This window comes from Tardiphaga sp. 839_C3_N1_4 (genome assembly GCF_051811045.1).
GTDB lineage: Bacteria > Pseudomonadota > Alphaproteobacteria > Rhizobiales > Xanthobacteraceae > Tardiphaga.
Window position 1 is genome coordinate 2,606,131 of sequence record NZ_JBPWQD010000001.1, and the last position, 113,328, is coordinate 2,719,458.

A 113,328-nucleotide genomic window follows, 5' to 3' on the forward strand; every position below is an offset into this window, starting at 1 on the left:
GTGAACGGTCCGACCCACAGCATGATGTTCGGCGAGATACCCGCCATCAATAGCAGCACGTCGACGGCGACGGTACCGAGAAACAGGTTGACCGGATGAAACCGTGCAGCGGAGATCCAGTCCACCTCTTCCGACGAGTGATGGATCGCGTGGTATTTCCAGAATCCGCCGCCGTGATACATCCGGTGCAGCCAGTACAGCATGAAGTCGGACGCCACGAGGAAGAAGATCGCCTGTACCCAGAGCGGCATCTGCGCCAGCGGCCCGTGGCCATTGTCGTAGAAGGCGATCAGTTCATCGGCATCGTGAATATTGAAGACGACGGCAGCGCCGACCACGAGGAGTCCGATCCGCACGACGCGGGTGATCAGCGGCACGAAGAACCAGTAGACCACGTCGGTTACGATCTCCGTCTTGCGCCACCAGTGCTTGCCGGGATTGCAGGCCCAGAAATGCGTCAGCACCGTAAAGACCACGGCCAGAGCCAGTGTGATCGGGACCACCTTCATGATGGTCTCACCAAACATATTCAGGATATCGAAGGGGAGTGTCGTCATCGCGGCCTCGCGGTATTCGAAGGCCAAGAGTTACCGCGGTATGCTTAAGGAGCAATGAAGCGAAAAGGACACGCGTGGTGTCATCAAACCCAAGTCATTCTAAAATCGTCTTAAGTAGGTATTTACCGTGCAAAAGAAGAGACAAATGCGACCGACTTTCATCAATCGAATTAACCGCACTGCAATTCCCCACTCCTAGTGTTCCCTCATGGTCACGGTGCTGAGAACGCCGGGGAGACCAGGCATCACGATCGACAGCCACGTGCACATATGGAGTTTTGTATTATGAAGAACCTCGTTTCGCGTTTCATGAAGGATGAGTCCGGCGCCACTGCTATCGAATACGGCCTGATTGCTGCCGGCATCTCGCTGGCCATCATCGCAATCGTTAACGGCCTCGGCTCGAACCTGAATGGCAAGTTCGGTCAGATCAACACCTCGCTCAAGTAAGCGACTGTTACGAGTGCATCAAAAGGCTCCGGTGTCCGGAGCCTTTTTTGTTTCCGAATGCTGCTGACCGTCGCCTCCAGGATCGTTCTGCGTATGAGACACCCCGACATTCCCCGCTCCGTCCTCCAGGGACTTCAGATCTCGCTCCGCGACCCTGCCGGCTTGGTCTGCGCCGCATTGATCCTCGCGCTGGTCGCCGTTGCGATCCGGATCGCCAGCGTTTGGTAAATTCTTTCTTGTTGTCCGATTGTTCATTTCTGCTGGCTAGGTTTTCCGTCGTCGCCGCAACGGGCCTTTGAAGCCATGATCCTCGATTTGACGCGCCTTCTGCTGTTCCCGGGCCTGATGGCCTATGCGGCGATCAGCGACCTTTTCACGATGACCATTTCGAACCGCATCTCGCTGCTGCTGGTGGCGGGCTTCGCCGTATTGGCGATCTTTGGCGGAATGGGTCTGCAGGGTGCGCTGTCGCATCTCGGAGCAGGGGCATTGGTGCTGGTGGTCGCTTTTACCTGTTTCGCGTTCGGCTGGATCGGTGGCGGCGATGCCAAGCTCGCCGCAGCGGCGGGACTGTGGTTCGGCTTCGACCATCTCGTGAACTACCTCGTTTACGCCTCGCTGTTCGGCGGCGCGCTCACGTTGCTGCTGCTGCAATTCCGTCAGTGGCCACTGCCCTACGCGCTCGGCGGCCAGGCCTGGCTGATGCGTTTGCATCACAAGGAAACCGGCATCCCCTACGGTATTGCCCTCGCCCTCGGCGCACTGCTCGTTTACCCCGACACCGGGTGGGTGAAGACGATCGACCTGGCACGTTTCGCGCTTCACTAAAATCGGAACTTTCTATTAACGCGATTTAGATACCGCTCATTAACCATGCTTTGACGAATAACTGGTCAACTCCCGTTACAGCGGCGGCAGCGTCGCGGCGTAATGTGGAAAGTGAAGCGTATGAATACCGCACGCATTGTGGTCCTCGCCATTGCACTCGGCGCTGGCAGTGTGGCGCTATATCTTGCGAGCACATCGGACGCACCGCCGCCCCCTCAGGTCGCCGAGGCCCCGACAACTGATGTCCTCGTTGCCAAGGCCGATATCGCGCTCGGTCAGGCGCTAGGTCCCGATGATGTCCAGTGGCAGTCTTGGCCCGCATCGGCGGCGAGCACCAACGTCATCAGCCGTAACAGCCGCCCGGACGCCGCGGCGCAAATCGCCGGCTCCATCGCGCGTTCGGCCTTCATTGCCGGCGAACCGATCCGTGAACCGAAACTTGTGCGCGCAAATGGCGCTGGCTTCATGGCCGCCGTTCTGCCGACCGGCATGCGTGCCGTCTCCACCGAAATTTCGCCGGAAACCGGCGCGGGCGGTTTCATTCTGCCGAACGACCGCGTCGACGTGATCCTGTCGAAGCGCGAACGCGGCGGTGATCGCGGCGGCATGGAGGTCATAAGCTCCGAGATCATCTTGAACAATATCCGCATTCTCGCCATCGATCAGGCGCCCAAGGAAAAGGACGGGCAGAATTCAGTCGTCGGCAAGACCGCAACGCTCGAATTAAAGCCCGAACAGGCCGAGTTGCTCGCCCGCGCGCGGCAGAGCGGCACGATCTCGCTGGCGTTGCGGGCCCTGGTCGACGCCAACGCGCCTCCGCCGGTTGAAGATCCCAATAGCGGCAAGCGCGACAGCATTAGCATCGTGCGTTACGGCATCCCGTCGACCGCGACCATAACGAAGTGATCGAGAGGACGCAGGCGATGAAGCGCATCACAACAGGCGGATCGATGCGGGATCTTGCAGCCCACGCGCTGTCGCTCACCGCCATCACGGCGCTCGCGATCAATCCCGTATTGACGCCAGTTTTCGCGGCCGACGCCACGTCTATGCAAGCCGGCAGCGCCGGCCCCTTGAACGCAAAATTCCTGCCGCTCGGCATCGGCAAGTCGATCGTCATCGACCTGCCGCGCGACATCAAGGATGTGCTGGTCGCCGATCCCAAGATCGCCAACGCCGTCGTGCGTTCGGCGCAGCGCGCCTACATCATCGGCGCGACCATAGGCCAGACCAACATCGTATTCTTCGACGTCACCGGCCAGCAGATCGCCGCCTACGATATCGCCGTCACGCGCGACCTGAACGGTATTCGGGCCGCGCTCAAGCAGACCATGCCCAATTCGGATATCCGCATCGAAGGTCTCGGCGATGGCGTAATGCTGTCGGGTACGGCATCGAGCCAGGTCGAAGCGCAGCAGGCCGCGGACCTCGCGGCGCGCCTCGCCGGCGGCATGGACAAGGTCGTGAACAGCATCTCGGTGCGCGGGCGTGATCAGGTCATGCTCAAGGTCACCGTCGCCGAAGTCCAGCGCAACATCGTCAAGCAACTCGGCGTTGATCTGTCGGCATCGATGAGCTACGGGACGTCCGTCGTCAACTTCAACAATAGCAACCCGTTCACGGCGCGCGGCAGCAGCCTGGTCTCCGATAATGCCCTCAAGGCATCCTTCGGATCGACGCCATCCGTCACGGCGACGCTGAAGGCGATGGAAAACGCCGGCGTCATCCGGACGCTCGCCGAGCCCACGCTGACCGCGATCTCCGGCGAGACCGCCAATTTCCTTGCGGGTGGCGAATTTCCGGTCCCCGGCGGCAATACCTGCGATCCCACAACGCGGATCTGTACGACGCAGATTACCTTCAAGAAATTCGGCATTTCGCTGGGCTTTACGCCGGTGGTTCTGAGCGAAGGTCGTATCAGCCTGCGTGTCGGCACCGAAGTCTCCGAGCTATCGCAGGAAAATTCCGTCACGATCAGCGGAACGTCGATCCCGGCGATCAAGGTCAACCGTGCGGACACCACGCTCGAGATTCCGTCCGGCGGTTCGATGGTAATGGCCGGCCTTATCAAGCAGCAGACCAAAGCGGCCATCAGCGGCCTACCGGGCATGTCGCAATTGCCTGTGCTGGGCACGCTGTTCCGCAGCCGGGATTACGTCAACAACAACACCGAACTGATGGTCCTGGTCACGCCCTATGTGGTCCGCGCTGTCGCGCAGAAGGATCTCTCGCGTCCGGATGACGGCTTCGTGGATGCGTCCGATCCGCAGGCCGATCTGCTCGGCAACGTCAACCGCATCTATGGCGCACCGCACCGCACCGAGCCGACCCAACCGATGCGCAGCTATCGCGGCGTTTTCGGCTTCATCACGGATTGAGACGGGGCAAGTATCAGATGACCATGATCAATCACACAGCGATACATTCTTCGCGCACGCGGACTGCCACGGGCGCGCTGCTGTTCCTGACGCTTGCGCTCGGTGGCTGCAAGACCGTTGCGCAGGACGCCACGTCGAGCATACCGGACGATTACCGGCTGCGGCATCCCATCGTTGTCGAAGAACGGGCCAAGACCACCGAGGTCTTCGTCGGCAGCCAGCGCGGCGGCCTGTCTGCCACACAGCGCGCGGATGTCATATCGCTCGGTCAGGACTGGTTGCGCGAAGGCACCGGTGTCATCACCGCGGAGGTGCCGGTCAATACACCGAATGCACGCGCCGCCAAAGAGTCTTATCGTGAGGTTCATTCACTCCTGATGGCGATCGGCGTGCCGCAGAACGGCGTCCTGATGCGCAGCTATCAGCCGAGCGATCCGCGTATGTTGCCGACCATCCGCGTCAGCTATCCGCTGATCGGGGCTTCGGCCGGTCCGTGTGGCACCTGGCCCGACGACCTTGCGTCATCGATCAAGAACAAGGGCTATCTCGCGAACAAGCCGTATTACAATCTCGGCTGCTCGCAGCAACGCAATCTCGCCGCCATGGTCGCCAATCCTTCGGACCTGGTTCAGCCGCGCGCCGAGACCCCTGTCTATGCCGGCCGACGTACCGTCGTGCTGGACAAGTATCGCAAGGGTGAGAGCACCGCGACGACCTATCCCGAAGACAAGACCAAAATCAGCAATGTGGGCCAATGATTAGCTACGCGCAGAAAACCGCAGACGAGCAGCCCTCCGCCGCAACACCCGCGGCAGAGGAGCATATTGCGCCGGCACCGCGCGTGTCGGTGCAGGCGTTCTGCGAGACAGTGGAAACCGCTGCCGCTGTGCAGGCCGCTGCCGAAGACAGGCGTTTGGGCAAGGCTCACATCAAGATCCAGATGGGCGGCATGCCTGCGGCCATCGAGGCCTATCGATCGGCACCGACGCCGAACGTCATTGTTCTCGAGACCGAGCCGCGCGGCGACATTCTCGCTGGCCTTGATCAACTGGCGACGGTTTGCGATGCCGGTACCCGCGTTGTGGTGATCGGCAAGGTCAACGATGTCACGCTCTACCGCGAGCTCGTTCGTCGCGGCGTCAGCGACTACGTGATCGCGCCTGTTGCGACGATCGACGTCGTTCGTTCGATCTGCGGACTGTTCTCGGCGCCGGAAGCCAAGGCGGTCGGCCGCATCATTGCCGTGGTCGGTGCCAAGGGCGGCGTCGGCGCGTCCACCATCGCTCACAACGTCGCCTGGGCGATCGCGCGCGATCTGGCGCTGGACTCCGTTGTCGCCGACCTCGATCTCGCTTTTGGAACTGCCGGGCTGGACTACAACCAGGACCCACCGCAGGGCATCGCCGACGCAGTGTTCTCGCCGGATCGTGTCGACACCGCCTTCATCGACCGACTGCTGTCGAAATGCACAGATCATCTCAGCCTGCTGGCTGCCCCCGCCACGCTGGACCGCGTCTACGACTTTGGCAGCGAAGCCTTCGACTCGATCTTTGACACACTGCGGTCGACGATGCCCTGCATCGTGCTCGACGTTCCGCATCAATGGTCGGGCTGGACCAAGCGGGCACTGATCGGCGCGGATGACATCCTGATCGTCGCGGCGCCGGATCTCGCCAACCTGCGCAATACCAAGAACATGTACGATCTGATCAAGGCCTCGCGCCCCAATGATCGCGCACCCCTGTACTGCCTCAATCAGGTCGGCGTTCCAAAGCGGCCCGAAATCAGCGCCAGCGAATTCGCCAAGGCCATCGAGACACCGCCGATCGTTACGATCCCGTTCGATCCGCAGATGTTCGGCTCGGCGGCCAACAATGGTCAGATGATTGCCGAAATTGCCGCCGGCCATCGCACCACCGAACTCTTTCTGCAAATTGCGCAGCGGCTGACCGGCCGCGGCGAGGCCAAGAAGCCACGAGGATCCTTCCTGGGTCCGTTCCTGGAGAAATTGCGGTCGAAGTAATTCACCGCATGGAGTGTTGTCGTGTTTGGTAAGCGTAGCGGAACAGATACCGATGTCCGGGCCGTCAAGCCCGCCGGCGCGCCGGAGCCCTCTCCCGGCGCGCCGGCTGCGTCTGCGCCACCGGCTGTGTCATCGCCGCCGCTGTCACCCGCGCGCGCCGCACCTGCGGCCCCCGTCATCGCAGAGCGCCGCTCCGAAAATTACTATCAGGTCAAAGCGACGATTTTCGGCGCCCTGATCGAGGCGATCGACCTCGCGCAGCTGGCCAAGCTCGACGGCGAATCCGCGCGCGAGGAAATCCGCGACATCGTCAACGAGATCATCGCGATCAAGAACATCGTGATGTCCATTGCCGAGCAGGAAGAACTGCTCGACGACATCTGCAACGACGTGCTCGGTTACGGGCCGCTCGAGCCGCTTCTGGCGCGCGACGACATCGCCGACATCATGGTCAACGGCGCCGGCACGGTGTTCATCGAAGTCGCCGGCAAGATCCAGAAGACCGGCATCCGTTTCCGTGACAATCAGCAGCTGCTGAATATCTGCCAGCGCATCGTCAGCCAGGTCGGCCGCCGTGTCGACGAATCTTCACCGATCTGCGACGCTCGTCTTGCCGACGGTTCACGCGTCAACGCCATCGTGCCGCCGCTGGCCATCGATGGTCCCGCGCTGACGATTCGTAAGTTCAAGAAGGACAAGCTGACACTCGAGCAGCTGGTCAAATTCGGCGCGATCTCCCCGGACGGCGCCCAGATCCTCCAGATCATCGGCCGCTGCCGCGCCAACGTGCTGATCTCCGGCGGTACCGGTTCGGGCAAGACCACCCTGCTGAACTGCCTCACCAACTATATCGACGACGACGAGCGCATCATCACCTGCGAAGACGCCGCTGAACTTCAGCTGCAGCAGCCCCACGTGGTGCGGCTCGAAACCCGGCCGCCGAACATCGAGGGCGAAGGCCAGGTCACGATGCGCGAACTGGTGCGCAACTGTCTGCGCATGCGTCCGGAGCGGATCATCGTCGGCGAAGTCCGCGGACCCGAGGCATTCGACCTGTTACAGGCGATGAATACCGGCCATGACGGCTCGATGGGCACCCTCCACGCCAACAATCCGCGTGAAGCGCTGTCGCGCTGCGAATCCATGATCACCATGGGCGGCTTCTCGCTACCCTCGCGCACCATTCGCGAAATGATCTGCGCGTCGATCGACGTCATCGTTCAGGCCGCCCGTCTGCGCGACGGTTCGCGCCGCATCACGCACATCACCGAGGTGATGGGCATGGAAGGCGACACCATCATTACACAGGACCTGTTCGTCTACGACATGGTCGGCGAAGACGCCAACGGCAACATCATCGGACGGCACCGCTCGACCGGCATTGGCCGCCCGCGGTTCTGGGATCGTGCCCGCTATTACGGCGAGGAGAAGCGGCTCGCGGCGGCGCTCGATGCTGCTGAAGTCATAGCGCCGAACTGAGGAGCGAATGATGAACATGCAGGCGCTCGCATTGGCATTCATGGCCAGCATCGCTGTCGGCGGTCTGGCCTGGGTTTTTCTCTATCCGCTTTTGTCCGGCGAGAAGAAGGCCGAAACCCGCCGTGCATCGGTCGCGCGGACGGAGCCCGTGGCGCGCCAGGTCGACAGAAACCAGCGCTCCCGGCGCGAGCAGGTCGAAGGATCGCTCAAGGAAGTCGAAGCACGCCTTCAGAAGGAAAAGAAGATCCCGCTCGGAATCCGGATCGCGCAGGCCGGCCTCGACTGGAGCGACCAGAAATTCATGGTGATCTCCGGCATTCTGGGGGGTGGAAGCTTCCTGATGACAATGCTGTTTGGCGGCGGTCTGCTCGCGGCCGCCGGTCTCGGTTTCGCCGCCGGCTTCGGTCTTCCGCGCTGGATTCTCGGCTTTCTCAAGAAGCGGCGCGAGGCGGCCTTCCTCAAAGCACTTCCAGATGCCGTCGACGTCATCGTTCGCGGTATCAAGGCCGGCCTGCCACTGTTCGATTCGATCAAGGTTGTCGCCGCCGACGCGTCGGAACCCCTGCGCAGCGAATTTCTTGCCATCATCGAAACTCAGACGATCGGTATGCCGCTCGGCGAGGCCTGTGCGCGGCTCTATGAGCGCATGCCGCTTCCGGAGGCTAACTTCTTCGGCATCGTCGTCGCGATTCAGCAGAAGTCGGGTGGCAACCTCTCGGAAGCTCTCGGCAATCTCTCCAAGGTGCTGCGCGACCGCAAGAAGATGGCCGAAAAAATCCAGGCGATGTCGATGGAAGCCAAGGCGTCCGCCGGCATCATCGGCTCGCTGCCGCCGATCGTGATGTTGCTCGTCTATCTCAGCACGCCTGAATATATTTCGTTGCTGTGGACCCATCCGACGGGCCGGCTGATGCTGGCGGCCTGCGTGGTCTGGATGTCCTGCGGTATCTTCGTCATGAAGCGCATGATCAACTTCGACTTCTGATGGTGCTGACATGATCGATATCCTGATAGCAAAGCTCCACGACGTTCGCTTCATGACGATGATGCTGGCCGCGATAGCTGTTGCGGCGACGGCTTACAGCCTGCTTACGCCGTTGTTCGCCGGCGATGGCCTCGCCAAGCGCATGAAGGCGGTCGCCAGCGAGCGGGAGCGGTTGCGGCAACGCGAGCGGGACCGCATGGCGAAAGGCGAGAGAGTGTCGCTGCGCCAGACGCCGAAGCAACTCGTCTCCAAGGTCGTGACCGACTTCAACCTCGGCAAGTGGCTGGCGCAGGAAGCCGCGCTCGACAAGCTGGTCATGGCCGGCTATCGCGGCCAGGCGCCCTATATCACCTTCCTGTTCTTCCGCGCCGTGACACCGATCGTGTTCCTCGTCTTCGCGATCCTCTACGTGTTCGTGATCTCGCGGATGGAGCAATCGATGCCCATCAAGATCGGCATGTGCCTCGGTGCCGCCTATCTTGGCCTGCAGGCGCCGATGATCTTTCTCAAGAATGCGATCTCCAAGCGCCAGCTATCGATCCGCCGCGCATTTCCGGACGCTCTCGATCTGCTGCTGATCTGTATCGAATCCGGCATGTCCATCGAAGTCGCATTTCGCCGCGTGTCCATCGAGATCGGCTCACAGTCGGTGGCGCTGGCCGAGGAATTCACGCTGACCACCGCCGAACTGTCTTACCTGCAGGATCGCAAGGTTGCATATGAGAACCTCGCAAAGCGCACCGGACTTGAAGGTGTCAAATCGGTCTGCCTGGCATTGATGCAATCTGAACGCTACGGCACCCCGCTCGGTCAGAGCCTTCGCGTGATGGCGCAGGAAAACCGCGACATGCGCATGAACGAGGCTGAGAAGAAGGCCGCCGCGTTGCCGCCCAAACTGACCGTGCCGATGATCCTGTTCTTCCTGCCGGTTCTGTTCGTCGTCATTCTCGGCCCGACGGGCATCAAGGTCGCAGCGATGCAGTGAGGAGGCTTGACGCCGCCCTCTCAGCCGTCATTGCGAGGAGCGAAGCGACGCGGCAACCCAGACGGCCGCAAGCGAACACTGGATTGCTTCGCTTCGCTCGCAATGACGGCTATTAATTTCGGAGAATAACCTTACGACCGACGCGGTGCGTCATCGTCCCGGGCGCCCAAACGCGGCGTGCCCTTACTGCTCAGCATCTGCTTGAGATAGGCGACATTCGCCGCTGCTTCGTCTGGCGGCAGATCAGCCCTCACGATGGATTCCGCTTCACCGAACCGGCCCTGCAGGCCAACCACGAGACCGAGATTCTGGCGGACGCGCGGATCGACATGGCCGCGGCCCTGCGCGCGGCGCAGCGTCGCCTCGGCCTGCGGCAGATCCTTCGAGAGCATGTAGGACAGACCGAGATTGGAAAGCACGGACGGCTCCTCCGGCCTGATCTTCAGAGCGCTGTCGTAGTAACGGCGGGCTTCGTCATGCCTCCCCATCTGGTCAAGGACGGCGCCTTGTGCCGACAGGATACGCCAGTCCGGATTGGCCGGGCTATGCGCGGTGGTCAGCACATCGAAGGCGCGCTGGAAGCTGCCGGCGTCGGCCAGCGCGCGGCCGTAGCCTGCCAGCAGCGGCCTGTTGCCGGGATTCGTCAGGGTCGCTTGTTCGAACACGGATACGGCCTGGGCGCGCTGGCCATTGGCGCGCAGCGCCTGGCCGTAGCGCAAGGCTATGTCGGCGTCCTTCGGATTCGCCCGGTAGCGTTCGCCATAGACTTCGGCGGCACGGGCGGGATCGGCATCGGCTGGTGCTTCTGCGCGAGCGCCAAGGGAACCTGTGATATCGGACATGCCCGCGGTCTTACAGCCGGCAAGGCCTGCGGCCAGGATCGCGGTCACTGCCACGGTCGTCAAAAGCCGGGCAAGACAAGGGGGCTGACGCATGACAGGTTGACTCAACAATGGAGCGAACGGGCGGGCCGGATGCCTCCAGCAATAGAGTGTTAACCCTAATGGCTGGTTAATCGGCGCAGACTGCGCCATATCCTCCCATACCGTCGCTTGACGCCCTTTGCGCTTCGGGTGTCATTGCCGCTCCCTTTCGCGAGATTCTGCATATGCATTCCGCCTTCGAGACCGCTGCCGCCGCATCCGCCATACCGATCACCTTCGCGACCAAGACAACCTGGCCTGAAATCAGCGCGGCACTCCCCGCGCGGGCGAGAGCTTTCGCCGCGGCCAACGGTTTTGCGGCGAAGCCCGGCGCGTGGCTGGCGCTGCCAGCAGAGGACGGCGCCATTGCCCAGGTGATCTTCGGACTGGAAGACGACGGCGCAACCTTCCGCGACCTGTTCCGCCCGGGGCAATTGCCCGGCCTGCTACCGCCGGGCACCTACCGTTTCGCCAACGTCCCCCACGACACTCGCCTCGCCGTACTCGCTTTCGCCCTCGGCAGCTATCGTTTCGGCCGCTATCGCAAGAATGATGAGCCCAAGGTGAAGCTGGTGCCGCCGGATGGCATCGATGTCGCCGATATCAGCCGCATGGCCGAGGCTGCAGCACTGGCGCGCGATCTCATCAATACGCCGTCGAACGATATGGGGCCGGAAGAGCTCGCCGCGGCCGCCAAGGAACTCGCCACGCGTTTTGGTGCGGACTTCAAATGCATCGTGGGCGGTGACCTCATGCAGCAGAATTTCCCGTTGATCCACGCCGTGGGCATGGCCTCGACGCGCGCGCCACGACTGATCGATTTCTCCTGGGGTGACCCGTCGCATCCGAAGGTGACGCTGGTCGGCAAAGGCGTCTGCTTCGACACCGGCGGCCTCGACCTCAAGCCATCGAGCGGCATGCTGATCATGAAGAAGGATATGGGCGGCGCCGCCAATGTCCTGGCGCTGGCGCTGATGGTGATGGACGCTAAGCTGAAAGTACGGCTGCGCGTGCTGATCCCCGCCGTGGAAAACGCCGTCGCCGGCAATGCCTTTCGTCCGCTCGATATATTCAAGTCGCGCAAGGGTCCGACGGTCGAAATCGGCAACACCGACGCCGAAGGCCGCCTGGTGCTGGCCGATGCACTGGCCTATGCCGATGAGGAGAAGCCGGACCTACTGGTCGATCTGGGCACGCTGACCGGCGCCGCACGCGTGGCGCTCGGCCCCGATCTACCGCCCTACTACACCAATGACGAGACGCTGGCGCTCGACGTCGCGCGCTGCGCCAAAGAACAGAATGACCCGCTGTGGCGGCTGCCGCTCTGGGCTCCCTACGATGCCTGGCTCGACTCCAAGGTGGCCAATATCAACAATGCGCCCTCCGGCGGCTTTGCCGGCTCGATCACATGCGCGCTGTTTCTGCAGCGCTTTGTCGAAACCGCCAGGAGCTGGCTTCACGTGGACATCTATGGCTGGACGCCGTCGGCAAAACCGGCGCGCCCCGAAGGCGGCGAATGCCAGGCGGCACGTGCGATCTATCAGCTATTGAGCCAGCGCTATGGATAAACGAGATCCCCGGCTCACTCCTGCGCGCCCGGACGTGGCTGCGCGATATCTTGAAGGCCAGGTCGAGGCCGCGCGTTTCGTCGACGGCGAAGAATTCGAGGTTGCCGATGGCGTCACCTCCATGCGGCTCCAACCATTCTCCGGCGCCGAAATGAATACGCAGGCCTTGAAGGGCGAGCGCTTCACCATCTACGACCGTAACGAAGAAGGCTGGGCTTGGGGCCAACTCAATGGCGACGGCTATGTCGGCTGGCTTTCGGATCTCGCACTCTATCCACCCGGGCCGACACCGACGCACAAGGTGACCGCACTTCGGACCTTTCTGTTTCCAGGTCCCTCCATCAAGCTGCCGCCGACGGACACGCTGCCGCTCGGCGCGCGCCTGGCCATCGTCAAGATGACCGATGCATTTGCCATGACGAATGCCGGACAGTGCGTGCCAAAGCAGCACGTCGCGGAGATCGATGCGTTCGAGACCGACTTTGTTGCCGTGGCCGAGCGCTTCGTCGGCACGCCCTATCTGTGGGGCGGCAAGAGCAGCCTCGGTATCGATTGCTCCGGACTGGTGCAAATCGCACTGACCGCCGCAGGAACTGGGTGCCCGCGTGACAGCGACATGCAGGAGAGCGGCCTCGGCCGCGCTCTGTCAGACGCCGAGATGCAGCATCTGAAGCGCGGCGACCTAATCTTCTGGAAGGGCCACGTTGCCATCGCCCGCGATGCCGACACCATCGTGCATGCCAATGCGCATCACATGGCAACGGCCATCGAGGACACGAAGAGTGCCATTGCGCGGATCAAGGCAGCCGGAAGCGAGGTAACGAGCGTCAAGCGTCTGGACTAGGCAGCGCGCGCTCGTAATAGTTCTGCAATCGTCCCCGATGCAGCGCCAGCCATTGCAGGGCGCTGACCATCAAGCCGTTGTAAACTGCGCCGCTATCCAGCGCCGCGATCGCCTCGTCGATGGAGACCACGAAAGGCCGGGTATCCTCCGTCTCTCCGACGAGGCCGCCCCGAACAGGCACCTTGCTGCTGTCGACGAAACCGAGAAAAAATGTGACGTACTCATCGGTGAAACCCGGCGTCGGCAGCACGCTATAGAGTTCAAACAAACGCTGCGGCGTCACACCAATTTCTTCGGCGCATTCCCGCGCGGCGGCGGACATCGGCGTCTCATCCCCATCGATCCGCCCGGCGACGATCTCGACCATCTCACCGCGCCCCGTCGCCAGATGCGCCGGTAAACGGAACTGGTGAATCAGCACGACCTTGCTGCGTTCCAGATCGATCGGAATTACTGCTGCCACCTTGCTCGCGCGCAGCACGTCGCGCTGCTGCCGCAACGTCTCATCGTCCGCGCGAATGATGGCGATGTCGTAGCGCTCGTAGGTCATGAAGCCGCGTCCGACCACAGTCGGAGCCGAGACAGCGACATCGGCAGCACGGTCCGTAATGGTTGGACGGTGATCGTTGTCTTTCGTCATCGTATCCTACTGCGCAGCATCCCCGCCCGGCGCCGTTTCGATCCTGAACGCTGCGGCAAACAGCGCGCGAGTGTAATCGGTCTTCGGATTCTTGAACAGCTCAGCCGCCGGACCTTCCTCGACCACCTTGCCATGGCGCATCACGATGAGATGGCTGGCCAGTGACGCGACCACGCGCAGGTCATGCGAGATGAACAAGTAAGTGAGATCGCGCTTGCGCTGCAGCTCGCGCAGGAGGTCCACCATCTGCGCCTGGAACAGCATGTCGAGCGCACTGGTCGGCTCGTCCAGAACGACGAAGCTCGGCTCCAGCACGGCAGCGCGCGCGATGCTGATACGCTGGCGCTGGCCGCCGGAAAACTCATGCGGGTAACGAAAACGCGTCTTCGGATCGAGACCGACATCCTGCAGCGCCTTGACGACACGTGCTTCACGGTCTTCCGCGGACAGAGAGGGTTGATGCACGCTCAACCCTTCGGCGACGATATCGCCAACCGACATACGCGGCGACAGCGCCCCGAACGGATCCTGAAACACGATCTGCATGTCACGCCGGATCGGCCGCATGTCCTTGAACTGCAGACCCTGAATGTCCTTGCTGAGGAACACGATCGGTCCTTGCGAGGAAATCAGCCGCAGCAACGCGAGCCCCAGCGTCGTCTTGCCCGAGCCCGACTCGCCGACGACGCCGAGCGTCTCGCCTTGCCGCACCTTCAGGCTGACACCGTCCACTGCCTTTACGTGGCCCACCGTCTTGCGGAGTAATCCCCGCTTGATCGGAAACCAGACCTTGAGATCGTCCGCCGACATCACCACCGGCGCTTCGGGCCGCGGCGGCGCCGGATCCGGCTTCGGCTCGGCCGCAAGCAGGTCGCGCGTATAGGGGTGCTGCGGCGACGTGAACACCTGCTCCACCGGACCCTGCTCGACGATCTTGCCATTGTTCATGACGCAGACGGTATCGGCGATACGGCGAACAATCCCGAGATCGTGCGTGATGAACAACAGACTCATCCCGAGCCGCTGCCGGATATCGGCGAGCAGAGCGAGGATCTGCGCCTGCACCGTGACGTCCAACGCGGTGGTCGGCTCATCGGCAATCAGGAGATCAGGTTCATTAGCGAGCGCCATCGCGATCATGACGCGCTGGCGCTGACCGCCCGAGAGCTGATGCGGATAGCTGGCGAGACGCGTCTCCGGATCTGGAATGCCGACTTGCGTGAGCAGCTCCAGCGTGCGTTCGCGCGCCTTAGTGCCGCGCATGCCGTTATGCAGTTGGAGGATCTCGCCGATCTGCGCACCGATCGTGTGCAGCGGGTTCAGCGAGGTCATCGGCTCCTGGAAGATGATGGAGATATCGTTGCCGCGGATGCCGCGGATCTCGCGCTCCGACATGCTCAGGAGTTCATGGCCCTTGAAGCGGATATGGCCGGACGGATGTGATGCCGTCGGATAGGGCAGCAGCCGCAGGATCGACATTGCGCTGACGGATTTGCCCGAGCCGGACTCGCCGACAAGCGCAACGCATTCGCCGCGCTTGATCTCGAACGATACGCGATCGACCGCGACCGACGTATTGCCGCCATGGTGGAAGGCGACCGAGAGATCGCGGACATCGAGCAGCGGCTGGTTGATGGCATCCATGCTGCGGCCCTACCTGAATGTCTTGCGCGGATCGAAGGCATCGCGGACGCCCTCGCCGATGAAGATCAACAGCGACAGCATGATCGCCACCGCGAAGAAGCCGGTGAAGCCGAGCCAGGGCGCCTGCACATTGGCCTTGCCCTGCGACAGCAGCTCGCCGAGCGACGGCGAGCCCGGCGGCAGGCCGAAGCCGAGGAAATCCAGCGCAGTCAGCGTCATCACCGAGGACGAGACGATGAATGGCAGGAAGGTCATGGTGGCCACCATGGCATTAGGCAGCAGATGCCGGATCATGATCTTGGCGTTGGACACGCCGAGCGCCCGTGCCGCCATGATGTATTCGAAGTTACGGCCGCGCAGGAATTCTGCGCGCACGAGACCGACCAGCGACACCCATGAGAACAGCAGCAGGATCCCAAGCAGCACGAAGAAGCCGGGCACTAGCACCGAGGACAGAATCAGCAGCAGATAGAGTGACGGGATCGCACTCCAGATCTCGATGAAGCGCTGAAAGGCAAGATCGACCCAGCCACCGAAATAGCCCTGCACACCGCCTGCGGCGATGCCTATGATTGACGAAATGATCGTTAGCGCGAGACCGAACAGCACCGAGATGCGGAAGCCGTAGATCAGCCGCGCAACAACATCGCGGCCCTGATCGTCGGTGCCGAGCCAGTTATATTCAAGGTCGCGGCAGCTCTTGAGGCCCTTCTTCTCGACCACCGGCTTGCACTGTTCTTCGGTCAGCATCCATGTCGGCTTCGACGGCGCCGGCGTCGGCAAATCGAGATTGTGCGTATCGTAGGAATAGCGAATCAGCGGCCAAAGGATCGTGCCGTTCTTCTCGGCGATCAGTTTCTGCAGGAACGGGTCGCGATAATCGGCGGCCGTCTCGAAATCACCGCCGAACGTCGTCTCCGAATAGGTGACGAAAGCCGGGAAATACATCTTGCCGTCGAACTTGATGAAGAACGGCCGGTCATTGGCGATCACCTCGGCGAACAGCGAGATGAAGAACAGGAACATGAAAAGCCAGAACGACCAGTAGCCACGGCGATTGGATTTGAAGTTCTGCCAGCGACGCTGGTTGAGCGGCGAGATGCCAAGCGGGTGACGCGATGGCGGCACTGCTTCGCCAAGCGGCGACAGCGTGGTGGTTTCGACGGGCACGGGCGCTGTGATCGTCATCAGACTTCTCGCGCCTCAAAGTCGATCCGCGGATCGATCCACATATAGGCCAGATCGGACAGGAGATTCACGACAAGACCAACCAGCGAGAAGATGAACAGCGTGCCGAATACCACGGGATAATCGCGATTCAATACGCTCTCGAAACCGAGGAGACCCAGCCCATCGAGCGAAAAGATCGTCTCGATCAGGAGCGAACCCGAGAAGAAAGCGTGAATGAACGCGCCGGGGAAGCCGGCGATGACGATCAGCATGGCGTTGCGGAAGATGTGATTGTAGAGCACCTGCCGCTCGTTGCAGCCTTTGGCCCGCGCCGTCATCACATATTGCTTGCGGATTTCATCGAGGAACGAGTTCTTGGTCAGCAGCGTCATGGTGGCGAAGGCGCCGAGCACCATCGAGATCAGCGGCAGCGTCATGTGCCAGAAATAGTCGATGATCTTCCAATACCACGGGAAGTGGCTCCAGCCATCGGATGTCAGTCCGCGCAACGGGAAGATGCTCCAGAACGATCCGCCCGAGAACAGGATGATCAGCAGGATCGCGAACAGGAAGCCCGGGATGGCGAATCCGACGATGATCACGGCCGAAGTCCAGGTGTCGAAGCGCGAGCCATCCTGCACAGCTTTGCGGATGCCGAGCGGGATCGAGATCAGGTAGGTGATCAGCATCATCCAGATACCGAGTGACATGGACACCGGCAGCTTCTCCTTGATCAACTGCAGCACGGTGGTGTCGCGGAAATAGCTCTTACCGAAATCGAAGCGCGCGAAGTTCCACAACATCAGCGCGAAACGTTCCGGCGCAGGCTTGTCGAAGCCGAACTGCTTTTCCAGGCTCTTGACGAAATCCGGATCGAGCCCCTGCGCGCCGCGATATTTCGAATTCACCGCATCGCCTGCCGCGCCGGGCTGCGCACGGTTGCCGAAGTCGCCGCCGGACGAGCCGGAGACGCGCGATGCGCCTGTGTCGGCGCCGCTGAGCTGCGCGATCACGCGCTCGACAGGACCGCCGGGCGCGAATTGCACCACAACGAAGGAGACGAACAGGATTCCCAGCAGTGTGGGAAACATCAGCAGCACGCGCCGTGCGATATATGCGCCCATGCTATTTGGCCTGCTCGCTTGAAGGTTTTGCGGACGCCCACCACAGATCGGGGGCACCGACGCCGATATATTTCGGCAGATTGGCGGGATGGCCGAACACATCCCAATAAGCCACGCGATGCGACGCCGAGTACCATTGCGGCACCCAGTAACGCCCGGCCCGGATAACACGATCTAGCGCCCGCGCTGCGAAGACGAGCTTCGGCCGCGTATCGGCGGCGATCACCAATTCGACCAACGCATCGACCACGGGATCCGAAATCCCGGCAAGATTCTTCGAACCTTTGGTTGCGGCCGCCTGAGCCGTGAAGAACGGACGCAGGGAGTCGCCGGGTACCGTCGAGAAGCCGAACCGCTCCATGGTTGCATCAAAATCGAAATCGTTGCGTCGCGCCTGGGACTGGACGGGATCGACGAGGCGCGGAGTCGCCTCGATACCCAGCGTGCCGAGATTCTTGATGAAAGGTGCGTGATGCGCCTGCAGCGCGGGCTCGTCATACAAAAATTCGATCTTGAACGGATCGCCTTGTGCCGTCATGCGCTTGCCGTCCTTCATCACGCAGCCAGCGTCGTTGAGAAGTTGGATGGCCCTGCGCAGCAGCGTGCGATCCTGACCCGATCCGTCCGATGTTGGCGGCACATAGGGAGTACCGAAGACCTCAGGCGGCACTTTGTCGCGAAACGGCTCCAGCAATGCGAGCTCTTCCGGCGATGGCGCACCGGTCGCCATCAGATCGGAATTCTGGAACGGCGACACCGTGCGCACATAGGCGCCGTACATGATGGTCTTGTTGGTCCATTCGAAATCGAACGCGTTACCGATCGCCTCGCGCACGCGTGGATCCTGGAATTTGGCGCGCCGCATGTTGAGGAACCAGCCCTGCGCACCGGATGGCGTATCGTCCGGCAAAATCTCCTGCTTGACGCGTCCGTCCTTGATGGCAGGAAAATCGTAGCGCGTATTCCAGATGCGCGACGTGAATTCCTCGCGATACAGGTAACTACGGCCAGTGAAGCCTTCGAAAGCGACGTCGCGATCACGATAGAAGTCGAACCGCACCGTATCGAAATTATAGCTGCCGCGGTTGACCGGCAGATCTGCGCCCCACCAATCCTTGACGCGGTCGAATTCGATGTAACGCCCGACCTCGAAGCGGCCGACCTTATAGGGTCCGCTGCCCAGTGGCGTATCGAGCGTGGCCTCATCGAAATTGCGCTTGTCATAATAGGCCCGCGAGAAGATCGGCATGCCAGCAATAAATAGCGGCACGTCACGGCCGCGCTTCTCCGCAAACATCACGACGAGCGTGGCGTCGTCGATGGCCTCGGCTTTCACCATATCGCGCATCTGCTGCGTGATGATGGGATGCCCTTTAGTCTTCAGTGTCGCCAACGACCACGCGGCATCGCGCGCGGTGAGCTTGCTGCCGTCATGGAAGCGCGCCTCGGGCCGCAGCGTGAAACGATATGTCAGTCCATCGGCAGAAATCTGCACGGACTTCGCCGCCAGACCATACATCGCATCAGGCTCATCACCAGCGCGCGCCATCAAGGTCGCGAAGGTCAGCCCCATACCCTGCGCCCCGTCGTTTTTCAGGATGAAGGCGTTCAGCGAGTTAAAGGTCTGGAACGACTGATTGAACGCGCGGCTCGACGGCACCGTCGAGAAGGCGCCGCCCTTCGGCGCCTTGACGTTGACGTAGTCGAAATTCGGAAAGTCGGCCGGATATTTCAGATCGCCAAAGGCCGAAATCCCGTGTGACTCGTTCGGCGCCTGCGCCAGCGCCGGGCTGAAGCGTGACGCCGCGATAGCGCCGATCCCGAGACCCAGCACGTGCCGACGATTGAGCTGCGCCATGCGCGATGTGCTCCTCAAGAGCGCTTGCCGATCTTGGCGGCCTTGTCGGCGTCGTACCACCAGATGGCGGGGAAACCCGACTGCCCGTATTTCGGTGGCTCAGGCGGACGACCGAAGCGATCCCAGCGCGCGGTGCGGACCTTGTTGTAGGTCCATTGCGGCACCACGAAGTTGTTCCACAGCAGCACACGATCCAGCGCCTTGGTCGCAGCGACGAGATCGTTGCGGTCCTTGGTGAAGATCACGCGATCGATCAGCTTGTCAATCGCAGGATTCTTGATGCCGACGATGTTGCGCGAGCCGGCCATATCGGCAGCCTGCGAACCCCAGAATTCACGCTGCTCGTTACCGGGCGACAGCGACTCCGGCCAGGACGACACGACGATGTCAAAATCCCAGGTCCGCAGCCGGTTCTCATATTGCGTGGCATCGATGGTGCGGACCGACACGCCGATGCCGAGACGTTCCAGCGACGGCTTGAAGAACAGCATCACGCGCTCGAAAGAGGGATCCTCGCCGAGCAATTCCAGCTCAAACGGCGCACCGGTCTTGGCATTGACCAGTTTGCGATCACGGACTTCGTAGCCCGCTTCCTTGAACAATTGTAGCGCTTCGCGAAGATTGCCGCGCACATTTTCAGCACTGCCACCGACCGGATTCGTATAGGGCTTGGTGAAAACCTCCGGCGGCACGTCGGCACGCACCGTCTCCAAAATCTCCAGCTCCTTGCCTTCCGGCAGACCGGATGATGCCAGTTCGGTGCCGTCGAAATAGCTGGAGATGCGCTTGTACTGGCCGAAGAAGATCTGCTTATTCATCTCCTCGAAGTCGAACGCATAGTTCAGCGCGCGGCGAACACGCGCATCCTTGAACTTGTCGCGGCGGATGTTGAGGGCGAAGCCCTGCATGATGCCCGACGAGCGGTTGAGGAATTCTTCGAGGATAACGCGCTTCTCGGCAACTGCAGGAAAGTCATAGGCCGTCGCCCAGTTCTTGGCGCTGTTCTCGGTGCGCCAATCGACCTGATCGCCCTTGAAGGCTTCGAGCGCGACGGTGCCGTCACGGAAATACTCGTAGCGCAGCTCATCGAAATTATTGCGACCGACATTCACGTTGAGGTCGCGGCCCCAATAGTCTTTCACGCGCTCCACCGACACCGAACGGCCCGGCACGAACTCCTTGATGCGATAAGCGGCACTACCGAGCGGCGTCTCAAGCGTGGTGCTGCCGATGTCGCGCTTGGCGCCGGAAGCATTGGTGCCTTCCCACCAATGCTTGGGCAGCACGGTCAGCTGGCCGACGATCTGCGGCAGTTCACGGTTGCCGGGCGCATCGAAGGTGAATTTGATCTCGCGCTCGCCGACCTTCTCGGCCTTCACCACATGGCGGTAATATGCGGAATATTGCGGGTGATACTTCTTGAAGGACTCCAGCGAGAAGATCACATCCTCCGGAATCACCGGCTTGCCATCATGCCACCTGGCATTCGCACGCAACCGATAGGACACCCAGGAGTAATCCTCGGGATGGCTGACGGCTTCCGCGAGCAGGCCATATTCGGTCGAGACCTCGTCCAGTGATCCTGTCGTAAGGGACTCGTAGATCAGCCCGACGGCGCCGGCGATGTTGCCCTTCACGCCGGCCACCGCGATGTTGAAATTGTCGAAGGTGCCGATCGCGATCTGGCGGACGGTGCCGCCCTTAGGCGCTTCCGGATTGACGTAGTCGAAGCGCTTAAAGTCCGCCGGATACTTGATCTCCCCGAACAGGGACAGCGCATGGCGCCATTCTGCACCTTTTGCCGCAGACTGGGCACTTGCTGCATCGATGACGGAGAGGCTGCCCACACCACCGATGACAGGGGCAAGTGCGGCGAAGGCGCTGGTCTGGAGAAGGCGGCGTCGGGAAATCGTCAATGTGCTGAATCCTGTGAACCGAAGCAGTCTATTAGAACGGTCATATAAGGCGAGGGTTCGACCGATTATGCCGGCTTTTCCGCAGGATACCACCCGTCACGCTGGTTGCATCCTAACGCGTTGCGGCCAAACGTCCCGCTTAAGCTTTGGTAATGCAGATACGAAAACGGCCAGGCTGAGCCTGGCCGTTTAATCGATGATAAATTACCAAGGAACAGCGTTACGACACCGTCCTCATTTCGCTGCAGTGGGCAGCGGCACGGGCTTATCGGCGAGAGTTGCCAGATAGGCGATCACGTCGGCGCGCTCGCTATCCTTTTGAATGCCGGCGAAGCCCATGGCCGTGCCCGGCACGGTGCCCTTCGGATTGGCGATGAACTTGTTCAGCTCCTCGAAGGTCCAGGTGCCGCCCTTGGCCTTCATGCCCGCCGAGAAGTTGAACCCGGCCTTGCCTTCACCCACCTTCTCATTGACGACGCCGAACAGGTTCGGGCCAACGCGGTTCGGGCCACCCTTTTCGAATGTATGGCAGGCGGCGCACTTCTTGGCTGCGGTTGAGCCCTTCTCGACCGAAGCCGTCTGCAGCAGCTTCTCGATCGGTTCGGACGGCGCGGCAGCGGCCTTGGCACCGCCGGCAGCCTCTTCCTTCACGGCGATATCAAAACCGGGCTTTTCCATATGCTTCGGTGAAAACACGGCCTGGGCGGTGAAATTCGTCACCATCAGGACCAGGCAGGTGCCGAGAATGGCGCCCATAATCTTGTTGAGTTCGAAGGAGTCCATAGTCGAAAAGCCCCACGCCGTTTTAGGTCATTGGAAGGCCGCTCCAACGGCCTCGACACACTCAGGAATCACGTTCCTGCGGCCCTCGGGCCTGCCGTTTTGAGATAACGGTTTGCCCATCCTCTGGCAACCCGTATAAACGCCGCGCCCTTTGATGTGCATCATACTTTTTCGGGGGGAAGATCACTGGAATCCAAGCCGATTTTGCCATGACAGACAGACGCACCCTGGTGCTCATTCCCGCCCGGATGGCGGCCACCCGCCTGCCCGGCAAGCCGCTGCTCGATATTGGCGGGCTGCCGATGATCGTGCATGTGGCGCGACGCGCCAAAGAGGCCGGTCTGGGCCGTGTGGCCATCGCCACCGATACGGCCAACATCGCGGACGCCGTTAAAGCCCACGGTTTCGAGGCGGTCATGACCTCCCCGGACCACCCGTCGGGGTCCGACCGGATTTTCGAGGCCCTGTGCAAGCTCGACCCGGCCGGACACGTCCAGACCATCGTCAATGTTCAAGGCGACCTGCCCACCATTCCGCCGGGCGACATTAGCGCCGCGGTGCGCCTGCTCGACGACCCCGCGGTCGACATCGCGACCCTGGCGACCGAGATCCACAAGGATGACGAACATACCAATCCGAGCGTGGTGAAGCTGATCGGATCGCGGGCCGGTCCCGACCGGCTGCGCGCACTGTATTTCACCCGCGCCACGGCGCCCTATGGCGACGGGCCCCGCTACCATCATATCGGGCTCTACGCCTATCGGCGTGGCGCGCTCGAGGCCTTCGTCAAGCTCGCCCCCTCCACGCTGGAGGTCCGCGAAAAGCTCGAACAGCTGCGCGCACTCGAAGCCGGCATGCGGATCGACGCCGCCATTGTCGATAGCGTCCCGCTCGGCGTCGATACCCCCGCGGATCTCGAAACTGCCCGCCGCCTGCTGGCAAAAACCTGAGCGACTGATACAAGGCCCGCCATGACCATTCCCAAAAATCAGATCATGAAGATCGCATTCCAGGGCGAGCCCGGCGCCAATTCCCATATCGCCATCGTCGAGGCATTTCCGAATGCCGAGCCGCTGCCCTGCGCCACCTTCGAGGATGCGCTGGCCGCGATCACCTCGGGCGAGGCCGATCTAGGCATGATCCCGATCGAGAACTCGATCGCCGGCCGCGTCGCCGACATCCATCATTTGCTGCCGCAGTCAGGCCTGCATATCGTCGGTGAGTGGTTTCTGCCCATTCACCACCAGATGATGGCGCTGCCCGGCGCGAAGCTCACCGACATCAAGACGGTGGAAAGCCATGTCCACGCGCTCGGCCAGTGCCGCCGCATCATTCGCAAGCTCGGCATCAAGGCCATTGTCGCGGCTGACACTGCGGGCTCGGCCCGCGCGATTGCCGAACGCGGCGACAAGAGCTGCGCCTCGCTGGCCTCGCGGCTCGCGGCAGATATCTACGGGCTCGAAATTCTCGCGGAGGACGTCGAGGACGAGGATCACAACACCACGCGTTTCGTCATCCTCTCCAAAGACGCCAAATGGGCGCCGCAGGGCTCCGAACCGCTCGTCACGTCTTTTGTATTCCGCGTCCGCAACCTGCCCGCTGCGCTCTACAAGGCGCTTGGCGGTTTTGCCACCAACGGCGTCAACATGACCAAGCTGGAAAGCTACATGGTCGACGGTGAATTCTTCGCCACGCAGTTCTATGCCGATGTCGACGGTCATCCGGATGACCGCAGCCTCGCTTTCGCGCTTGAAGAATTGAAGTTCTTCTCACGCGAATTCAGGATCGTCGGCGTCTATCCGGCGCATCCGTTCCGCGCGACTTTCGGCGAGCCGACGTCGTAAGCAATTTCAGGGCGACGCCGGCCTGACATGATCGGTCAGCGCATGCGTCGCCGCCATCGGCGATCCCGGCAGGAATAACTGAACCGGCCGGATCTCATAGACCGCAGTCGGATTGACGCGGCGCAGATCGCGCGCGGTCGCGATGGCGTCCTCGCGGGTGGCGCGATCGACCACATAGAAGCCGAGCAACTGCTCCTTGGTCTCCGCAAAGGGCCCGTCGATGACGACGCCTGCACCGGGTCCGCGCAGGGTGAATGCACCCTTGGTGCCGCCGAGCCGCGCAGCCGGACCCATCTGGCCATCGGCTGTCAGTTTCTCGTGAATCTCGTGAAGACCAGCCATCACGGCAGTGTCCTGATCGGCCGTCCAGGACACGATAACGTCTTCGACGTGATAGGCCAGGATTGCATAGAGCATGGGTTATCCTCTGTTTCTTGGTGGCGCCGCCTCAAGGACGTTTCCGCAGTCCCGATTCCGACATTCCTCTCGAAACCTTACGACGCCTTGCAGATCGACGCATCCACCGCAACCAGCTCGACGATATTGCCGTCCGGATCCGTGACATAAATGGAGCGCCAGCCGATCCATCGGTGTTCGTAGGTGTTCGGCTTGAGACCCGCTTTCGTCAGGGCATCGAGAGCCGGCTGATAGTCCGATAACGCAATCTCCAGCGCAAAGTGATGCAGAGTGGGCGCCCGCAAATCGGGAGCGAGCCACTCCGTGTCATCACGATTGGACGGCTGATCAGCCCGGAAAAGACCAATGATGCGGTGATGGCCTTCAAAGCCATCCTCCACTTTGAGAAATACAATCCGATCGTCGAAGGCGCGCAGCAGACTAAGGCCTAGAACATCTCGATAGAAACTGATCGCGCGCGGCATATCGCTGACACGCAAAACGACTTCGCCAAGGCCACGCGGCGTCACCAGAGGTGCCATCATCCCCTCCTATTGTCGCGGCGCTCGCTGACCTCGCTGCGCCTAGGCTGCTGCTCTCTGCAATTGAAATACATCCGCCAACAGATCATAGGATCGCTTCCGCGCCTCATGATCATACATCGCGGTGATGACCATCAACTCATCGGCCTGGCATTCGCTGATCAGCGGCTGCAGCTTTTCCATGATTGTCGATGGACTGCCGACGAACAACCGTGAGCGATTGCGCGCGATCTTCATTTTTTCGCTGTCGCTATAAGGATAGGCCAGCGCCTCTTCGATACTCGGCAGCGGCGCATATTCGCCGCGGTCGCGGCGCAGGCGATTGAGATCGGCTGACGAGGCGAGACGCTCGGCCTCGGCATCCGTCTCCGCACAAATCACTGCGACGGCGAGAATCGCATGCGGCGCCTGCCGCCAGCCGGAGGACTTGAAGCGCGCACGATAATGCACCATCGCGTCGGCCGCATCATGGGATGCGAAATGATGCGCAAAAGCGAAGCCCATGCCGACCTGCGCCGCGAGATCCGAACTGTAGTCGCTGGAGCCGAGCAGCCAGAGCGGCGGCAGTGGCACGTCATTCGGCATCGCCACAACGTTGTTATAGGGATGACCTTCCGGGAATTGCCGCGTCTCCCACAGTACCAGTTCGCTCAGTCGCTCAAGGAAATCATCGCCCTCGCGGCCGGCAAGACGGTTGCGCAACGCATAGGCTGTTGCGCCATCAGTGCCCGGCGCACGGCCAAGGCCGAGATCGATCCGGCCGGGAAACAGCGCCTCCAGCATCTTGAAGCGCTCGGCCACCATCAGCGGCGCATGGTTCGGCAGCATCACGCCGCCGGAGCCGACGCGAATCTGCTGCGTTACCGCGGCAATCTGCCCGATCATGATCTCCGGTGCCGGGCTCGCGACCGACGCCAGATTGTGATGCTCGGCCAGCCAGTAGCGGACATAGCCGAGGCGATCGGCATGTTTGGCCAGATCGATGCTGTTACGGAGCGCACCCGCGGGCGGCGTGCCTGACGTGACGACCGAGAGGTCGAGAATGGACAATGGGATCATGGCGGCAAGCTAGTGCCTGCGCTGGAGAGGGCAAAGAGCGTTCTGGGCGACACACCCCTCCCCTCAAGCTAGCGGCAAAAGAGGGCGCAAACCGTGGGACATACTGAGCCATAATTTCATACCGATACTACCTGCCCACATTTAGAAAACATCCTCTAAGCAACCATCTGGAGCTAAAATAAGCAAAATATGCGCGTATTTGGACGAACACGACGGCGAGTCCCCTCTGCCCACACATCGAGAAAACCTTGAGATTATCTGGGTTTTAAAACCGATGTTGGGCCAATTCCCACCCCAAAACGGCTCAGGATGGGCTATCTGAATGCCGAACCTAAGCTATCTTGTGCAGTGCGGCCAAAGTCCCCGGGCTTGGCGCTAGAGACAACCGGTACCGCTAATCATGCGGTGGAGTTCGACGCGATGACCGAGATCAACCCGGCCACCCCCACCAAGCTTCCCAATATCTCCTTCGAGTTCTTCCCGCCGAAGACCGAGGAGATGGACCGCACCCTGTGGGACACCATTGAGCGCCTGGCGCCGCTGAACCCGTCCTTCGTGTCGGTGACCTATGGCGCTGGTGGGTCGACGCGCGAGCGCACCCACGCCACCATCGTCCGTCTGCTCAAGGAGACCGCCCTCACCCCGGCGGCGCATCTGACCTGCGTCGGCGCGCCGAAAAGCGAAATCGACGATGTCGTGACCCGCTATCATGAGGCCGGCGTTCGCCACATCGTGGCCCTGCGCGGCGATCCGACCACGGGCATCGGCACGGAATATATACCGCACCCCGACGGTTACAAGACCTCCGCCGACCTGGTCGCCAGTATTCGTAACCGTTATCCCGATATCGACGTCACCGTCTCCGCCTATCCGGAGAAGCATCCGGAGAGCGCCGACTTCGATGCGGACATCGATACGCTGCAGGCCAAAGTCGATGCCGGCGCGACCCGCGCCATCACCCAGGTGTTCTTCGATAACGACCTGTATTTCCGCTACCTCGACAAGGTCCGCTCCCGCGGCATCGATATCCCGGTGCTGCCCGGCATCATGCCGATGCATAATTTCAAGCAGGCGAGAGCCTTCGTCACCCGTGCTGGCACCACAGTGCCCGACTGGCTCGCCGCCAAATTCGACGGCCTAGATCACGATGCCGAGACTCGCAAGCTGGTGGCTACCACCGTCGCCGCTGGCCAGGTGCAGAAACTCGCCAAGCAGGGCGTCTCCGATTTCCATTTCTACACGATGAACCGCGCCGATCTCGTTTTCGCCATTAGTCACCTGTTGGGCTTCCGGCCGAACGGCGCGCAGAAAGCTGCCTGATCTCATGACCGTACCCGTTTCGCCGAAGCGTACCGAACTGCTTGCCGCCGCTGCCGAGCGCATTCTCGTGCTCGACGGTGCTATGGGCACCATGATCCAGGGCCTTCAATTCGACGAGGCCGCATTCCGCGGTGAGCGCTACAAGGATTTCCACCGCGACCTCCGCGGCAACAACGACCTGTTGATCCTCACCCAGGCCGACGCCATCGAGAACATCCACGCGCAATATCTGCGCGCCGGGGCCGATATCGTCGCCACCAACACCTTCTCCTCGACCTCGATCGCACAGGCCGATTACGACCTGCAGGACATCGCCTATGAGATGAGCCGCGAAGGCGCGCGTCTCGCCAAGAACGCTGCCATCACGGTCGCCGCCGAGGACGGCAAGCCACGCTTCGTCGCCGGCGCCATCGGGCCCACCAACCGCACCGCCTCGATCTCGCCGGACGTCGCCAATCCCGGCTATCGCGCGGTGACCTTCGACGATCTGCGCATCGCCTATAGCGAGCAGATCAACGGTTTGCTCGACGGCGGTGCTGATCTCTTGCTGGTCGAGACCATCTTCGACACGCTGAACGCCAAGGCCGCGCTCTATGCCATCGCCGAAATCTGCGAAGCGCGCGGCATCGACGTGCCGGTGATGATCTCCGGCACCATCACTGACAAATCCGGACGCCTGCTGTCGGGTCAGATGCCCGAAGCGTTTTGGAACTCGGTGAAGCACGCCAGGCCCGCGACCATCGGCTTCAACTGCGCCCTCGGCGCCGAAGACCTGCGCGCGCATATCGCCGACATCGGCCGCGTCGCCGACACGCTGGTCTGCGCCTATCCGAATGCCGGTCTGCCCAACGAATTCGGCCAGTATGACGAAAGCCCTGAATTCATGGCCGGGCTGATCGGCGAGTTCGCCGCCAGCGGCCTCGTCAATGTGGTCGGCGGCTGCTGCGGCACCACGCCGGACCATATCGCGGCCATCGCCAAGGCCGTCGCGCCGCACAAGCCGCGCGTTGTACCGGAGATCGCACCGCTCCTGCGCCTGTCAGGTCTCGAGCCGTTCGAACTGACCTCGGCGATTCCCTTCGTGAATGTCGGCGAGCGCACCAACGTCACCGGCTCGGCTAAATTCCGCAAGCTGATCACCGCCGGCGACTACACCGCCGCGCTGCAAGTGGCGCGCGATCAGGTCGAGAACGGCGCGCAGGTCATCGACGTCAATATGGACGAAGGCCTGCTCGATTCCGAAGCGGCGATGGTCGAGTTCCTCCATCTCGTCGCCTCCGAGCCGGACATCGCCCGCGTGCCGGTGATGGTCGACTCGTCGAAATTCAATGTCATCGAAGCCGGCCTGAAATGCGTTCAGGGCAAGCCGATCGTCAATTCGATCTCGATGAAGGAAGGCGTGGAGAAATTCATCCACGAGGCCAAGATTGCGCAGCGCCACGGCGCCGCCGTGGTCGTGATGGCATTCGACGAGGTCGGCCAGGCCGACACGTTCGCGCGCAAGACCGAGATCTGCAAACGCGCTTACGACATTCTGGTCAAAGAGCTGAACTTCCCGCCGGAAGACATCATTTTCGATCCGAACATCTTCGCCATCGCGACCGGCCTCGAAGAGCACAACAATTACGGCGTCGACTTCATCGAGGCGACACGCTGGATCCGCCAGAACCTGCCGCATGCGCATATTTCCGGCGGCGTCTCCAACCTGTCGTTCTCGTTCCGCGGCAACGAGCCTGTGCGCGAAGCCATGCACTCGGTGTTCCTGTATCACGCCATCAAGGCGGGCATGGACATGGGCATCGTCAATGCCGGCCAGATGATCGTCTATGACGACATCGATCCCGAGCTGCGCCAGGTCTGCGAGGACGTCATCCTCAACCGCGATCCCGGCGCCTCGGAACGGCTGCTCGAACTCGCCGAGAAATTCCGCGGCCAGACCAAGCAGGCGAAGGAACAGGATCTCACCTGGCGCGAATGGCCGGTGGAGAAGCGGTTGAGCCACGCGCTGGTGCACGGCATCACCCAATATATCGACGAGGACACCGAAGCCGCGCGCCTGACCGTGGCGCGCCCGCTGCATGTCATCGAAGGCCCGCTGATGGCCGGCATGAATATCGTCGGCGATCTCTTTGGCGACGGCAAGATGTTCCTGCCGCAGGTGGTGAAGTCGGCCCGCGTGATGAAGCAGGCGGTGGCCTACCTGATGCCGTTCATGGAGCAGGAGAAGGCCGACAATCTCGCCGCAGGTATCACCGGCGATGGCCGCAAGAATGCCGGCAAGATTGTGCTCGCGACCGTGAAGGGTGACGTCCACGACATCGGCAAGAACATTGTCGGCATCGTGCTCCAGTGCAACAATTTCGAGGTCATCGATCTCGGCGTCATGGTGCCGGCATCGAAGATCATCGATACCGCCAAGGCCGAAGGCGCCGACATCATCGGACTTTCGGGCCTGATCACGCCGTCGCTCGACGAGATGACATTTTTGGCCGGCGAGATGGAACGGCAGGGTCTGAAGATGCCGCTGCTGATCGGCGGCGCGACGACCAGCCGTGTCCATACGGCGGTAAAGATCGATCCGAACTACCGCGCCGGCGCTGTGGTGCATGTCAACGATGCCAGCCGCGCCGTCGGTGTTGCCTCGTCACTGCTGTCGCCTGAGAAGAGCGTCGCCTATGCGGCCGAGGTGCGGGCCGATTACGCGAAGATCTCGGCGGCGCATTTCCGCGCCCAGCAGGACAAGAAGCGCCTCTCGCTCATCGCAGCGCGCGCCAATGCGCATGTCGCGGACTTCAGCAAGACGGTGCGCAAGCCGACCTTCCTGGGCATCCGGACTTTCAGCGATTATTCGCTCGAAGAACTTGCTGCCTATATCGACTGGACGCCGTTCTTCCAGACCTGGGAACTGTCCGGCCGGTTCCCCGGTATCCTCACCGACAGCGTGGTCGGCGAAGTCGCGACGTCGCTCTATGCCGATGCGCAGAAGATGCTCAAGCAGATCGTCGAGGAGAAGTGGTTCACGGCGAAGGCAACCATCGGCTTCTGGCCGGCCAATGCCGTGGGCGACGATATCCGCCTCTATGCGGATGACACCCGCTCAACCGAGATCGCAAAGCTGCATACGCTGCGTCAGCAGCTCGAGAAGCGCGAGGGTCGCTTCAACGCTGCGCTCTCCGACTTCATCGCGCCAGAGTCGTCGAACGTGCCGGACTATATCGGCGCCTTCGTGGTCACCGCCGGTATCGGCGAGGACATCATCGCCGACCGCTTCAAGAATGCGAATGACGACTACTCCTCGATCCTGTGCAAGGCGCTGGCCGACCGTCTCGCCGAAGCCTTCGCCGAGCGCATGCATGAACGCGTCCGCAAGGAGTTCTGGGCCTATGCGCCGGACGAGGCCATCACGACCGACGACCTGATCCTGGAGAAATATCAGGGCATCCGCCCTGCTCCCGGCTATCCCGCGCAGCCCGATCACACCGAGAAGGCGACGATCTTCAAACTGCTCGATGCGGAGAATACCGCGGGCGTGACACTCACCGAAAGCTACGCCATGTGGCCGGGATCGTCGGTGTCCGGGCTCTATTTCAGCCATCCGGAGAGCTACTATTTCGGCGTCGGCAAGATCGAGCGCGATCAGGTCGAGGAATATGCTGATCGTAAGGACATGAGCGTCACCGAGGTGGAGCGCTGGCTGGCGCCGGTGCTGAACTACATTCCGGGTGCCGGTGCCGAGCCTGCGCCGGTCGCCGTACCAGCGCCGGCCAATGACGAACTCGCGACCCATCCGCCGGGATGTAACTGCGCGGTGCATCTGATGTATCGCGGCAAGAAGGTCGGAGCGAAGTAGATAAGTCCTGATTGAGACGCGCCACTTGGTGATGATCTGCGCTCTCTCCACACGTCATGGCCGGATGGCGCGAAGCGAGCTTCGCGATGCTCTCAGGTCTACCACCACGTCATGGCCGGGCTTGTCCCGGCCATCCACGTCTTATGTCCCTTGCGGCCAAGGCGTGGATACCCGGCATTCGCCGGGCATGACGGCGGGGTGTGGGGTGACGACGGAGCGTCACGTTGCGTCCGATTCAACTGTCAAACAGCCACGGTGCTCCAGACATGCGTCATCGCCCCCATTGTTTGCGGCGCGGGGGCGCCGTCGTGTTTCGCATTCCCACCCTCCCTTGAGAGGGCGTGCGGAATGCCGGGTGCCCGTTGCACCCTTGGGCCTGATGCGATGCGGTCTTCCGCAATTGTGAGTGCATCAGGACTTTCGGAGGCGCCGAGCAAAGTGCCCGACGTTCCGCATACGGTGTTTTTTCAGCCTGCTTGCACTTTGCCTTGGCGAACGGTCCGATCACCAAAATGATGGTCCCACGGCGGAGGGACAGGGAGCCTCAAGCGAGTAAGCCGGACGCGTTTTGACTTGGTCGTCCGTCACACTGTCCAGAGGTCTTTCCATCGCAAGGTCGGCCGTCTCCTTGCCAGTGGCAGTGCTGGCGCAGATCCGTCCTGCCCGAAGACAGACGTCACCCCCAAACCGCGTAACGCCGCATCTCCGGCGTCCACCGCATCCCACCCCGCGAACGTGACGATCGCGATCGCCCCTCTCGGTGGGGCAGGACGAAGGGGAATATAAACCTTGTGGGGATGTTGTCAACGGAGAATAGGAAAAAATGTTTGACCTCGGCTATGCCCGCCCCACCCTCGTCATTCCGGGGCGCGGCGGGCCCTTGCCCGGACGCGAACCCGGAATCTCAGCATGGGAGTCTCTGGTCTGCGCCAAACACTCTGAGATTCCGGGTTCGCACTACGCGGCTGCGCCGCTTCGTGCGCCCCGGAATGACAGTGGAAACTCAGAGCTCGTGCTCTCGGCTTCGCTGAGACCCCGCCCTCAGGCAAACCAATAGGTTTGCCGGGGAATGACAAGCGACAGCTTCACCTGTCGCCATCCGCGCCCACCACACGTCTCGCGGTTACTCCTTATGACTGCCGCGAAATGATCGTTTCAACCGCCTGGCAATGGAACAAAGCGGATGACCATAGCTTGTTGCCTGCGCAATGTTTGCGTTTGGAGGGTTGAAATGAAACGTACCATGATCGCGGCAGCGGCGGCGGGGCTCCTGGGTCTCGGCTTGATGCTTCCAGCGAACGCCATGCCGGTCGGTGGGCTTGCGCCTGCGAGCACCGCCAGCGACATCATCCAGGTTCGCGGTGGCCATGGCGGCGGACATCACGGCATGCATCGCGGCGGGCGTGGACATCACTACGGCTGGGGCCGCGGACGCGGCCATCACTATGGATGGTCGCGCGGACGACACCGCGGCTGGCGCTAACGAACAACAACAGGCGCGATCAACCTGACATAAACATCATGAAGAGCCGCCTGCACGGGCGGCTCTTTCTGTTTCGCGAGCAAATTTTCAATCTTTGCCCGGATCGCTCGCCAATACGCCCTTCACCGCCTGCGCCCAGCCCTTTAGTTTCCGCGTGCGTGTGGCTTCGCTCATGGCCGGCTTGAAGCGGTGTTCGAGCCGCCAATTGTCGGCGAATTTGGCAGGCTCGGGAAACACGCCGGCCGTGAGACCGGCGAGATAGGCGGCGCCCAGTGCGGTGGTTTCCTGAATCATCGGACGGTCGACCGGCGCGTTCAAGAGATCGGCGAGACGCTGCATGGTCCAGTCCGATGCTGTCATGCCGCCATCGACGCGCAGCACCACGGTGGCGGCGGAGACATCGGGCCAGTCGGCGCGCATCGCTGCATAGAGATCCCGTGTCTGGTAGCAGACGCTCTCCAGCGCGGCATGGGCGAGTTCTGCCGGGCCGGTGTTGCGCGTGAGACCGAACAGCGCGCCCCGCACATCGGGATTCCAGTAGGGCGCACCGAGGCCGACAAAGGCCGGTACCAGATAGACCGACTGCGAGGAATCGTTCTGGTCGGCGAGCGGACCGCTTTCGGCAGCGCTCTTGATGATGCCGAGCCCGTCGCGCAGCCACTGCACGGCGGAGCCGGCAACGAAGATCGAACCTTCCAGCGCATAGGTCCGCACGCCATTGAGCTGATAGGCAACCGTGGTGAGCAGCTTGTTCTTCGATTGCACCGGCGTCGTGCCGGTATTGAGCAGTGCAAAGCAGCCGGTGCCGTAGGTGGACTTGATCATGCCGGGCGCGAAACAGGCCTGCCCGATGGTCGCCGCCTGCTGATCGCCGGCAATGCCACCGATAATGATCGTGCCGCCGAACAGATCGGTGCTGCCAAAATCCGACGAGGAGTCCTGTACCCTGGGCAGCATCGCCTTGGGCACGCGCAGCAGCTTCAGCAGTTCGTCATCCCATTCGCCGGTGTGAATGTTGAACAACTGCGTGCGCGAGGCATTGGTGGCGTCGGTGGCATGCACTTTTCCCGCCGTCAGCCGCCACAGCAGATAGCAATCGACGGTGCCAAACAGCAATTCGCCGCGCTCGGCGCGGTCGCGCGCACCGGGGACATGATCGAGAATCCACGCCACTTTCGTTCCGGAAAAATACGGGTCGATGATCAGGCCGGTCTTTTGCGTGATCAACGGCTCTTGGCCGTCGGCCTTCATCTGCGCGCAGATCTCGGCCGTGCGGCGGTCCTGCCAGACGATGGCGCGGTGCACGGCCTGGCCGGTCACGCGATCCCACACCACCACCGTCTCGCGCTGATTGGTGATACCGATGGCGGCAATATCCTTCGCGGTCACGCCAGCCTTCGTCATCGCCTCGCGGCAAACGGCCAGCGTCGAGGTCCAGATATCCTCGGGCTCATGCTCGACCCAGCCGGAGGCCGGGAAATGCTGCGGGAATTCCTGCTGCGCGGAGGCCGCGATCGAGATGTCGGCGCGGAAGATCATCGCGCGCGAGGATGTGGTGCCCTGATCGATGGCCATCACGAAAGACATAGGCGTTTCTTCCCGAAAGATTGTGGTCGCGTTGTGTTGGGAGGGGCAGGCAACCGGATTAGCGCAAGCGCGTCAAGCGGCGGCGGTCAGGTCGCCGAGTCGATCATCATGACCAGAGCGGACGCGACCATCGCCAGTTCGCGCGGCAGCGTCTCGCGGGCCCGCCGCACCATGCCCTCGCCGAGCCGGCCGAAGAAACGTGCCCAGCGCTGCGCGCGCCAATACAGCGAATTCTCGACAGTGACTGAGCGCAGCTTGAACGCCTTGCCGGTGGCCCAGGCGTCGCATTCCAGCTTCAGAGGATCGGCGTAATATTGCGCGATCTTGTCGGCGCCCATGCCATCGGTCGCGAGCCAGTTCGGGATGTGCACGCTGCAAAGCTGCGCGACATCCGTGAACACCTTGTCGGTGCCGCAGCCGCTGCCGGGGCATGGCGACGCAAACGCATCGCCCACCAGCACGACACCCGGCTGGACCACATTGTCGCTCTCATAGAGATCGATGGGGCGGATCCTGATATCGCCGGATATCTTGTAGTCACCGATCAGCGCACGCAGCTTCGGCAGACAGGCGTCAAGCGCCGCCTCCGGCGTCCGGCGCATCTGGCGAATCCAGGGATCGTCAGTCTCGCGATAGACGAACAGGTTGCCGCGCATCGTGTCGCCGATCGGGAACAGCGTGACATAGGCGGTGCGATGAACCGTGGTTTCCGCGAAATAAGTCAGCGCGGGAAATGCAAAGCGGTCGCGACCGACCGGCGCAATATCGAAGCCGACCGAGATCGAATGATTGGCCGAGATGACCGGGCGGCCGATATTGAGCTGATTGCGCAGGCTGACGCTGCCGCCATTGGCGAGAATGACGAGGCGCGCAGAAATCTCCTCGCCATTGGACAGGCCGATGGTCTGGCGATCATCGGATGTGGCGATCGACGTCGCCTTGGCGTGAATGGTCTCGACAGATGACGGGATCTGGCCACGCACGGTGTTGACCAGCGTGTCGTAGAGAAAGCCGTGCTGCTGGCTCGGGCGCTTGTCAATCACGCGCCCGAAACGCGCGATCCAGATCTCGTCGTCATGGGTGGCGGCGCCGAGCACCGCATCGACAAGACCTGTCTTGCGCAGCCGTTCAAGCTGGACGCCGCCGCTGATCTTCTCACAGCGGAGTTCGGGCGGATGGACCTGATGCGGCTCGATCAGTATCGCAGACACACCGGCGCGACCGAGTATCGCCGCAGCCGTCGACCCGGCGAGGCCGCCACCAATGATCGCGATATCCGTCTGCCGCACGGGAACTCTCCAGCTGCGGCTATCCGTGCGCCCGAAATGTTAAAAAACGGGAAAGGATTGAGGCAGGCGGCAAGTGGCTACCGGTTTGTTTCCGACGGTTTCAGACTACCGGAAGCGGAAAAGCGGGACATTACACCGACGCCGTGGTCACGCCGCCGTCGATGACGATGGTCTGGCCGGTCATGAAGGTGGAGGAATCCGAGCCGAGATAGGCGACGGCGCCGGCGATCTCATGGGGCTCGCCGATCCGGCGCAGCGGCGTAGTCGCCGTGCGGCGCTTGAGATTGGCCTCGTCTTCCCACAGGGCTTTCGCGAAGTCGGTCTTCACCAGACCCGGCGCGATGCAATTGACGCGCACGCCCTTGGGTCCCCATTCGCCGGCGAGGCTGCGGCACAGGGCGAAGTCGGCGGCTTTCGAAATACCATAGGCGCCGATCACCGTCGAGCCGCGCAGGCCGCCGATGGACGAGATGATCACCACGGAGCCGCGGCCGCGCTCGGCCATCGCCGGGATCGCCTTGGCGCAGAGCCAGATGTTGCTCTTGACGTTGGAGCCCATGATCTTGTCGAAGGCTTCATCCGCAATATCGAGCAGCGGGCCGTAATAGGGATTCACCGCAGCGTTGCAGACCAGAATATCGATCGGGCCGTAATGCTTCACGGTGCCGTCGATCAGCGCTTCGACTTCATCGCGGCGCGAGATGTTGCAGGGAATGACATGGGCATCGCCGCCATTGGCCTTGATGCCATCGACCACGGCCTGACAGGCATCGGCCTTGCGGCTGGACACGACAACCTTGGCACCGAGCTGCGCCAGCAGTTCCGCGGAGGCCTTGCCGATGCCGCGGCTGGAGCCGGTGATAACCGCGACCTTGCCGGTGAGGTCGAAGGGATTTTTCACGGGCGGTCTCCTGTCTGTTGATTGAAGTGGCGGCGGCGCGCGGTGCCCTCGCCCCGCTTGCGGGGAGAGGGTGGCGTGGACGAAGTCCGCAACGGGTGAGGGGGACTCTCAGCGAGCTCGGAGCGTATGGAGAGCCCCCCTCACCCGTCACTCACATGCTTCGCATGTAAGTGACGACCTCTCCCCGCAAGCGGGGAGAGGTTAGCAGGCAAGCCCTACTCCGTGATCCCGCCCGCCTGCGCGACGCGGCGCAGGTGATAATCGGCATCGCCGAACTGCTGCTCGATCATGGTCAGCCGCTTGAAGTAGTGGCCGATCTTGTACTCCATGGTCACGCCGACGCCGCCATGCAGCTGCACGCCGCCCTGGCCAACGAAGCGCGCGGAGCGGCCGATCTGCACCTTGGCAGCGGCGACCGTCTTGGTGCGTTCGTCGAGATCGGTGAAGCTCGATGCCATCGAGGCCAGGAACGACATGCTGCGCGCGGTTTCCAGCGCGGTGAACATGTCGGCCGCACGATGCTGCAGCGCCTGGAACGAGCCGATGGCGACGCCGAACTGCTTCCGCTCCTTGATGTATTCGACGGAGATCTTCAGTGCCTCTTCCATCGCGCCGACCGCTTCGGCACACAGTGCGATGCGGGCGTCATCGACGACCTGATTGACAATCGACAAGCCATCCTCGGCATTGCCGATCGCGGCGTCAGCGCCGACCTCGACATTGTTCAGCTTGATATCGGCGGCGCGGCTGCCATCCTGCGTCTCATAGCCCTTGATGTCGACGCCCTTGGCATTGGCCGGCACCAGGAACACACCGACGCCCTTGGCATCGCGCTGGCCACCAGCGGTGCGCGCGGTGACGATCAGCGTATCGGCAGTGTCGCCGTGACCGACGACGAACTTTTCGCCGGACAGCACATAGCCCGAACCGCTCTTCTTCGCCGATGTCACGACGTCACCGAGATCGTAGCGCGAGTCGCGCTCGACCTGCGCGAAGGCCAGCGTCTTCGAACCGTCGATCACGCCTGGCAGATGCGCGGCGCGCTGTTCGGCCGAGCCACGGCGCAGGAAGCCGCCGCCGAGCACCACCGTGTCGAGATAGGGCTCGACGACGAGATTGCGACCCAGTGCTTCCATCACGATCATGGTCTCGATCGGACCGGCGCCGAAGCCGCCGTCGTCTTCCGAGAACGGCAGACCGAGCAGACCCTGTTCGGCGAACTTGCCCCAGACATCGCGGCTCCAGCCGCCCTTCTCAGCGCGGTACTTCTTGCGGACCTCGAAGTCGTAAGACGATTTCAGCAGGCCGTCGACGCTGTCCTTGAGGAGGCGTTGCTCCTCCGACAAATCAAAATCCATGGTCTTTCTCTCTCGGATCGCGCGTAACGCGCGTGTGAATGTGTTTGAGCTCCCTAACCTCTCCCCGCTTGCGGGGAGAGGTCGAAGGCGAGCGAAGCGGAGCCTTCGGGTGAGGGGGACTATCCGCGGGCACCGAGCCGGCGGAGGCTCCCCCTCATCCGGTCCGAATGCGCTACGCGCAATCGGACCACCTTCTCCCCGCAAGCGGGGAGAAGGAAGAAATCACAGCCCCAGCACCGCTTTCGCGATGATGTTGCGCTGGATCTCGTTGGAGCCGCCATAGATCGACACCTTGCGGTAGTTGAAATAGGTCGGCGCGATCGGCGAGGCCCAGTCGCCCTCCTCGTTCTGCCCCTCGCCTTCCGGCATGAACGGCAGTGCGAACGGGCCAGTGACTTCGAGCAGCAGCTCGGTGAGCGTCTGCTGGATTTCCGAACCCTTGATCTTGAGGATCGAGGAGGCCGGATCCGGCTTGCCCTTGCCGTGCTTGCCTTCGGCCGCGACGACGCGCATCTGCGTCAGTTCGAGCGCCTTGAGCTCGATCTCGGTAGCCGCGAGCTTCTGGCGGAACTGCGGATCCTCGATCAGCGGCTTGTCACCGGACATCACGCTGGACGCCAGCTCCTTGATGCGGCGGATGCGTTCCTTCGACATGCCGACGCGCGCGATGTTGACGCGCTCGTTGCCGAGCAGGAATTTGGCGTAGTCCCAGCCCTTGTTCTCTTCACCGACGAGATTCTCGGCCGGCACCACGACCTCATCGAAGAACACTTCGTTGACTTCGACGCCGCCATCGATGGTCTGGATCGGGCGAACGGTGATGCCCTTCGACTTCATGTCGATGAGGATGAAGGAGATGCCCGACTGCTTCTTCGCATCGGGGTCGGTGCGGCAAAGGCAGAAGATCCAGTCGGCATGCTGCGCGAGCGTGGTCCAGGTCTTCTGGCCGTTGACGATATAGGTATCGCCCTTCTTCTTCGCCGTGGTCTTCAGCGACGCCAAATCCGAACCCGAACCCGGCTCCGAGAAACCCTGGCACCACCAGTCGTCCATATTGGCGATGCGCGGCAGGAAGTGCTTCTTCTGCTGCTCATTGCCAAAAGTGTAGATCACCGGGCCGACCATGTTGACGCCGAACGGCAGTGGCGGCGGCGCGGGGGTCTTCTGCAATTCTTCCAGGAAGATGTACTGCTTCGCCGCGCTCCAGCCAGTGCCGCCATATTCCTGCGGCCAATGCGGGACGGCCCAGCCCTTCTTGTTGAGCGTGCGCTGCCAGTTCACCAGGTCGTCCTTGCTGGTGTGATGACCTTCCTGCAGCTTCTTGCGCACCGCCGGGTCGAGGCTTTCGCGGAAAAAGGTGCGCACCTCGTCGCGGAATGCTGTTTCTTCTTTGCTGAAGCTCAGATCCATCGGATCCTCCTTGTGAGCAGATTTGTAATTAGTGAACGATTTCGAGCAGGCCGGCGGAGCCCATGCCGCCGCCGACGCACATAGTGACGACGGCATATTTCGCCTTGCGGCGGCGGCCTTCGATCAGCGCGTGACCGGCGAGACGTGCGCCCGACATGCCATAGGGATGGCCGACCGAGATCGCGCCGCCATTGACGTTGAGCTTCTCCGGATCGATGCCGAGCTTGTCGCGGCAGTACAGAACCTGCACGGCGAAGGCTTCATTGAGCTCCCAGAGATCGATGTCCTCGATCTTGAGGCCATGACGCTTCAAGAGGCGCGGCACGGCGAACACCGGACCGATGCCCATTTCGTCCGGCTCGCAGCCGGCGGAAACGAAGCCGCGGAAGATGCCGAGCGGCTTGAGGCCCTTCTGCGCAGCAAGCTTGTCGCTCATGATCACGGTGGCGCTGGCGCCGTCCGAGAGCTGCGAGGCATTGCCGGCGGTGATGGTGAAGCCGTCGCCGCGCACAGCCTTCAGGCCGGCGAGACCTTCCGCGGTGGTTTCCGGACGCGGACCTTCATCCTTCGACAGCGTGATGTCCTTGAACGAGACTTCGCCGGTCGCCTTGTCGACGACGCCCATCTTGGTCGCGATTGGCGCCAGTTCGTCGTTGAACTTGCCGCCCTGCTGCGCGGCTGCGGTGCGGCGCTGGCTCTCCAGCGAATACTCGTCCTGGCGTTCGCGCGAGATGTTGTAGCGCTTGGCCACCGTCTCGGCGGTGTCAAGCATCGGCATATAGACGTCGCCCTTGATCTTCATCAGTTCGGGATCGACGGTGTGGAACTTGTTGGCGTGCTCGTTCTGCACCAGCGAGATCGACTCGCCGCCGCCGCCAACCGCGATCTCGACGCCGTCGAAGATCACCGAACGCGCGGCCAGCGCAATCGCCTGCAGACCCGACGCGCACTGGCGATCGATGGTGGTGCCGCCAACCGTGACCGGCAGGCCAGCGCGCAGCAGCGCCTTGCGTGCGATATTGCCGCCGGTCGCGCCCTGCTGCAGGGCTGCGCCCATCACCACATCTTCGACTTCCTTGGGATCGATGCCGGCGCGCTTGACGGCATGCTCGATCGCATGGCCGAGCAGCGTTGCGCCTTCGGTGGCGTTCAATGCGCCGCGAAAGGCCTTGCCGATCGGCGTACGGGCGGTGGAAACGATAACGGCTTCGGTCATGGGCGAGATCCTCCGGAGGCGGTTTGTTGATTCATGATGGGCGTGGGTTGCAGGCCACGCAAGGCGTGACGCGACAGTTTTCCGACCGCAGTGCGCGGCAAATCGTCGACGAATTCGACCATCGCCGGCAGTTCATGCTTGCCGAGCTTGCCGGCGAGAAATGCGCGCAACTCTTCGATGGTAAACGGCGCTGCGCCATTACGCAGCTTGATGAAGGCCTTGGCCGCTTCGCCGCGATATTGATCGACGACACCGATCACGATCACTTCCTGTACAGAGGGGTGTTCGTAAATCGCCTGCTCGATCATCTGCGGATAGACGTTGAATCCGCCGGAGATGATCATGTCCTTCTTGCGATCGACCAGATAGAAGAAGCCGTCTTCGTCCATATAGCCGATATCGCCGGTGAGGAAGCGATCGCCGACAAATGACTCGGCACTCTCCTGCGCGCGGTTCCAGTAGCCTTTGGTGACGTTCGGCCCCTTGATGCGGATTTCGCCGGTTTCGTTGACGCCGAGCACCCTGGTCGGGTCATCGAGTGACACCACGTCAATCTCGATCCCCGGTAGCATCAGGCCGATCGATCCCGGCTTGTCGAGGCCACCTGGCGGATGGCTGGTGCCGGGCGAGCAGGTTTCGGTCATGCCCCAGCCGCTCTTCAGCGACAGGCCGGTCTTGCGTTCGAACAGACGTGCCACCTCGTCCGGCAGTGGGGCGCCGCCGGAGGCCGCCGAGGCCAGCGACGACAGATCGCGCGTTTCCAGCGACGGATCGCCGGCGATGGCGATCCACATGGTGGGCACGCCAGGAAATACAGTGGCTTTCTTCTTCTCGATATCGTCGAGCACGCGGCTGACATCGAAACGCTGATGCAGCGAGATGATGTCGCCGAGGCTGATACGGCTCAGCAGGATCACCGTCAGCGCATAGATATGAAACAGCGGCAGCACGCAGATGACGCGCTCGATCCGATTGCGCTTGGCCCGCGCCGGCGCGCCCCACATATTATAGATCGAGACCGCCGAGGTGAGATTGCCGTGGCTGAGCATCGCGCCTTTCGGCAAGCCGGTGGTGCCGCCGGTATATTGCAGCAGCGCGACGTCATCCGGCGAAATCTCCGGCCACTGCGCCGGCGGTGTCGCGCCCGCGGTGAAATTGCGGAAGGTGACGATCGCGGGATTTTCCGGTAGCGGCAGCTGCGGATTGTTCACCGCGCCCCAGTCGTCGTCTTCACAGACGATCAACCTATCGAGCAGGCCCTTGTCGAGAAACTTCAGCGCCATCGGCAGCAACGCCGCAAGGTTGCTCGTCACGAGCACGCGTGCGCCGGAGTCTTTCAGCTTGTGCGACAGCGCGATCTCGCCATCGAGCGGCGACAGATGCACGAGACGCGCGCCGGCCTTGAGGCCACCGAAGAAGTGGACCGGATGATCCGGCGTATTGCCAAGGAAGATGCCGATGGAGGAGCCTTTGCCGTAGCCGGCGCGCATCAGCGCGGCGGCAATAACATCGACGCGCGCCTGCAGGTCGTTGAACGAGATTGGCTGATCACGAAATTCGATGGCGGTGCGGTCGCCATAGCGAGCGGCCGCGTTCGCCAGCAAGCCCGGCAGCGTGCCGCGTGCAATGGGTGCGTCCCAAGTGACACCGGGTGGGTAATGCTGCTCGCCGGGATGGGTCATTGAGTAGCCTGCTTACGTAGGGAAGGCACAATGCCAATGTCTCCTCCCCACAAGGGGGAGAAGAACAGGCAGCGTCCGTATCATCTCGATCAACCAGCCTTCGCCAGCGACGCGAAGGTCTTGCCTTCATCGGCGAGCTTCTTCAGCAGCGCGGCCGGCTCCAGCGACGGATCGTTGGTCTGCTTGGCGTAGAACTGCAGGCGCTCGACGATCTGCTTGAGGCCGACCTGATCGGCATAGAACATCGGGCCGCCACGATAGATCGGCCAGCCATAGCCATAGAGCCAGATCACGTCGATATCGCTCGGACGCGATGCGACCTTCTCTTCGAGGATGCGGGCACCCTCGTTGATCATCGGATACATCATACGTTCCAGGATTTCCTGATCGCTGACCGCGCGACGGGTCAGGCCCAGGCTCCGGCAGGTATCGTCGATGAGCTTCTCGACGTCCGGATCCGGCACCGGCGCGCGGGAGCCGGCTTCATACTTGTAGTAGCCCTTGCCGGTCTTCTGGCCGAAGCGACCGGCTTCGCACAGCGCGTCGGCGATCGGCGAGGTGATGCCGCGATCCTTGCGCGAGCGCCAACCGATATCGAGGCCGGCGAGATCGCCCATGGCGAACGGACCCATCGGCATGCCGAACTTGGTGACGACGGCATCGACCTGCTGCGGCAGCGCGCCTTCAAACAACAGCTTCTCGGACTGCTTGGAGCGGGCCGCCAGCATGCGGTTGCCGACGAAGCCGTCGGAGACGCCGACCACGGCCGGGACCTTGGCGATCTTGCGCGCGACGGCGACAGCAGTGACCAGCGCATCCGGAGCCGTCTTGTCGGCGCGAACGATTTCGCACAGCTTCATGACATTGGCCGGCGAGAAAAAGTGCATGCCGAGCACGTCCTGCGGTCGCTTGGTGACAGCCGCGATCTCGTCGATGTTCAGATACGAGGTGTTGCTGGCGAGGATGGCGCCCGGCTTGGCATAGGCATCCAGCGCGGTGAACACTTCCTTCTTGATCGCCATGGTTTCGAACACGGCTTCGATCACCAGATCGACGTCCTTGACGTTTTCGAGACCGACGACACCGTTGATCAGTGCCATGCGCTTGGCCGGCGCGTCGGCAGGAATGCCGCCACGCGCTGCAGTCGCCTCATAGTTCTTCTGCATGATACCGAGACCACGCTTGAGCTGCTCCTCGCCGGTCTCGATCAGCGTGACGGGAATACCGGCATTGGCGAAGGACATCGCAATGCCGCCGCCCATGGTGCCGGCGCCGATGATGGCGACGCGCTCGACCGGACGCGGCTTGACGCCTTCCGGCACGTTCTGAACCTTGGCAGCTTCTCGTTCTGAGAAGAACGCGTAACGCTGCGCCTTCGACTGATCGTCGGCGACCAGCTTGAGGAACATCTCGCGCTCCTTCTTGAGCGCCTCATCGAATGGCACATCGAGCGTCCAGCTCACAGCTTCGGCGCAGGCCAACGGCGCGTTCATGCCGCGGTTCTTCTTGTTGGCGGCTGCAGCCGCATTGGTGAAGATGGTGCGATCGGCGCGCGCGGCGGCGAGCTTGGAATCGTCATTGCGCAGCAGACGCAGCGGACGCTTCTCGGCAATCACCTTGCGCGCAAAAGCTTCTGCGCCCGAGGCCGGGCCTTCGACGATCTCTTCGATCAGACCGTTCTTCAGGGCTTCGGATGCGCTGATCGGATCGCCCGTGACGACCATCTTGACGCCGAGCTCCGGACCGACCGCGCGCGGCAAGCGCTGCGTGCCACCGGCGCCGGGCAGCAGGCCGAGCTTCACCTCGGGCAGGCCGAGCTTGGCGTCTTTTGTCGCCACACGGAAATGACAGCCGAGCGTGAGCTCAAGGCCGCCGCCGAGCGCGGTGCCATGGATCGCGGCGATCACCGGTTTGGAACAATTCTCGATTTCCGAAATGACTTCGCTCAATCCAGGCGACTGCGGCGGCTTGCCGAATTCAGTGATGTCGGCGCCAGCAACGAAGGTACGGCCTGCGCATGCGATGACGATCGCCTTCACGGCAGGATCGGCAGCGGCCGTTTTGACGTTCTCAAAAATGCCGCGGCGAACCGCCGCACTCAGCGCATTTACAGGGGGAGAGTTGATCGTGACGATGGCGACTTCATCATGACGTTCAAGCTTTACGACATCGCTCACGGCATTCTCCTTGGCTACGTTTACTGGTCTGATTTTCTTAGTTTCGCACTGCGAAATTTAATTCCACATCTTGACACGGAGGGTTATTTTGAAGAGCGTCCCTTGTCAACGAGGGCCGTGGTGCAATCGTATGAAACTGACAAAACCAAATTTTGGGAAGCATGAAACGTCCAGCGAAGAATGTGGCGACAGATCGCAATTTCGTCGTCGCATTGGCTCGCGGCCTGGATGTCTTGCGTGCATTTCGCCCCAATGACGGGCTTCTCGGCAATCAGGAGATTGCCGCCCGCACCAAATTGCCGAAGCCAACCATCTCGCGATTGACTTACACACTCACGAAGTTGGGCTACCTTACACCTGTGCCACGCTTCGAGAAGTATCAGCTCGCGCCAGCAGCTATGGCCCTGGGGTATGCTGCACTTGCGAACTTGGGCGTTAAGCATCTCTCGGAATCGTTTCGCGACGAATTGATGCGGCAGACCGGCGGTGCCTGCGCAGTAGGCGCGCGCGATCGGTTGAGCATGATCTATTTTGGACAGAGCAGATCGAGTCTCACCGTCGGCGTTCAACTCGACGTCGGCTCGCGCATTCCCATTGCAACCACGGCGATGGGCCGCGCGTATTTCTGGGCGTTGCCGCCGGAAGAACGCGCCCAATTATTGCGCGAATTCCGCGAACACTACGGACATCGCTGGTCGAAGATGCGCGACGGCCTCGAACGCGCAGGCGAAATGGTCGCGCGCCACGGCTTCGTCATCTCGGCTGGCGAGTGGCAGGACGATGTGCACGCTGCCGGTGTCGCGATGACATTGAATGACGGCACCGGTCCATATGCCTTTAATTGCGGCGCGCCCGCGTTTCGTTTCACGGAAGAGCGCTTGCTCAACGATATTGGACCTCGGCTGTTGACGATGGTAAGGAACATCGAAGCGGCGCTCGGGGGAGCAGCTGCGCCACAATCAAAAAAACTCGACAGCAAAAAAATCAAATCAGGAGGGAAAGTTGCACGTATTGTTGAAGGGCTCTGACAGCCTTCATCGTCGTGACCTGCGGAAAACTTCGCCGCAGCAGACGATCGAGGGTCGCCGCACATGACGCAGGCACAACTCGCAGAGCGCGCGCCCGTCGCATCGACGGCGCCGCTGCTTTCGGTTCGCGACGTCAGCGTCGTGTTCGGCGGCATCATTGCGTTGAACGGCGTCTCGTTCGACATGCAGAAGGGTCATATCCTCGGCCTCATCGGACCGAACGGCGCAGGTAAAACCACGCTGTTCAATTGCCTTAGCCGGCTCTACCAGCCGAGCAAGGGCGATATCCTGATGGACGGCCAGACGATCCTGAATCGTCCGGCCCACAAGATTTCCGAGATCGGCATCGGCCGTACCTTCCAGAACGTCGCGCTATTTCCGAACCTGACCGTGCGTGACAATGTCCGCGTCGGCAAACATGCGCGCACCAACAGCGATATCATCAGCGACTCGCTGAAGCTGCCATGGGTGCGATCAGGCGAAGCTGCGATCAACAAAGACGTCAACGACATCCTTGATTATCTCGATCTGCATGGCGTTGCCGATACGATCGTCAGCGGACTGCCGTTCGGCACCCAGAAACGCGTCGAACTCGCGCGCGCGCTCGCCGCTGAGCCGAAGATCCTGCTGCTCGACGAACCCGCAGGCGGTCTCAACCACGAGGAAGTCTACATCCTTGGCGACCTGATCCGCCGCATCCGCGACGATCGCGGCGTGACGGTTCTGCTGGTCGAGCATCACATGGGTCTCGTGATGTCGATCGCCGACCATGTGGTCGCGCTGAATTTCGGCAAGAAGCTCGCTGAAGGCACACCCGCTGCCGTCCAGAAAGACCCTGCTGTGATCAAGGCCTATCTGGGAGACAAAGACTCATGACCGCGATGCTTCACGTAAAAGACCTGCGTGCGTATTACGGCCAGGTCCAGGCGCTGCACGGCCTCGAATTCGAACTGCAGGAAGGCAGCCTGACCACCCTGCTCGGCGCCAACGGTGCCGGCAAGACCACCACGCTGCGGTCGATCTGCAACATGATCCGCTCCACGGGCTCGATCGAGTTCGAGGGCAAGAAGCTCGACAACAAGTCGACCGAAAGCATCGTGCGGCTGGGCATCGCCCATGTTCCGCAGGGCCGCGGCACCTTCACCACCATGACGGTGGAGGAGAACCTGCAGCTCGGCGCGATCAGCCGCAAGGACACCAAGGCGATCGGTGACGACATCGAGCGCATGTATGCCCACTTCCCGGTGCTCAAGCAGCGCCATACCCAGCAGGCCGGCACGCTCTCCGGCGGTGAACAGCAGATGCTCGCGGTCGCCCGCGCACTGATGCTGCGTCCCCGCCTGATGCTGCTGGACGAGCCGTCCTTCGGCCTTGCGCCCTTGATCGTGCGGGATCTGTTCAAGATCCTCGGCAAGATCAATCGTGAGGACAAGGTCTCGATCCTGGTCGTCGAACAGAACGCACAGCTTGCGCTCGAACTCGCCGACAAGGCCTATGTCATCGAAACAGGACGCATCGTGATGTCCGGCACCGCCGACGAGATCGCGAACAATGAAGACGTCCGTAAATCGTATCTGGGATATTGAGGGGGCGGCCGCCTCTTAGGGGAAACGATATGGAACTCTTTACCAACCAAGTCCTGGCTGGCATCGCCACCGGCGCGATTTACGCCTGTATGGCGCTCGCGGTCGTGATGATCTACCAGGCGATCGACCACCTGAACTTCGCCCAGGGCGAAATGGCGATGTTCTCGACCTTCATCGCCTGGCAGCTGATGCAGTGGGGCATTCCCTATTGGGGCGCCTTCGCGCTGACGCTGATCTTCTCCTTTGTCGGCGGCATCGTCATCGAGCGGGCTTTGTTCAAGCCACTCGCCAAGGCACCGGTGCTGACCCACGTCGCCGGCTTCATCGCGCTGTTCGCCATCATCAACAGCGTCGCGGGCCTGACCTGGGACTTCACCATCAAGCAGTTCCCGTCGCCGTTCGGCTCGTCGCCGTTCCTCGGCAGCCAGCTGATCTCAACGCATCAGGCCGGCATGATCGGCGTGACGCTGATCCTGCTGGTCCTGCTGTTCATCTTCTTCCGCTACACCCGCGTCGGTCTCGCCATGCGTGCCGCCGCCACCTTGCCTGAATCGGCACGGCTGGTCGGTATCAACACGTCATGGATGATCGCACTCGGCTGGGGCATGGCAGCCGCGATCGGTTCGATCGCCGGCATGCTGATCGCTCCGGTGGTGTTCCTTGAGCCCAACATGATGGGCGGCGTCCTGATCTACGGATTTGCCGCAGCCGTCGTCGGCGGTCTGACGAGCCCGCTCGGCGCCGTCATTGGCGGGTTCCTTGTCGGCGTCTTCGAGAACCTCGTCGGCACCTATATCCCGGGTGTCGGTAACGAGCTGAAGCTGCCCATCGCGCTGGCGCTGATCATCACCGTGCTGGTCGTCAAGCCCAATGGCCTGTTCGGCCGCACCATCGTGAAGCGAGTTTGATCATGAGCACCGTTCAAGACGTCTCCACTGCTCCCGTGGTCGCCGCCGTTCCCAAAAAGGCAATGGCGCTCGGTCCACTGGCATCGCTGATCATCCTGGCGCTGCTCATCGTCACGCCGCTGTTCGTGAAGAACTTCATCATCTTCCAGATGACGATGTGGCTGATTTACGCCATCGCGGTTCTCGCACTGAACATCCTGACCGGCGCCAGCGGCCAGTTCTCGCTCGGCCAGAGCGCGTTCTACGCCCTCGGCGCCTATACATCGGCAATCCTCATGGAACATGTCGGCGTCAATTACGCGCTGACGCTTCCTGTGGCTGGTCTGGTCTGCTTCATCGCCGGCTTCCTGTTCGGCCTGCCAGCACTTCGGCTGTCCGGCATCTACCTCGCGCTGGCGACCTTCGCCCTCGCGGTGGCGATGCCGCAGCTCCTGAAGCTCGGCGTATTCGAACACTGGACCGGCGGCGTGCAGGGCCTTGTCGTCACCAAGCCTGATGCACCGGAAATCCTGGCCTCGCTGGGTCTGAAAGTGTCGCAGGACATGTGGCTGTACTTCTTCACCCTCGCGGTCACGATCCTGATCTACATCCTCTCGGTCAACCTGCTGAAGTCGCGCTCCGGCCGGGCCATGATGGCGATCCGTGACAACGAAATCGCCGCCTCTGCGATGGGCGTGGACGTCTCGCTCTACAAGACGCTGGCCTTCGGCGTCAGCGCAGGGATCACCGGCGTTGCCGGCGGTCTCGGCGCCATCGCCGTGCAGTTCGTGGCGCCGGATGGCTACACCATCCAGCTCGCCATCGCGCTGTTTCTCGGCATGGTGGTCGGCGGCGTCGGCTGGCTTCCCGGCTCGCTCGCCGGCGCGGCCTTCATCGTCTTCGTTCCGAATATTGCGGAACACATTTCGAAGGGTCTGTCTGGCGCCGTGTTCGGCGTCATCCTGATCATCATCATCTTCCTGCTCCCGAACGGGGCCAGGCAACTCGCCTATTTGGCACAAGGCTTGATAGGCAAACTACGTAAGCACTGAGGACCTATGAACTGCAGAAACTTTCTGCGCACCGCCGCGCTTTCGAGCGCGGCGTTTGCGTTTCTCGCCTTCTCAACTTCCGCGAATGCCCAGAAGAAATATGACACCGGGGCGAGCGATACCGAGATCAAGATCGGCAACATCATCCCCTACAGCGGACCCGCATCTGCTTACGGCATCATCGGGAAGATGGAAGAAGCCTACTTCAAGATGATCAACGATCAGGGCGGCATCAATGGCCGCAAGATCTCGTTCGTCAGCTATGACGATGCCTACAGCCCGCCAAGGCCGTGGAACAGACCCGCAAGCTCGTCGAATCCGACGAGGTGCTGTTCGTGTTCGGCCCGCTCGGCACGCCCTCCAACACCGCGATCATGAAATACCTGAACGCCAAGAAGATCCCGCAGCTGTTCGTCGCCACCGGCGCGACCAAGTTCGGCGAGTACAAGACCGCGCCATGGACGATGGGCTGGCAGCCGGCCTATCAGAGCGAAGGCCGCATCTTCGCGCAGTATGCGATAAGCGAGAAGCCGAACGGCAAGATCGCCGTGTTCTATCAGAACGACGACCTCGGCAAGGACATGCTGAAGGGCTTCAAGGATGGCCTCGGCGACAAGGCCTCGATGATCGTGGCCGAAGACAGCTATGAAGTGTCGGAGCCGACCATCGACTCGCACATCGTCAAGCTGAAGGCCTCGGGCGCAGACATCTTCATCTCGATTTCAACGCCGAAGTTTGCCGCACAGGCGATCAAGAAGGTGGCCGAGATTGGCTGGAAGCCGATGTTCTTCCAGAGCAATGTCGGCTCCTCCGTCGGCGCTGTGATGCGTCCCGCCGGGATCGAGAACTCCCAGGGCGTGTTGTCGCTGGCTTACGCCAAGGACGCGCTCGACCCGCAGTGGGACAATGACGAAGGCATGAAGAAGTATCTGGACTTCCTGGCTAAATACGCTCCCTTCGCCAACAAGGCCGAAAGCTCGGCACTCTATGGCTATGGTCAGGCCCAGACCGTGGTGCAGGTTCTCAAGCAGGCCGGCGACGACCTGACCCGCGCCAACATCATGAAACAGGCCGCCAGCCTGAAGGACTTCACGACCGACACACTGCTGCCGGGCGTCAAGATCAACACCTCGGCGACCGATTTCTATCCGATCGAGCAGCTGCGCATGATGCGCTTCACCGGCGAAAAGTGGGACGTGTTCGGCCCGCCGATCGACAGCAAGCTCGGCGGGTAAACGTCCGCAAAAAAGCGAACGTCTTACACTCCGTCATGGCCGGACTTGTTCCGGCCATCCACGCCCTTCTAGAGCGCAACCAAGACGTGGATGCCCGGGACAAGCCCGGGCATGACGGCTGATAGAACAGCGACAAAACTGCACTGCAACAAATCGCGCGCTCGAACATTAAAACTGCTTAATAAAACAGCCCCTTACGACGAAAGTCGTGAGGGGCTTTTTCTTGCTAGTTGCAGCGGAAAAGTATTCAATCCGACGCGCCGCAGCATTCAACAAAAACAAGAATACGCGCGGTTTTATCCAGAGATCAGGGAGATCAGAAATGCCTTCGTTCAGCTCGCGTGCAATGACGTTCACGGTTGCCGCAGCCCTCAGTGCGGCTCTTGGCAGCACTGCCTTCGCCCAGAAAAAATACGACACCGGCGCCAGCGACACCGAGATCAAGATCGGCAACATCATGCCCTATAGCGGGCCCGCCTCCGCCTATGGCGTGATCGGCAAGATGGAAGAAGCCTATTTCAAGATGATCAATGATCAGGGCGGCATCAACGGCCGCAAGATCAATTACATCACCTATGATGACGGCTACTCGCCACCGAAGGCCGTGGAGCAGGCACGCAAGCTCGTCGAATCCGACGAAGTGCTGTTCATCGCCAGCTCGCTCGGCACGCCATCGAATTCCGCGATTCAAAAATACATGAATGCGAAGAAGGTGCCGCAGCTGTTCGTGGCCACCGGCGCGACCAAGTTCGGCGACTACAAGGACTTCCCCTGGACCATGGGTTGGCAGCCCGCCTACCAGAGCGAATCCAGGATCTATGCAGCCTATCTGCTGCGGGAAAAGCCCGACGCCAAGATCGCGGTCATGTATCAGAACGATGATTTCGGCAAAGACATGCTGAAGGGTCTGAAGGATGGTCTCGGCGCCAAGGCGGCATCGATGATTGTCGCCGAGGAAAGCTATGAAGTGTCGGAGCCGACCATCGAGTCCCACATCGTCAAGCTGAAGTCGACCAATGCCGACACCTTTGTCAGCTTCACCACGCCAAAATTCGCTGCGCAGGCGATCAAGAAAGTGGCGGAGCTCAGCTGGAAACCAACCTTCATCCAGAGCAATGTCGGCTCTTCGGTCGGCGGCGTGATGAAGCCGGCGGGTTACGAGATCGCCCAGGGCATCCTGTCGGCGAACTACGCCAAGGACGGCGCCGATTCCAGCTGGGACAATGACGAGGGCATGAAGAAATTCTACGCTTTCCTCGCCAAATACGCGCCCACCATGGACAGGAGCGACGGCTCGGTCGTCTATGGCTATGGCCAGGCGCAGACTATCGTTCAGGTGCTCAAGCAGGCCGGTGACAACCTGACCCGCGCGAACATCATGAAGGAAGCAGCCAACCTCAAGGAATTCGCGCCCGACACATTGCTGCCCGGCGTGACGATCTCGACTTCGGCCACCGACTTCTACCCGATCGAGCAGTTGCAGATGCAGCGCTTCAAGGGCGAGAAGTGGGAGCTGTTCGGCCCGATCATCGCGGGCAAGATCGACGGCTGATTTTCTGATCTCTCCCCGCCGATCGAAGCCCAGCTTCGTCAGGCGGGGAGAGATCGCGATCAGTAATAATCCCGGAACGCATCCGCGAGACTGTCGGGCTGCCAGTCGATCTGGTCCGACGCGATCGGATCGTCCGAGAGCAGCGCACTCGCCTGCGTCTTGTAGTCCGGCGCCACGTAATCCGCCTGCGGCAGGCCACGGCGCACGATATCCTGATAGTTCAGATAATTGTCGCGATTGCCGACGAAGGTGCACATGCATTTGGCGGGATCGGCATAGAGATAGCGCGGACCCTTCGGCGTATTGTGCACGACGAAGCGATAGGCCGGCAATTTGCTTAAGGCCGCCTTCCCTGCGGCATCGTTGGCAAAGCGCGCCTTGAAGCCGGCGGACTCCGTGTCGAATCCGACCTTCTGCAGCACCGGCACGCTCGGCAATTCGCGCGCCACCAGCAGCGTGACATCGAGCAGCGCCAGCACCGCGATGACAGCAAGCGCCGTGCTGCGCGGGCGCAAAGGAGAAAGCGTCGTGATCGTCAGTGCGCGCATGTCGCAAAACCCCGGCTATGAGCGCGCATCGCCGCGCTCTGTTGCCGGCGACAATACCGGCCCGCACGCGCGGTGTCACGGTAACGCTGCCGCAGGAAGCAAGGCCGGTTAAAAAATCCATCACGCCGCCTCGCTGGCGACGAGCGCCTCCAAGACGCGCCAATACATTTCGTCCAGCATCGCTTGCTGCTGCTCTGCATTCAGAACGCGCCGTCGTTGAAACAGAAGACAGATCGGCCGGCTGCCTGTGCAATGGTGTGCACGACGACAGGCCTTGATGACGCAAGTGCGATGGGTACGAAGGATGTTCGCATTGCCGCGCTCGATCTCCTCGATGCAGGCGGCGACGATCATATCCGACAGCCGCTTGGCCGCCAGGTCGCTCTTGTCCCTGGCGCGCTGCGCGAGATGCCAGGCGTCGTGTTGCGAGATGATCATGTGAACTCCCGTTGTGACGATGATGACTGGATATGAGTGACTTGGGTGACGGTCACGCGCCGTCCTTGCCCGCGCCTGTGCGCGTGAGTGGCGGTCCCAGGGTTCTCGCTCAAAATGAGGGAGATGAAGCGCCGAAAGGCGCGACTTGGTAACAGTGCCGCAGCGTAGTGTCCGGATCGCCGGACAGCAGAGGCCGCGGAAACGCCTTTCGACGCTCCATCGTGGCGATTTCTGTCCCCGGGACCGTTCTTCCGGGCAAAGGCGCAGACCTCCGCAGTCCGCTTATCCCGACGGTTTCCCGCCGTTCACCAATGCCACGTCCAGCCAGCATGAGTGGCAGACCCCCGTAGTGGGGCCGGACGGTGACCCAAGGCCTCCCGAGTGCGTGAGGAAACGTCTTCCTCCCGCCCGCAGGCGCCACATCCCGCCCCGCGCCAGTCGGCGTCCCGGTAACGCTCCCTCAAGTGGAGCGGGATGAATAAGAATATATACTGGAATAAAAGTCAGTCAAGGATTATTTTCAAAATACTCGCTGGGCGCTAGTGCCGATGGATCACGCGTCATGCGCCCAGCGATACACTCCAGGGATTGCGCTACCCCGCTCCACGTGATCGATGGCGAATGACACGGCGCTATTCCCTCCTGCGAGCTGGAACTCTTGACCGCGGTACGACTTCTCTTTCCATCAGCATCCGCTGCCTCGGGAGAAGACTTCCAATGAACATGTCCGGCGAAAGTCTTCTTGTCATCCTGATCGTTGGCATCGTCGCGGGTTGGCTCGCAGGCCAGATCGTTCGTGGCGCAGGCTTTGGCCTGATCGGCGACCTGATCATCGGCATTCTCGGCGCATTTATCGGAAGCTGGCTTCTGCCCAAGCTCGGTATTCATCTGGGAGCGGGAATCGTCCGCGCAATCATCAACGCAACACTCGGCGCGATCGTCCTGCTTCTCATCATCCGGCTCGTGCGTGGCGGTGGGTTCGCGCGTCGCTACTAGCGATGAAGCGCCCCGATCGGTTCCGCAAGGCGCAGCACGCCTGAGGGATGATCCCTAGCCTAACGTTACCGCGCTTCCGGCTTCAGATATTTCGGAGGATCGTAGCGATCCTTCTCTCTTTTCAGATTGTGCCTCAACAGCATAACCCGACTGTTGCAATGTGCATCCGGGCTACACATTCGGCATTGAACGTTCAGCCGCGCTTCGCTGACACACCACCATGCCTCCGACGTCTGATATCCCCACCCCTCCCATGTCCCGCGTCTCGCTATGTCTGATCGACATCGGGCGCATGATCGTCGGCCTGATCGCGGCGATCATCATCGCGCCTTTGGTCATGGGAGTTCTGCTGCAGCTCAGCCTTCGACCCACCGGCGGACTCGCCGCGTATCTTGGCGCGGTCGCCACCGCGGCTTTGCTGGCTCTCGTTTTCGGCGTGGCGGGTTCATTCAAGGCTACCGCTTTTATCGCCGTGCCTGGAATCCTCTTTGCGCGATGGGCCGGGATCATGTCGCCCGCGATGTGCATGATCGGCGGCGCCATCACCGGCGGCGGCTTCTTCGGCATCAGCGCCTCCGTTGGCTCCTCACTGCCGACCGAATGGGGGCTGATCGGCGCAGCGGCGTGCGGCGGAAGCGTTGCGGCGCTCGCTTACTGGTGGCTGGCGGAGCGTCCGCTGCGGACAAAAGGAGCTCTGGCGCTGCAGCGATGACCCGTTACCGTATCTGACGATCGGCACGTCAACCAGTGCTACTGGCGCAAACGGATCGACCGCCCACGCCTCGCCGGACTTGAGCCACGTCTGACTGATATCAAGCCAATCCGCCAGTGGCAGCAACCGTAGCCCGGATGTCGCGTCGCGCGCCCGATTGAAAAATCCGCGTATTACGCGACGTTTTATGCTCGAGAGGTTTTGCAGCGGCTCCTTTTCGTATCTGCAGCGGTCCTGTCGACAGGTGACATCAATCCGGAGCGAAGCAGCCCCTAGATGCCGCATTTCCCGCGGCATCCGGGTCGCTCCACAACGTTGGTCTGAGAGATCAAGCGCGTACTTCGAAGATCATATTGAAAGGCGTCTCGGTCGCGCGACGGAAGCGCTTGAAACCTGCCTCAGTTGCGACCTGACGCAATTTGCTTTCACCTGCCTGGGCACCGAGCCCCAAGCCCACCTCCTGAGAGAGCGACGCAGGTGTACAAATGAATGTCGAGGCGTGATAGAAAATGGACCCGATCGGGTTGAGATTATCCTTGAGATTGTCATGAGCAAATGGCTCGACGATCATCCACGACCCGTCTTTGGCCAGTGTTTCCTTGACATGCTTGCCCGCACCAACGGGGTCGCCCATGTCATGCAGGCAATCGAAGAAAGCGACCAGATCGTAGTCTTTTGCCGGAAAATCCTTGGCACTGGCCTGCGCGAATTCAATTCGGTCTCCGACCCCCGCTTCCTGGGCCAGGACCTTCGCGCGATCGATTGAAGGTTTGTGGTAATCAAACCCGAAGAACCTGGATTTGGGGTACGCCTGCGCCATCACGATGGTCGAGGCGCCGTGGCCGCATCCGACATCGGCCACCCTGGCGCCAGCTTTCAGTTTGGCTTCGACGCCTTCGAGCGTCGGAATCCAGTTCGAAACCAGATTGGCGTTATAGCCCGGCCTGAAGAAGCGTTCGGTGCCCGAGAAAAGGCACTTCGAATGCTCATGCCAACCAACGCCCTTCCCTGTTCGAAATGCTTCGGCGACCTTGGGTTCGTCGAGATAGGTGGACTGTACGACATCGAATGCACCGGCGAAGAAAGCCGGCGACCCCTCCTCGGCGAACGCCATCGCTTGTTCGGCCGAGAGCGAGAACGCATTTTTTTCAGGGTGATAATCGATGTAGCCAGAGGCGGCCTGGCCGGAGAGCCACTCGCGGACATAACGCTCATGCAGGCCGGTCTTCTTGGCAAGTTCCGAAGGCGTGAAGATATCTCCATCCGCCATTGCCTTGTAGAGGCCGAGACGATCGCCGAGCAGTATACTGGCACCGCCGAGTGAAATGCCGAGGTCGTTGACCAGCTTTCCTACGAGTGCGTTCAGCTTTTCAGGATTTGGTTCACGCATTGCAGCATCCTCCACGTTGTGAAGAACAGCCCTCGTTCTAGTTAAGCACGACTGGCGAATTACAAGTGGGCGCCGAGCGCCACGCGATGTCAGATTCAGGATTATGCGGAATTGTCCGCTGCTGGCGCAACACCTGCGTTCCTTCTAGATTTACTTCTGCGAGTTTTGACATTGCCGCTCAATTTTCACCAATGTTCGGGGGAGATCATCCTTGGCCGAAAGTGAGATTGCGAATATTCGCGCAGTACTGTTGTCAAAGCCCCGCCCGGTCGGATGGGAGCAGCGCCGGCAGCGACTTGATGAAGTCGGGTCGATCTGGCCGGTGGCCGACGATGTCGAGTTGCGGACTGTCGATTGCGGCAATGTCGCGGGGGAATGGTCCTTCTCACCGGGGGCAGATACGACGCGCGTGCTTCTGTATTTTCATGGCGGCGGGTTTTGTTCGGGATCAATCCTCAGTCATCGACGCCTCGTGACAGAGGCGGGGCGGGCTGCTGGCATAAGCACCCTGGCGATTGACTATCGGCTCGCGCCGGAAAATCCGTTTCCTGCCGCTCATGACGACGCGATGAGCGCCTGGCGATATCTGCGCCAACAGGGCATAGACGCCGGCAATATAGTAGTTGGCGGTGACAGCGCTGGCGGCAATCTCACAATTACCCTGATCAACGCCTTGCGCAGCGCCAATGAAGAGTCGCCGGCATGCGCTTGGCTTATTTCGCCCTGGACTGATCTTTCAATGTCCGGGACGACGCTACAAAGCAAGGATCAGATCGATCCGATCATCCACCGTGGCTACCTCGAGGAACTGGCTGACGCCTTTGCTCCGGCATCGCTCGACCGCAGGAGCCCGTTTCTGTCTCCGCTGTTCTCGAACCTCATCGGATTTCCACCAACACTCATTCAGGTCGGGTCAGCCGAAACTTTGCTCGCAGACGCGACACGTTTCGCGGAGGCTGCCGCGATAGCCGACGTCGCGACGACGTTGGAGGTATGGCCCGACATGATCCATGCATGGCCTTTGTGGAATGGCGGTCTTACAGACGCAAGGTTGGCGCTCAGGTCAGCTGGACAATTCATCAAGCATCAATTGTCTGATCTGGTTCCGTAGGGGCTGCGCAAGGATTGCGCCCCAGTCGTCTGCGTTCGTAAATATCGGGGTACGATAACGATCGGCAGCAAAGCCGTCCGCCTTTGGTGCAAAGCGGTCGATCGATCACATTAACATCGTGTTGCGGACGAGATCGCGTCCCGCCGAATTCGTCTGAAATGACCCGAAGCTGACATCGTCGCTATCGAGAGGAGACATTACGGGCGGGCGGTGGCAGCAATTGCAGCGCCAAGACGGTCGAGGATCGCAGCTACTATCTGCGCCGCCGGGCGCCAACACTGATGGATCACCCTTTGGGGGCAGCCCACCCCTGGACACTAACATCCGCCAGAGCCTTGAATATCGCCGGCGTGCGTTCCAGGCGAGCGATCGTTCGTGCGCCTTCGACGGCGGCTACCAATGCCGCTGCGGTAGAAGATGCGCGCGCGGACGTGAAACCGCACCCCCTAAAATGCTCCGCAACTATCTCGGTCGAATCAACAAATCCACGCGCTACCCGTTTTGTCAGATCAGCGTCGAGTGCGGGAAGCTCATTCGCCAGATTTTGCATGAGGCATCCGTACTGGAAATCGGAGGCGACCATTTCGGCGGCGAACGCGCCGAAAATCTGATGAACAAAATTCTGAGCATCGCCCGCCGTATTCGCCGAGATCTTCCGCAATACGGCGATTCTGCTCGCAACGTAATGATCGATTGCTTCTTCGGCGAGCTGTGCCTTGCCGCGCGGAAAGTGAAAGTAGAACGATCCTTTAGGCGAGCCGCTCTCTTGAATGATCTGGTTCAATCCGGTCGCAGTGTAGCCTTGGATGCGAAACAGTCGCTCGGCAGTGGCAATCGCGCGATCGCGGGCGTCGGTCTTACGGGGCATCCGTCAGCATACCATGCCTCGCTTGACACATCTATGGTGATCGCCATACTATGGCGATCACCATAGTAAATATGTCCCGCCGTATCACCGTTATCAAATCGCAATCCAGAAGTTGCACGCGGGCACATGCAGCTCTCCCAGATTGCCGCGCAGGAAATACTCAAATGAGTTCGAGGAACTTCGATTTCGGCAACTGTTCTAGCGAACGGGATCACTGAGATGGCCTCCAGAACCTGCTCACTGATGCTTTTAGGAGCCGCCATGTTCACTGCGATGTTTACTCACGTTGCTTCCGGGGAGACTTCAGACGAGGCTGTCTGGCACAATAAAATCCCGGCCGCTTTGAGCGAGCCTGCCGTTGATATCGATAAGGATCCGAACCTTCTGCACAAGTATGCGGACAATGCGGGAACGAAAATCCACTACGTCACAACGGGATCCAATCAAAAACCGCTGATGGTGTTCGTGCACGGATTTCCGGACTTTTGGTATTCTTGGCGAAGTCAGATCCAGGCATTTTCAGCAAGTTATCAGGTGGTCGCTCTTGATCTGCGCGGGTACGATTTGAGCGATCGGCCGGAAGGCGTCGAGAACTACAAGTTTCCGGTTCTCCTTGATGACATCCGCACCGTAATCAACGCAGAGAGAAACGGCCGCAAGGTCATCCTGATCGGGCACGACTGGGGCGCCGCTTTGTCATGGCTATTCACCGGGCAACATCCGGATCTGGTCGAAAGACTTGTCGTCCTCAGCGTTCCTCATCCTGGCGCCATCACCAAGGAACTGCTCCCCTGGAATCACCCTGTTGCGCAGACGAGGGCCAGCGCTTACGCCACACGGTTCTTCGCTCGAGGCAAGGGCGACAATCTGACTGCGGAAGATTTGGCATACTGGGTTGTAAATCCAGAGGTTAAGCGTCGTTATATTGAGGCTTTCGCAAAATCGTCCATCTTGTCCATAACGGCTTATTACAAAGCCAACTACAGTCTCTCTCAGTTTGCGCTCAACCTCTTCGATCCAACCATGAAGAAAATTTACGGTGCCGTGATCAAATGCCCGGTCTTGCATGTGCACGGAATCGAGGAGAGCCATGCTTTACTGAGCACTCTTGATCTTGAAAAGTCATGGATGGAAAACCCCGACAATCTCACGGTCAAAATCGTTCCTGGAGTTGGCCACTTCATTCAGCATGAAGTACCGGACTATCTTAATGAGACGTTTTCCTCCTGGTTAAAAGATTCAGGACATTAAGCCCAGTATCGCGGTGGTGGATGGTCGATGGCCGCTCCCGGCGCAAAGCGGACACTCAATCTCCAGGATGTTTGCCACAAATATCCGAAGGCTGGCTCCCGACCTGAGCTCCTCGGCGAGATGTCGCTTAACAGGTGCCTGGGGCCCTAGCCCTTCGCAGCGGGTGTCGGTGGCACCGGCAGAATGATTTCAGAAGCGACCTTCCAATCCTTTCCGACGCGAAGCCAATTGATGATCATCAGAAACGGCTTGGCTGTTCCATCCTGTCCCGCATATGAGACCGTGATGTTCATCGGCACGTAGGACTCTGCTACGTCGCGCGTTAGGCCGACAATCTTGAGCTTCGCATAATCTGGCTCAAGCACGACCGGACCGGAGCTACCGATGTCATGCAGCTTTTGATCAATTGCTTCGTTGCCCCAAAAGCCGGCCCAGTTCCCCTCGGAGGGGATCGCGCTCTTCGCCACCAACAGGGTCGAGGGCGATTGCCAAAACATCTCATGCAAAGCCTTGAAATCGTGTTGGTTGGCCAATTCCATCAGTCTGCCGAACTGCGATTTGATAGTGTTAAGGGTCGCGGCATCCAGCGGCTCAGCACTGGCGGCGGGAGCAGCCGTGATAGCCATTGTCGAAAGAGCTATCGTGATGAGGAGGGCAAAACGTTTCTTGTACATGTCGGAATTCTCTTCCAGGTTTAATGGCCATTCGTCTCGCTCGCGTCACGAAGCTGCGTTCTCGCGTTGCGCGATTGCCGCTTTGAGACGCTCACTTCCACCGACCGAAACGTCATCGGGAAGTTTTAGCTTGCACATTCGCGCAGCAAGGTCGTGATTTTCGCATCGAGGTTGCGGGCGACGGCGAGTGCTTCCGTGCTGCCATACGGCAGCAGATAGCTCTCCATCCTGTCATAGGAGAGATGCACGCCATCGGAACGTTCATCAATGAGGATTGTCACTGGAGCGTAAGATCCAGCATCGGGTACGTGTTTGACCATTTCTTTCATGATGAGTGGATTGCCCACCACAAAACGCATACTGCTAGGCGTCTTTGAACTAGATTCGAGACGCAGAACGGCGCCCAAGTCGAATTCCGCAAAGAGCATAAAACCCGTACGGCCGAGCGCGCCCTGCACAACGCGCTCCAATTCCGGGAAGGAATCTGCCGCCCTCGACGCCTTGAAGAATTCGACTATATCAGGCTGCCCGATCGCCGACTTGAATGCGGCCACAACGGCATCGAATGGCTTTGCGCTCGTAAGGCTTAAACGTTCGACTTCGACTTTCTCTATTTTCATTTTATCCTCCGAAATAACTCTCATGGATAGAGTGCGTATGATCGCGTCGACCTCTCGCCGGGGATCATGCGGCTGCCGGTTACGCGTTCAGGAAAGTCCGGACGTGACTGACGAAGATCTCGTGGTGCTGAAACAGGGCGCCGTGGCCTGAATCGGGATAGAGGACCAGCTGCGCGTTGCTGAGTTCTTTGAACATTGCGTAGGCATTGTTTGCTGGAAGCATGGTGTCGTGGCTACCGCTGACCACAAGAGTGGGCTGGCGGATGGCGCGCAGCATGGCGTGCTCGGGATCAGGTGTGGCGCACCAAGTGATCAACGCCTTGGCCTGCGGATCGGTGACCGCGCTCCCGTTGTCGGTGTCCCTATCGTCCTTACGCACCTGCGTCCGCTTCAGGAACGCCAGGCCGGCCGATTGGCTGGCGGACGACGTCGTGAAGAACAGCGGCAGGCGAGGATCCGGTGCATCGGTTTGGGAAAACGCCTCCTGGAGAACCGCTAACAGATGCTCCTCCCCGCCTTTGGGCGCGGTGCCGACGAGGATGAGCTTGCGGACCAGACGTCCGTGCTCGGCAGCGATCTGCTGGGCGACGCATCCGCCGAGAGAAAAGCCCAGCAGGTCGACTTCGGAGATGCCAAGCGCGTTGATGAAGGCGACCGCGTCGCGTGCCATCGCCGCGACATTGTCGGGCGTCTGACCGGTCGAGCGACCGACTCCGGCGTTGTCGAAGGCGATCACAGGGCGATCGGCGGCCAGGACGTTGACGACGGCGGAATCCCACGCATCGATGTTGCCCGAGAAATGCTGCAGAAGCACCAGCGGCGTTCCGGTCGGGGGGCCGAGGCGGCGATAGGCGAAGCGGATTCCGCGGCCTTCCACGTAGCGGGTGGGTGCCGTTTCCAGCGTGGCGTCCCCGCTCGTGATGTCGAGTGCAGTCATGTCATCCTCCGGATGCTTGGCATGAAGTAATCAAGTGGAGACCAGTGCAGCGCTCCCGGCACGCATGCGCCGGGAGCGGTCTTGTCACTTCACCAGCGCGGCCTTTTCAATCACCGCCGCGACTTCCTTCGCATGAACAACAAGCGAAGCATGGCTGCCGGCGACTTCCGTCGTCTGAGCCTTCATCTTGCCGGCGAAAAAATTCTGAGCCTCGGGTGCGATCACCTTGTCCTTCGTGCTGATGACATAGAATGTCGGCTTGTCGCCCCAGGCTGCAATGTCGACGGGCGCCTCGAATGCAACGTGATTCAACGGAAGCTGCGAGTTAGCCAGGTGCGCGGCGATCTCCGGAGGAAGGTCGGCCGCAACGGCCGACGGAAATACCTTGGGATCGATGTAGAGGTTGCCCTTGTCGTCCGGATGAATCGCCGCACCACCTTCGGTCGCGGGACCGCTCTTGGCGAGGTCCGCCAGAGATTGTCCCACGTCGGGCGCGAAAGCGGAGACGTAGACGAGCGCCGAGATCTTGGGGTCGTTGCCGGCTTCCGTGATGACCACGCCGCCCCAGGAATGGCCGACGAGAACGGTCTTGCCGTTCTGCTTCGCCAGGGCCTGTTTGGTGGCATCGACGTCAGCGGCAAGGGAGGTGAGCGGATTTTCGACGAGCGTGACGTTGTAGCCCTTCTTGGTGAGGATGTCGGCAACGGGCTGCCAACTCGTCTGGTCGACGAAAGCGCCATGGACGAGCACGATGTTGTGAGCGGCCCCCTTGGGCAGTTCGGCCGACTGGGCAGAGGCGGCAAATGCCGCTCCGGCCAGAAGGACGGCGGCGGTTGAAAGCAGAAGATTTCGCATGAATGGCTCCTGTTGGATGACGAACGACGCGAGGTCGGGGATGGCAGGCGATCCAGAAAAGTCGCGGATCATCCATCTGCCTTTTCGGGAGATGGATGACTGCACGATGCGTCCGCGCGCTTCGGCAGGACCTAATATGAAGATGTTTCGGACGGTAGAGCCCAATCGTCCAAGTATTGCGTCGGATCGTCCGCGAGATTAGCATCGCTGCCATGGACATCCTCGCCGAAGTACTCGACCGCGTGCGCCTCGGGGGGACTTTGCTGTTCCACTTCGAGCTCGGCCATCCCTGGAATCTGGCGTTGCCACAACGCCCGTACGCCATGTTTCATTATATCAGTCGTGGCTCGGCGACCCTCGCGCTCGAACAGGGATCAGAACTCCGCATGAACGCGGGCGACTGTGTTGTCATCGCGCGGGGCGAGCCCCATGTGATTTATTCGGATCGCCGAACGACGCCATTTTCGGTTCTCGACTTCGATCGATCGGCCGCGGATCGTGGCGTCGTTCGTCACGGCGGCAACGCGCAGCCGCATGCGACGATGATCTGCGGCAAGTTCACCGTGGCGCGGCCCTCACGCGGCAGCGTGCTGGACTTGCTCCCGCCGGTGCTTCTCCTGAAGCCCACGGAGGACGGCGCGTGGCTCGAGGCGATTCTGCGACGCATGGTGAGCGAGTCGGCGTGTGAGCGTCCCGGCCAGGGCGTCGCGTTGTCACGACTAACAGAAGTGCTCTTCGTCGAGGTTTTGCGAAACTGGATCAAGTCGCTTGGTCCCGGAGAAGGCGGGTGGCTGGGCGCGATGGCGGACCCGCACATCGGACCGGCACTTCGGTTGATCCACGAGCGACCGGATCGGCCCTGGACCCTCGATGACCTCGGGCAACGCGTGGGGCTAGGTCGCTCGGCGTTTTCGGCGCGCTTCACCAAGCTCGTCGGCCAGTCCATGTACAGTTATCTGATAGCGCGCCGGATGTCGGAGGCCGCATTCTTGCTTGAAACAAGCGACGAGGCGATCGCACGGATCGCGACCTCTGTCGGCTATGAGACCACTGCCGCGTTTTCGAAGCTCTTCCATCGACATCACGGCCTATCGCCTGGTCGTTACCGAGCAACGTTGCGCTCTGACGGCGACCGGAGGCAAGAGGACGTCGTCTTGGAAGCAGAAGTCACCGATTGACCCGCAAGCTCTACAACGGGGTTCGGACCGTGTTTAGCTTGTCCATGGTAGGACTCCCAACTTCCTTCGTTATCGCAGCTTACCGAGCCAGAGCGCAGAGAGCGACGGACGATTGCGCACGCCGAACTTGGCGTAGATCGATTTGACGTGGAAATGCGTGGTGTTCGGACTTTGGTCGAGCTTCTGCGCGATCCGGCTTTCCGTGTCCCCGTCGAGCAGTGCGAGCAACACCCGGCGTTCAGCGGGTGTGAGGGGCGCGTTGGCGATGAGCAGACCGTGGCTGAGCAATTGTTCTCGGTGGAACCATCTCAAGGCGCGCATGACGAAGCCCAGACGCTGGCCGTCCTGCACCGTAAAGCGGGGTGCCTGCGCATCGCGAAACACGAACAGGCGAATCCTCACGTCGTCATTGAGCGCAACGCGCACGGAAATGCTATCGGCGAAGCCGACGTCCAGATAGTGCCGCCGATAGTGCTTGCCCTCGAACCATTCCGGCGGAAGCGTTTCAAACAGCAGGCGGACGCGGAACTGCTCATCGCCCGACATGGAAAGGATCTGAGACAGGTCGACGTCGTCGGACCAGAGTGTATCGTACTGCTTCTGCACTGATGCCGCCACCGCCGGCATCGGGTCCAGCACCCTGACGAGGCGCGGACGCCAGCCGAGCAAGGGATCGGCCCGCTTCGGCGAAGGCAATCGCACGACCACGCCCCATAGCACATTGCGTGCCGACAACATGGTACGCAGTGCGGACAGCAGGTGTGTCAGCGCGGCGTCGCCGTCGGCGACTGAGAACTCGGCCAGCTGATCCCAGAGTGCATAGACTTCTTGATTTTGCGGATCGGTGGGATCCGTCGAGAGATGCATGTCATTCCCAATCTGTGCAGGAAGCCGGGCCTGCGCGGTCATACATAAAGCACAGCGAACCACCTTTCTAGGTAGTTCTCAGACGCATCAGTTAGCGCGATATTCAGTACGGGTGCTGGGAAGAACAGATTCTCTCACCGTGCCGATATGGGGGATATAACGATGCGCACACGGCGCGAGCCGGCGTGAAATGCCAGGCGACGACCGGACGGACGCTGTTCTGGCTGCAGTCAACCTCTCCTGACCAGCCGGTTGAGCAACTTGCACGAAATCACTCCCACACGAGAAATACTAACGCTGAGATGACGGTCCGCTGACGTCATTGACGTACTCGATTGCCCCTATGCGCGTTCGCCAGCTTCTGCGAGTCGGCTCTCTGGTGCTGCGTTCTCTCACTATTCGTGACGCTGCGTTAGCCGTCTCGCCGCCGCTGTTTTCGAGGCGATTGACGGGACTTTCTGTCGAAAAAAAATGCGACTGGCGTTTTGGAGTTAAGTTATGAAGTTCGAGTTCGGTTCGACGACAAGGCAAACGGCGCAGCTCACCCACAAGGATTTGCCGCTTCGCAGCGCTTTTCTGAGAACCACCGCGATGTGGCTGTCGTTGTGCATCGTGGCGATCGCCACCGGCGTCGGCGGCGCTCCCGCGCGCGCGGATGGTGGTACGGGCGGAGAAGGAGCAACGGGCGCTTTAGGGGCAGGCAGCGGCGGCGCCGATGATTTGTCGGGTGGAACGGGAGATCCCGGAATTTTCGGCTCTGCCAATGCAGGTGGGGGCGGCGGCGGCGGCGGTGGCGGATCTGGAGGGAACGCACAGGGACCGGGTACAGCCGGCGGCGCTGGCGGTGCTGGAAGTGGTGGTGCCGCGGGAGGAGCGGGGGCGATCCAGGCGAACGCTTCTGCGGGAGATGGCGCCGCCGGTGCAGCCGCGGGAGACGGCGGTGCGGGCGGCGGCGGCGGCTTCAATATATACTACGGCAGCACGTCTGTTTCCACGGGTGGCGGAGGCTTCACGGGAAGCGCCGGAGGTAACGGTGGTGCCGGAAACGGCAGCGGAGGCGGCGGCGGCGGCGGAACGGGCGGTGCCGGTTTAGCGTTGTCAGGAAATGCCACCTACCATGTCTCATTAAGTGCCCAGCGAGTTGCCGGTGCCGGCGGTGCCGGCGGATCGAGCGCGACCGGGTTCGGCGGTTCGGGCGGTAACGGCGGATCCGGCGCGTTTTTCGCCGCCGGCGGAACGGTGAATGTGGACACAGGCTCGCTGTTGAGCGGCGGCGCGGGCGGCGCCGGAGGCCTGGGCGGCGCCGGCAATGGCGCCAACGGCGCAGGGGGGGCCGGTATTTCCGGTACCGATATTACGATCTTCAACAGCGGCACGATCCAGGGCGGACTAAATGGTGACGGCATCACACGGGCAAATGCGATCAGCTTCGCAGGTGGCGCCAACACCTTGACGCTCGGCAATCCGACCGATGGCCTCGTTGGAAATATCGACCTCGGGGGCAGCTCGCTCACCCTCGCCCAATCGACCAACGCAACGCTCGCTGCAATGATTACCGGCTCGGGTGCAATCACGAAAACGGGTACCGGCACTCTGATCTTGTCCGGAGCCAACACGTTTGGCGGTGACGTCAACATCAACGCCGGCGTGTTGTCCATTACAAGCGGCACTAACCTGGGCAGCGGCAATAAACAGATCAAGATGTTCGATGGCGGAACGTTGGCCGTCACCGCCAATGCCACGCTAGCCAACAACCTCACATTTGTGACGAACGGCAATCCCAACTTCGATATCGCAGCGGGAACGACGACCGTCCTGCAAGGCGTGATCTCAAACGTGGTCGGGCCTCTCGGGAACGGCTTCGGCTTTACCAAGACCGGCGCCGGCACCCTGGAGCTGGCGGGGACGAACATTTACTGGGGTACGACCTATGTCAGCGCCGGCACGTTGCGGGCCGGATCTGCCGGCGCATTCGGACCTTTTGGAGTAGTCGACGTGTCAGCCGGCGCGACCGTGGATTTGAACGGCTTCAACCAGACGTTCTCCAACCTGAGCGGCGCCGGCACCGTGACGGGCGGCAACAGCACGATTTCCTTCGTGATGTCTGCCGGTGATCTCACCGTACCGGGATCATCAACGAAGATTACCGGCAATCTCGCGTTCCAGTCCGGTGCATTCTATACAGTTGCCGTCACGCCTGGCACGTCGACATTTGCCAATGTCACCGGCACGGCCACACTTGGCGGCGCAACCGCATTCGTCGTGTACGCCGACGGCGCCTATGTGCAAAAGACGTACAAGATCCTCACCGCGACCGGCGGCGTCAGCGGCACTTTCTCTTCCTCGGTGTCCACCTATAATGCACCATCAAACTTCAGTTCAACGCTGAGCTACGACGCCTATAATGTCTATCTTGGTTTGATACTTAATTTCGCCATTCCAGGCAGCCTGAACGTCAATCAGCGGAACGTCGGCAACGCGCTGACCAATTTCTTCAACACCACCGGCGGCATTCCCGCGGTGTTTGCCAACATGTCAGCAAGCGGCCTGTCGCAAGGATCCGGCGAGACAGCCACCGGCGCCCAGCAGACCACTTTCGACGCCATGACCCAGTTCATGGGCGTGATGACCGATCCGTTCACCGCAGGCCGCGGCACGGCGCAGGCCGGCGCGGCGGGGTATGCGGACGAAACATTGGCCTACGCCGCGAAGCGCGCTCCGAGCGATGCGCTGGCCGCGATCTATCGCAAGGCTCCGCCGATGGCGCCCGCGTTCCAGGCGCGCTGGAACGTGTGGGCGGCGGGCTTCGGCGGCTCGCGCAACACCGATGGCAACACGGTGGTCGGCTCGAGCGACACCCGGTCGAGCATCGGCGGCGTTGCGGTCGGCGCCGACTACTGGTTCTCACCAAATACGCTGGCGGGCTTCTCGCTGGCTGGCGGCGGCACCAACTTCTCGGTAGCCAACGGCGGCTCGGGCCGCAGCGACCTGTTCCAGGCGGGTGCGTTCGTGCGCCATACGGTCGGATCAGCTTACATCACAGCAGCCGCGGCCTATGGCTGGCAGGATATCACCACCGATCGTGTCGTCGGCGGTGATCGGCTGCGCGCTCAGTTCAATGCCAACAGTTATTCGGGTCGCGTCGAAGGTGGCAATCGTTACCTGATGTCCTCGCTGGGCGGCGTCGGTTTTACGCCTTATGCCGCGGCGCAGGTCACGGCACTCGATTTGCCATCCTATGCAGAGACTGCCAGCGGCGGCGCCAACACCTTCGCACTGGCCTATGCGGGCAAGACCGTGACCAGCACCCGCAGCGAACTCGGCTTCCGCATTGACAAGTCGTTTGCCGTGACGGACGCGATCTTGACGCTGCGCGGTCGCGTCGCATGGGCGCACGATTTCAATAGCGACCGTTACGCTTCGGCGACGTTCCAGACGCTGCCCGGTGCGAGCTTCTTCGTCAACGGCGCGGCGCAGGCGAGCGATGCTGCGTTGACGACCGCATCCGCGGAGATGAAGTGGACGAACGGCTGGACCGTCGCCGGCACCTTTGAAGGCGAGTTCTCGGATGTCACGCGCAGCTACGCCGGCAAGGGCGTGGTGCGGTACGCGTGGTGAGACGCCGAGGCGTCTGCTGACAACCTCAGCTCTGATGCGGGCCTTGCATGATCTTCATGGCATCCTTCACGTGGCGCCACTCGTTGGCTTCTTCCACCTGACCTTTTTGCTCGCATGTCAGTGCATTCTGAGCGGCATGAGCGATGGCCACGGCGCCGTGCCGATCAAGCATCTGTCGGGCAATGGTGTGGACTTGAGTTTCGGACATCATTTGCTTTCTCCTGATTTTCCCGAGCCAAAGAAAGCTGGTCCTGCTGGAACCGAACCGGCCCGGTGTCTCTGAAAACGGTGGAACAGCCAATCTCGTTCCCGGAAAAAACAACCGGCCCCGCGCTGGCATGGGCCGGCCATCTATCGCGGCCGCTATGCCATGAATTTCAAACTCGAATTGCGATCGGGCAAAGCATTGTGCACCGCAAATGCAATCATCCGATGTTAAACATCGGATGATTGCATTTGCTCCGAAAACGTGAGATAGGCCACTGACGAAACAAGCGGGGAAGAACACTCGTGGCACGAAGTCCTACGAAATCGTTGGAGCGGGGAAGCAAGCCAGGCCGTATCAATTCGGTCTTGACCACGCTCGGCTGCGAAATCGCGCAGGATATTATCCCGATTGGCGCGACCCTCCCCCCCGAGCCGGAATTGGAGGCGCGCTTCGGTGTTGGGCGCGGCGTCATCCGGGAAGCGATCAAAACCCTCGCTGCGAAAGGAATGGTCAGCGTGCGTCCGCGTTACGGTACGCACGTCTTGCCGCGCCGAGACTGGAGTTTGCTGGATCGCGATGTGCTGGGATGGCTGGTCGGCGGCGGCGAACCGGACCGCGATCTTCTGATGGCCATTCAGGAAGTCCGACTGATCATCGAGCCGGCAGCAGCGGCGCTCGCGGCAACGCGGAGCACCAAGCAGGACAGGTTGCGCATCGAGGCCGCACTGGTCGGCATGGAAACCTCGCACGATCAGGAAAGCGCCATCAAGGCGGACAAGGCATTCCACCTCGCCATTCTCGATGCGACGCATAACCCTGTGTTGCAAGGTTTTCGCGGCGCCATCGATACTATTCTAAGCGCGGTGTTTCTTGTCGCGGTCGGCAGCCCCGGCTGGTTCGAAGACAACCTGCCAAACCACGCGGCCGCGGCACGCGCGATTGCCGCGGGCGATGCAAAGAAGGCCAAGACCGCCATGGAGCAGGTGCTCGACTACACGCAATTCAAGCTCTCGAAGCGTCGCGCGACTGCGACGCCTGAAGGCATAACGCGGGTCTCAACCGCGACGACGAAAAAAAGAAAGAGGAAGCCCCATGTATCGTGACATGATCGGATCGACGCACGTTCTTGCATCGCCGGAAATCGCCATCGTCGCTATTCCCGAGGACGAGCGCGTCTGGGTGCCGCAGGCGCCGGATGTCTGGTTTCGCCCACTGATGCTGAACACACGACAGGGGCAGTGGTGCAATCTGCTGCGCGTACGACGCGCCGGCGTACTATCGCGGCATCTGCATCCCAATCCGGTGCATGGCTTCGTGTTGCGCGGCAAATGGTTCTACCGCGAACACCAGTGGGTGGCGACGGAAGGCTCCTACGTGTTCGAGCCTCCGGGTGAGATCCACACGCTGATCGTCCCAGAGGACGTTCCGGAGATGATCACCTTCTTCAACATCCAGGGATCGATGCTGTATCTCGATGAGAACAACAAGCACGTCGGCTATGAGGACGTCTTCACCAAGATCGATATGTGCCGCGCCCACTACGAGTCCGTCGGCCTTGGCCGTGACTACGTCGACCAGTTCGTGCGCTGATGGCAGACGGTGCCAACATGATCGAGGAGATGCCGTCGGCCGCATGGGCGTCGATCTGGTACGCGGGAAAACGCGTGCTGGTGACGGGTGGAACGTCAGGGATCGGTGCGGGTCTCGCGCGCGGCTTCGTTGAGGCCGGCGCGGAGGTCATCGCGACCGGCGTGAATGCTGCGGAGATCGAGCGAGCGCGTTCGGATTCGGTGTTGCGCGAGGCTCAGGCGCATCAGCTCGACGTTCGCGACGACAGCGCGATCAAGTCCCTTGTCGGCTCGCTCGGCGAACTCGACGTGATCGTCAATTGCGCCGGCGTCATTCGTCGCAGCGAAGAACTCGACCCCGCGGTTTTCCAGTCGGTGGTCGATATCAATCTCAACGGCACCATGCGGATGTGCACCGCCGCGCGGCCACTGCTGGCACGCTCCAAAGGCGCGATCGTCAATCTGGCATCCATGCTGTCGTTCTTCGGCGGCGGTCTCGTTCCCGGTTATGCCGCCAGCAAGGGCGGCATTGCGCAACTGACGAAATCGCTGGCGATCGCCTATGCGAATGACGGCATTCGCGTCAACGCGATCGCGCCGGGCTGGATCGCCACGCCGCTGACAACCGATCTGCAGGCCAGCCCGGAGCGCAGTCAGGTCATTTTGGGGCGCACGCCCTTGGGCCGTTGGGGCAAACCATCGGACCTCTTGGGCGGCGTGCTCTATCTGTGCTCGCCAACGGCATCTTTCGTGACGGGGACGATCCTCGTCATCGACGGCGGATATGCCGTGACGTGACCAGGACGGCGGCAAAGTGCCGCCGTTCGCAGACGAGATTTGAGTACCAAACTGCGTAGCCGAGAGCCTCGCAGATAAAATAAAGCGGCCAGAACGCTGGTCAAAGGGAGGTCGCGTGCTCGTTGCGCCCGGTCAAAAAGTGCGGTCCCGCGTCGCCTGGCGCGGCGTGAACTCGCTGGTGGGCGCAGCCTTGTTCGTGGCGCCCCTGCTGGTGCTCGTCGCCATCTGGGCGATCGTGGTCCCGCTGTTCAATGTCAATCCGCGGATTTTTCCGTCGGTCGGCTCGGTGGCCGAAGCAGCGGTTGCCGCGATCGGCGATGGCTCACTCATCCGCCATATCGGCGCGAGCATGCTGCGTGTCGGACTGGGCACGTTTCTCGGCGTGCTCGTCGCTGTTCCGCTTGGCATCGCCATGGGCGTGAGCCCTGCGGTCTCGGCGTTCCTGACACCGCTGTTTCGCTTCTTCTCCGTGCTTGCCGGCATCGCCTGGATACCGATCGCAACGTTGTGGTTCGGCTACGGCTTCAGCGCCATCATCTTCGTGATCTTCAACGCGGTCTTCTTTGTGGTCGCTTACAACACGCTGCTCGGTGTCTCCACCATTCCGATGACGATCCGCAATGCGGCCGCCTCGCTCGGTGCCGGACGATGGGCGTTGCTCACCGAAGTGCTGCTGCCGGGTGCGCTCCCCAATATCGTGACAGGCGTGCGCACCGGGCTCGGCTTCGCGTGGCGCGGCCTAATCGCGGCGGAAATGATCGCGACCAATGTCGGACTTGGCTACATGCTGTTCGTCGCCCGTGACTTCTATCGCACCGAAGTGATCGTGCTCGGCATGATCGTCATCGGCGTGCTGTGGCTGTTCATCGACCGGTTGCTGCTCGTTCCGCTGGAACGCGCGACGATCGAGCGATGGGGACTGGTGAGGCGCACATGAACATTGCACTAAAATTCTGGAGCGGTTACGTCCGCGCGACGCATCGGTGGCCAATCATCGCGACCATCGTGCCGTTTATTCCCGTGGTGGCGATCTGGAGCATTGTAGCCAATTCAGGCATGTTTCCCCGCGCCTTCTTCCCGGCGCCGGTGGATGTGATGCGGTCGTTCATCTCCCTCACCTACAAGGGAATTCTGCCGGACTATCTGCAGGACAGTCTGATCCGGCTGCTGTTCGGCGCAACCATCGGCGTCGCGCTGGGTATTCCGCTCGGCATCCTGATCGGTTCCAGCCGCCTCGCACATCGCATCTGCTGGCCGGTGCTGTTGTTCTTTCAGGCCATCGGCGACATTGCGTGGCTGCCGATCCTGCTGATCTGGTTCGGCTTCGGCCTCACCACCATGACCTTTGTCATCGTCTACACCGTGCTGTTTCCGATCGTGCTGAGCACCGTGCTCGGCGTGCAGTCGGTACATCGCGATCTGGCCCGTGCGGCGCAGAGCCTCGGCGCTTCGCCGATGCGGGTGCTGTGGGAAGTGACGCTGCCCGGTGCATTGCCGAATATCATCACCGGCCTGCGTAACGGCCTCGGCTATGGCTGGCGCGCGCTGATCGCGGTGGAGATCATCGTCGGCACCAGCGGCATCGGCTTCATGATGTTCGATGCACGTCGTGCCGGCTCAACGGTCGAGATCCTGCTCGGCATGATCGTTCTCGGAATTCTTTGGTACATCGTCGATGCCTGGATCCTTGCGCCGATCGAGCGCGCAACGGGCCAGCGGTGGGGATTGGTTACGTCATGAAAACGCTGTCGCTGAAAAACCTTCGCAAGACCTATTTCGATCCCTATGCGGGATCGCAGGTCACCGCCGTTCAGGATGTCTCGCTTGATGTCGAGCAGGGCGAATTCGTCTCAGTCGTCGGTCCCTCCGGTTGCGGAAAGACGACGATCCTGAACATGATCGCGGGCTTCATCCCCTATACGGGTGGTGAAATCCTGATTGACGGCAATCTCGTCAAGGGGCCAGGTCCGGATCGCGGCGTCGTTTTCCAGTCGTTCGCCCTCTTCCCGTGGAAGACGGTACTGGAGAATGTCGGCTTCGGCCCGAAGATGCGCGGCGTGCCAAAGGACGAGCGCGATCGTACCGCGCGAGAATATCTCGCGCTCGCCGGCCTCTCGCATGCCGCGGATCGCTACCCGAACGAACTGTCCGGCGGCATGCAGCAGCGCGTCGGTGTCGTCCGTGCGCTGGCCAACAATCCGGCCGTGCTGCTGATGGACGAGCCGTTCGCCAGCGTCGATGCGCAGACCCGCATGACACTGCAGGAAGAGCTGACGCGGATCTGGCAGGAGCGCAAGCCGACCGTCATCTTCATTACCCATGATGTGGCAGAGGCCGTGTTCCTCGCCAACCGCGTCGTCGTGCTGTCCAAGGGCCGCGTGCTCGATCAGATCAAGGTCGATCTTCCGCGTCCGCGCGTCTGGGATCAACTGATCGAGGATGAAACCTTCAAGCGTCTATCGGCGCAGGTGCTGCAAATGGTGCGAGCTGCATGAGTATCGCGCGAGATGTCATTCGTTCGACGCGCGGGCGTGTGGTGCTCGCTGTCATTGCCGTGTGGGCCGCGTTTCAGGGCTGGCTGAGCATCGAGGCGCCGGGCAAAATCTCCAAAGAGCTCGCCGGCGCGTCCGACAAGGTCAATATCCAGATCGATATGCCGTTTACGCCGGAGCGTTTTCACGTTCTGGCGTTTCAGAAGTATGGGCGGATCGCCGGAGCCGACGATCATTCCATCGGACTAAGGGGTGTGAAACGAACGGACCTCAACGCGGTTGCCCGGCCTTATTGGGTCACGAGCGTGAGGCCAATCAAAGAGGAGGACTGATTTTGAAACGCATATTATGGGCCTTAACGGCTGTGATGCTGGCTTGCGTGCCCGCACAATCGCAGACATTGACGAAACTGAATGTCGGCATGGTCAGTGCCATCGACATGCTGGCGATCCCGGTGGCACTGGAGCGCGGTTATTTCGAGAAGCAGGGCCTCGATGTCACCATCGCACGCCCCTACGCGACCGGCGTTGATGCGCTGAATGCGCTGCAGGCTGGCGAGACCGAGATCCTGCAGGTCGGCGTTCCGATGATCGGCGCCGTGCTGCGCGGCATGGATCTCGTGGCGCTCGGCAATTACAGCGGCAGCGCCACCAAATCCGGTTCGGATGCGACCATGGCGATCATTGCCCGTGAGGGATCGGGCATCGTCAAGGGTGACCTCAAGAGCCTCAAGGGCAAGAAGATTGCGACCTCCTTCGGCACCATCAACCATCTCTACATCCTGGCGCTGCTGGAGAAGGCCGGACTCAAGCCCGACGACGTTCAGCTGGTCAACACGCCGCCGCCGGATATGACTGTCGCGCTGCTCGCCAAGGGCATCGATGCGTTTTCCGGCTGGGATCCGTGGCCGATCATCGCGCAGAAAGACGTCCCCGGTGCCTTCGAAGTGATCCGCGGGGGCGATGTCATCGCCTATCTCGGCTATGTCGTCTCGCTTCGGTCCTGGGTCGAGAAGAATCCGGAGACGACGGAGAAATTCCTGGCCGCGACCTCACAGGCCGACCAGTGGATGCGCAAGAATCCCAAGGCCGCCGCGCAGATCGGCACCCGCTGGATTCCCGGCCTGAAGCCGGAGATCGCCGAAGCCGCCATGGAATTCAATGTCCAGCAGCTCGACCGGCGTCTGTCGGCCAACAGCTACAAGGCAATGTGGAGCGCACAGGACCGGCTTCAGCGCCTCGGCGTGCTCAAGGCAACCTTTGACGTCAACAAGAATATCGACGCCAAGCCGATCCTGAATGTCATGAAGAAGCATCCGGAACTCTTCGCCGATTTGCCGCCCATTCCGGCTGAGGTGGCTATCGGACCGGATTTCACGTTCAAGCCATGAATAAAGAAGGCGGTCTGCCCAATTACGGACCGCCTTTTTTTGATCGATGCATCATTCGAAAACACCAGCTAGCAGCGTCGCACTTTTGCGACCAGCTCACGTTTGTCCGCAACGTCAACTGCAACTAAGCCAGTCCCAGGCCGCCATCGATAGCAACAACCTGGCCCGTCATCCATTCCGAAGCGGGACTCGAAAGCCTCACGATCCATTCTGCCAGGTCGTCAGGAACGCCGCGCCGCCCGAGCGGTATGCGCGCACGCTCCTGTTCCTTGATTGCCGCAGCCTGTTCCAGGGAGAGCCCCATCATGCCCGTCAGCGCGCCTGATTCCGTAGGCCCTGCCGCCACGGCGTTCACGCGTATGCCGAGCGGTGCAAGCTCCAGCGCCCAGCAGCGGGTCAATTGCTCCAAGGCCGCCTTGCTGGCGGCGTAGTGAGACAGTCCAGCCACCGGCTTGTGACCGAAAGTGCTCGAGACATTAACGATCGTGCCCCGTGTTGCCTTTAGGTGAGGAAGAGCAGCAGAGGCGAGGAGACTTGGGCCGAGCACATTGACGGAGAAAATGTCCCTGATCCGATCGGCTGTCGCGTCTGCCAGCGGAAGGATGGCACCTGCGCCCGCATTGTTGACCAAGGTATCAACCCTGCCCCAAAGATCGACCGTCTTGGCGATTGTGCGCTTGGCATCTTCGGCGGAGGCTGCATCCGCCACCATGCCGGCTATGTTCGCATGCTCGGCAATCGTTTCTTCGATAGGGCCGGGACGGCGGCCGGTCACGAACACCTTGTTGCCTTCCCTTGCGAAGCGCAGCGCCGCCGCCTTCCCTATGCCGGAGCTGCCGCCCGTCACAATCACGACCTTTTCACTCTGCATTTTCAATCTCTTTCTCGCCAAGATGACGCGGCTTGGTCCCGCTACTGTTGTGCAGTTCTTCTGAATCGGCGCCGCTAAAACCAGGGCGCGCACTCATTAGCGAAGAGAACGCGCCCCGGTCCTAACCCGGCAAGCGATCAGTAGTCCCAGGAGATCGGAACCCAGCGAAACGCATCGCCATCGATCGCCACGTGGCCGGCGGACGGGAATGGCAGATGGGTCGCGACCAATAGTTCGCCGCTGGCCGCCAGCTCCCGCAACAGACGGGTCCGCACGCGCGCTGCTTCTTCGGGGTCGTGCTCGAAACCGTTGTGCCAATCGGGTTGGTCAAACCCGACCGTGAACACGGCGTCGCCGGCGAAGGTCAGCGCGTCACCGCCGGATGCCAAGCGGACGACACTGTGTCCGGGCGTGTGGCCGCCGGTCCGACGCACGATGACTCCCGGCGCCAGTTCGTGCTCGTCCGTGAATGTCCGGAAATGCTTTCCATATTCGGCCATGAACCGCTTGGCGGTCGCCCGCAGCGCGTCCGGGAATCCCGGCGGCATTTGGGTGTGAGAGAAATCGGGCGCTTTCCAGAATTCGACCTCGGCGGCAGCGACGTGGATCCGCAGATCCGAACGCAATTGATCCTTCACCCCTTCGACGAGAAGTCCGCCGATATGATCCATATGCAAATGCGTCAGCACGATATCAGTGACGCATGCAAGATCGATCTCGGCAGCTGCCAATCGCTGGATCAGTTGTCCGGCCCGCGGCAAATGTAGGTCCGGGTCCAATCCCAGCCCGGCGTCGACAAGAATGGTCTGCTCGCCACTCTGCACGACGACCACGTTCAGCGGCCAGTCGAAAGCGTCCGGCGGCAGGAACATGTCACGCATCCAGGCGGCCCGGACGGCAGGGTCTGCGTTATGTCCCAACATGGAGGTTGGGAGTGGCAGCACGCCATCGCTGACCACCAGCACGTCGATGTCGCCGATCTTCACTGCATAGCGCGACGGAACCAGTTCGTTACGCCCCGACTTGGCGGGGGCTGATGTCGTATCAAGGTTCATGTGTTTCTCCTTCTGGGTATTTTGCGAGGTGTTTTTCCGAGTGGCTTGAATCGTCTGTGTCATCTGTGGGTCCTCGTGGTTGATCGTGAGAGCTGGCCGCGCTCCTGCATGGAGCGCGGTTCTTTCTTGTGTGGGGTGGCTAGACTTCGGTCACATGCTCCGGATCGGCCGAGGCGAGAGCGGCAGCACGCTCGGGCTTCGGCGGATAAATCCAGACGGTGTTGATTTCCTGCTTGGTCTTCTTGGCGACGTCGCCAACCATCTCGACCTTGCGATTCCAGCCGCGCGTGAACAGTGCGCCGGCTTCGCCAAGGTCGAGACAGGTGACGTAGGCCTTCTGGTGATATGGCCTGGGCGCCATGCGCAATAATTCGGCGGCGGCATTGTTGCCGGCAAAGGCGCCCATCCGCGTCGCATGCTGGCACGACATCAGCGCGTAGTTGCCGACATCGTCGCTGGCCGCTCTGGCAGCATCGCCAGTAGCGAAGACGCCGGGCACCGAGGGTACGCGCAAATCGCGGTCGACCAGCAGCCGGCCGAAATTGTCGCGCTCGGCGGGGATCTGCGTGGTCAGCGGCGCGGCGCGAATGCCTGCCGCCCAGATCACGGTCTCGGTCTCGATACGTTCGCCGTCGGACAGTGTGATCCCGGATGCATCCAGCGAGGCAACGCCGGCACCGAGCCGGGTCTCCACACCGAGCTTGCGCAGCGCCTCCTCGATGATGGGACGTGGACCCTCGCCCATATCGGGAGCGATCGCACTGTTTCGTTCGACGATGATGACGCGCGGCCGGGCGTCCTTGCCGAGGATCGCGCGAAGCCGCGCCGGCATCTCGGTCGCCGCTTCGATTCCCGTGAAGCCGCCGCCGGCTACGACGATGGTGTCGCGTCCGTTCGATGCCGGCCGATCGGCCAGGCTATGCAGATGCTTGTCGAGCGCGATCGCATCGTCGAGATTGTCGACGCTGAAGCCATGCTCCGCGAGGCCGGGAATATTCGGGCGGAACAACCGGCTTCCAGTCGCCACGACCAGCCGATCGTAGGAGAGCGACTGTCGCTTATTGTTGGCGGTCGCGACTTGCACCGTGCGGGACGTTGTGTCGATCGCCTCGGCGCTGCCTTTGATATAGACGACATCGACGGCCTTGAGAACATCCAGCAAAGGCGCCGTCAAGGTTTCGGGCTTCGGCTCATAGAGCCGCGGGCGAATGACCAGTGTCGGCTCGGGTGCGACCAGCGCGATCTCGAGCTCTTCGGGCGAAACGCCCTTGATGTCGCGCAGGCGTGCTGCGGACAATGCGGCGTACATGCCGGCGAAGCCGGCGCCTATGATGACTATTCGCATGTGATTTTCTCCTTGGGTTTAAGTTGCTCGGCAGTACGCGCGTCACCGCCGCCGCTTCTCACCTGCGGCAAATTTGTTGCAATCAACGATGACGCGAAGAAGGGAAACGACGAAGTGAGCCCCTATGGCGGGGTACAGTCCAGCATCGACGCCAGTTGCATGGGACGTTCACATTCGGCGCGGCAGATCCGCGGAACCAGCGGCCGGTCACGGTGAAAGATGATCGGCTGAGCGGACGTCAGCGACCGGTCGTTCAAAACCTGGATGTCGTCGCTTACGATGATGGACAACGAAGGGGTGCTGTCTTGCGCGGTCTGCGCTGGCTTCTCGGCCTCTTCGCCCGTCGATGTCGTCAGTCGAATGGTCAGTGAAAGTCCATATATCAGAGAGCTCGTGACGACTCTCCGTCGCGGTATCATTGCAAGTGGGTCGACGAAGGTCTTCCAGGCCATTGTCTGTCTCCGTCCGTTATTGGCGTGGGCACGGTGATGATCTAGCGGATCGGATCTACAGCTGCCCCAGAGCGATTGACGTACCTGTCGAGAGATTGCGGCTAACGCGTCCGTCGGCGCCAATCGCTTGGACTTTCTCCGGTCAGCTTCCTGAACGCCGCTGCGAAGGCTGTCTGCGAGGCATAGCCAAGCGCCGCAGCCACCGACACAACCGATGCGTCGGTGTCGCGTAGCATGTTCATGGCCTGCTCGAGCCGGTGTTGGCGCAACCAGGCATGTGGCGAAAGCCCGGTGCTTTCCTTGAAGGCACGGCAGAAGTGAAAGCGCGACAGGCCGGCATCCGAGGCCAGGGCGGAGAGAGAGACGTCCGTATCGCTGTCCGAGCGCAAACGTTCGATAGCACGTAGCAGCGTCTTCGGCGCCAGCCCACCCATGGTCTGCTGGAACGTCGTTGGCGCGCCGGTGTGCGCAGCCAGCAGGCGCGTGGCCAGAAGATCCGTCACCTGCTGCCTGAACAGGGCATCCAGGGCCGCATTGCCCTCCAGCACGTCCGCCGCACTTATGAGCAACCGCGATGTGATGGGATCGGGATGCGCCGTTCGCTCCAGAAGGTCGCCAGGAGCAGCGATGTCGGCTTCGTGGGCAACGCGCTCGAGTATTCTGTGCGGAAGATAGAGCTGAACGACATCAACAGGTTTCGGAATATCCCATCGGGAGCTTGATCCCTCTGGAATGATGATCACAACACCGGGACGAAACGTTCCAATCGCAACCGATCTTCCTGACCGCCGCTCCATGCGCTGCATCGAACCGTTGTAAGCCATGATGACGTGATGGGTCATGGGCTCGACGACGTCGTGCAATGGCTCATGTTTCCAGTGGGTGATTCCGGCACCGGAGGAATCCAAAGCCATGTGGAATGGTGTGGTCCCGAGCACGCGGGACATCTCCGCACCGGCAGAACGCCGCTCGGCATGGGACGGAGTTTCCTGGGGCGCCTCAGATGCGGCTACCGGGTCATTCGAACGATCGTGAGGCTTGGTCATGGACGTGCACCTGCATCAGGCGTTCGTGTGCGTCCGATAAGACCTGTACCGCCCATGACGATCATCCTCATGACCTTCCTCCGATTGTTCGGGCCATCCGTGGCCTTGCTCCTGAAAGCACTGCCAGAATGCGCGCGTACGGGCCGGAAAGCCTTGTAGGCACCTTGAATTGCCGTTGAGTTTTCCTTGGCTTCTTGTGCAATCGACGCGCGGACGTGCAGTTTTCATTCAAAAATGATGGCCTGGACACGATCGGCGCGAGCTCAAGCGAGGCGCCCGAACTCGTCGCTGTTGGACCGAAGCCGTTCGATCTGCTGCTCTTTCCGGTCCAGAACCGGGCACAGGCCATCATTGAACCCGACATGCCGCTCCCGCGTCTCATCGGACGAGGAGCCGTAGTCGATGTCCGAGCCAAGTCCCCTTCTGGAATTCATCATGCAGGCGCTGGCGTCGAAGCCGGAAGAGCGTGGCATTCTGTTTTACGTCATGCTGACATTCGCCATCGGCCTCTGCGTTGCCGCGTTGTGGCCATTTGGCGGCACGCAGGGCGACATCCTGACCGGTTACGGGATCGCGGTGGTGGCGGTCGGCAGCGGCGTGTTGCTGGTGAAGTGGTTCTTTCACAGCATCAATTAAGTGCCGGCACAGCTGCCCTCTCGCACGTTCGCAAGCCGTTGCACCAAGGCCTCTACGAGCGCTTTCAGCTCGCCCAGCGCGACGTCGGGAGGCGCCACATCGATGTCATGCACGTGCCAATAGGTCACGCGGTCTTCCCAGCCCGGAAAGCGCTCGGTGAGCAAAGCACGGTGCTCGGCCTCCTTCACGGCCACGACCATATCGGACGCTGCAAGCGCATCATGCGTACAGACCGCCGGCATCCGCGACGCGCCAAGGGGCGAGATGCCATCGACGGTCAGCGCGTCGATGGTCTGTCGCGCCATCGGGCCGACATTGTCCCTGCCCCGCTCGATGGCGAGGGCGTGAGACGTCGCCTCCCAGTCCAGACCAGCGCGGCGCGCCAGGTGATTGAAGAGTTCTTCCGCATAGCGGCTGCGATAGTAGTTGCCGGTGCAGAGGAAGAGGACGGTCCTGGCCATGGCCGAGTGTGTTTTGCGGGGCCTGCATTTGTCAATTGCAGCGCCATCGCCGCTCGCGAGCCCATGGACCCCGCAACCATTTTGCTGGATTGTGCCGGCCTCGCCTTGCGCCAACGAATCATTCCTCGGAGGACACCCCCATGTCGCGCTCGCTTTTCCGCACCACCCTCGTCGCCGCCCTCGCCTTGATCGGCGCAAGCCTGTCCTCCGCGGCTTTCGCCGATAGCGGCACGATCCGCATCAATGTGCTGAAGGGCGGCTGGTTCATCGGCGCGTCGGGCGGTTCGGGCACGCTGACCTTTCGCGGCCGGACCTATCCGCTGTCGATCGGCGGCTTGAGCGCCGGCCTGGTGTTCGGCGCGTCGCAGACCTATCTGTCCGGCCGCGTCAGCCGCATCAACAGCCCGGGCGATGTGGCCGGCGTCTATGGCGCAGGCGGCGCGGGGGCTGCCGTCGGCCGCGGCGTCAGCGCCATCGTGCTTACCAACGAGAAAGGCGCGCTGCTGGAACTCAGCGGTCGCCAGACCGGATTGATGGTCAATGCCGATCTCTCGGGCCTCGCCATCTCGCTGCGGTAAGCAGCGAGCCATAAGCGGAGCGCTGCGGCGCGTTTCAAACATGGCGGGCCGTTCTTTGCGGAATACCGGACCGTGGCCGGCGACCGCGTGCGCCCCGTTCTGAACGCACATAGGCAGGTCAGCTGGCAACCGGCTGACTGAGATTGAACTTGTCCTGCAGCACCAGGGCCGTGCCCAACGCCTGGCTGCGATAGAACGCGTTGCCATCCGTGTCGGCGGAACTGATGCTGACATTCCAGCCCATGCGCTCCTCAAACACGAACAAGGTCATCGCCTTCGGCCAGGGGCCGAAGAGGTGGATCGTCCGCTGCTTGATCAAATCCTCCAGCTCGTTCGCAGTCCTGAGCGGTTTTTCCATGAAACCTCCGGGTGATGTGCACGAGGCTAGCATGCGCCAGGGCGGAAGGATCGAACCATCTCGCCGGAACCATCAGGCATAGAAAGAGGCATCTTCCCGTCCCATACAGCCCAACCTTTGCAATGTACGGAACCGTACCAACCTGTTACTGCGGGGAATGACCATTCCTTTGCCGCGCTCGATCGAGAACGAGCCTGACTATCTCAAGGAACTGCTCGCGAAGGCTGGCGTCGATGCGCAGGCGCTCGCCATCGCGGCCAAGCTGCAGGAAGTGGTGATCGGTGAACTGCATCACCGCGTCAAGAACACCCTTGCCATCGTGTCGGCCATTACATCGCAGAGCCTGCGCACGGCCGGCAGCCTCGAAGAAGCTGCCAAGACCATCGGCGATCGCCTGCAGGCGCTGGCGGTGGCGCAGGATCTGCTGATCCGCGAGACCTGGACCGGCGCGAGCTGCCGTTCGCTGATCGAGAGCGCGGTGCGCGCATTCCAATCCAAGAGCCTCGATCAGTTCACGATCACCGGCGACACCCTCGCCATCTCGTCCGGGCCTGCCATGTCGCTGTCAATGGTGATCCACGAGCTTTGCACCAACGCCACCAAATATGGCGCGCTGTCCACGCCGGCCGGCCGGGTCACGATCTCGTGGTCAACGACGCAGGATACGCCGAAGCGCTTCATCCTGCGCTGGAACGAAAGCGGCGGACCGCCGGTGATCGAACCGTCACGGAAGAGTTTCGGCAGCCGTCTGATCGAACAGGCGCTGCCCGGGCAGCTGCAGGGCGAAGCACGCCTGCGCTTCGATCCCGATGGCCTCAGCTGCGAGGTCAACATTCCGCTCAGCATCATGCAGGAACGCTAGGCGCGAGTGTCACGCCGCAAGCCTGCGAAAGAATGACCTAGCGTCAGTTAAACACCACATTCAGAAAAGCCGCATCGTGATCGATCGCGCGAATGTGCACGCGATGTCACGCCGGTTTCACAAATCCTGAAGATTTTTGCACTGCGTTTTATTCGAATGCGCAAGTCATACTGCGCGTGGCGGGATGTCGCGCAACACCGCATGAAGGTTCAACGCTCTAACTTCAAAACAATGTCACTAGCCGTCATCGACGTTTCATCGCACGGACCAAGATACGCCCCAATGCGTCAGCATGGTCCGCGCAGCTCGAGACGACGGAGTGTATCATGACAACCGACCCGACACCGAAGTTCGACGCAAACTATGTGGCCACGCTGCGCCAGGTGCTGGATATCGCCGTGCAGCAGATCGCCGTACAGCATCGTACGCCGGCGACGAAGGCGATGATGGCGGAGACCATCGTGCGCCATGCGGCCGGCGGCATCACTGATGCCCATGCGCTCGTGTCGCACGCCGTGACCGCAGGCGCGAACGGCGCGCCGTAGCATTGCTGCGCAATCTTTCGCAACGCGAAAAGCGGGAACTGCCACGTATTTGATGGCATGCCGCCACGTCTTCGCCAAACCGGACAGCGAAGTTCCATCGAAGCCGATGGAAAACGATACCGATGATTATGTCAGAAAATTATTTCAGAGATCGCGCGGACGATTGCAACCGCCTCGCCCGCGAGGAGAGCGATCTGGAAATGCGCGGCATGCTCTGCGATCTCGAACTGGACTATCGCGCCAAGGCGCTCCACGCTGCAGCCCATGGCTGGCGCGACGCGCCGCGGTATTTCGAATTGGCTGAGGCGTAGGCCTGTCGCGATTGAAGCTGTCATTCCGGGTCGCGAAGCGGCGCCGTCAGGTGACGTTCGCGAACCCGGAATCTGGATGTAATTAGAACATTTCGGGATTCCGGGTTCGCGCAAGAGCGCGCCCCGGAATGACGAGTTTCAAATTCTACGCTTTCACGAGCCGCACCTGAGTGCCCCAGGGATCGGCGATCGCAATGCCATCTGTGATCGACTCGCCTGACAGACCCGCCGCCGCAAGACGGTGCTTGCGGTCGGCCATCACGGCATTATCGGCAATCCGGAGCGAAAACCAGGCCAGCCCGGTCTCCTGCGCATTGCGCGGACCGCTGCCAGCGCTCTGCCATGTGTTGATGCCGATGTGATGGTGATAGCGACCTGACGACAGGAATGCGACACCCGGCCGGCCAAGCCGCGTCGGCTCCATGCCGATCAGACCCTCATAAAAATTGCGCCCACGCGCGACATCGCCGACGCGTAGATGCATGTGGCCGATACGCAGCGCCTTCGGCGCGGTGTGATATTGATCGCGGGTCGTGTCCGTCTGCGCCACGATATTGTCGATATCGAGCTGGTCGGTCCCCATGGTCACCATGTCGCCGGTCCATTTCCACGCCGACGGCGGCCGGTCCGAATAGACCTCGATGCCGTTGCCCTCGGGATCGGTGAGATAGGACGCTTCGCTGACATGATGATCGGCAAAGCCGTCGAACGGTGTGCGCGCCAGCGCGGCATGGACCAGCCAGCGCGCGAAGTCCGCGCGGCTCGGCATCAGGAACGCGGTGTGAAACAGCCCGGCGGTGGTCTGCGCTTCCAGCGGCGCATCGGGCCGATGGATCAGATGCAACAGCGCCACGCCATCGACGCCGAGCACGACCTCGGTCTTGTCCGCACTGATGGTATCGAGCTTCAGCAGGTCTGTGTAATAGATCCGCATCTTGCCGAGGTCGCGGACGCGCAACGCCGCCGCGCCGATACGCATCGGCGTCTGTTGCGCGAAGGGGAGCGCAGCCGACACGGCCGCGCCAAGATCGACACCGCCCTCGGCACGCACCGCGCCCATCAACGCGGTCTGGCTGGCAGCAAAGGCGGCGAGCTTCATCACCTGTCGGCGCGTGGTCATGCGGGGGGTCCATGGCGGCAGAAGGGGTTCAAGAGCGGATCATTGTGGATAGCAGGCAACCATACGGGGTCAAATCACATCGCTGTAGGCCCAATCCACGGGACCTTTTTTAACATAATGTTACGTTCCGACATCGTTTTGGTAGTTGATCGCAGAAGCGAAGTGAGGAGAACTCACCCCAACTCAAAAATAAAACAGACGGGAAACGCCATGTCGACAGCCCCCCACATCATCCGTGATGATAACCGCGCGCGTGCCATCGTGACGGCGATGGCCTTGTTTGCTGCGCTATGCGGCACCACCGCCCCCGCTTCCGCACAACAGCTCGCCTGCGACGACGGTATCAAGACCGCATTTCATCCGGATGAGGCCACCACCGTGGTGGCCGTGCGGGCGATCAAGAAGGGCGAGGAACTGATCGCACAGGATTCGCCTCGCCCGATTACCATGGCGGCGGATATGTGCCTTGTGAAGCTTCTGGTGGGGCCAGGCTTCACGGCGGAAAAGGACAAGGCTGCGCGCTCCTGGTCCGAGGGCATCGGCATCGAGGTCTGGCTGCCAACACCGGCGAACTGGAATACGCGCATCCGCAATTACGGCGGCGGCGGCTGGGTCGGCGGTGGCCATCGTGATGCCGACAAGATCGGCAGCAAGGTGCCCGCCCTCGTCAACGCCAATATGGGTTATGCCTCGGGCACCACCGATGCTGGACAACCCTGGTATCAGGACGGCTCCTTCACCTTTCTCTCCGACGGCAAGATCAATACCGAAGGGTTTCGCGACTTCTCGGTCCGCGCCATGGTGGAGCAGGCCGTCAAAACGAAAGCGCTCGCCACGCTCTATTACGGCAAGGCGCCGGCTTACACCTATTACGACGGCCACTCGCAGGGCGGCCGGCAGGGTATGAAGATCGCTCAGGACTATCCCGAGCTCTATGACGGCTACATGATCGCGCAGCCGGCGCTGAACATCCCGCAATTCGGCACGACCGCGCTGTATCCGCAGATCGTGATGAAGACCGAGCTCGGCTTCACCGCACTCGACAAGCCGAAAGCCAGCGCCTTCGCCGCCAAGATCAACGCCGCCAACAAGCGCGCCCTCGCCGCCTGCGACAAGGCCGGGCTCGGCTTCCTGCTCGATCCGTTCGCCTGCGACTACGATCCCGCACGCGATACCGCGGCCCTCTGCAGCGGCGAGGCCGGCCAGGGCGTCACCGGCAGCAATGCCGATGCGGCAACCTGTATGAGCATCAAGGAAGCGATGGCGCTCGACAGGATCTGGTTCGGCGCAACGCCCGATGGCAGCTACGACGCCGCGCAGAGCTCCGACAGCCGCAGCGGCAAGGCGCTCGGCACGAAGCAAGTGTGGTGGGCCTTCACGAGGACCACGGCGATCGGCAGCCAGATCACCGGTACAGCCGCCGGCAGCGTGGCCCTGGCCCTGCAGGACGTCCGCTATGCCGCCGACGCCAGCGCCACCAACCCGTCGGACATTCCGTTCAACAACGGCTCGAGCACCGAACGCAACAAGTGGCAGGAGCTCAGCTATGCCGGTCTGGTCGATACGGTGAGCAAGAACCTCGCTTTGCAGCCCACTTTGTTTAGCAATCTCGGCACCGACAATGCGGATCTCGGCAAGTTGCGCGATCTCGGCCGCAAGATCATCGTCTATAGCGGCCTCGTCGATGACGCGATCCCGCCCGCCGGCAATGTCAACTATCACGAGCGCGTCGCCGCACAGATGGGCGGTCATACCGAGGTGCAGAAGTTCATGCGGATGTATCTGCTGCCCGGCTCGGCCCACAGCTCGCAGGGCCGCGCCTATACCGTGGGCGGCCAGAACGATTCTGTGCCGCTGCCGAAACTGCCGGGGAATGCCAACCAGACGCCGACGCGTGAGCAGGATCAGTTCTTCACCGCGCTGACGGACTGGGTCGAGAAGGGTGTGGCTCCCGGCGAAATCGCACTGACGTCGCGCGACAGCAAGTTGAGCTATCCGGCTTGCGTCTATCCGCTGCGGACGGTGTGGAATGGCGGAGCGGTGACGCAGGCGGCGAGTTTCGGCTGCAAGTAGCTGGCACTTTCAACAGCTGTCATTCCGGGTTCGCGCAAGAGCGCGCCCACAGGCGCACCAATTGGTGCGCCTGTGAATGACAGTGTGTGGCTTCTTAGAAGTTACTCGCCCCAGGCCGCGAAGGCGTCGTTGAAGGCACGCTCGCCGGGCGAGCCCTTCTCGATGGCGATGATGGCGCGGCGCTGGTTGGCATAGACCAGCGGGATGTCGAACCATGACCGCTCCTTCAGGAGCTGCAGGTTGCGCGCGCGATCGCTTTCGACATTGCTGAGACCGACCAGGAAGAAGCCGTCGGTGACCTTGACCGCGAGGCCCGCCAGTGGCGTGCCCCTCGCCTGCTCGTTCGACTTCATCAGCACGCCCGGAACGTTGGCGATACCGCCGCCGGCGAAATCGGGCGGCAGCACGAAAGTCAGTTCGGCCGTGTGGCTGGCGGGCAGCGACGTGTCGGTGTTGCGGCGGAACGACATGGTCATCTTGAACTTGCGTTCCGGAATCTCGATGTCCGCGCGCACGGCGATGTCACCAGGCTTGCCGCCGGTGCCCTTGATCTGCTCGGTGCGCCAGACCACCGTGCCGACATATTGCCGGCCCTTCGGCTCAGCCGGATCCTCGTCATACAGAACGACGCGCTGTGCAACCGGCGCGATCTGATCCGACGAGGACGGCTGACCGACGCGATCGGCGATTTTCGGCCGCGGCGCCAGCGGCGCATCCTTGTTGTCGGTGACGACGGGCGCCGAACCGCCGGCGAAACCGCGCACCATCTTGTTGATCGTCGGCCATCCCAGAATCACGGCGCCGATCAGGATCATCACGATGCCGATGAGAAGCGCGGTCTTGAACGGGAAACCGCCACTAACGCGCTTCGGCTTCGGAGGCTTGGGCGGCTTCGCCTTCTTGCCCTTGGAATCCTTGATGCGCGACGGTGGCACCTGCGACTCGTCGCCGGCCTGCTCATCGTAAGCTGTCTCGTCGTAGCCGAAAGCCTCGCTACGCGCTTCCATGCTGGGTTCGAGACGATCGAATTCCGGCGTCGGCGACGGCACGTTGGCGTAGGTCTTGCGCGCCGCACGATTGGCCTGCGCAGCGGCGCGGCCGAGATCGTCCACATCGGCGGTGACGTCGCGGAAACCGCGCATCGCGGCATCGCCCTGGTCGCCGCGATCGTTGCGGGCCGGCGGCGGCGTGTTGTTATCGGAGCGGCGCGGCGTGCCTGATCGTTCGCGGGTTGGCGGACCGTTCGGATCCTGCGCACCGGCATTGGGCGACTGCTGCTTTGGAATCGGCGGCGGATCGACGCGCAAGGTGCGCGGCGGACGCGGCTCTTCCGGGGCACGCGGAGACGGCGGCGGCGGCGTGATCGGCTGACGGCCGCGCGGCGACGGCTCGGCCGGCGTGGCACCGGCACGCGACCCGGCATTACGGAAAGCATCGCCAGCGCGCGGCTTGCCATCCGATGGCGGCCGCGAGGCGTCGCGGGCGCGCTGGGCCGCTTCGGATTCGACCTTGCGGACTGCCTCTTCGAGCGACAGCCGCTCGCGGGTGATCTCTGACTCGCTGAGGGGCGGCTCGACACTGCGCAACTGGGCAATCAGAGCCGTGCGGGCGCGCTCATAGAGCGCGCGCCGCTGCTCACCGGGAGCACTGGGGTCCAGTCCGGCGATGGCACGGGCGATCAACGGGTAGTAATCAGCCATCTCGACTCAATGTTGCGGGTGCATCAATTTGGAGGCTATCCGGTAACAGTTCGTTAAGCCTCAAACGGGTTTTGCACCAGAATAGTATCTTCGCGTTCCGGGCTCGTGGAAAGCAAAGCAATCGGGCAGCCAACCAGTTCCTCGATCCGGCGCACGTATTTAATCGCCTGCGCCGGCAGATCGGCCCATGAACGGGCGTTCGCGGTCGGCTCTTTCCAGCCTTCGATGGTCTCGTAGATCGGCTCGATCCGGGCCTGGGCGCCCTCGCCAGCCGGCAGATAGTCGATTTCCTTGCCGTCGAGCTTGTAGCCGACGCAAACCTCGATGGTGTCGAAGCCGTCGAGGATGTCGAGCTTGGTCAGCGCCAGGCCGTTGATGCCGCAGGTGCGGACAGTCTGTCGCACCAGCACCGCATCGAACCAGCCGCAGCGACGCTTGCGCCCGGTATTGACGCCAAATTCCTTGCCGCGACGGCCGATCTCTTCGCCGATCTCGTTCAGCAGTTCGGTCGGGAATGGACCTTGGCCCACGCGCGTGGTGTAGGCCTTGCAGATGCCGAGCACATAGCCGACCGCGCCCGGGCCCATGCCGGTGCCGGTCGCTGCCTGGGCGGCCACGGTGTTGGACGAGGTGACATAGGGATAGGTGCCGTGATCGACATCGAGCAGCGCGCCCTGCGCACCTTCGAACAAGATGCGCTTGCCCTCGCGGCGCTTGCTGTCGAGCAGCCGCCAGACCGCCTCGGCGTAAGGCAGCAGCACCGGCGCGAACGCGGCGAGATCCTTGACGATATCGGCCGACTTGAATTCTTCGAGGCCGAGGCCGCGGCGCAGCGCATTGTGATGCGTCAGCAGGCGATCGACCTTGTGCGGCAAGGTCTGCAGATCGGCGAGATCCATCAGACGGATAGCACGGCGGCCGACCTTGTCTTCATAGGCCGGGCCGATGCCGCGCTGGGTGGTGCCGATGGCGGTGGCCTTGTTGGCATTCTCGCGCAGTGCATCGAGTTCGCGGTGCAGCGGCAGGATCAGCGTGACGTTTTCGGCGACTCGCAGATTGTGCGGGCCGACATCGACGCCCTGGCCGCGGAGCTTGGCGACTTCATCGACGAAGGCCTGCGGGTCGAACACCACGCCATTGCCGATCACCGAGAGCTTGCCGCCGCGCACCACGCCCGACGGCAGCAGCGCCAGCTTGTAGGTCTGGCCGTCGATGACCAGCGTATGACCGGCATTGTGGCCGCCCTGATAGCGGGCGACGACATCCGCCTGATCCGACAACCAGTCAACGATCTTGCCCTTACCCTCGTCGCCCCACTGGGCGCCGACGACGACAACATTGGCCATTTGGCGCTAGTCCTCTGAAAATACACGCGTCGAAGCGTGATCAGCGCGGAAAACGGTCTGCCGTTTGCCGGATCACGCCCAGGCATCCGCCTAAACGCGGCCAATGATCTTGGTTACCCAAGTCTTCCAGGACGCTGTCTGCGATGCAAAACGGGAATAAAGGAAGCGCGGGGGGAAAACAAGCACGAACGCCCCGAAAATGGCCTCGTTAGCCTCATGCAAACCTTTGATATCCCCTGAAAATCCGGGGCGTTGTGGCGAGATTGCGGCAGCGCTCGCGGCCCGATTACTGAGAATGCCTCTCAATCTCACATGGTCGTGAGATCGGCCATCCCGGTTGGATCTGCCCTCGTTGTGCCGCTGCGTCGCCCTATATGGGTACCTCCGAGCGTTAATCACGCCGCTCGCCCGCAGACGTTGAACGAAATCGCCCGCCGCCCGCCTTACCGATGTCGCGTTCAGGAGTACCAACATGACCCATTCAATCAGGCTGGCGGCGGCCATCGTCACTGCGGCGTGCCTGTACGGCGGTGCTGCATCGGCGCAACAGGCCAACCCGGGCTGCACATCGAGCCAGCCGGCCGGCGGACCGCAAACCCTGCGCTGCGGCGGCGTAACGATCATTGCTGAAAACGGCGCGCGCTTCACGCTGCTCGATCGCGACCGCAACGGCCGTGTCGACGGCGTCGACCTGCAAAGCAAGGCCGTTCTCATCGAGGCCCCCAAACAGAAGGCAGGCAAAACCTTCGAGGTGATGACACCGCAGGCGATCGCCGCGGTGCGTGGCACCAGGTGGGCGGTGGACGCCGAGGGCAGCAAGACCTCCGTCTTCGTCGAGACCGGTCGCGTCGGCGTCAGGCGCGTGACCAGCCCCGGCAGCGTAACCCTCGGCCCCGGTGAAGGCGTCGATGTCGATACCTCGGCGACGCCACTCGACATCAAGCGTTGGCCCGCGCCGCGCGTCACCGCATTGATGGCAAGGCTTGGTCGTTGACAAAGGCTTGGGCGTTAAACGGCCCGGATACGCGACGATGATGAAGGCCAGCAGATTGCAGACACCGCTCGCCATGGTCCTGGCGGGCGTGTGGGCGGCGGCGCTGGCCTTTGGACATAACCGCGGCGATGTCGGCTTTCTCGACAGGCTAGAAGCGACGCTGACCGACCTGCGCATCCAGATCCGCGGCGTGAAGAAACCGCCCGATCTCGTCACCATCATCGCGATCGACGATCGGGTCGCACGCGAACAAGGCAGCTATCCGCTGCCCCGCGCCACGCTGACGACAATCATCGAGGAAATCGCACGCTACAAACCGAAAGTGCTCGCACTCGATCTGCTGCTGGTCGATGGCGGCGCAGCAGAGAGCGATGCCGCACTGGCACAGGCGCTCGGCAAGACCAACGCCGTCATTGCCGCGGCGGCTCTGTTCAGCGAGTCCAAACAGACCGTGGCCACCAAGGAGGCCGGACCTCTCGCCGACCTGCCGGTGGCGTCAGGATTTCTGCTGCCGCTGAAAATCTTCGCCGATCAGGCCACGGTCGGCGTGGTCAATCTCAACACCGATAGCAGCGGCGTGCCGCGCTCGATGCCGATGCTGATGCGCTCAGCCGACCGCGTGATGGTGTCGATGCCGCTGCGCGTCGCATCAGCCGCCTCGCGCGACGATGCCCAGATTGGCGAGTATAATTTCTCCCTCGCCGGCACCCATGTCCCGACCGATGTCGGCCATTTGTTGCCGATGTCTTTCTATGGGCCGCGCGGCACCATCAGGACGATCAGCGCATCGGAGGTTCTGGCGGGCAAACTCCGCCGCGCCGATGTCGAGGACCGCGTCGTCGCCATCGGCGTCACCGTCAGCGGCGGCGGCGATTTCTTCTCCACGCCGTTCGATCCGGTGATGCCCGGCGTCGAAGTCGTGTCCACCGCAATCACGCATCTGCTCGCCAAGGACACCTTGCTGCGCAATACATCCATCCGGCTGTTCGATGCCGGCTTTGCGATCGTCCTGGCGATGCTGTGCATCGCCCTGCTCGCATGGCGGCGCAATGCCGTCGGCCTCATTGCGATCGTCGCCGTGGTCGCGCTGTGGGCCGTGATCAACACCATCGCCTATGGCCATGGCATCTGGATGAGCGCCGCATTGCCGCTGGCCGCGGCTGTGCCGCCGGCGATGGCGTTCGGCGCACTGCAAATCTGGAGCAGCCGGCGCAGCGTGCAACGCTTTGCAGCGCGCAGCGACCTGCTGCGCCAGTTCCAGGCGCCGGGTCTGCGTGACTGGCTGATCAAGTATCCGGACTACCTGTTGCAGCCGGTGCATCAGCATGCCGCCGTCATCTTCATCGATATCTCGCGCTTCACCGCACTCAGTGAGACACTCAACGCAGACGCGGTGCGCGAATTGCTGAAGTCCTTCCACGCGATGATCGATCAGGTGACCCTCGCCCATGGCGGTGTGGTCACAACCTTCATGGGCGACGGCGCGATGATCCTGTTCGGATTGCCTGTCGTCGCCGATGACGATGCCCCCCGTGCCGTGCGCTGCTGTATCGACCTCACGACGCGAACCGGCACGTGGATCGCTGGTCTTCCGCCTGAGATCGCCAGCCAGATCGGATTCAAGATCGGCGCGCATTTCGGCGATATCGTCGCATCGCGTCTCGGCGGCGCCAGCTACCAGCACATCACCGCGACCGGCGATACCGTCAATGTCGCCAGCCGGCTCATGGAGGTCGCCGCGAGCCACGGCGCCAAGGTGGCCCTGAGCGACGACCTGCTGCGCGCCGCGGGAGAGGACTGTGCGGTGCGCGCGACGGGGGCGCTGAGCGGCCCGACCGAAGTCCAGATCCGCGGCCGCAGCGGCGCGGTCAGCGCGTGGCTTTGGCACGACGGCAGCGCGGCGGAGGCTATATCGACCTCAGCGTAAATCGACGCACGCGGCATCGCCGCGATGGAGCCGGAACCCGCTCTGGTCTGGCACGTTTGCTCGAAGACCTGTTACCGTACATCCGCAACCGTATCTGTTTGCGGCCGTATTTCATTGCAGCGTATTTTTGCGATCGGAGCCGCAGCTCCCGGGGTATTCGTGGATCAATCGTTCGGACCTATTCAGGACGCCAATTCATTCTTGCGAAGTTTGCTCGCAGCATCGGGCGACTGCATCAAGGTCCTCGATTTCGACGGCAACCTCATCTTCATGACCGACGGCGGCCAGCGCGTCATGGAGGTCACGGATTTTGGCGCGATCAAGGGGTGCCCATGGCCGGACTTCTGGCAGGGGCAGGGCAATACCGACGCCAAGGCGGCTGTAAGGGCCGCTCAGCTTGGGCGCACCGGACACTTCCAGGGTTACGCCACCACGATGGCCGGCACGCCGAAATGGTGGGATGTCACCGTCACCGCCATTCCCGGCCCCGATGGAAAACCGCATCAGCTGCTTTCGGTGTCGCGCGATATCACTGCATCGCGTGCTGTGGATGTGGCGCTACAGGCCAGCGAAAGCCAGCTACGACTTGCACTCGACGCTGCCGACACTGGAACCTGGGATCTCGACCCGCGCACCGGCTTGCTGCAATGGGACCGGCGCTGCTACGAATTGTTCGGCCTCACCTTCGGCAAGCCGATCTCGTTCGACGTCTTCCTGCAAGGACTTCATCCCGATGATCGCGACGTCACTGAGAAGGCATGCCTGGACGCCATGATGGTGGACGGGCCACAGGCCTATGACATCGAATACCGCACCATCGGTCTCGATGACGGCATCGAGCGCTGGTGTTCCGCCAAAGGCAGGGCTGAATTCGAGAATGGCGTCGTTACGCGCTTCATCGGTACTATTCGCGACGTCGGTAAACTGAAACGTGCCGAGACACAGCAGCAATTGCTGACGCGCGAACTCGAACATCGCATGAAGAACACCATGGCCATGGTCGGCGCCATCGCCAGTCAGACGTTCCGTACCGCAGCGACCAAGGAAGAGGCTCGGACCATTTTCGATGCGCGCCTCTCCGCACTCAACCAGGCACACGATATCCTGACCGCATCGAGCTGGACCAGCGCGTCGATGCCCACGGTGATCGCTGGCGCACTGGCGCCGCATCGAACGGGCGAAAAGCGCATTCGCGTCTCGGGCCCCGAGGTGGAACTGACGGCCAAACAGGCACTGTCACTGGCGCTCGCGCTGCATGAACTCGCAACCAATGCCGCAAAGTATGGTGCATTATCCGTTCCGGACGGAACGATAGATATCGACTGGGCTTGTCACACCGGCAGCGACGGGCCGGCGTTAGGTTTCGCGTGGCGCGAATCCGGCGGCCCCGTCGTCGTCCCGCCGACGCGACGTGGATTTGGCTCACGACTGATCGAAGGCACGCTGTCAGCCGACTTCGGCAGTTCTGTCAAAATCGAATTTTTGCCCGAAGGGCTCACATGTCGGTTCGAAACCAGATTGAGCGAGCTGGCTTCGATACCCGACGAAAGGTGACACCAATTTTGATGGCAGCACTCTCAGATCCCAACGCACGTGACATCCAGCGGCCCGCCGTCCTTATCGTCGAGGACGAGCCTCTGCTCCGCATTCACGCAGCCGACATCGTCGAGGAAGCCGGCTTCATCGCTATCGAGGCCAACAATGCCGACGAAGCCGTGCGAATTCTCGAGAGCCGCAACGATATCGTGCTGCTGTTCACCGACGTACAGATGCCCGGCAGCATGGACGGGTTGAAGCTTGCGCATGCGGTGCGCAACCGCTGGCCGCCGATCAAGATCGTCATCGTGTCCGGCCATTTGCAGGTCGCGCAGAACGATCTGCCTCACGATAGTCGCTTTTTCGGCAAGCCGTTTGAGACGACGAAGATGATTGCGGAACTGCGCGCATTGATCGGCTAGAGCCGGCGCTATTGGACGGGTTGCTCACCCAGGATGGCGCGATCGATGGCGTCGATCACGTTCTGAATCTCGACAAACTTCATGCGAGCCCGTTCCGCATTGTCGCGATTGAAGGGTGCCGCCAGCACTTTCGCGTGCGCATCACGTTCCTCGATCATGCGCATATGCGCCGCCTTGAGCGTATCCAGACGTTCAATCATCTTGATCGATCCTCATATCGGACACTGAAATCGGACGTATGATCATGCTTATAGGATGAAGCCCGCCGGTGATGATCACCGACGGGCTTCAGTCATTCCAAATCTATGAGACGACGCAAAACTTGCCGGTCGAGAAATCCCAGTACATCCGTGGAAATTTCAGGACCTTCAAGCTCAGATCGCGCGCAGATCTTCCGCGCTGGTCTTGCCGCGCATCTTGTCAGCCTTGGCTTCGAAAGAAACCTTCTGGCCTTCATTGAGCGAACCCAATCCAGCGCGCTCGACTGCACTGATGTGAACGAACACATCCTGGCCGCCGTCATCAGGCTGAATGAAACCGAAACCCTTGGTCGCGTTGAACCACTTAACTGTACCGACTGCCATAACTATTCTCCAAGATGTGCGAATGCGCGAGCCCTACGCGACATCGCGTGAGCCCGATCCGATTTCAACGATGTCTTGGGGAATGGAGCCGATTACGGCGCGGTCAACAAGCCAGAGCATATATTCGAATAAGCACAATATAGGTGATTTCAGCCGAATTACAAGGACAATGATTCCAGAGCGTGTTTCACGAGTGTTTACAACGGCGAACTTCAGATCGAAGCTGGCTGCGGAACTCTGATTTACCGTTGCTGCAGTGGGCGCGCGAATGGACAGATCGAGGCGACGCACACCGGTTCTGGCCGAACTTCGCTTCGCCGAGCGACGTCGCGAATTCGACGGGCTCGATCTCGCTACGCGTTTCGAGCTGATCTATCGCACCAATCTGTGGGGCGCTGAAAAATCGCAATCCGGCCTCGGCTCCGAACTCGACGCAACAACGGCACTCCGCCGCGACCTCATGCAATTGCTGCGGCGATTGCCGGTGCAATCCATCCTCGATCTGCCCTGCGGCGATTTCACCTGGATGGCGCAGATGGACCTCGGCGGTATCCGCTATCTCGGCGCCGATATCGTTCCGGATATCGTGGCAGCCAATGCCGCGCACTATGGCAATGCAGGCCATATCGATTTTGCCCGCCTCGATCTCGTCAGCGATACCCTGCCCGCTGCCGATCTGGCGTTGTGTCGCGACTGCCTTGTGCATCTGTCATTCGCCAACATCCACCGCGCCATCGCCAATCTGAAACGCTCCGGCACCTGCTGGCTGCTGACCACGACATTTCCCGACGCATCAGCCAATCGCGATATCGAGGACGGTGACTGGCGCGTACTCAATCTGCAGCACGCACCGTTCCTGTTTCCTGCTCCGTTAGCCGTGATCAACGAAGGCTGTACGGAAGCTGGCGGCGACTATGCCGACAAGTCGCTGGCCCTGTGGCGCGTGGGAGATCTGCCGGACGAGGCGTGATTCAGCTTACACGTCGATACGGCCCTGCATCACCGGCACGCAACGGCCGGAAATGCGAACGCTCTCGACATGTCCATCACGCTTCCGCACCTCGACCTCAATGAGGCTGCGACGCCCCATCTCGACACCCTGCTCGATGGTGATGGCACAAACCGCATCGCGGCGCGGGTCGAGCGTGACGAGATAGGCCGCCAGCGCCGCAGAGGCGCTCCCGGTGGCAGGATCTTCGGGCACGTTGCTGAGCGGGGCGAACATGCGGGCGCGCAAATGATCGATGCCGTCGCCTGTGCGGACATAGATGAAGGCCGAGAAGCGATCGTCGCGGTGCCAGTATGTCTTTCCCGCGACCTCAAAGGCCGATGTATTCGGACGCGCGGAGGCCAGTGCATCGAGACCCGACAGTTCAGCGACAGCGAAAGGCAGGCCGACGGAGACGATGCGCGGCGGATGCGTGTGTGACACGACCGCATCCGGCGGCAGCGAGATGCAGCCGGCCAGCGTCACGACATCGACTGCATCACCGATCTGAACGGATTGCGGCGCGACAAAGCCGGCGCCGATGACCTCGCTGCCTTCCCGCAATAGATCGAGATGGACGAGGCCTGCCTTCTCTTCGAACATCATGTGATCGCCGACAGGCCTGCCAAAGGCCGCGCCCTGGCGGCCGAGCACATAGGCGGTGCCGACATTGGGATGACCCGCGAAGGGAATTTCATCGGTCGGTGTGAAGATGCGAACGCGTGCGGTATGCGCGGGATCATCCGGCGGAAACACGAAGGTCGTTTCCGAATAGTTGAACTCGGTGGCGATCTTCTGCAGCAGCGCATCGTCGATGCCGCGCGCATCCGGAACGACTGCCAGCGGATTGCCGCCGAAACGCTGGTCCGTGAACACATCCACGGTGACATAGTCGATCATCCTGTAGCCCTCACCATTCCGTTACCGCCGGGTTCGCCGACGTAACAGTCGGCGACGCCCCTGCGTATTCGTAGCCATAAACCTAGGTATGCCGGCTGCACACCACCGTCCGATTCACCGCAGCCTCGCCATCCCATAAACCAGACAATGTCATGCCGATCCGCTCCCGTTCGAGCTGACCGGCGCGAGCCCGTCAAGTGCAACATCCATGCTTCCTTCATCCCTCCGGCCAGGACAATCGCCGGCAACCGAATGGTGATACCATGTTGATGAACTCCCTTTCCAAAACGACTCTGCGTGCGATGCTGACAGTGGCCATGTGCGTGCTGACGGCGCCGATGGCGCAGGCTGCAATCGCAGCGCCCGTGAAAGCCAAGAACGTGGTTCTGGTGCACGGCGCCTGGGCCGACGGATCGAGCTGGGCCGGAGTCATTCCGCTGTTGCAGAAGGCAGGCCTCCATGTGACGGCCGTGCAAAATCCGCTGAGCTCGCTGGACGACTCCAATGCCGCGACCCGCCGCGCGCTCGCGTTGCAGGATGGCCCGACCGTCCTCGTCGCACATTCCTGGGGCGGCACGGTGATCAGCGACGTCGGCACCGACCCGAAGGTCTCGGCGCTGGTCTATGTCGCCGCCCGCGCGCCGGACGCCAATGAGGACTTCGTGGCGCTGTCCGGCAAATTTCCGACGGGCGAGGTGCGCGCCGGCATCCAGACCCATGATGGCTACACCCAGCTCTCCGAAGACTCGTTCCTGAAATATTTCGCCAATGGCGTTCCGCGCAAGCAGGCCGAAGTGCTCTATGCCGTGCAGGGCTCGACCGCCGCATCGATCTTCGCAGGCCGCACCACCGCAGCCGCGTGGCACGATAAGCCCTCGTTCTATGCGGTGTCGAAAGAGGACAAGACGATCAATCCCGATCTCGAACGTTTCCTCGCCAAGCGCATGAATGCGACCACGATCGAGCTCAATGCGGGCCATCTCTCGCTGGTCTCCCATCCCAAGCAAGTCGCCGACCTGATCCTCGCCGCCGCAGGCGTCAAGAAGTAGACCTGTCTCTTCCCCTTTACTGCGCGCGTCGGGAGTTACCCGGCGCGCAACGCTTCCATCGATTCAAAACCATGACGCAGATCCGCGTCGCAACAGGAGGACGTCCCATGTTCTCACGGAGAGATCTCATGGCAGCAACAGCATCGGGCATCGTGATGACCGCCGCAGCATCCGCACAGGCCGCGACATTCGGCAATCCGGATCTGCCGCCGCAGGGCGCGATCAACGCCAAGGGGCCGAACAATCTGAGCGATCCCGGCCCGCAGAATTCCGTCATCGCCGGCCAGTTTCCATCCTCGCAATTGCCGCCTGCGACCGATATCGGCGGCATGGCCCTGCCCTGGGCCACGTTCAACAATGCACCGCGGCGCATCCAGAACGGTGGCTGGGCACGGCAGGTGACGCAAGCAGACTTTGCGATCTCGACCACTATCTCCGGCGTCAATATGCGGCTCACCGCCGGTGGCATCCGCGAGATGCATTGGCACCAGGCCGGCGAATGGGCGATCATGACTTACGGCTCGTGCCGGGTGACCGTGCTCGACAATCAGGGCCGGCCTTATGTCGCTGATGTCAATGCGGGCGACCTCTGGTACTTCCCGTCCGGTGCGCCGCACTCGCTCCAAGGTCTCGGCCCCGATGGCTGCGAATTCGTGATCTGCTTCGATGACGGCCAGGCCAACGAATTCAATACGCTGCTGCTGTCGGACTGGATCGCGCATACGCCGCCGGAAATCCTGGCCAAGAATTTCGGCGTGCCGGTCGAAAGCTTCGCGAAAATCCCGCTGCAAAATCTCTGGATCTTCCAGGGCACGGTTCCCGGTTCGCTCGCGGCGGATCAGGCCTCGTCCTATCGCGATGCGGATGTCGCGCTCTATCCGTTCACCTATGCGCTGGGATCGTCCAAGCCGGTGAAATCGACACGCAACGGCGAGATCCGGATTGCCGACACCAGCAACTTCACCGCTTCGGCGACGATTGCGGTGGCACTGGTGACGGTGAAGCCCGGCGGCATGCGCGAGATGCACTGGCATCCGAATGCCGACGAGTGGCAGTATTATCTCGCGGGCCGCGCGCGGATGACACTGTTCAATTCCGGCCCGAACGCCACCACCATCGACTTCACATCGGGGGACGTCGGCTACGTCAAACGCAACTTCGGCCACTATATCGAGAACACCGGCGACACCGACCTGCAATTCATCGAGGTGTTCCGCACGGTGCATTACGAGGAAGTGTCGCTGTCCGACTGGCTGACCCACACGCCGCCGGCTCTCGTCGCACAGCATCTCAACGTGGCACCGGAAGTCATCGCCAAATGGCCCCGCCGGGCGCCAGGCATCATGCCGGCCTGACGCTGCAAGAGCGCACGGGAGGTCTCAGGACTTCCCGTGCCTTCCGCGATCAACCGCCCGACTGTCCGTCGATTGCGACATCGACACCTTCATAGTTCTTGCCGCGAAGACTGACCTTGTCGCCGTCGAATGACAGCATCCATGTCCGCGTGCGGCCGTCCTCGCCGAGGGTCCTGCGCTCGATTTCGAACGCATGTTCGCCGAGCCACCTCCCCTTCACGGCAATAATCCCAAATGCCGTTGGCGTCCCTCTGCGATACAGTCCGTCGAGCCCGAGAGGGCCACTGATTTTCTCAGCCCCTCTCGTGGGATCGCGACTATAGATTTCGAAATCATAGTGCGGATGGGAGCCCACGAATGTCAGCGACAGCGACTTTACAGCGAGAGGATTGGGCGGAAAGGTGTAGGTCTTGCCTGATACCGCCGAGGCGATCGAAGGCGTTTCCTTAACGTCCACCTCTGCCTCCGTCGAAATGGCGCGAACAACGCTTGCGAGTCGCGCAGTGCCGGCGGGGTCCGGCTCTATTGCTATCTCGGACCTGACAGCCTTTGGGATGGCGTCCACGATGTTGGTCACCGGGCAATTGTCTCGGCCGGTCGTCACTGCAACGAGGTCCAGCGCTGGATAGACCATCACAAGCTGACAATGCAGCCCGCTCGCCCAATAGACATTGCCGTCGGGTCGCGCCCAGAAGAAATTCGAATAGCGAAACTCCGGAGCAAAAGAGAGCTTCATGTCCACCGTGGCGTGGCTCACTCTGTCGATCCAGACGGGCGACACCAGCGTCTTGCCCTCCCACACCCCGTTATGCAGATACAGATAGCCGAATTTCGCCATGTCGCGCGGATGCAGCGCCAGGCCGTATCCGCCCGTCGAGATGCCCTGCGGATCGCGCCGCCATTTCCACGCCGTGATGCCCAACGGACCGAACAGCTTCGCTTTCGCATAATCCTCCGCGCTCATCCCGGTCACTTTGGTCAGGATGGCCGATAGCAGATGTGCATTTCCACTATCGTAATTGAAGCCGTCTCCCGGCGAAGCAGCCATCGGACGATCGAGAATGTACTGGATCCAGTCCCGGCTCCGCTCCATGCCGGCCGTCGACTCCAATGAGCCGTTGACACCGGCCCGGCCGTCCCGCGCAAGTCCGGACGTCATGTCCAACAGACTTTGAAGCGTGATCGCCTTCTTGTTGTCATCAAGGTTAGCAGCGCTGCGCTCGCCGAAGAATGCCAGCATCCGCTGGTCCGTGCCATTCAGGAGACCATCCTGCAACGCCATCGATGTCAGCGTGCCGATGACGGCCTTGGTGACGGAATTGACCACATGCGGCAGATCGGCAGTGTAAGGCGCGTAATAGGCATCCAGAACGATCTTGCCATGACGCACGATCAGCACGCTGTCGAAATCGTTGCGGCTTCCGAGCTCCAGCAGTGCTGCGAGCGCTGCCGGGTCCACGCCCTGCTCTTCCGGCGTGGATGTCTGCCAGCCCTGGGTCGGCCACACCGGAGCCGGACCTTCGCCCGCAACCGCGCTGCCGAGGAAGGTCACAAACATGCCCAGGCCGAGCACAAGCTTCAGAACGGGAATTCGTGAAGATCGCATGAAAGCCTCGATGCGAGTTTTAACGCTGCGCGAGGACCATATCTCCAGCTACAGATTGTTCAACCGAATTGCAGCTTCATTCCGCCCGCGGACTTGCAGGTGCGCGATCGCCTAGACAGCAACAGGAACAAGCTTCGCGACGGCGCTGAGCAAATCGGTCTGGGTGATCAGCCCCTGAATCAGGCGGTCCTGATCGACGATGATGACGGCGTGCGTTCGTCCATCGGTTAGCGTCGGAAGCAAGGTCACAGCGGGTGTCTGCATCGTCGCCGTCGCTGCGGGCGACATGGATTTTCCGACATCGCCCGATTCCTTCATCAGCTCGCGGAGGCCGACCGTTCCGACGAGCTGTCCCTGCATGCCTAGGACGGGAAGCGTGCGGACATTATGCAAGAGCAGCCGCGAGCGGGCCAGTTCGGCACTATCCCGCAATCCGACCGTGACGACATCGCGCGACATGATGTCTCCGCACAGGATCGTGCCGTGCGAGCGCAACATGGCCTGCAGTTCGACCTGCCGCAGCAACGTCTCGAGATCGTCGGGGCTTATATCGAAGGTCTCGCTGAGCGCTTCCAGCGCCTTGTCGATATCTTCGGCGCGAAAGCCGACCCGCAGCTCCGGGCTGATGTCCGATGTCTGATGCGGATTTGCTGATGGCACCGGCGCCCTGTGAGGATAGGTCCGCCGCGAGATCTTGTGGAACAGATAGCCCAGCCCGACCAGAAGCACCGAGTTCAGGCCGACGGGCACGAATGGAAACAGATATCCCGATGCGGTCACGATGGGCCCGCCGATGATGGCCGTCAGCGCCGTGGCGCCGCCGGGCGGATGCAGGCAGCGCGCAAAGGACATCGCCGCGATGGCGAGCGATACGCCGAAGCCGATCGCCAGAATCTGATCGGGCACCACATGCGCGACAGCAACGCCGATCAGAGCCGAGATGGTGTTACCGCCGATGATCGCCCATGGCTGGGCTAGCGGACTCGTGGGAACCGCAAACAGGAGCACAGCAGATGCGCCCAGCGGCGCCACGATCAGCGGCAGGCTGGAGCTGTCGCCCAACACAGATCGGCAGATCAGTCCCGTGAGCACGATACCCAGCAGTGCACCCAGGCAAGCAATCATGCGCTCGCCAAGCCGTGCCCCCGCCAGGATGGGGACGAACAGTCGAATACCTGTCTTGCGAGGTGCAACGTCGCTCGAAACGTACCTTGGGTCTTCTCTTTTTGTCATTGAATCGAGACCGGCGCATGGCCCCGCCAGAATGGCGGGCCCCCCTTTGACCACTATGCGCAAGCGCCTGCAATGTTGAATACGACACGCGGGCCTGACGATCGCAATCTGGCAGAGCTATCCCTGCTCGGCTACGATGGCACGGCCATTCGCCCGAACGCGCCCCATCAGGAGGGCGCGACGGCGATCTCAAGGGAGGACCCATGGCCCGCATCGACTACAGCGATCCCGCCGCAGCCAGCGAACGCACCCGCGAGATCCTCGGCAAGAACCGCAATGCCAACATCTTCCTCATGATGGCGCATTCGCCCAGCTACCTCGAACAATATTGCCGGCTCGGCGGCGCCATCCGCAACAAGGGCGAGCTCGATCCCGTCATCCGCGAACTGGCAATCACCCGCACCGGCATTCTCTGCGAGGCGCCCTATGAAGTCGCCGCGCACAAGCGCATCGGCGGCTATGTGGGCGTGTCAGACGAACAGAACGCCGCGCTGGACGACTGGCAGGCGGCGAGCTGCTTCACCGACGTGCAGCGGGCGGCGCTGGCCTTCACCGATGAGATCGTTGCGCTACATCGCCCAACCGACGCGACCTTCAAGGCGATCGCAGCCAAGCTGACGCCGGGCGCACTGGTAGAATTGCAGCTCTCGGTCGGCTTCTACATCATGACCTCGAAATTCCTCGAAAGTTTTGCTATCGACATGCAGCCCGTGTCCGAGATCGTCTGAATTCACCACTGCTTGAGCGCTCCAATTCCCTTGAGTCTCACATGTCGAAAACCACCCGCGCCACGCAGACGCTGAGCAAGCTCGGCGCCGCGTTCACCCTGCATACCTACGATTACGACCCAGACGCCGAGAGCATCGGCCTGCAGGCAGCGGAAGCGCTCGGCATCGCACCGCAACGCATGCTGAAGACGCTGATGGCCGAGGTCGATGGCAAGCCGGTTTGTGTCGTGGTGCCCTCCGACAAGGAGGTCAGCATGAAGAAGCTGGCCGCGGCCTTTCGCGGCAAGAGCGCGAAGATGATGCGCCCGGCCGACGCCGAACGCATGACCGGTTATCACGTCGGCGGTATCAGCCCGTTCGGACAAAAGAAGCGCGTGCCCGTCGCCATGGAGCAGGCGGCATTGTCGGAAAATACGATCTATCTCAATGGCGGCCAGCGCGGGCTGCAGATCGAGATTGCGCCGGAGGCCGCGCGCGCGGCGCTGGATGCGATGGCGGCCACACTGACGGACTGATGCGCATCACCGCGGTTTGAAGTCCCTGTCGGACGGAGTGATCACGACGTGCTGTCGCAGGCGGGAACGGCGATGTAAGCTGCGCATTATCGATTTCGGACCTCAAGGGAGAATCGACATGCGCTCAATCCTGGCAGCAGCTGCACTTCTGGTCGTGATGGGCGCCACGCCCTCCATGGCCCGCGAATATCCATGGTGCTCGCGCACCTCGGCCACCGGCTTCAATCCGAGCTGTACGTTCACCTCCTATAACCAGTGCATGGCGACCGTGAGCGGCCAGCGCGGCGACTGCATGCAGAACCCGATGCTGGCCTATGGCGACCAGCGCCGCGGCAGCCGCGCGATGCGTGGCCAGCAGGACGGTTGGGACAATGGATGGAATAACGGCTGGAACAACAACTGGGATCGGCGCTGATAGCATCATAGGCCAACGACGGATGAGCCGAAGGCGTAATCCGTCGCTGGCATTGCGGTGCCGGAGACGTGGCGGATTTCGCCTCGCTCATCCGCCCTTTCTCATGTCACTTCCGGCCATACGCCCATGCCGCAATCGCGATCGGCAGCCCGACGCCGAACCACGCAAAATAGCGGCCGGGATCGCCGGCGAGCAGCGCCGACAACAAGCCTGCGAGCGATAAGACGCCAATGACGATCGGCGCGCCGAACACGCGCCACCAGTTCGCTCTGTGCTGCGGCGCCTCGTTCATGACGATGGCCCAATCGCTGCCGTCACGCCGGCAGACAGCCGCGCGCCGCGCCTGACCTTGCTGCGCTTCACTGCCCACAGATACAGCCCGCTGCCGAGCACGATGATGGTGAAAACCGTGAGCAGCGCCCAGATGATCTTCAGCGGCATGCCACCATAGTCGCCGAAATGCAGCGGCTGCGAGACCAGTACCGCTTTCAGATAGGTCGGCAGCTCGCTGGAGTCAGACACCTCACCGGTCTCGCCATCGAGCAGCACAGGTTTCACCAGCCGCGAGGTCAGCGGTGTATCGCCGCGCAAAAAGACCGCGAAGTGATGCGTCGATGTGAACGGCGTGCCGGGGAATGCGATGAAGGCTGGATCCATGCCGGGCGTCGTCTTCATGGCATTGCCCACCACCTTGTCCAGCGACGCGAGCTGCGTCGGTGTCGGCTTGCCGGCATAGGGAGCGGCCATGGCAGCCAATTCATTACGCTGCCAGATGCCGAGCATGACCTCGGCATAGGCGTTGATGACCCCGGTGCTGCCGACCACCAGCGTCCAGACGATGGTGACCACGCCAAGCAGATTGTGCCAGTCGAGCCACAGGACCCGGCGCGACTTCTGCTTGCGGATCGCCGCGAAATTCAGACGGCGCGTGAACGGCCAGTACAGCACCACGCCGGAGATGATGGCGATCATGAAGAGGAATCCCATGACACCCATGAACCACTTGCCGGGAAGCCCGAGATACATGTCGGTATGTAGCCGCAACATCACCAGCATCGGGCCGGTGCCGAGTAGGCCGACGGGCTTTGCCGTATAGGCGTCGAACGCTTTCACCACGGTGGTTTGGGGATCCGACGTGACCGACGTGTTGGTGAAGGTCGAGACCATGCCGGGCTCGTCCTTGTCCCAGGCCATGTAGAGCAACACGCTGCCGGGATGATCCGCGATCGCCGCGCGGCCGATGGCATCCAGGCTGAGTTTCGCCGCGCCGGGCACATGCACATCCATCTTCGGCGCGTAGCCGAGCGCCTCGTCGATCTCGTGATGAAAGATCAACGGCAGGCCGGTGAGGCACAGCAGCAGCAGGAAGACGGTGGAGACAAGGCTGCTCCATTTGTGGATCAGCGACCAGATGCGAGCCGTACGCGCTTTCAGGGGATCAATCCTTCTTCAACTACTGAAAATGTCGTCCCCGGCGAGCCGGAGACGACATGAGCAGATCATTTTGACGTGGCGACCGTGCGGCGAGCGGGACGTGCAGCGACCTATTGTCGTGCCGGCTCGCTCGCCTGAGCGGTTACCACTTGTAGCCGATGCTGCCGGTGATGCGGCGGCGATCGCCATAGAAGCAGGCATTCGCACTTGAACAGTTCGCGACGTAGATTTCATCGGTCACGTTCGCCGCATTGACCGCAAAGCGCCAGTTCTGCCAGTCGTAATGAACGGCGAGATCGCCGAGGACGCGTGATGGAACTGAGAGCGTATTGGCCTGATCGGCGAAGGACGAGCCGACATAGCGTACGCCGCCGCCGAAGCCGAAGCCACGGAGCACACCATCCTGGAAGGTGTAGTCGGCCCAGCCAGAAGCGAGCTGACGCGGCGTGTTGGTCGGCACGAGACCGATCAGAGCCGGGTTCGCATCGGCGCTGGTGAACAGATTGTAGTTCGTAAACGAACCAACCACCTTGAAGCCCGGCGCGAGATTGGCAACGGCTTCGAGTTCGATGCCGCGCGAGGTGACTTCACCGGTCTGAAGAGCCGTTAGCGGGAACAGCGGATTGGTAGTCGGGACGTTCTTGCGCTTGAGGTCGAACAAAGCGACGCCGAAGTGGCCATCAAAGCCTACCGGCTGGAACTTCACGCCGACTTCGGTCTGCTCGCCCGTTTCCGACAACAGCAATTGACCCGCCGCATTGACACCAATGATCGGGTTATAGCTGGTCGCATAAGAGACGTAAGGCGCAAGACCGTTGTCGAAGTTGTAGATCAGACCAGCACGACCACTGAACTTGCTCTCGTCACGGCCCAGTGAAGACGCGCCGAAGGCCTGATCGAAGCGAGAATTATTGACCCAATCGTTGCGGCCGCTGAGCACGAGGGTGAAGCGGTCCAATTTGATCTGGTCCTGTAGATACACACCGAGCTGATTTTGCGTCTGGTTTCCATCACGATAGTTGCTGAAACCGGCAGCTGTGCGAATCTGGGGCAAAGCGGCAGCATAGCTGGGATTGACCGCATTGATATTGGGATAGCCACCAGCCAGACCCTGCGTGTCGCTGATGCTATAGTGCTTCAGATCGAGGCCAAAGAGCGCCGTGTGGCTGAGGATGCCAGTGGTGAATCGATACTCGACCTGGCTATCCATATTGGCCTGATCCGCAATGCCTCGGGTGGAGAACCCGTAACGGAACATGTCCCCGGTCGTCGCATTGGCGTAGGTGTTAAATGGAGCCGAGAGGGCACCGAGCGTGAGAGCAGCGTAGTTCACATCAACATGCGAAAAACGGGCATTCTGACGGAAAGTCACGTTATCCGAGAGGTTCCTCTCGAACTGATAGCCCAGCATTTCCTGCTCACGCTTGAAACTGTCGGTCTTCGGATCTCCGCCGTAGAAGCTGGTCGAGATTCGTCCAAACGGCGCATTCGTTACCGTGCCTACGTAAGGCAGGAAGTTGGCTGGACGCGTCTCATTAAAAGAGGCCGAAGCGAGGATCGTCAGCGTCGTATCGACATCCGGCTTCCAGGTCAGCGACGGCGCGATGAAGTAGTTGTTGTTCGGCGTAAAGTCTGTCTGCGTGCCGCCGTTCTGCACCTGGCCAACAATGCGGGTGTAGAGCTCGCCATTGCCCGGAGCCAGCTTGATCGGCGTATTGATGTCAAAGCCAAAATAGGCATTGCCGAAATTATCGACGCCGGTTTCGATATAACGGATCGGCTGAGCTTGCGGCATCTTGCTGACGACGTTGACAAGACCGCTGGGGCTCGAGCCGCCATAGAGGATCGCCGACGGACCGCGCAGGATTTCGACGCGCTCCATGTTGAACGGCTGCAGCTTCCAGCTTGCATAGGAGGTGTAGAACAACTGGAGACCGTCGAGGAACACGCTGTTGTCGTCCGACTTGAAACCGCGGATTAGGAACCAGTCGTTACGGAAATCGGCGCCGAAAGTGCCGGCGGCAACGCCGGGTGCGTAGCGAAGAATCTCGTCAAACTTCGTTGGGTTCTGATCGCGGATCTGCTCGGCGCCGATCACCGAGATCGCCTGCGGCGTCTCGTTGATCGGCATGTTGGTCTTGGTGCCGGTCGAGCTGCGGTTGGCGACATAGCCCTGGATCGGGCCGCGCGGGCTTTCCACGAACACGTTGCTGCGCAGGGGCTGCGCCACCGGACGCGGCGCGACGGCGGTGCGGGCGCGGGGCGTCCGGCTCGGTGTGGCGGCCGCGCGGCGACGCTGCTGCGGCTGGTTGACAACCACCGGCGGCAGCGGCTGCGCGCCGCTCTGCGTGGAACTGGACTGCGCCAGCGACGTATCGAGCGTGACAACGCTGAGCGCGCAGACCGACGACAAAAGTGCGAAACGCGACAAACGAATGGTGTTGTTCAAGGTGATCCCCGAAATCTCATCCGCATCGACATATTCGATGGCGGACGCCCTCATGTGATGGATCGGGGTTAAAGGGACGGCGGCGTCACCGCCAATAGAAGCGTTCCAAACAACAAGCATTCCGCGGCAGTGTGACAACACTGCCGCAGATTTTAATGGTTCTAAATTTAGCGGCTACTTTCTCAGCGAGGTCCAGCCAGGGCGCGACGATTATCTCTGCCCGGAAACATTCGGGACGCCTTCGCGCATCCGATTCTTCCGCGGTGGATAGTTACGCCGCGCGGACCGAGCGCAGGAAGTTGCCGACCTCATGCTTCAGTCGCGTGCTCTCACTCGACAGCGACTGCGCTGCGGATAGAACCTGCGACGAGGCGGAGCCTGCTTCCTCGACACCGCGCTGCACGTCGGTGATGTTCGAACTCACCTGCATCGTGCCTGCTGCGGCCTGCTGCACGTTGCGCGAAATCTCCTGCGTGGTGGCGCCCTGCTCTTCAACGGCCGATGCGATGGCGGACGCGATCTCCGACATCTGACCGATCGTCATGGAGATCTCCTTGATAGCCGACACCGAATCCTCGGTCGCCTTCTGGATGCCGCTGACCTGCTGGCTGATCTCGCCAGTGGCCTTCGCGGTCTGCTCGGCCAGCGCTTTTACTTCCGCGGCAACCACCGCAAAGCCGCGACCGGCTTCACCGGCGCGCGCGGCCTCGATGGTCGCGTTGAGCGCCAGCAGATTGGTCTGGCCCGCGATATTGTTGATCAGCTCGACCACGTCGCCGATGCGTGCCGCGGCCGTCGCCAGTTCTCCAACGCGGTTGTTGGTGTTGTCAGCCTGCGCAACGGCCTCGCTGGCAATGCGCGCGGCGCCCTGCACCTGACGGCTGATCTCGTGCACGGACGACGACATTTCCTCGGTGGCGGAGGCAACCGACTGCACATTGGTGGCAGCTTCTTCCGACGCCGCCGACACAGCGATCGCCAAAGCCTGCGAGCGATCCGATGTTGCCGTCAATGTGGTGGCCGAACCTTCCAGTTCCTTCGAGGCGGATGACACGGTCTCGACAATCTGGCCGACGGCGCCCTCGAAATCGGCGGCGAGCTTCATCATATCCGCCTTGCGCTGTTCGGCCGTGCGGCTCTCCGTAGCGATCTGCGCGACCTTCATGCGCTCGACTTCGAGGCCGTTCTCCTTGAATACACTCAGCGCCGTCATGATCTCCCCAATCTCGTCGGCGCGCTTGCTTGCCGGAACGTCGACGGTAAGGTCTCCTTTGGCGAGCTTGTTCATCGTGGCGATGCTCGCCTTCAGCGGACGCACGATGGTGCCGCGCGCAACGAAATAGCTGAGCACGATCGCCAGCAGCATGACCGCAACGGTCGCATAGACGATGGTCCAGAGCGTGTCATTGGCCGTCTCGAGGAAGTCGACCTTTTTAATGCCCACATAGAGGATGCCGATCACGTTGCGGCTGGCATCGAAGATCGGATCATAGACGGTCATATACGGCTCGCCGAGGATGGCTACTTCACCACGGAACGCGGTCTTGCCGTTGAAGACCGCGTCATAGGCCGGCCCTTTCGCCAGTTGCGTGCCGATGGCACGGGTGCCATCCGGCTTCATCACATTGGTGGAGATGCGGGTATCGTTCATGAAGATCGTGGCGGTGCCGCCGACCAGCGTCTTGATCTTGTCGACCGCCGCGAAATTGCCGTTCAGCGGCTTGCCGTCGGCAAGCAGCTTGCCATCCGCGATGCTGTATTTGTCGCCGCTCTCGCGCAGCACGTTCCAGGCGACGCGCATGTTGGTCTCGACCCGCTCCGTCGCGGATTTGGCGGCGCCCTGTTCGAGCACATATTTGGCGACCAGCGTGATGCAGACGCCGAGGATGAGAATGCCGGAGACCGTCATCAACATGATGCGCGGGCCAAGACCGAGACCCCGGCGGCGGCCGGGTTTGGGTTGAGAGGCGGACAACGGCATTACGATCTCCTGTCGCGCCGACCCCTCGGTCGTGCGCTCAAAGCCGAACGGCTCCAGACACACTCACTGCACAACGTCGACGAGGTATCCGGACCCGCAATTCAAGAAACAAGTTCCATCATTGCGATTCAGTTCTATCGGCTAGCCGTTCGAAAGCGGTTAATGTTCGCCTGGCGGAAAAGGTATAATCGTCTGATTTTGCGTGTTTTTCGGCATCTGAATACCTGAATCGAGGCTCATTCCTGGCGTCCATTCGACGCATCTACCGATGCGCGCTCCGCTGCCGCGCATGGTGCCCGCGCGCCAGCATGACTTGTGCCACCCGGCGAACTGCCGCCTATGAAAGGCTGCATTGACCATCGAGCCGATGACCCCTTCCGCTCCGCCGCGACAAACGATCGTCGGCTGGTTCGCCAACCAGCCTTATCTCCTGCTCAGCCTCACTTCGCTGTTCTGGGCCGGGAACATCGTGCTCGGCCGCTATGTCGCCGGCCACGTCCCACCGGTGACGCTGGCCTGCGTGCGCTGGATCGGGGCCTTTTTCCTGTTGCTGCCCTTCGCCTGGACGCATCTGCGCACGGACTGGCCGGTCCTCCGCGCGCAGCTTTCTCTCATGACCATGCTGGCGCTGACCGGCTTCGCTGCCAATACGGTACTGGCCTATTGGGGCCTGAAATACACGCAGGCCCTGAATGCGCTGCTGATCCAGTCGTCGGGCCCGCTCTGCGTCGCGCTGTGGACGCTGATCCTGTTCGGCGTGAGGCTCACGCTGGCGCAACTGCTCGGCATCGTGGTCTCCATGGCCGGCGTGCTGATCATCATCCTGCGCGGCGATCTGACCGCACTGGCCAGTATCCAGATCAACAAGGGCGATGCGATGCTGTTCGCAGCGCTCCTGGTGTTCGGCATCTATTCGGCGCTGATGCTGCGGCGACCGGTGACGCACCCGATGTCACTGATTGCTTTCACCACCGCCGGCGGCGCGATCCTGACCCTGCCGGTCAGCATCTGGGAACTCAACTCGGGCTCGCCGCTGATCTTCGACACGGTGACGCTGCTGACGCTCGCCTATGCCATGATCTTTCCGTCGGCACTGGCCTATCTGTTCTTCAATCGCGGCATCGCACTGATCGGCCCTAATCGGGCTGCACCATTTCTGCATCTGATGCCGGTGTTCGGCTCTGTATTGGCCATCGCGTTTCTCGGCGAACAGCCGCAACTGTTTCACCTCATCGGCTATGTGCTGGTACTGTCGGGCGTATTCATCGCATCACGGCGATAGACCGAACATCCGCTCCGGCCAGCCAGACATCGGGAGTAGAAACATCTCATGACCGTTTTCTCGCTCGCCCACCTCACCGTGCTATCGCTGGCGCCGCCAGAGATGATCGACGTTGCCGCGCGCTGCGGCTACCGGAGTGTCGGACTGAGACTGATCGCCGTGACCGCGGAAAGCCCCGGCTACCCGCTGATGAACGACAAGGCGATGATGCGGCAAACCAAGGCGCGTCTCGCTGACACCGGACTGCACGTGCTCGATATTGAACTCGTCAAGATCACGCCCGGGATCGACGTCGCGGCGCTTGAGCCGATGCTCACCGCCGGCGCGGAGCTCGGAGCCCACCATGTCATCGTCGCGCCCTATGATCCCGACTTGTCCCGCCTCGCTGACTGCCTGGCGGCCATCGCCGATCTTGCGGCGCGATACGGCATCATGCCGGTGATGGAGTTCTTTCCCTGGACCAATGTGTCGAACCTGCACAAGGCGCGCGCCGTCGTCGAGACCGCAGGCCGCGCCAATGCGGGTATCCTTGTCGATACGCTGCATTTCGACCGCTCCGACAGCAGCCTCGCCGAACTCGACGACATGCCATCGCGCTTGCTGCCGTTTTTCCATTTTTGCGATGCTCCGGCGGAAAAGCCTGGCACGGTGGAAGGACTGCTGCACACCGCACGCGCTGAACGGCTACCACCCGGCGACGGCGGCATCGACCTCTGCGCCATCGCCGCGCACCTGCCGAAGCATATTCCGGTCGCGCTCGAAGTGCCGATGGATGCGCTGACCCGGGAGCGCGGCCCCGAAGAAGTCGCGCGCCGCGCAATCGCCGGCGCGAAGCGCCTGCTGGGAGATTGAGAATCTGGCGAGTAATCTACGCGCACATGCCACCCGCCCGGCATAGCACCTGTCCCGCGCGCGTTATGCCAACGTATGAACGATAACCGGGCCGGCTATCGCTGTGGCTGGTCCAATCAGCAAGGGCGCCAGATTCTGTTCGCTCCACGCGAGCCCGCGTCGGTTCGACTCCTCGGCGCCCGCGAAATTATTGAAGATGCTGATCGCCGTCACCGTATCGTCGGACGCATAGACCACATAATAGGCCATGAAACCTTCGACATCACTGATGATCGGAATGGCACCTTCCTTGATCCTGCGCGTCAGTTCCTCAGCCATGCCGGTCTTTGCCTTGCTCTGACGAATGGCAGCATACATGGGACGCTCCTTCACCCGTAAGCTGCCCGCGATCGCACCTGCCGCGATCATGCATCGCACACACTCATCATCGGCGGGACGAGCAGCAGGGTTTCCCGCGCATAGAACCTACGCCATCCCGCGCAACGACGCCATCTGACGCCTCCCCACCCGCTACGCGCCTCCGATCAATATGCCCACCGCCAGAACGATGACGCCGCCAAGCACCACCTGAAAGACGGCCTGCAGGAACGGCGTATCCATATAGCGCGCCCTGATATAGGCGATGGCCCAGAGTTCGAAAAAAACGACAACACCCGCGATGGCCGTCGCGATCCAGAATGCATTCGGCCAGCTGTCCGGCACGAGATAAGGCAGAGTGTGGCCAAGACCGCCCAGCGTCGTCATCAGCCCGCAGATGCCGCCACGCAGCCACGGCGAGCCGCGTCCGGTCATGGAGCCATCGTCCGACAGTGCTTCGGCGAAACCCATGCTGATGCCGGCGCCGATCGATGCGGCGAGGCCAACAAGGAATGTCTGCCAGTTGTGATGTGTTGCAAACGCGGCCGCAAACAGCGGCGCCAGCGTCGATACGGAGCCGTCCATCAAGCCCGCAAGACCTGGCTGGACATATTGCAGGACGAACATCCGGTGGCGGGTGTTGTCCTCGATCGTACGAACGTCGGACGTCAGGATGGCATTCGATAATTTGGCCGCGAGATGCTCGTGTCCTTTTTCCAGCTCGGCCAGATCGCCCAGCAACTTGCGAACCCCGACATCCGTCGCCTGCTCGGCCGCTTTGGCGTAAAAGCGCTCGGCCTCGAACTCCATCCGCTCGGCCTCCTTGCGGATGGTGTCGAGCGACAGGTTACGCGTAAGCCAGATTGGTCGGCGGCGGATGAAGCCCTTAACGTCTTCGCGCCGGATCGGCGGAAGGTTCGGTCCGAAGCGCTCCTCATACATCTGCAACAGCAGATGCCGATGGCCCTTTTCCTCTTCGGCCATCTCGCTGAAGACTTTCGCGGAATCGGGATAGCGCTCTGCCAGATCCTCGGCGAAGCTGAGATAGATCCGGCTGTCCTCTTCCTCGCTGGAGATCGCAACCGCCAGCACCTCGCGTTCGGTAAGCTCCGAAAACGCCTTCATATCAACGCCTTACATAATTTAGAATTATTCTAATTTATATAGGAGCTGCTTTGCATTTGTCAAAGAGCTTTGCGCCTGCGCGGCGCTGAACCTGTCGCTGGTCGGGAAGCAATAGCGGCGACGAGAAGGACCGCGACGAAACGATCGTGCGTGCTCCGGAGCTCGCCCCGGCATTCGCACCGACCCCAACGCGCAGATGCTGCGGATCAGCGGCCGTCTGCAGGTGCTCTCGCTCACGAACGCGATAAGGTCGACCCGGTGCTACGACGTCGATGCATGGCCTACACCATCGACAGCGCGCCAACCTGAACGGCATACCTTTCCGCTTCCGTGCGTCACCGACCTCCGCTAGTTTGCCCGCAATAAATATGGGCTACCAAGGCCGATTCAGGGAGAAAAGCGGAATGCACGGACTTTCAGTTCTTCGCGGTGTGGCGAGCGCATCGTTTATCGGAGCGCTGCTGTTGGCGACCCCGGAGGCCATCGCACAAACCGCGAACTATCCAAACCGGGCGATCACGCTGGTGCTCCCTTTCGCCGCCGGCAGCGGCACCGACACCACGACGCGCCTGATCGCCAAGGAGCTCGGCACCGCGCTGAACGCCAACACTGTGATTGACAACAAGGCCGGTGCCAATGGCTCGATCGCCGCCAGCTTCGTCGCCCGCGCCCCCGCCGACGGCTACACGCTGTTCGTCACGACCAACAC

107 protein-coding genes and 1 pseudogene (2 of these 108 cut by a window edge) are annotated in these 113,328 nt (G+C 61.6%); 57 read left to right on the forward strand and 51 right to left on the reverse strand.

Annotated elements, in window-relative coordinates; translation table 11 throughout:
- Positions 1-557, reverse strand: partial view of a sterol desaturase family protein gene (locus AB8A38_RS12495; RefSeq protein ID WP_315840977.1) — the 5' portion only. 271 nt of this gene lie to the left of the window's left edge; only the first 557 of its 828 coding nucleotides appear in the window; it begins with the start codon at positions 555-557; its stop codon lies off the left edge, out of view.
- A 285-nt stretch (positions 558-842) separates the two neighbouring features.
- Between AB8A38_RS12495 and AB8A38_RS12500 the strand changes: the two genes are divergently transcribed.
- The 9 genes from AB8A38_RS12500 (at position 843) to AB8A38_RS12540 (ending at position 9,685) form a co-directional block, all read left to right on the forward strand.
- On the forward strand, positions 843-1,007 hold the full coding sequence (locus AB8A38_RS12500; protein ID WP_315840976.1) for a Flp family type IVb pilin: 165 nt from the start codon (positions 843-845) through the stop codon (positions 1,005-1,007).
- Between the two features lie 303 nt (positions 1,008-1,310).
- Positions 1,311-1,835, forward strand: coding sequence for an A24 family peptidase (locus AB8A38_RS12505; RefSeq protein ID WP_439086183.1), 525 nt, complete (start codon positions 1,311-1,313; stop codon positions 1,833-1,835).
- Between the two features lie 120 nt (positions 1,836-1,955).
- The gene (gene cpaB, locus AB8A38_RS12510; RefSeq protein ID WP_439086184.1) at positions 1,956-2,741 is read left to right on the forward strand and encodes a Flp pilus assembly protein CpaB; all 786 of its coding nucleotides are present in this window, start codon (positions 1,956-1,958) and stop codon (positions 2,739-2,741) included.
- A gap of 17 nt (positions 2,742-2,758) precedes the next feature.
- Positions 2,759-4,213, forward strand: a complete 1,455-nt coding sequence (locus AB8A38_RS12515; protein WP_439086185.1) for a type II and III secretion system protein family protein — start codon at positions 2,759-2,761, stop codon at positions 4,211-4,213.
- A 23-nt stretch (positions 4,214-4,236) separates the two neighbouring features.
- A complete protein-coding gene (locus AB8A38_RS12520) occupies positions 4,237-4,971 on the forward strand; it encodes a CpaD family pilus assembly protein (RefSeq protein ID WP_439086186.1) in 735 nt (244 codons plus the stop codon).
- Positions 4,968-6,236: an AAA family ATPase gene (locus tag AB8A38_RS12525; RefSeq protein ID WP_315840970.1), complete on the forward strand. Its 1,269-nt coding sequence runs from the start codon at positions 4,968-4,970 to the stop codon at positions 6,234-6,236. Before AB8A38_RS12520 ends, AB8A38_RS12525 begins: the two co-directional genes overlap by 4 nt.
- A 21-nt stretch (positions 6,237-6,257) precedes the next feature.
- Positions 6,258-7,715, forward strand: a complete 1,458-nt coding sequence (locus AB8A38_RS12530; RefSeq protein ID WP_439086187.1) for a CpaF family protein — start codon at positions 6,258-6,260, stop codon at positions 7,713-7,715.
- Positions 7,716-7,725: 10 nt separating this feature from the next.
- Positions 7,726-8,700, forward strand: coding sequence for a type II secretion system F family protein (locus AB8A38_RS12535; protein WP_439086188.1), 975 nt, complete (start codon positions 7,726-7,728; stop codon positions 8,698-8,700).
- A gap of 10 nt (positions 8,701-8,710) precedes the next feature.
- Positions 8,711-9,685, forward strand: a complete 975-nt coding sequence (locus AB8A38_RS12540) for a type II secretion system F family protein (RefSeq protein ID WP_315840967.1) — start codon at positions 8,711-8,713, stop codon at positions 9,683-9,685.
- Between the two features lie 131 nt (positions 9,686-9,816).
- On the opposite strand, the gene AB8A38_RS12545 is transcribed toward AB8A38_RS12540, so the two are convergent.
- Entirely contained in the window at positions 9,817-10,620 is an 804-nt protein-coding gene (locus tag AB8A38_RS12545; protein ID WP_439086189.1) for a tetratricopeptide repeat protein, read from the reverse strand.
- Positions 10,621-10,793: 173 nt separating this feature from the next.
- On the opposite strand from AB8A38_RS12545, the gene AB8A38_RS12550 reads away from it, so the two are divergent.
- Together AB8A38_RS12550 and AB8A38_RS12555 are read left to right on the forward strand one after the other, a co-directional pair.
- A complete protein-coding gene (locus AB8A38_RS12550) occupies positions 10,794-12,176 on the forward strand; it encodes a leucyl aminopeptidase family protein (protein ID WP_439086190.1) in 1,383 nt (460 codons plus the stop codon).
- Complete coding sequence (locus AB8A38_RS12555; protein WP_439086191.1) at positions 12,169-13,020, forward strand: C40 family peptidase; 852 nt, start codon at positions 12,169-12,171, stop codon at positions 13,018-13,020. The genes AB8A38_RS12550 and AB8A38_RS12555 overlap by 8 nt, the downstream gene beginning before the upstream one ends.
- Here AB8A38_RS12555 and AB8A38_RS12560 read toward each other — a convergent pair.
- The 7 genes from AB8A38_RS12560 to AB8A38_RS12590 form a co-directional block, all read right to left on the reverse strand.
- Complete coding sequence (locus AB8A38_RS12560) at positions 13,004-13,570, reverse strand: NUDIX domain-containing protein (RefSeq protein ID WP_439086192.1); 567 nt, start codon at positions 13,568-13,570, stop codon at positions 13,004-13,006. The two genes, AB8A38_RS12555 and AB8A38_RS12560, sit on opposite strands and share 17 nt — an antisense overlap.
- A 96-nt stretch (positions 13,571-13,666) precedes the next feature.
- Positions 13,667-15,304, reverse strand: a complete 1,638-nt coding sequence (locus AB8A38_RS12565; protein WP_439086193.1) for an ABC transporter ATP-binding protein — start codon at positions 15,302-15,304, stop codon at positions 13,667-13,669.
- Positions 15,305-15,313: 9 nt separating this feature from the next.
- Positions 15,314-16,492: an ABC transporter permease gene (locus AB8A38_RS12570; protein WP_439086194.1), complete on the reverse strand. Its 1,179-nt coding sequence runs from the start codon at positions 16,490-16,492 to the stop codon at positions 15,314-15,316.
- Positions 16,492-17,598 (reverse strand): microcin C ABC transporter permease YejB, encoded by a 1,107-nt coding sequence (locus tag AB8A38_RS12575; RefSeq protein WP_439086195.1) that lies wholly within the window; start codon positions 17,596-17,598, stop codon positions 16,492-16,494. The genes AB8A38_RS12570 and AB8A38_RS12575 overlap by 1 nt, the downstream gene beginning before the upstream one ends.
- A 1-nt stretch (position 17,599) precedes the next feature.
- The gene (locus AB8A38_RS12580) at positions 17,600-19,456 is read right to left on the reverse strand and encodes an extracellular solute-binding protein (protein WP_439086196.1); all 1,857 of its coding nucleotides are present in this window, start codon (positions 19,454-19,456) and stop codon (positions 17,600-17,602) included.
- Positions 19,457-19,470: 14 nt separating this feature from the next.
- The gene (locus AB8A38_RS12585; protein WP_439086197.1) at positions 19,471-21,372 is read right to left on the reverse strand and encodes an extracellular solute-binding protein; all 1,902 of its coding nucleotides are present in this window, start codon (positions 21,370-21,372) and stop codon (positions 19,471-19,473) included.
- Positions 21,373-21,606: 234 nt separating this feature from the next.
- A complete protein-coding gene (locus AB8A38_RS12590) occupies positions 21,607-22,155 on the reverse strand; it encodes a c-type cytochrome (RefSeq protein WP_068736206.1) in 549 nt (182 codons plus the stop codon).
- 209 nt (positions 22,156-22,364) lie between these two features.
- Here AB8A38_RS12590 and AB8A38_RS12595 point away from each other — a divergent pair, with 209 nt between their 5' ends.
- A complete protein-coding gene (locus tag AB8A38_RS12595) occupies positions 22,365-23,105 on the forward strand; it encodes a 3-deoxy-manno-octulosonate cytidylyltransferase (RefSeq protein ID WP_439086198.1) in 741 nt (246 codons plus the stop codon).
- 45 nt (positions 23,106-23,150) lie between these two features.
- Positions 23,151-23,999: a prephenate dehydratase gene (locus tag AB8A38_RS12600; RefSeq protein WP_315844351.1), complete on the forward strand. Its 849-nt coding sequence runs from the start codon at positions 23,151-23,153 to the stop codon at positions 23,997-23,999.
- A gap of 6 nt (positions 24,000-24,005) precedes the next feature.
- Here the strand turns inward: AB8A38_RS12600 and AB8A38_RS12605 are convergent, their stop codons facing one another.
- The 3 genes from AB8A38_RS12605 to AB8A38_RS12615 form a co-directional block, all read right to left on the reverse strand.
- Positions 24,006-24,416, reverse strand: a complete 411-nt coding sequence (locus AB8A38_RS12605) for a YciI family protein (RefSeq protein WP_439086199.1) — start codon at positions 24,414-24,416, stop codon at positions 24,006-24,008.
- A gap of 77 nt (positions 24,417-24,493) precedes the next feature.
- A complete protein-coding gene (locus AB8A38_RS12610) occupies positions 24,494-24,937 on the reverse strand; it encodes a VOC family protein (protein WP_439086200.1) in 444 nt (147 codons plus the stop codon).
- A 42-nt stretch (positions 24,938-24,979) separates the two neighbouring features.
- Positions 24,980-25,996 (reverse strand): LLM class flavin-dependent oxidoreductase, encoded by a 1,017-nt coding sequence (locus tag AB8A38_RS12615; RefSeq protein ID WP_439086201.1) that lies wholly within the window; start codon positions 25,994-25,996, stop codon positions 24,980-24,982.
- A 420-nt stretch (positions 25,997-26,416) separates the two neighbouring features.
- Here AB8A38_RS12615 and metF point away from each other — a divergent pair, with 420 nt between their 5' ends.
- The 3 genes from metF (at position 26,417) to AB8A38_RS12630 (ending at position 32,649) form a co-directional block, all read left to right on the forward strand.
- Entirely contained in the window at positions 26,417-27,316 is a 900-nt protein-coding gene (gene metF, locus AB8A38_RS12620) for a methylenetetrahydrofolate reductase [NAD(P)H] (RefSeq protein WP_439086202.1), read from the forward strand.
- A gap of 4 nt (positions 27,317-27,320) precedes the next feature.
- Entirely contained in the window at positions 27,321-31,166 is a 3,846-nt protein-coding gene (gene metH / locus AB8A38_RS12625) for a methionine synthase (RefSeq protein ID WP_439086203.1), read from the forward strand.
- Positions 31,167-32,397: 1,231 nt separating this feature from the next.
- Complete coding sequence (locus AB8A38_RS12630; protein WP_315840952.1) at positions 32,398-32,649, forward strand: hypothetical protein; 252 nt, start codon at positions 32,398-32,400, stop codon at positions 32,647-32,649.
- An 87-nt stretch (positions 32,650-32,736) separates the two neighbouring features.
- Here AB8A38_RS12630 and glpK read toward each other — a convergent pair whose 3' ends face one another.
- From glpK to AB8A38_RS12670, 8 genes are all read right to left on the reverse strand, one after another.
- Positions 32,737-34,236 carry a glycerol kinase GlpK gene (gene glpK / locus AB8A38_RS12635; protein ID WP_439086204.1) on the reverse strand — a complete coding sequence of 500 codons (1,500 nt, stop codon included), beginning with the start codon at positions 34,234-34,236 and terminating at the stop codon, positions 32,737-32,739.
- Between the two features lie 86 nt (positions 34,237-34,322).
- Complete coding sequence (locus AB8A38_RS12640; protein WP_439086205.1) at positions 34,323-35,525, reverse strand: FAD-dependent monooxygenase; 1,203 nt, start codon at positions 35,523-35,525, stop codon at positions 34,323-34,325.
- A 130-nt stretch (positions 35,526-35,655) separates the two neighbouring features.
- Positions 35,656-36,426: an SDR family NAD(P)-dependent oxidoreductase gene (locus tag AB8A38_RS12645; protein WP_439086206.1), complete on the reverse strand. Its 771-nt coding sequence runs from the start codon at positions 36,424-36,426 to the stop codon at positions 35,656-35,658.
- Between the two features lie 215 nt (positions 36,427-36,641).
- Positions 36,642-37,784 carry a pimeloyl-CoA dehydrogenase small subunit gene (gene pimD, locus AB8A38_RS12650; RefSeq protein ID WP_439086207.1) on the reverse strand — a complete coding sequence of 381 codons (1,143 nt, stop codon included), beginning with the start codon at positions 37,782-37,784 and terminating at the stop codon, positions 36,642-36,644.
- A gap of 222 nt (positions 37,785-38,006) precedes the next feature.
- Complete coding sequence (pimC, locus tag AB8A38_RS12655) at positions 38,007-39,194, reverse strand: pimeloyl-CoA dehydrogenase large subunit (RefSeq protein WP_089261586.1); 1,188 nt, start codon at positions 39,192-39,194, stop codon at positions 38,007-38,009.
- A 28-nt stretch (positions 39,195-39,222) separates the two neighbouring features.
- Positions 39,223-40,410, reverse strand: a complete 1,188-nt coding sequence (locus AB8A38_RS12660) for an acetyl-CoA C-acyltransferase (protein ID WP_439086208.1) — start codon at positions 40,408-40,410, stop codon at positions 39,223-39,225.
- Positions 40,407-42,092, reverse strand: coding sequence for a dicarboxylate--CoA ligase PimA (pimA, locus tag AB8A38_RS12665; protein ID WP_439086209.1), 1,686 nt, complete (start codon positions 42,090-42,092; stop codon positions 40,407-40,409). The genes AB8A38_RS12660 and pimA overlap by 4 nt, the downstream gene beginning before the upstream one ends.
- An 89-nt stretch (positions 42,093-42,181) precedes the next feature.
- Positions 42,182-44,269: a 3-hydroxyacyl-CoA dehydrogenase NAD-binding domain-containing protein gene (locus AB8A38_RS12670; RefSeq protein ID WP_439086210.1), complete on the reverse strand. Its 2,088-nt coding sequence runs from the start codon at positions 44,267-44,269 to the stop codon at positions 42,182-42,184.
- A gap of 161 nt (positions 44,270-44,430) precedes the next feature.
- Between AB8A38_RS12670 and AB8A38_RS12675 the strand changes: the two genes are divergently transcribed.
- From AB8A38_RS12675 to AB8A38_RS12705, 7 genes and pseudogenes are all read left to right on the forward strand, one after another.
- Positions 44,431-45,297, forward strand: a complete 867-nt coding sequence (locus AB8A38_RS12675) for an IclR family transcriptional regulator (protein ID WP_315840944.1) — start codon at positions 44,431-44,433, stop codon at positions 45,295-45,297.
- Positions 45,298-45,360: 63 nt separating this feature from the next.
- Positions 45,361-46,173: an ABC transporter ATP-binding protein gene (locus tag AB8A38_RS12680; RefSeq protein WP_439086211.1), complete on the forward strand. Its 813-nt coding sequence runs from the start codon at positions 45,361-45,363 to the stop codon at positions 46,171-46,173.
- Positions 46,170-46,883, forward strand: coding sequence for an ABC transporter ATP-binding protein (locus AB8A38_RS12685; RefSeq protein ID WP_116663743.1), 714 nt, complete (start codon positions 46,170-46,172; stop codon positions 46,881-46,883). Before AB8A38_RS12680 ends, AB8A38_RS12685 begins: the two co-directional genes overlap by 4 nt.
- Positions 46,884-46,912: 29 nt before the next feature.
- Entirely contained in the window at positions 46,913-47,791 is an 879-nt protein-coding gene (locus AB8A38_RS12690; RefSeq protein WP_068731337.1) for a branched-chain amino acid ABC transporter permease, read from the forward strand.
- 2 nt (positions 47,792-47,793) lie between these two features.
- Positions 47,794-48,822, forward strand: coding sequence for a branched-chain amino acid ABC transporter permease (locus AB8A38_RS12695; protein WP_439086212.1), 1,029 nt, complete (start codon positions 47,794-47,796; stop codon positions 48,820-48,822).
- A gap of 6 nt (positions 48,823-48,828) precedes the next feature.
- A pseudogene (locus AB8A38_RS12700) lies at positions 48,829-50,057 on the forward strand (ABC transporter substrate-binding protein).
- Positions 50,058-50,403: 346 nt separating this feature from the next.
- On the forward strand, positions 50,404-51,609 hold the full coding sequence (locus AB8A38_RS12705; RefSeq protein ID WP_315844350.1) for an ABC transporter substrate-binding protein: 1,206 nt from the start codon (positions 50,404-50,406) through the stop codon (positions 51,607-51,609).
- A gap of 59 nt (positions 51,610-51,668) precedes the next feature.
- On the opposite strand, the gene AB8A38_RS12710 is transcribed toward AB8A38_RS12705, so the two are convergent.
- Positions 51,669-52,157 (reverse strand): hypothetical protein, encoded by a 489-nt coding sequence (locus AB8A38_RS12710; RefSeq protein WP_439086213.1) that lies wholly within the window; start codon positions 52,155-52,157, stop codon positions 51,669-51,671.
- Between the two features lie 120 nt (positions 52,158-52,277).
- Positions 52,278-52,595, reverse strand: a complete 318-nt coding sequence (locus AB8A38_RS12715; protein WP_175365671.1) for a hypothetical protein — start codon at positions 52,593-52,595, stop codon at positions 52,278-52,280.
- Between the two features lie 717 nt (positions 52,596-53,312).
- Here AB8A38_RS12715 and AB8A38_RS12720 point away from each other — a divergent pair.
- Both AB8A38_RS12720 and AB8A38_RS12725 read left to right on the forward strand, forming a co-directional pair.
- Positions 53,313-53,591, forward strand: a complete 279-nt coding sequence (locus tag AB8A38_RS12720; protein WP_093759251.1) for a GlsB/YeaQ/YmgE family stress response membrane protein — start codon at positions 53,313-53,315, stop codon at positions 53,589-53,591.
- Between the two features lie 253 nt (positions 53,592-53,844).
- The gene (locus AB8A38_RS12725) at positions 53,845-54,303 is read left to right on the forward strand and encodes a hypothetical protein (protein ID WP_439086214.1); all 459 of its coding nucleotides are present in this window, start codon (positions 53,845-53,847) and stop codon (positions 54,301-54,303) included.
- Between the two features lie 328 nt (positions 54,304-54,631).
- Here the strand turns inward: AB8A38_RS12725 and AB8A38_RS12730 are convergent, their stop codons facing one another.
- Positions 54,632-55,693: a class I SAM-dependent methyltransferase gene (locus tag AB8A38_RS12730; RefSeq protein WP_439073927.1), complete on the reverse strand. Its 1,062-nt coding sequence runs from the start codon at positions 55,691-55,693 to the stop codon at positions 54,632-54,634.
- Between the two features lie 211 nt (positions 55,694-55,904).
- Here AB8A38_RS12730 and AB8A38_RS12735 point away from each other — a divergent pair, with 211 nt between their 5' ends.
- A complete protein-coding gene (locus AB8A38_RS12735; protein WP_439086215.1) occupies positions 55,905-56,804 on the forward strand; it encodes an alpha/beta hydrolase in 900 nt (299 codons plus the stop codon).
- A 286-nt stretch (positions 56,805-57,090) separates the two neighbouring features.
- On the opposite strand, the gene AB8A38_RS12740 is transcribed toward AB8A38_RS12735, so the two are convergent.
- Positions 57,091-57,672, reverse strand: coding sequence for a TetR/AcrR family transcriptional regulator (locus AB8A38_RS12740; protein ID WP_315840934.1), 582 nt, complete (start codon positions 57,670-57,672; stop codon positions 57,091-57,093).
- 261 nt (positions 57,673-57,933) lie between these two features.
- Here AB8A38_RS12740 and AB8A38_RS12745 point away from each other — a divergent pair, with 261 nt between their 5' ends.
- Positions 57,934-58,923, forward strand: coding sequence for an alpha/beta fold hydrolase (locus tag AB8A38_RS12745; RefSeq protein ID WP_439086216.1), 990 nt, complete (start codon positions 57,934-57,936; stop codon positions 58,921-58,923).
- A 146-nt stretch (positions 58,924-59,069) separates the two neighbouring features.
- Here AB8A38_RS12745 and AB8A38_RS12750 read toward each other — a convergent pair whose 3' ends face one another.
- From AB8A38_RS12750 to AB8A38_RS12765, 4 genes are all read right to left on the reverse strand, one after another.
- A complete protein-coding gene (locus tag AB8A38_RS12750) occupies positions 59,070-59,597 on the reverse strand; it encodes a hypothetical protein (RefSeq protein ID WP_315840932.1) in 528 nt (175 codons plus the stop codon).
- Positions 59,598-59,722: 125 nt separating this feature from the next.
- Positions 59,723-60,217, reverse strand: coding sequence for a DUF302 domain-containing protein (locus AB8A38_RS12755; RefSeq protein WP_315840931.1), 495 nt, complete (start codon positions 60,215-60,217; stop codon positions 59,723-59,725).
- A 79-nt stretch (positions 60,218-60,296) separates the two neighbouring features.
- Complete coding sequence (locus tag AB8A38_RS12760) at positions 60,297-61,154, reverse strand: alpha/beta fold hydrolase (RefSeq protein WP_315840930.1); 858 nt, start codon at positions 61,152-61,154, stop codon at positions 60,297-60,299.
- 84 nt (positions 61,155-61,238) lie between these two features.
- Positions 61,239-62,009: an alpha/beta hydrolase gene (locus AB8A38_RS12765; RefSeq protein ID WP_315844349.1), complete on the reverse strand. Its 771-nt coding sequence runs from the start codon at positions 62,007-62,009 to the stop codon at positions 61,239-61,241.
- Positions 62,010-62,221: 212 nt separating this feature from the next.
- On the opposite strand from AB8A38_RS12765, the gene AB8A38_RS12770 reads away from it, so the two are divergent.
- Positions 62,222-63,187: an AraC family transcriptional regulator gene (locus tag AB8A38_RS12770; protein WP_315840929.1), complete on the forward strand. Its 966-nt coding sequence runs from the start codon at positions 62,222-62,224 to the stop codon at positions 63,185-63,187.
- Positions 63,188-63,256: 69 nt separating this feature from the next.
- On the opposite strand, the gene AB8A38_RS12775 is transcribed toward AB8A38_RS12770, so the two are convergent.
- Positions 63,257-64,096: a helix-turn-helix transcriptional regulator gene (locus AB8A38_RS12775; RefSeq protein WP_315840928.1), complete on the reverse strand. Its 840-nt coding sequence runs from the start codon at positions 64,094-64,096 to the stop codon at positions 63,257-63,259.
- Between the two features lie 456 nt (positions 64,097-64,552).
- Between AB8A38_RS12775 and AB8A38_RS12780 the strand changes: the two genes are divergently transcribed.
- The gene (locus AB8A38_RS12780; RefSeq protein WP_439086217.1) at positions 64,553-67,672 is read left to right on the forward strand and encodes an autotransporter outer membrane beta-barrel domain-containing protein; all 3,120 of its coding nucleotides are present in this window, start codon (positions 64,553-64,555) and stop codon (positions 67,670-67,672) included.
- Between the two features lie 25 nt (positions 67,673-67,697).
- Here the strand turns inward: AB8A38_RS12780 and AB8A38_RS12785 are convergent, their stop codons facing one another.
- The gene (locus AB8A38_RS12785) at positions 67,698-67,883 is read right to left on the reverse strand and encodes a hypothetical protein (protein WP_170849737.1); all 186 of its coding nucleotides are present in this window, start codon (positions 67,881-67,883) and stop codon (positions 67,698-67,700) included.
- Between the two features lie 362 nt (positions 67,884-68,245).
- Between AB8A38_RS12785 and AB8A38_RS12790 the strand changes: the two genes are divergently transcribed.
- The 8 genes from AB8A38_RS12790 (at position 68,246) to AB8A38_RS12825 (ending at position 74,128) form a co-directional block, all read left to right on the forward strand.
- Positions 68,246-68,983, forward strand: coding sequence for a FadR/GntR family transcriptional regulator (locus AB8A38_RS12790; protein ID WP_439086218.1), 738 nt, complete (start codon positions 68,246-68,248; stop codon positions 68,981-68,983).
- Positions 68,973-69,470: a 2,4'-dihydroxyacetophenone dioxygenase family protein gene (locus AB8A38_RS12795; protein WP_315840926.1), complete on the forward strand. Its 498-nt coding sequence runs from the start codon at positions 68,973-68,975 to the stop codon at positions 69,468-69,470. Before AB8A38_RS12790 ends, AB8A38_RS12795 begins: the two co-directional genes overlap by 11 nt.
- Positions 69,470-70,246, forward strand: coding sequence for an SDR family NAD(P)-dependent oxidoreductase (locus tag AB8A38_RS12800; protein ID WP_439086219.1), 777 nt, complete (start codon positions 69,470-69,472; stop codon positions 70,244-70,246). Before AB8A38_RS12795 ends, AB8A38_RS12800 begins: the two co-directional genes overlap by 1 nt.
- A 115-nt stretch (positions 70,247-70,361) precedes the next feature.
- Positions 70,362-71,183 carry an ABC transporter permease gene (locus AB8A38_RS12805; RefSeq protein ID WP_439086220.1) on the forward strand — a complete coding sequence of 274 codons (822 nt, stop codon included), beginning with the start codon at positions 70,362-70,364 and terminating at the stop codon, positions 71,181-71,183.
- On the forward strand, positions 71,180-71,986 hold the full coding sequence (locus tag AB8A38_RS12810) for an ABC transporter permease (RefSeq protein WP_439086221.1): 807 nt from the start codon (positions 71,180-71,182) through the stop codon (positions 71,984-71,986). The genes AB8A38_RS12805 and AB8A38_RS12810 overlap by 4 nt, the downstream gene beginning before the upstream one ends.
- A complete protein-coding gene (locus AB8A38_RS12815) occupies positions 71,983-72,741 on the forward strand; it encodes an ABC transporter ATP-binding protein (RefSeq protein ID WP_092138834.1) in 759 nt (252 codons plus the stop codon). The genes AB8A38_RS12810 and AB8A38_RS12815 overlap by 4 nt, the downstream gene beginning before the upstream one ends.
- Positions 72,738-73,070 (forward strand): hypothetical protein, encoded by a 333-nt coding sequence (locus tag AB8A38_RS12820; RefSeq protein WP_315840922.1) that lies wholly within the window; start codon positions 72,738-72,740, stop codon positions 73,068-73,070. Before AB8A38_RS12815 ends, AB8A38_RS12820 begins: the two co-directional genes overlap by 4 nt.
- A gap of 2 nt (positions 73,071-73,072) precedes the next feature.
- On the forward strand, positions 73,073-74,128 hold the full coding sequence (locus AB8A38_RS12825) for an ABC transporter substrate-binding protein (protein WP_439086222.1): 1,056 nt from the start codon (positions 73,073-73,075) through the stop codon (positions 74,126-74,128).
- Positions 74,129-74,252: 124 nt separating this feature from the next.
- On the opposite strand, the gene AB8A38_RS12830 is transcribed toward AB8A38_RS12825, so the two are convergent.
- The 5 genes from AB8A38_RS12830 to AB8A38_RS12850 all read right to left on the reverse strand — a co-directional run bounded on the left by AB8A38_RS12830 (position 74,253) and on the right by AB8A38_RS12850 (position 78,897).
- Entirely contained in the window at positions 74,253-74,999 is a 747-nt protein-coding gene (locus AB8A38_RS12830; RefSeq protein ID WP_315840920.1) for an SDR family NAD(P)-dependent oxidoreductase, read from the reverse strand.
- A 137-nt stretch (positions 75,000-75,136) separates the two neighbouring features.
- Positions 75,137-76,054, reverse strand: coding sequence for an MBL fold metallo-hydrolase (locus AB8A38_RS12835; RefSeq protein WP_315844347.1), 918 nt, complete (start codon positions 76,052-76,054; stop codon positions 75,137-75,139).
- Positions 76,055-76,193: 139 nt separating this feature from the next.
- Positions 76,194-77,399: an NAD(P)/FAD-dependent oxidoreductase gene (locus AB8A38_RS12840; protein WP_439086223.1), complete on the reverse strand. Its 1,206-nt coding sequence runs from the start codon at positions 77,397-77,399 to the stop codon at positions 76,194-76,196.
- A 122-nt stretch (positions 77,400-77,521) separates the two neighbouring features.
- Entirely contained in the window at positions 77,522-77,851 is a 330-nt protein-coding gene (locus AB8A38_RS12845; RefSeq protein WP_315840918.1) for a hypothetical protein, read from the reverse strand.
- Positions 77,852-77,952: 101 nt separating this feature from the next.
- On the reverse strand, positions 77,953-78,897 hold the full coding sequence (locus AB8A38_RS12850; protein ID WP_315840917.1) for a helix-turn-helix domain-containing protein: 945 nt from the start codon (positions 78,895-78,897) through the stop codon (positions 77,953-77,955).
- 402 nt (positions 78,898-79,299) lie between these two features.
- Between AB8A38_RS12850 and AB8A38_RS12855 the strand changes: the two genes are divergently transcribed.
- Complete coding sequence (locus AB8A38_RS12855; RefSeq protein ID WP_315840916.1) at positions 79,300-79,533, forward strand: hypothetical protein; 234 nt, start codon at positions 79,300-79,302, stop codon at positions 79,531-79,533.
- On the opposite strand, the gene AB8A38_RS12860 is transcribed toward AB8A38_RS12855, so the two are convergent.
- Positions 79,530-79,994, reverse strand: a complete 465-nt coding sequence (locus tag AB8A38_RS12860; RefSeq protein ID WP_439086224.1) for a low molecular weight phosphatase family protein — start codon at positions 79,992-79,994, stop codon at positions 79,530-79,532. The genes AB8A38_RS12855 and AB8A38_RS12860 overlap by 4 nt on opposite strands.
- 140 nt (positions 79,995-80,134) lie before the next feature.
- Here AB8A38_RS12860 and AB8A38_RS12865 point away from each other — a divergent pair, with 140 nt between their 5' ends.
- Complete coding sequence (locus tag AB8A38_RS12865; RefSeq protein WP_068731288.1) at positions 80,135-80,572, forward strand: hypothetical protein; 438 nt, start codon at positions 80,135-80,137, stop codon at positions 80,570-80,572.
- A 118-nt stretch (positions 80,573-80,690) separates the two neighbouring features.
- Here AB8A38_RS12865 and AB8A38_RS12870 read toward each other — a convergent pair whose 3' ends face one another.
- On the reverse strand, positions 80,691-80,930 hold the full coding sequence (locus tag AB8A38_RS12870) for a hypothetical protein (protein ID WP_315840914.1): 240 nt from the start codon (positions 80,928-80,930) through the stop codon (positions 80,691-80,693).
- Positions 80,931-81,087: 157 nt separating this feature from the next.
- Between AB8A38_RS12870 and AB8A38_RS12875 the strand changes: the two genes are divergently transcribed.
- The 3 genes from AB8A38_RS12875 (at position 81,088) to AB8A38_RS12885 (ending at position 82,648) form a co-directional block, all read left to right on the forward strand.
- Positions 81,088-81,792: a sensor histidine kinase gene (locus AB8A38_RS12875; RefSeq protein WP_315840913.1), complete on the forward strand. Its 705-nt coding sequence runs from the start codon at positions 81,088-81,090 to the stop codon at positions 81,790-81,792.
- 326 nt (positions 81,793-82,118) lie between these two features.
- Positions 82,119-82,337: a hypothetical protein gene (locus AB8A38_RS12880; protein ID WP_068731389.1), complete on the forward strand. Its 219-nt coding sequence runs from the start codon at positions 82,119-82,121 to the stop codon at positions 82,335-82,337.
- A gap of 122 nt (positions 82,338-82,459) precedes the next feature.
- A complete protein-coding gene (locus tag AB8A38_RS12885; RefSeq protein ID WP_068731284.1) occupies positions 82,460-82,648 on the forward strand; it encodes a hypothetical protein in 189 nt (62 codons plus the stop codon).
- 145 nt (positions 82,649-82,793) lie between these two features.
- On the opposite strand, the gene AB8A38_RS12890 is transcribed toward AB8A38_RS12885, so the two are convergent.
- The gene (locus AB8A38_RS12890) at positions 82,794-83,768 is read right to left on the reverse strand and encodes a VOC family protein (RefSeq protein WP_315840911.1); all 975 of its coding nucleotides are present in this window, start codon (positions 83,766-83,768) and stop codon (positions 82,794-82,796) included.
- A 210-nt stretch (positions 83,769-83,978) separates the two neighbouring features.
- On the opposite strand from AB8A38_RS12890, the gene AB8A38_RS12895 reads away from it, so the two are divergent.
- Positions 83,979-85,841, forward strand: coding sequence for a tannase/feruloyl esterase family alpha/beta hydrolase (locus tag AB8A38_RS12895; protein ID WP_439086225.1), 1,863 nt, complete (start codon positions 83,979-83,981; stop codon positions 85,839-85,841).
- 101 nt (positions 85,842-85,942) lie between these two features.
- On the opposite strand, the gene AB8A38_RS12900 is transcribed toward AB8A38_RS12895, so the two are convergent.
- Together AB8A38_RS12900 and AB8A38_RS12905 are read right to left on the reverse strand one after the other, a co-directional pair.
- On the reverse strand, positions 85,943-87,541 hold the full coding sequence (locus AB8A38_RS12900; RefSeq protein WP_439086226.1) for a hypothetical protein: 1,599 nt from the start codon (positions 87,539-87,541) through the stop codon (positions 85,943-85,945).
- A 53-nt stretch (positions 87,542-87,594) separates the two neighbouring features.
- Positions 87,595-88,887 carry an adenylosuccinate synthase gene (locus tag AB8A38_RS12905; RefSeq protein WP_315840908.1) on the reverse strand — a complete coding sequence of 431 codons (1,293 nt, stop codon included), beginning with the start codon at positions 88,885-88,887 and terminating at the stop codon, positions 87,595-87,597.
- 472 nt (positions 88,888-89,359) lie between these two features.
- Here AB8A38_RS12905 and AB8A38_RS12910 point away from each other — a divergent pair, with 472 nt between their 5' ends.
- The 4 genes from AB8A38_RS12910 to AB8A38_RS12925 all read left to right on the forward strand — a co-directional run bounded on the left by AB8A38_RS12910 (position 89,360) and on the right by AB8A38_RS12925 (position 93,766).
- Complete coding sequence (locus AB8A38_RS12910) at positions 89,360-89,881, forward strand: FecR domain-containing protein (protein ID WP_315840907.1); 522 nt, start codon at positions 89,360-89,362, stop codon at positions 89,879-89,881.
- Between the two features lie 37 nt (positions 89,882-89,918).
- Positions 89,919-91,808, forward strand: a complete 1,890-nt coding sequence (locus AB8A38_RS12915; protein WP_439086227.1) for a CHASE2 domain-containing protein — start codon at positions 89,919-89,921, stop codon at positions 91,806-91,808.
- Between the two features lie 201 nt (positions 91,809-92,009).
- A complete protein-coding gene (locus AB8A38_RS12920) occupies positions 92,010-93,362 on the forward strand; it encodes an HWE histidine kinase domain-containing protein (protein ID WP_439086228.1) in 1,353 nt (450 codons plus the stop codon).
- Positions 93,363-93,373: 11 nt separating this feature from the next.
- A complete protein-coding gene (locus AB8A38_RS12925) occupies positions 93,374-93,766 on the forward strand; it encodes a response regulator (RefSeq protein WP_315840904.1) in 393 nt (130 codons plus the stop codon).
- 8 nt (positions 93,767-93,774) lie between these two features.
- On the opposite strand, the gene AB8A38_RS12930 is transcribed toward AB8A38_RS12925, so the two are convergent.
- Positions 93,775-93,966: a hypothetical protein gene (locus AB8A38_RS12930; RefSeq protein ID WP_315840903.1), complete on the reverse strand. Its 192-nt coding sequence runs from the start codon at positions 93,964-93,966 to the stop codon at positions 93,775-93,777.
- Positions 93,967-94,140: 174 nt separating this feature from the next.
- A complete protein-coding gene (locus AB8A38_RS12935; protein WP_068731259.1) occupies positions 94,141-94,350 on the reverse strand; it encodes a cold-shock protein in 210 nt (69 codons plus the stop codon).
- A gap of 268 nt (positions 94,351-94,618) precedes the next feature.
- On the opposite strand from AB8A38_RS12935, the gene AB8A38_RS12940 reads away from it, so the two are divergent.
- Complete coding sequence (locus AB8A38_RS12940) at positions 94,619-95,320, forward strand: class I SAM-dependent methyltransferase (protein ID WP_315840902.1); 702 nt, start codon at positions 94,619-94,621, stop codon at positions 95,318-95,320.
- A gap of 6 nt (positions 95,321-95,326) precedes the next feature.
- On the opposite strand, the gene AB8A38_RS12945 is transcribed toward AB8A38_RS12940, so the two are convergent.
- Positions 95,327-96,238 (reverse strand): PhzF family phenazine biosynthesis protein, encoded by a 912-nt coding sequence (locus AB8A38_RS12945; RefSeq protein WP_439086229.1) that lies wholly within the window; start codon positions 96,236-96,238, stop codon positions 95,327-95,329.
- Positions 96,239-96,507: 269 nt separating this feature from the next.
- Between AB8A38_RS12945 and AB8A38_RS12950 the strand changes: the two genes are divergently transcribed.
- The gene (locus tag AB8A38_RS12950; protein ID WP_439086230.1) at positions 96,508-97,287 is read left to right on the forward strand and encodes an alpha/beta fold hydrolase; all 780 of its coding nucleotides are present in this window, start codon (positions 96,508-96,510) and stop codon (positions 97,285-97,287) included.
- A 107-nt stretch (positions 97,288-97,394) separates the two neighbouring features.
- Complete coding sequence (locus tag AB8A38_RS12955; RefSeq protein ID WP_439086231.1) at positions 97,395-98,642, forward strand: cupin domain-containing protein; 1,248 nt, start codon at positions 97,395-97,397, stop codon at positions 98,640-98,642.
- A gap of 49 nt (positions 98,643-98,691) precedes the next feature.
- On the opposite strand, the gene AB8A38_RS12960 is transcribed toward AB8A38_RS12955, so the two are convergent.
- Positions 98,692-100,248 (reverse strand): serine hydrolase domain-containing protein, encoded by a 1,557-nt coding sequence (locus AB8A38_RS12960; protein ID WP_439086232.1) that lies wholly within the window; start codon positions 100,246-100,248, stop codon positions 98,692-98,694.
- 111 nt (positions 100,249-100,359) lie between these two features.
- Complete coding sequence (locus AB8A38_RS12965; RefSeq protein WP_439086233.1) at positions 100,360-101,481, reverse strand: HPP family protein; 1,122 nt, start codon at positions 101,479-101,481, stop codon at positions 100,360-100,362.
- 203 nt (positions 101,482-101,684) lie between these two features.
- Between AB8A38_RS12965 and AB8A38_RS12970 the strand changes: the two genes are divergently transcribed.
- The 3 genes from AB8A38_RS12970 (at position 101,685) to AB8A38_RS12980 (ending at position 103,139) form a co-directional block, all read left to right on the forward strand.
- Positions 101,685-102,209: a carboxymuconolactone decarboxylase family protein gene (locus tag AB8A38_RS12970; RefSeq protein ID WP_439086234.1), complete on the forward strand. Its 525-nt coding sequence runs from the start codon at positions 101,685-101,687 to the stop codon at positions 102,207-102,209.
- A 41-nt stretch (positions 102,210-102,250) separates the two neighbouring features.
- Positions 102,251-102,724, forward strand: a complete 474-nt coding sequence (gene ybaK / locus AB8A38_RS12975; protein ID WP_439073958.1) for a Cys-tRNA(Pro) deacylase — start codon at positions 102,251-102,253, stop codon at positions 102,722-102,724.
- A 118-nt stretch (positions 102,725-102,842) separates the two neighbouring features.
- Positions 102,843-103,139 (forward strand): DUF3551 domain-containing protein, encoded by a 297-nt coding sequence (locus tag AB8A38_RS12980; protein ID WP_439086235.1) that lies wholly within the window; start codon positions 102,843-102,845, stop codon positions 103,137-103,139.
- 106 nt (positions 103,140-103,245) lie between these two features.
- Here AB8A38_RS12980 and AB8A38_RS12985 read toward each other — a convergent pair whose 3' ends face one another.
- Positions 103,246-103,431, reverse strand: a complete 186-nt coding sequence (locus AB8A38_RS12985) for a hypothetical protein (RefSeq protein ID WP_315840894.1) — start codon at positions 103,429-103,431, stop codon at positions 103,246-103,248.
- A complete protein-coding gene (locus AB8A38_RS12990) occupies positions 103,428-104,543 on the reverse strand; it encodes a PepSY-associated TM helix domain-containing protein (protein ID WP_439088512.1) in 1,116 nt (371 codons plus the stop codon). Before AB8A38_RS12990 ends, AB8A38_RS12985 begins: the two co-directional genes overlap by 4 nt.
- Here AB8A38_RS12990 and AB8A38_RS12995 point away from each other — a divergent pair.
- Positions 104,463-104,633 carry a hypothetical protein gene (locus tag AB8A38_RS12995; protein WP_439086236.1) on the forward strand — a complete coding sequence of 57 codons (171 nt, stop codon included), beginning with the start codon at positions 104,463-104,465 and terminating at the stop codon, positions 104,631-104,633. The genes AB8A38_RS12990 and AB8A38_RS12995 overlap by 81 nt on opposite strands.
- An 82-nt stretch (positions 104,634-104,715) precedes the next feature.
- Here the strand turns inward: AB8A38_RS12995 and AB8A38_RS13000 are convergent, their stop codons facing one another.
- Both AB8A38_RS13000 and AB8A38_RS13005 read right to left on the reverse strand, forming a co-directional pair.
- A complete protein-coding gene (locus tag AB8A38_RS13000; RefSeq protein WP_439086237.1) occupies positions 104,716-107,076 on the reverse strand; it encodes a TonB-dependent siderophore receptor in 2,361 nt (786 codons plus the stop codon).
- Between the two features lie 217 nt (positions 107,077-107,293).
- Entirely contained in the window at positions 107,294-109,003 is a 1,710-nt protein-coding gene (locus tag AB8A38_RS13005) for a methyl-accepting chemotaxis protein (protein ID WP_439086238.1), read from the reverse strand.
- A gap of 367 nt (positions 109,004-109,370) precedes the next feature.
- On the opposite strand from AB8A38_RS13005, the gene AB8A38_RS13010 reads away from it, so the two are divergent.
- Positions 109,371-110,285: a DMT family transporter gene (locus AB8A38_RS13010; protein WP_068731383.1), complete on the forward strand. Its 915-nt coding sequence runs from the start codon at positions 109,371-109,373 to the stop codon at positions 110,283-110,285.
- 48 nt (positions 110,286-110,333) lie between these two features.
- Positions 110,334-111,137 (forward strand): sugar phosphate isomerase/epimerase family protein, encoded by an 804-nt coding sequence (locus tag AB8A38_RS13015; RefSeq protein WP_439086239.1) that lies wholly within the window; start codon positions 110,334-110,336, stop codon positions 111,135-111,137.
- A gap of 63 nt (positions 111,138-111,200) precedes the next feature.
- On the opposite strand, the gene AB8A38_RS13020 is transcribed toward AB8A38_RS13015, so the two are convergent.
- A complete protein-coding gene (locus AB8A38_RS13020; protein ID WP_089263582.1) occupies positions 111,201-111,494 on the reverse strand; it encodes an antibiotic biosynthesis monooxygenase in 294 nt (97 codons plus the stop codon).
- A gap of 153 nt (positions 111,495-111,647) precedes the next feature.
- Positions 111,648-112,619: an iron exporter MbfA gene (mbfA, locus tag AB8A38_RS13025; RefSeq protein ID WP_439086240.1), complete on the reverse strand. Its 972-nt coding sequence runs from the start codon at positions 112,617-112,619 to the stop codon at positions 111,648-111,650.
- A gap of 404 nt (positions 112,620-113,023) precedes the next feature.
- On the opposite strand from mbfA, the gene AB8A38_RS13030 reads away from it, so the two are divergent.
- On the forward strand, positions 113,024-113,328 hold the 5' portion of the coding sequence (locus AB8A38_RS13030; protein ID WP_439086241.1) for a Bug family tripartite tricarboxylate transporter substrate binding protein. 682 nt of this gene lie beyond the right edge of the window; 305 of the gene's 987 nt are visible here — the first part of the coding sequence; its start codon is at positions 113,024-113,026; its stop codon lies off the right edge, out of view.

Bases quoted from the DNA above. Each gene is read 5' to 3' on its own strand.
- pimC (WP_089261586.1), bottom strand. From the start codon at position 39,194: ATGGATCTGAGCTTCAGCAAAGAAGAAACAGCATTCCGCGACGAGGTG.
- AB8A38_RS12695 (WP_439086212.1), top strand. From the start codon at position 47,794: ATGAGCACCGTTCAAGACGTCTCCACTGCTCCCGTGGTCGCCGCCGTT.
- AB8A38_RS12540 (WP_315840967.1), top strand. From the start codon at position 8,711: ATGATCGATATCCTGATAGCAAAGCTCCACGACGTTCGCTTCATGACG.
- AB8A38_RS12980 (WP_439086235.1), top strand. From the start codon at position 102,843: ATGCGCTCAATCCTGGCAGCAGCTGCACTTCTGGTCGTGATGGGCGCC.
- ybaK (WP_439073958.1), top strand. From the start codon at position 102,251: ATGTCGAAAACCACCCGCGCCACGCAGACGCTGAGCAAGCTCGGCGCC.
- AB8A38_RS12865 (WP_068731288.1), top strand. From the start codon at position 80,135: ATGTCGCGCTCGCTTTTCCGCACCACCCTCGTCGCCGCCCTCGCCTTG.
- AB8A38_RS13010 (WP_068731383.1), top strand. From the start codon at position 109,371: ATGACCCCTTCCGCTCCGCCGCGACAAACGATCGTCGGCTGGTTCGCC.
- AB8A38_RS12550 (WP_439086190.1), top strand. From the start codon at position 10,794: ATGCATTCCGCCTTCGAGACCGCTGCCGCCGCATCCGCCATACCGATC.
- AB8A38_RS12685 (WP_116663743.1), top strand. From the start codon at position 46,170: ATGACCGCGATGCTTCACGTAAAAGACCTGCGTGCGTATTACGGCCAG.
- AB8A38_RS12945 (WP_439086229.1), bottom strand. From the start codon at position 96,238: ATGATCGACTATGTCACCGTGGATGTGTTCACGGACCAGCGTTTCGGC.
- AB8A38_RS12995 (WP_439086236.1), top strand. From the start codon at position 104,463: ATGAAAGATCAACGGCAGGCCGGTGAGGCACAGCAGCAGCAGGAAGAC.
- AB8A38_RS12520 (WP_439086186.1), top strand. From the start codon at position 4,237: ATGATCAATCACACAGCGATACATTCTTCGCGCACGCGGACTGCCACG.
- AB8A38_RS12565 (WP_439086193.1), bottom strand. From the start codon at position 15,304: ATGGATGCCATCAACCAGCCGCTGCTCGATGTCCGCGATCTCTCGGTC.
- AB8A38_RS12910 (WP_315840907.1), top strand. From the start codon at position 89,360: ATGACCCATTCAATCAGGCTGGCGGCGGCCATCGTCACTGCGGCGTGC.
- AB8A38_RS12960 (WP_439086232.1), bottom strand. From the start codon at position 100,248: ATGCGATCTTCACGAATTCCCGTTCTGAAGCTTGTGCTCGGCCTGGGC.
- AB8A38_RS13005 (WP_439086238.1), bottom strand. From the start codon at position 109,003: ATGCCGTTGTCCGCCTCTCAACCCAAACCCGGCCGCCGCCGGGGTCTC.
- AB8A38_RS12575 (WP_439086195.1), bottom strand. From the start codon at position 17,598: ATGGGCGCATATATCGCACGGCGCGTGCTGCTGATGTTTCCCACACTG.
- mbfA (WP_439086240.1), bottom strand. From the start codon at position 112,619: ATGAAGGCGTTTTCGGAGCTTACCGAACGCGAGGTGCTGGCGGTTGCG.
- AB8A38_RS13000 (WP_439086237.1), bottom strand. From the start codon at position 107,076: ATGAGGGCGTCCGCCATCGAATATGTCGATGCGGATGAGATTTCGGGG.
- AB8A38_RS12570 (WP_439086194.1), bottom strand. From the start codon at position 16,492: ATGACGATCACAGCGCCCGTGCCCGTCGAAACCACCACGCTGTCGCCG.
- pimD (WP_439086207.1), bottom strand. From the start codon at position 37,784: ATGGATTTTGATTTGTCGGAGGAGCAACGCCTCCTCAAGGACAGCGTC.
- AB8A38_RS12555 (WP_439086191.1), top strand. From the start codon at position 12,169: ATGGATAAACGAGATCCCCGGCTCACTCCTGCGCGCCCGGACGTGGCT.
- AB8A38_RS12780 (WP_439086217.1), top strand. From the start codon at position 64,553: ATGAAGTTCGAGTTCGGTTCGACGACAAGGCAAACGGCGCAGCTCACC.
- AB8A38_RS12940 (WP_315840902.1), top strand. From the start codon at position 94,619: ATGGACAGATCGAGGCGACGCACACCGGTTCTGGCCGAACTTCGCTTC.
- AB8A38_RS12500 (WP_315840976.1), top strand. From the start codon at position 843: ATGAAGAACCTCGTTTCGCGTTTCATGAAGGATGAGTCCGGCGCCACT.
- AB8A38_RS12615 (WP_439086201.1), bottom strand. From the start codon at position 25,996: ATGATCCCATTGTCCATTCTCGACCTCTCGGTCGTCACGTCAGGCACG.
- AB8A38_RS13020 (WP_089263582.1), bottom strand. From the start codon at position 111,494: ATGTATGCTGCCATTCGTCAGAGCAAGGCAAAGACCGGCATGGCTGAG.
- pimA (WP_439086209.1), bottom strand. From the start codon at position 42,092: ATGACCCATCCCGGCGAGCAGCATTACCCACCCGGTGTCACTTGGGAC.
- AB8A38_RS12845 (WP_315840918.1), bottom strand. From the start codon at position 77,851: ATGGCCTGGAAGACCTTCGTCGACCCACTTGCAATGATACCGCGACGG.
- AB8A38_RS12725 (WP_439086214.1), top strand. From the start codon at position 53,845: ATGTCCCGCGTCTCGCTATGTCTGATCGACATCGGGCGCATGATCGTC.
- AB8A38_RS12800 (WP_439086219.1), top strand. From the start codon at position 69,470: ATGGCAGACGGTGCCAACATGATCGAGGAGATGCCGTCGGCCGCATGG.
- AB8A38_RS12815 (WP_092138834.1), top strand. From the start codon at position 71,983: ATGAAAACGCTGTCGCTGAAAAACCTTCGCAAGACCTATTTCGATCCC.
- AB8A38_RS12900 (WP_439086226.1), bottom strand. From the start codon at position 87,541: ATGGCTGATTACTACCCGTTGATCGCCCGTGCCATCGCCGGACTGGAC.
- AB8A38_RS13015 (WP_439086239.1), top strand. From the start codon at position 110,334: ATGACCGTTTTCTCGCTCGCCCACCTCACCGTGCTATCGCTGGCGCCG.
- AB8A38_RS12710 (WP_439086213.1), bottom strand. From the start codon at position 52,157: ATGCGCGCACTGACGATCACGACGCTTTCTCCTTTGCGCCCGCGCAGC.
- AB8A38_RS12595 (WP_439086198.1), top strand. From the start codon at position 22,365: ATGACAGACAGACGCACCCTGGTGCTCATTCCCGCCCGGATGGCGGCC.
- glpK (WP_439086204.1), bottom strand. From the start codon at position 34,236: ATGTCTTTCGTGATGGCCATCGATCAGGGCACCACATCCTCGCGCGCG.
- AB8A38_RS12950 (WP_439086230.1), top strand. From the start codon at position 96,508: ATGAACTCCCTTTCCAAAACGACTCTGCGTGCGATGCTGACAGTGGCC.
- AB8A38_RS12590 (WP_068736206.1), bottom strand. From the start codon at position 22,155: ATGGACTCCTTCGAACTCAACAAGATTATGGGCGCCATTCTCGGCACC.
- AB8A38_RS12660 (WP_439086208.1), bottom strand. From the start codon at position 40,410: ATGACCGAAGCCGTTATCGTTTCCACCGCCCGTACGCCGATCGGCAAG.
- AB8A38_RS12675 (WP_315840944.1), top strand. From the start codon at position 44,431: ATGAAACGTCCAGCGAAGAATGTGGCGACAGATCGCAATTTCGTCGTC.
- AB8A38_RS12885 (WP_068731284.1), top strand. From the start codon at position 82,460: ATGATTATGTCAGAAAATTATTTCAGAGATCGCGCGGACGATTGCAAC.
- AB8A38_RS12560 (WP_439086192.1), bottom strand. From the start codon at position 13,570: ATGACCTACGAGCGCTACGACATCGCCATCATTCGCGCGGACGATGAG.
- AB8A38_RS12605 (WP_439086199.1), bottom strand. From the start codon at position 24,416: ATGCTCTATGCAATCCTGGCCTATCACGTCGAAGACGTTATCGTGTCC.
- AB8A38_RS12600 (WP_315844351.1), top strand. From the start codon at position 23,151: ATGAAGATCGCATTCCAGGGCGAGCCCGGCGCCAATTCCCATATCGCC.
- AB8A38_RS12810 (WP_439086221.1), top strand. From the start codon at position 71,180: ATGAACATTGCACTAAAATTCTGGAGCGGTTACGTCCGCGCGACGCAT.
- AB8A38_RS12835 (WP_315844347.1), bottom strand. From the start codon at position 76,054: ATGAACCTTGATACGACATCAGCCCCCGCCAAGTCGGGGCGTAACGAA.
- AB8A38_RS12720 (WP_093759251.1), top strand. From the start codon at position 53,313: ATGAACATGTCCGGCGAAAGTCTTCTTGTCATCCTGATCGTTGGCATC.
- AB8A38_RS12870 (WP_315840914.1), bottom strand. From the start codon at position 80,930: ATGGAAAAACCGCTCAGGACTGCGAACGAGCTGGAGGATTTGATCAAG.
- AB8A38_RS12795 (WP_315840926.1), top strand. From the start codon at position 68,973: ATGTATCGTGACATGATCGGATCGACGCACGTTCTTGCATCGCCGGAA.
- AB8A38_RS12755 (WP_315840931.1), bottom strand. From the start codon at position 60,217: ATGAAAATAGAGAAAGTCGAAGTCGAACGTTTAAGCCTTACGAGCGCA.
- AB8A38_RS12930 (WP_315840903.1), bottom strand. From the start codon at position 93,966: ATGATTGAACGTCTGGATACGCTCAAGGCGGCGCATATGCGCATGATC.
- AB8A38_RS12545 (WP_439086189.1), bottom strand. From the start codon at position 10,620: ATGCGTCAGCCCCCTTGTCTTGCCCGGCTTTTGACGACCGTGGCAGTG.
- AB8A38_RS12730 (WP_439073927.1), bottom strand. From the start codon at position 55,693: ATGCGTGAACCAAATCCTGAAAAGCTGAACGCACTCGTAGGAAAGCTG.
- AB8A38_RS12915 (WP_439086227.1), top strand. From the start codon at position 89,919: ATGATGAAGGCCAGCAGATTGCAGACACCGCTCGCCATGGTCCTGGCG.
- metH (WP_439086203.1), top strand. From the start codon at position 27,321: ATGACCGTACCCGTTTCGCCGAAGCGTACCGAACTGCTTGCCGCCGCT.
- AB8A38_RS12955 (WP_439086231.1), top strand. From the start codon at position 97,395: ATGTTCTCACGGAGAGATCTCATGGCAGCAACAGCATCGGGCATCGTG.
- AB8A38_RS12505 (WP_439086183.1), top strand. From the start codon at position 1,311: ATGATCCTCGATTTGACGCGCCTTCTGCTGTTCCCGGGCCTGATGGCC.
- AB8A38_RS12925 (WP_315840904.1), top strand. From the start codon at position 93,374: ATGGCAGCACTCTCAGATCCCAACGCACGTGACATCCAGCGGCCCGCC.
- AB8A38_RS12785 (WP_170849737.1), bottom strand. From the start codon at position 67,883: ATGATGTCCGAAACTCAAGTCCACACCATTGCCCGACAGATGCTTGAT.
- AB8A38_RS12830 (WP_315840920.1), bottom strand. From the start codon at position 74,999: ATGCAGAGTGAAAAGGTCGTGATTGTGACGGGCGGCAGCTCCGGCATA.
- AB8A38_RS12750 (WP_315840932.1), bottom strand. From the start codon at position 59,597: ATGTACAAGAAACGTTTTGCCCTCCTCATCACGATAGCTCTTTCGACA.
- AB8A38_RS12860 (WP_439086224.1), bottom strand. From the start codon at position 79,994: ATGGCCAGGACCGTCCTCTTCCTCTGCACCGGCAACTACTATCGCAGC.
- metF (WP_439086202.1), top strand. From the start codon at position 26,417: ATGACCGAGATCAACCCGGCCACCCCCACCAAGCTTCCCAATATCTCC.
- AB8A38_RS12905 (WP_315840908.1), bottom strand. From the start codon at position 88,887: ATGGCCAATGTTGTCGTCGTCGGCGCCCAGTGGGGCGACGAGGGTAAG.
- AB8A38_RS12705 (WP_315844350.1), top strand. From the start codon at position 50,404: ATGACGTTCACGGTTGCCGCAGCCCTCAGTGCGGCTCTTGGCAGCACT.
- AB8A38_RS12880 (WP_068731389.1), top strand. From the start codon at position 82,119: ATGACAACCGACCCGACACCGAAGTTCGACGCAAACTATGTGGCCACG.
- AB8A38_RS12760 (WP_315840930.1), bottom strand. From the start codon at position 61,154: ATGACTGCACTCGACATCACGAGCGGGGACGCCACGCTGGAAACGGCA.
- AB8A38_RS12875 (WP_315840913.1), top strand. From the start codon at position 81,088: ATGACCATTCCTTTGCCGCGCTCGATCGAGAACGAGCCTGACTATCTC.
- cpaB (WP_439086184.1), top strand. From the start codon at position 1,956: ATGAATACCGCACGCATTGTGGTCCTCGCCATTGCACTCGGCGCTGGC.
- AB8A38_RS12840 (WP_439086223.1), bottom strand. From the start codon at position 77,399: ATGCGAATAGTCATCATAGGCGCCGGCTTCGCCGGCATGTACGCCGCA.
- AB8A38_RS12895 (WP_439086225.1), top strand. From the start codon at position 83,979: ATGTCGACAGCCCCCCACATCATCCGTGATGATAACCGCGCGCGTGCC.
- AB8A38_RS12580 (WP_439086196.1), bottom strand. From the start codon at position 19,456: ATGGCGCAGCTCAATCGTCGGCACGTGCTGGGTCTCGGGATCGGCGCT.
- AB8A38_RS12765 (WP_315844349.1), bottom strand. From the start codon at position 62,009: ATGCGAAATCTTCTGCTTTCAACCGCCGCCGTCCTTCTGGCCGGAGCG.
- AB8A38_RS12740 (WP_315840934.1), bottom strand. From the start codon at position 57,672: ATGCCCCGTAAGACCGACGCCCGCGATCGCGCGATTGCCACTGCCGAG.
- AB8A38_RS12680 (WP_439086211.1), top strand. From the start codon at position 45,361: ATGACGCAGGCACAACTCGCAGAGCGCGCGCCCGTCGCATCGACGGCG.
- AB8A38_RS12965 (WP_439086233.1), bottom strand. From the start codon at position 101,481: ATGACAAAAAGAGAAGACCCAAGGTACGTTTCGAGCGACGTTGCACCT.
- AB8A38_RS12770 (WP_315840929.1), top strand. From the start codon at position 62,222: ATGGACATCCTCGCCGAAGTACTCGACCGCGTGCGCCTCGGGGGGACT.
- AB8A38_RS12970 (WP_439086234.1), top strand. From the start codon at position 101,685: ATGGCCCGCATCGACTACAGCGATCCCGCCGCAGCCAGCGAACGCACC.
- AB8A38_RS12890 (WP_315840911.1), bottom strand. From the start codon at position 83,768: ATGACCACGCGCCGACAGGTGATGAAGCTCGCCGCCTTTGCTGCCAGC.
- AB8A38_RS12630 (WP_315840952.1), top strand. From the start codon at position 32,398: ATGAAACGTACCATGATCGCGGCAGCGGCGGCGGGGCTCCTGGGTCTC.
- AB8A38_RS12690 (WP_068731337.1), top strand. From the start codon at position 46,913: ATGGAACTCTTTACCAACCAAGTCCTGGCTGGCATCGCCACCGGCGCG.
- AB8A38_RS12525 (WP_315840970.1), top strand. From the start codon at position 4,968: ATGATTAGCTACGCGCAGAAAACCGCAGACGAGCAGCCCTCCGCCGCA.
- AB8A38_RS12850 (WP_315840917.1), bottom strand. From the start codon at position 78,897: ATGACCAAGCCTCACGATCGTTCGAATGACCCGGTAGCCGCATCTGAG.
- AB8A38_RS12610 (WP_439086200.1), bottom strand. From the start codon at position 24,937: ATGGCACCTCTGGTGACGCCGCGTGGCCTTGGCGAAGTCGTTTTGCGT.
- AB8A38_RS12820 (WP_315840922.1), top strand. From the start codon at position 72,738: ATGAGTATCGCGCGAGATGTCATTCGTTCGACGCGCGGGCGTGTGGTG.
- AB8A38_RS12775 (WP_315840928.1), bottom strand. From the start codon at position 64,096: ATGACCGCGCAGGCCCGGCTTCCTGCACAGATTGGGAATGACATGCAT.
- AB8A38_RS12985 (WP_315840894.1), bottom strand. From the start codon at position 103,431: ATGAACGAGGCGCCGCAGCACAGAGCGAACTGGTGGCGCGTGTTCGGC.
- AB8A38_RS12855 (WP_315840916.1), top strand. From the start codon at position 79,300: ATGTCCGAGCCAAGTCCCCTTCTGGAATTCATCATGCAGGCGCTGGCG.
- AB8A38_RS12535 (WP_439086188.1), top strand. From the start codon at position 7,726: ATGAACATGCAGGCGCTCGCATTGGCATTCATGGCCAGCATCGCTGTC.
- AB8A38_RS12515 (WP_439086185.1), top strand. From the start codon at position 2,759: ATGAAGCGCATCACAACAGGCGGATCGATGCGGGATCTTGCAGCCCAC.
- AB8A38_RS12745 (WP_439086216.1), top strand. From the start codon at position 57,934: ATGTTCACTGCGATGTTTACTCACGTTGCTTCCGGGGAGACTTCAGAC.
- AB8A38_RS12715 (WP_175365671.1), bottom strand. From the start codon at position 52,595: ATGATCATCTCGCAACACGACGCCTGGCATCTCGCGCAGCGCGCCAGG.
- AB8A38_RS12935 (WP_068731259.1), bottom strand. From the start codon at position 94,350: ATGGCAGTCGGTACAGTTAAGTGGTTCAACGCGACCAAGGGTTTCGGT.